This is a genomic window from Marinomonas sp. ATLA20 (assembly GCF_057180105.1).
In genome coordinates this window covers 1-115,343 of sequence record NZ_JBXUKU010000003.1, presented here as the reverse complement: position 1 = coordinate 115,343, position 115,343 = coordinate 1, and the positions used below count along the sequence as shown (strand labels likewise).

At 42.8% G+C, this 115,343-nt stretch carries 113 protein-coding genes, 1 pseudogene and 2 riboswitches (1 of these 116 running past the window's edge); of the genes and pseudogenes, 36 read left to right on the top strand and 78 right to left on the bottom strand.

The window, feature by feature from the left end:
- The 5 genes in view from AC2A4J_RS06975 to AC2A4J_RS06955 are tightly spaced (at most 34 nt apart) and all read right to left on the bottom strand, a layout consistent with a single transcriptional unit that may run on beyond the window.
- Window positions 1-409, bottom strand: the beginning of a protein-coding gene (locus AC2A4J_RS06975) for a hypothetical protein (RefSeq protein WP_484175441.1). Its footprint begins 1,178 nt before the window's first position; only the first 409 of its 1,587 coding nucleotides appear in the window; it begins with the start codon at window positions 407-409; the stop codon falls past the left edge of the window.
- Between the two features lie 3 nt (window positions 410-412).
- Window positions 413-2,041, bottom strand: a complete 1,629-nt coding sequence (locus tag AC2A4J_RS06970; protein WP_484175440.1) for an FGGY-family carbohydrate kinase — start codon at window positions 2,039-2,041, stop codon at window positions 413-415.
- 4 nt (window positions 2,042-2,045) lie between these two features.
- The gene (locus AC2A4J_RS06965) at window positions 2,046-4,712 is read right to left on the bottom strand and encodes an alpha-L-rhamnosidase (RefSeq protein WP_484175439.1); all 2,667 of its coding nucleotides are present in this window, start codon (window positions 4,710-4,712) and stop codon (window positions 2,046-2,048) included.
- A gap of 1 nt (window position 4,713) precedes the next feature.
- On the bottom strand, window positions 4,714-5,394 hold the full coding sequence (locus tag AC2A4J_RS06960; RefSeq protein WP_114411673.1) for a GntR family transcriptional regulator: 681 nt from the start codon (window positions 5,392-5,394) through the stop codon (window positions 4,714-4,716).
- Between the two features lie 34 nt (window positions 5,395-5,428).
- Entirely contained in the window at window positions 5,429-6,310 is an 882-nt protein-coding gene (locus tag AC2A4J_RS06955; protein WP_484175438.1) for a dihydrodipicolinate synthase family protein, read from the bottom strand.
- Between the two features lie 189 nt (window positions 6,311-6,499).
- Between AC2A4J_RS06955 and AC2A4J_RS06950 the strand changes: the two genes are divergently transcribed.
- From AC2A4J_RS06950 to AC2A4J_RS06940, 3 genes are read left to right on the top strand one after another with little or no spacing between them, the layout of a single operon-like run.
- A complete protein-coding gene (locus tag AC2A4J_RS06950) occupies window positions 6,500-7,492 on the top strand; it encodes a sialic acid TRAP transporter substrate-binding protein SiaP (protein WP_484175437.1) in 993 nt (330 codons plus the stop codon).
- Between the two features lie 6 nt (window positions 7,493-7,498).
- Window positions 7,499-8,005, top strand: a complete 507-nt coding sequence (locus tag AC2A4J_RS06945; protein WP_484175436.1) for a TRAP transporter small permease — start codon at window positions 7,499-7,501, stop codon at window positions 8,003-8,005.
- Window positions 8,006-8,019: 14 nt separating this feature from the next.
- On the top strand, window positions 8,020-9,324 hold the full coding sequence (locus AC2A4J_RS06940; RefSeq protein WP_114411669.1) for a TRAP transporter large permease: 1,305 nt from the start codon (window positions 8,020-8,022) through the stop codon (window positions 9,322-9,324).
- 89 nt (window positions 9,325-9,413) lie between these two features.
- Here the strand turns inward: AC2A4J_RS06940 and AC2A4J_RS06935 are convergent, their stop codons facing one another.
- The 3 genes and pseudogenes from AC2A4J_RS06935 to AC2A4J_RS06925 all read right to left on the bottom strand — a co-directional run.
- Window positions 9,414-9,872, bottom strand: a complete 459-nt coding sequence (locus AC2A4J_RS06935) for an MOSC domain-containing protein (protein WP_484175435.1) — start codon at window positions 9,870-9,872, stop codon at window positions 9,414-9,416.
- Between the two features lie 125 nt (window positions 9,873-9,997).
- A complete protein-coding gene (locus AC2A4J_RS06930; RefSeq protein ID WP_484175604.1) occupies window positions 9,998-10,450 on the bottom strand; it encodes a VOC family protein in 453 nt (150 codons plus the stop codon).
- A gap of 6 nt (window positions 10,451-10,456) precedes the next feature.
- A pseudogene (locus AC2A4J_RS06925) lies at window positions 10,457-10,648 on the bottom strand (DUF6500 family protein); the annotation flags it as partial.
- Window positions 10,649-10,803: 155 nt separating this feature from the next.
- On the opposite strand from AC2A4J_RS06925, the gene AC2A4J_RS06920 reads away from it, so the two are divergent.
- From AC2A4J_RS06920 to bluB, 4 genes are all read left to right on the top strand, one after another.
- Window positions 10,804-11,064, top strand: a complete 261-nt coding sequence (locus tag AC2A4J_RS06920) for a DUF4212 domain-containing protein (protein WP_114411667.1) — start codon at window positions 10,804-10,806, stop codon at window positions 11,062-11,064.
- Window positions 11,065-11,069: 5 nt separating this feature from the next.
- Window positions 11,070-12,836 carry a sodium:solute symporter family protein gene (locus tag AC2A4J_RS06915; RefSeq protein WP_114411666.1) on the top strand — a complete coding sequence of 589 codons (1,767 nt, stop codon included), beginning with the start codon at window positions 11,070-11,072 and terminating at the stop codon, window positions 12,834-12,836.
- A 100-nt stretch (window positions 12,837-12,936) separates the two neighbouring features.
- Window positions 12,937-13,464, top strand: coding sequence for a hypothetical protein (locus AC2A4J_RS06910; protein WP_484175434.1), 528 nt, complete (start codon window positions 12,937-12,939; stop codon window positions 13,462-13,464).
- A 90-nt stretch (window positions 13,465-13,554) separates the two neighbouring features.
- A complete protein-coding gene (gene bluB / locus AC2A4J_RS06905) occupies window positions 13,555-14,211 on the top strand; it encodes a 5,6-dimethylbenzimidazole synthase (protein WP_484175433.1) in 657 nt (218 codons plus the stop codon).
- Window positions 14,212-14,273: 62 nt separating this feature from the next.
- Here bluB and AC2A4J_RS06900 read toward each other — a convergent pair whose 3' ends face one another.
- Window positions 14,274-15,509 carry an aminotransferase class V-fold PLP-dependent enzyme gene (locus AC2A4J_RS06900; protein WP_484175432.1) on the bottom strand — a complete coding sequence of 412 codons (1,236 nt, stop codon included), beginning with the start codon at window positions 15,507-15,509 and terminating at the stop codon, window positions 14,274-14,276.
- 203 nt (window positions 15,510-15,712) lie between these two features.
- Here AC2A4J_RS06900 and AC2A4J_RS06895 point away from each other — a divergent pair, with 203 nt between their 5' ends.
- Window positions 15,713-16,186 (top strand): Lrp/AsnC family transcriptional regulator, encoded by a 474-nt coding sequence (locus AC2A4J_RS06895; RefSeq protein WP_484175431.1) that lies wholly within the window; start codon window positions 15,713-15,715, stop codon window positions 16,184-16,186.
- Between the two features lie 173 nt (window positions 16,187-16,359).
- Entirely contained in the window at window positions 16,360-16,563 is a 204-nt protein-coding gene (locus AC2A4J_RS06890) for an RSP_7527 family protein (protein WP_255828439.1), read from the top strand.
- Window positions 16,564-16,831: 268 nt separating this feature from the next.
- Here the strand turns inward: AC2A4J_RS06890 and AC2A4J_RS06885 are convergent, their stop codons facing one another.
- Window positions 16,832-17,674 carry a DUF6279 family lipoprotein gene (locus AC2A4J_RS06885; protein ID WP_484175430.1) on the bottom strand — a complete coding sequence of 281 codons (843 nt, stop codon included), beginning with the start codon at window positions 17,672-17,674 and terminating at the stop codon, window positions 16,832-16,834.
- A 188-nt stretch (window positions 17,675-17,862) separates the two neighbouring features.
- On the opposite strand from AC2A4J_RS06885, the gene AC2A4J_RS06880 reads away from it, so the two are divergent.
- Window positions 17,863-18,330 (top strand): GNAT family N-acetyltransferase, encoded by a 468-nt coding sequence (locus tag AC2A4J_RS06880; RefSeq protein WP_484175429.1) that lies wholly within the window; start codon window positions 17,863-17,865, stop codon window positions 18,328-18,330.
- On the opposite strand, the gene AC2A4J_RS06875 is transcribed toward AC2A4J_RS06880, so the two are convergent.
- The 5 genes from AC2A4J_RS06875 to AC2A4J_RS06855 all read right to left on the bottom strand — a co-directional run bounded on the left by AC2A4J_RS06875 (window position 18,305) and on the right by AC2A4J_RS06855 (window position 21,591).
- Window positions 18,305-18,925, bottom strand: coding sequence for a uracil-DNA glycosylase family protein (locus AC2A4J_RS06875; RefSeq protein WP_484175428.1), 621 nt, complete (start codon window positions 18,923-18,925; stop codon window positions 18,305-18,307). The genes AC2A4J_RS06880 and AC2A4J_RS06875 overlap by 26 nt on opposite strands.
- 60 nt (window positions 18,926-18,985) lie before the next feature.
- The gene (locus AC2A4J_RS06870; RefSeq protein WP_484175427.1) at window positions 18,986-19,774 is read right to left on the bottom strand and encodes a hypothetical protein; all 789 of its coding nucleotides are present in this window, start codon (window positions 19,772-19,774) and stop codon (window positions 18,986-18,988) included.
- Window positions 19,775-19,997: 223 nt separating this feature from the next.
- Entirely contained in the window at window positions 19,998-20,480 is a 483-nt protein-coding gene (locus AC2A4J_RS06865; protein ID WP_255828434.1) for an FKBP-type peptidyl-prolyl cis-trans isomerase, read from the bottom strand.
- Between the two features lie 263 nt (window positions 20,481-20,743).
- Window positions 20,744-21,184, bottom strand: coding sequence for an N-acetyltransferase family protein (locus AC2A4J_RS06860; RefSeq protein WP_484175426.1), 441 nt, complete (start codon window positions 21,182-21,184; stop codon window positions 20,744-20,746).
- Window positions 21,185-21,228: 44 nt separating this feature from the next.
- Window positions 21,229-21,591, bottom strand: coding sequence for a DOPA 4,5-dioxygenase family protein (locus AC2A4J_RS06855; RefSeq protein ID WP_484175425.1), 363 nt, complete (start codon window positions 21,589-21,591; stop codon window positions 21,229-21,231).
- Window positions 21,592-21,847: 256 nt separating this feature from the next.
- Here AC2A4J_RS06855 and AC2A4J_RS06850 point away from each other — a divergent pair, with 256 nt between their 5' ends.
- Window positions 21,848-25,306: a hybrid sensor histidine kinase/response regulator gene (locus AC2A4J_RS06850; protein WP_484175424.1), complete on the top strand. Its 3,459-nt coding sequence runs from the start codon at window positions 21,848-21,850 to the stop codon at window positions 25,304-25,306.
- 6 nt (window positions 25,307-25,312) lie between these two features.
- On the opposite strand, the gene AC2A4J_RS06845 is transcribed toward AC2A4J_RS06850, so the two are convergent.
- From AC2A4J_RS06845 to AC2A4J_RS06765, 17 genes are all read right to left on the bottom strand, one after another.
- Window positions 25,313-25,942: a TetR family transcriptional regulator C-terminal domain-containing protein gene (locus AC2A4J_RS06845; protein ID WP_484175423.1), complete on the bottom strand. Its 630-nt coding sequence runs from the start codon at window positions 25,940-25,942 to the stop codon at window positions 25,313-25,315.
- 143 nt (window positions 25,943-26,085) lie between these two features.
- Window positions 26,086-26,454: a DUF2750 domain-containing protein gene (locus AC2A4J_RS06840; RefSeq protein ID WP_255828429.1), complete on the bottom strand. Its 369-nt coding sequence runs from the start codon at window positions 26,452-26,454 to the stop codon at window positions 26,086-26,088.
- Between the two features lie 24 nt (window positions 26,455-26,478).
- On the bottom strand, window positions 26,479-27,168 hold the full coding sequence (locus AC2A4J_RS06835) for a pseudouridine synthase (RefSeq protein WP_255828428.1): 690 nt from the start codon (window positions 27,166-27,168) through the stop codon (window positions 26,479-26,481).
- Between the two features lie 30 nt (window positions 27,169-27,198).
- Window positions 27,199-27,729 carry an N-acetyltransferase family protein gene (locus AC2A4J_RS06830; RefSeq protein ID WP_484175422.1) on the bottom strand — a complete coding sequence of 177 codons (531 nt, stop codon included), beginning with the start codon at window positions 27,727-27,729 and terminating at the stop codon, window positions 27,199-27,201.
- A 137-nt stretch (window positions 27,730-27,866) separates the two neighbouring features.
- Window positions 27,867-28,487, bottom strand: coding sequence for a YitT family protein (locus tag AC2A4J_RS06825; RefSeq protein WP_255828426.1), 621 nt, complete (start codon window positions 28,485-28,487; stop codon window positions 27,867-27,869).
- Between the two features lie 135 nt (window positions 28,488-28,622).
- Window positions 28,623-28,907 (bottom strand): S24/S26 family peptidase, encoded by a 285-nt coding sequence (locus AC2A4J_RS06820; protein ID WP_255828425.1) that lies wholly within the window; start codon window positions 28,905-28,907, stop codon window positions 28,623-28,625.
- Window positions 28,908-28,928: 21 nt separating this feature from the next.
- Window positions 28,929-29,066 (bottom strand): hypothetical protein, encoded by a 138-nt coding sequence (locus AC2A4J_RS06815; RefSeq protein ID WP_255828424.1) that lies wholly within the window; start codon window positions 29,064-29,066, stop codon window positions 28,929-28,931.
- Entirely contained in the window at window positions 29,056-29,277 is a 222-nt protein-coding gene (locus AC2A4J_RS06810; RefSeq protein ID WP_484175421.1) for a hypothetical protein, read from the bottom strand. The genes AC2A4J_RS06815 and AC2A4J_RS06810 overlap by 11 nt, the downstream gene beginning before the upstream one ends.
- A gap of 29 nt (window positions 29,278-29,306) precedes the next feature.
- On the bottom strand, window positions 29,307-29,750 hold the full coding sequence (locus AC2A4J_RS06805; RefSeq protein ID WP_255828422.1) for a tetratricopeptide repeat protein: 444 nt from the start codon (window positions 29,748-29,750) through the stop codon (window positions 29,307-29,309).
- Between the two features lie 193 nt (window positions 29,751-29,943).
- Complete coding sequence (gene cobO / locus AC2A4J_RS06800; protein WP_484175420.1) at window positions 29,944-30,597, bottom strand: cob(I)yrinic acid a,c-diamide adenosyltransferase; 654 nt, start codon at window positions 30,595-30,597, stop codon at window positions 29,944-29,946.
- Between the two features lie 48 nt (window positions 30,598-30,645).
- Window positions 30,646-31,260 carry a trimeric intracellular cation channel family protein gene (locus AC2A4J_RS06795; RefSeq protein WP_484175419.1) on the bottom strand — a complete coding sequence of 205 codons (615 nt, stop codon included), beginning with the start codon at window positions 31,258-31,260 and terminating at the stop codon, window positions 30,646-30,648.
- 69 nt (window positions 31,261-31,329) lie between these two features.
- Window positions 31,330-31,923, bottom strand: coding sequence for a histidine phosphatase family protein (locus AC2A4J_RS06790; protein WP_484175418.1), 594 nt, complete (start codon window positions 31,921-31,923; stop codon window positions 31,330-31,332).
- On the bottom strand, window positions 31,920-32,705 hold the full coding sequence (locus tag AC2A4J_RS06785; RefSeq protein WP_484175417.1) for an adenosylcobinamide-GDP ribazoletransferase: 786 nt from the start codon (window positions 32,703-32,705) through the stop codon (window positions 31,920-31,922). The genes AC2A4J_RS06790 and AC2A4J_RS06785 overlap by 4 nt, the downstream gene beginning before the upstream one ends.
- A gap of 37 nt (window positions 32,706-32,742) precedes the next feature.
- Entirely contained in the window at window positions 32,743-33,804 is a 1,062-nt protein-coding gene (cobT, locus tag AC2A4J_RS06780; RefSeq protein WP_484175416.1) for a nicotinate-nucleotide--dimethylbenzimidazole phosphoribosyltransferase, read from the bottom strand.
- A gap of 14 nt (window positions 33,805-33,818) precedes the next feature.
- Complete coding sequence (rlmB, locus tag AC2A4J_RS06775) at window positions 33,819-34,586, bottom strand: 23S rRNA (guanosine(2251)-2'-O)-methyltransferase RlmB (RefSeq protein ID WP_114411642.1); 768 nt, start codon at window positions 34,584-34,586, stop codon at window positions 33,819-33,821.
- 73 nt (window positions 34,587-34,659) lie between these two features.
- Window positions 34,660-37,239 (bottom strand): ribonuclease R, encoded by a 2,580-nt coding sequence (rnr, locus tag AC2A4J_RS06770; protein WP_484175415.1) that lies wholly within the window; start codon window positions 37,237-37,239, stop codon window positions 34,660-34,662.
- 404 nt (window positions 37,240-37,643) lie between these two features.
- On the bottom strand, window positions 37,644-38,447 hold the full coding sequence (locus tag AC2A4J_RS06765) for a pyruvate, water dikinase regulatory protein (RefSeq protein WP_255828415.1): 804 nt from the start codon (window positions 38,445-38,447) through the stop codon (window positions 37,644-37,646).
- Between the two features lie 205 nt (window positions 38,448-38,652).
- Here AC2A4J_RS06765 and ppsA point away from each other — a divergent pair, with 205 nt between their 5' ends.
- The 3 genes from ppsA (at window position 38,653) to AC2A4J_RS06750 (ending at window position 43,936) form a co-directional block, all read left to right on the top strand.
- Complete coding sequence (gene ppsA, locus AC2A4J_RS06760) at window positions 38,653-41,052, top strand: phosphoenolpyruvate synthase (protein ID WP_484175414.1); 2,400 nt, start codon at window positions 38,653-38,655, stop codon at window positions 41,050-41,052.
- Window positions 41,053-42,052: 1,000 nt separating this feature from the next.
- Entirely contained in the window at window positions 42,053-42,670 is a 618-nt protein-coding gene (locus tag AC2A4J_RS06755) for a hypothetical protein (protein ID WP_484175413.1), read from the top strand.
- Window positions 42,671-43,153: 483 nt separating this feature from the next.
- Entirely contained in the window at window positions 43,154-43,936 is a 783-nt protein-coding gene (locus tag AC2A4J_RS06750) for a hypothetical protein (RefSeq protein ID WP_484175412.1), read from the top strand.
- A gap of 147 nt (window positions 43,937-44,083) precedes the next feature.
- On the opposite strand, the gene AC2A4J_RS06745 is transcribed toward AC2A4J_RS06750, so the two are convergent.
- Both AC2A4J_RS06745 and AC2A4J_RS06740 read right to left on the bottom strand, forming a co-directional pair.
- The gene (locus AC2A4J_RS06745) at window positions 44,084-44,374 is read right to left on the bottom strand and encodes a type II toxin-antitoxin system RelE/ParE family toxin (RefSeq protein WP_484175411.1); all 291 of its coding nucleotides are present in this window, start codon (window positions 44,372-44,374) and stop codon (window positions 44,084-44,086) included.
- Window positions 44,367-44,588 (bottom strand): TA system antitoxin ParD family protein, encoded by a 222-nt coding sequence (locus tag AC2A4J_RS06740; RefSeq protein ID WP_100188361.1) that lies wholly within the window; start codon window positions 44,586-44,588, stop codon window positions 44,367-44,369. The genes AC2A4J_RS06745 and AC2A4J_RS06740 overlap by 8 nt, the downstream gene beginning before the upstream one ends.
- A 534-nt stretch (window positions 44,589-45,122) precedes the next feature.
- Between AC2A4J_RS06740 and AC2A4J_RS06735 the strand changes: the two genes are divergently transcribed.
- On the top strand, window positions 45,123-45,377 hold the full coding sequence (locus AC2A4J_RS06735; protein WP_012069116.1) for a type II toxin-antitoxin system Phd/YefM family antitoxin: 255 nt from the start codon (window positions 45,123-45,125) through the stop codon (window positions 45,375-45,377).
- Window positions 45,370-45,633: a Txe/YoeB family addiction module toxin gene (locus tag AC2A4J_RS06730; RefSeq protein ID WP_484175410.1), complete on the top strand. Its 264-nt coding sequence runs from the start codon at window positions 45,370-45,372 to the stop codon at window positions 45,631-45,633. The genes AC2A4J_RS06735 and AC2A4J_RS06730 overlap by 8 nt, the downstream gene beginning before the upstream one ends.
- 82 nt (window positions 45,634-45,715) lie before the next feature.
- Here AC2A4J_RS06730 and AC2A4J_RS06725 read toward each other — a convergent pair whose 3' ends face one another.
- A complete protein-coding gene (locus AC2A4J_RS06725) occupies window positions 45,716-46,018 on the bottom strand; it encodes a DUF4440 domain-containing protein (protein WP_484175409.1) in 303 nt (100 codons plus the stop codon).
- A gap of 454 nt (window positions 46,019-46,472) precedes the next feature.
- Here AC2A4J_RS06725 and AC2A4J_RS06720 point away from each other — a divergent pair, with 454 nt between their 5' ends.
- From AC2A4J_RS06720 to AC2A4J_RS06710, 3 genes are read left to right on the top strand one after another with little or no spacing between them, the layout of a single operon-like run.
- Window positions 46,473-47,177 carry a CsgG/HfaB family protein gene (locus AC2A4J_RS06720; protein WP_484175408.1) on the top strand — a complete coding sequence of 235 codons (705 nt, stop codon included), beginning with the start codon at window positions 46,473-46,475 and terminating at the stop codon, window positions 47,175-47,177.
- A complete protein-coding gene (locus AC2A4J_RS06715; RefSeq protein WP_484175407.1) occupies window positions 47,167-47,550 on the top strand; it encodes a DUF4810 domain-containing protein in 384 nt (127 codons plus the stop codon). The genes AC2A4J_RS06720 and AC2A4J_RS06715 overlap by 11 nt, the downstream gene beginning before the upstream one ends.
- Entirely contained in the window at window positions 47,547-48,200 is a 654-nt protein-coding gene (locus AC2A4J_RS06710; protein ID WP_484175406.1) for a DUF799 domain-containing protein, read from the top strand. The genes AC2A4J_RS06715 and AC2A4J_RS06710 overlap by 4 nt, the downstream gene beginning before the upstream one ends.
- A gap of 123 nt (window positions 48,201-48,323) precedes the next feature.
- On the opposite strand, the gene AC2A4J_RS06705 is transcribed toward AC2A4J_RS06710, so the two are convergent.
- From AC2A4J_RS06705 to AC2A4J_RS06695, 3 genes are all read right to left on the bottom strand, one after another.
- Entirely contained in the window at window positions 48,324-48,911 is a 588-nt protein-coding gene (locus tag AC2A4J_RS06705; RefSeq protein ID WP_484175405.1) for a 3'-5' exonuclease, read from the bottom strand.
- Window positions 48,912-48,929: 18 nt separating this feature from the next.
- On the bottom strand, window positions 48,930-49,349 hold the full coding sequence (locus tag AC2A4J_RS06700) for a tetratricopeptide repeat protein (RefSeq protein ID WP_110573998.1): 420 nt from the start codon (window positions 49,347-49,349) through the stop codon (window positions 48,930-48,932).
- 142 nt (window positions 49,350-49,491) lie between these two features.
- Window positions 49,492-50,718 carry a capsular polysaccharide export protein, LipB/KpsS family gene (locus AC2A4J_RS06695; protein WP_484175404.1) on the bottom strand — a complete coding sequence of 409 codons (1,227 nt, stop codon included), beginning with the start codon at window positions 50,716-50,718 and terminating at the stop codon, window positions 49,492-49,494.
- A 162-nt stretch (window positions 50,719-50,880) separates the two neighbouring features.
- On the opposite strand from AC2A4J_RS06695, the gene AC2A4J_RS06690 reads away from it, so the two are divergent.
- Together AC2A4J_RS06690 and AC2A4J_RS06685 are read left to right on the top strand one after the other, a co-directional pair.
- Window positions 50,881-51,414 (top strand): WG repeat-containing protein, encoded by a 534-nt coding sequence (locus AC2A4J_RS06690; protein WP_484175403.1) that lies wholly within the window; start codon window positions 50,881-50,883, stop codon window positions 51,412-51,414.
- Between the two features lie 161 nt (window positions 51,415-51,575).
- Window positions 51,576-52,118: a DUF3237 domain-containing protein gene (locus AC2A4J_RS06685; protein WP_484175402.1), complete on the top strand. Its 543-nt coding sequence runs from the start codon at window positions 51,576-51,578 to the stop codon at window positions 52,116-52,118.
- Window positions 52,119-52,140: 22 nt separating this feature from the next.
- Here AC2A4J_RS06685 and AC2A4J_RS06680 read toward each other — a convergent pair whose 3' ends face one another.
- Entirely contained in the window at window positions 52,141-53,346 is a 1,206-nt protein-coding gene (locus tag AC2A4J_RS06680) for an MFS transporter (protein WP_484175401.1), read from the bottom strand.
- A gap of 135 nt (window positions 53,347-53,481) precedes the next feature.
- Between AC2A4J_RS06680 and AC2A4J_RS06675 the strand changes: the two genes are divergently transcribed.
- Window positions 53,482-54,363, top strand: a complete 882-nt coding sequence (locus AC2A4J_RS06675) for a LysR family transcriptional regulator (RefSeq protein ID WP_484175400.1) — start codon at window positions 53,482-53,484, stop codon at window positions 54,361-54,363.
- Window positions 54,364-54,425: 62 nt separating this feature from the next.
- Here AC2A4J_RS06675 and AC2A4J_RS06670 read toward each other — a convergent pair whose 3' ends face one another.
- Together AC2A4J_RS06670 and AC2A4J_RS06665 are read right to left on the bottom strand one after the other, a co-directional pair.
- Window positions 54,426-55,097, bottom strand: a complete 672-nt coding sequence (locus AC2A4J_RS06670; protein WP_484175399.1) for an energy-coupling factor ABC transporter permease — start codon at window positions 55,095-55,097, stop codon at window positions 54,426-54,428.
- A gap of 83 nt (window positions 55,098-55,180) precedes the next feature.
- Window positions 55,181-55,407, bottom strand: a riboswitch (cobalamin riboswitch).
- A 142-nt stretch (window positions 55,408-55,549) separates the two neighbouring features.
- On the bottom strand, window positions 55,550-56,623 hold the full coding sequence (locus tag AC2A4J_RS06665; protein WP_484175398.1) for an FUSC family protein: 1,074 nt from the start codon (window positions 56,621-56,623) through the stop codon (window positions 55,550-55,552).
- A gap of 297 nt (window positions 56,624-56,920) precedes the next feature.
- Between AC2A4J_RS06665 and AC2A4J_RS06660 the strand changes: the two genes are divergently transcribed.
- Window positions 56,921-58,591 (top strand): OFA family MFS transporter, encoded by a 1,671-nt coding sequence (locus AC2A4J_RS06660; protein ID WP_484175397.1) that lies wholly within the window; start codon window positions 56,921-56,923, stop codon window positions 58,589-58,591.
- Between the two features lie 232 nt (window positions 58,592-58,823).
- A complete protein-coding gene (locus tag AC2A4J_RS06655) occupies window positions 58,824-60,875 on the top strand; it encodes a methyl-accepting chemotaxis protein (RefSeq protein ID WP_484175396.1) in 2,052 nt (683 codons plus the stop codon).
- Between the two features lie 91 nt (window positions 60,876-60,966).
- On the opposite strand, the gene yegD is transcribed toward AC2A4J_RS06655, so the two are convergent.
- Window positions 60,967-62,331, bottom strand: coding sequence for a molecular chaperone (gene yegD / locus AC2A4J_RS06650; protein ID WP_484175395.1), 1,365 nt, complete (start codon window positions 62,329-62,331; stop codon window positions 60,967-60,969).
- Window positions 62,332-62,525: 194 nt separating this feature from the next.
- Here yegD and AC2A4J_RS06645 point away from each other — a divergent pair, with 194 nt between their 5' ends.
- Window positions 62,526-64,436, top strand: coding sequence for a methyl-accepting chemotaxis protein (locus AC2A4J_RS06645; RefSeq protein ID WP_484175394.1), 1,911 nt, complete (start codon window positions 62,526-62,528; stop codon window positions 64,434-64,436).
- Between the two features lie 84 nt (window positions 64,437-64,520).
- Here the strand turns inward: AC2A4J_RS06645 and AC2A4J_RS06640 are convergent, their stop codons facing one another.
- Window positions 64,521-65,108 (bottom strand): NnrU family protein, encoded by a 588-nt coding sequence (locus AC2A4J_RS06640; protein WP_255828390.1) that lies wholly within the window; start codon window positions 65,106-65,108, stop codon window positions 64,521-64,523.
- Window positions 65,109-65,444: 336 nt separating this feature from the next.
- Here AC2A4J_RS06640 and nspC point away from each other — a divergent pair, with 336 nt between their 5' ends.
- From nspC to AC2A4J_RS06625, 3 genes are all read left to right on the top strand, one after another.
- The gene (gene nspC / locus AC2A4J_RS06635) at window positions 65,445-66,542 is read left to right on the top strand and encodes a carboxynorspermidine decarboxylase (protein ID WP_484175393.1); all 1,098 of its coding nucleotides are present in this window, start codon (window positions 65,445-65,447) and stop codon (window positions 66,540-66,542) included.
- A gap of 36 nt (window positions 66,543-66,578) precedes the next feature.
- Window positions 66,579-67,817 carry a saccharopine dehydrogenase family protein gene (locus AC2A4J_RS06630; protein ID WP_484175392.1) on the top strand — a complete coding sequence of 413 codons (1,239 nt, stop codon included), beginning with the start codon at window positions 66,579-66,581 and terminating at the stop codon, window positions 67,815-67,817.
- Between the two features lie 196 nt (window positions 67,818-68,013).
- Window positions 68,014-69,264: a hypothetical protein gene (locus AC2A4J_RS06625; RefSeq protein WP_484175391.1), complete on the top strand. Its 1,251-nt coding sequence runs from the start codon at window positions 68,014-68,016 to the stop codon at window positions 69,262-69,264.
- Between the two features lie 61 nt (window positions 69,265-69,325).
- Here AC2A4J_RS06625 and AC2A4J_RS06620 read toward each other — a convergent pair whose 3' ends face one another.
- From AC2A4J_RS06620 to AC2A4J_RS06595, 6 genes are all read right to left on the bottom strand, one after another.
- A complete protein-coding gene (locus tag AC2A4J_RS06620) occupies window positions 69,326-70,570 on the bottom strand; it encodes a sirohydrochlorin chelatase (protein WP_484175390.1) in 1,245 nt (414 codons plus the stop codon).
- Window positions 70,571-70,652: 82 nt separating this feature from the next.
- Complete coding sequence (gene cobN, locus AC2A4J_RS06615; RefSeq protein WP_484175389.1) at window positions 70,653-74,504, bottom strand: cobaltochelatase subunit CobN; 3,852 nt, start codon at window positions 74,502-74,504, stop codon at window positions 70,653-70,655.
- A 182-nt stretch (window positions 74,505-74,686) separates the two neighbouring features.
- Window positions 74,687-75,769 (bottom strand): cobalamin biosynthesis protein CobW, encoded by a 1,083-nt coding sequence (gene cobW, locus AC2A4J_RS06610; RefSeq protein WP_484175388.1) that lies wholly within the window; start codon window positions 75,767-75,769, stop codon window positions 74,687-74,689.
- A 39-nt stretch (window positions 75,770-75,808) separates the two neighbouring features.
- Window positions 75,809-76,582, bottom strand: a complete 774-nt coding sequence (gene cobM, locus AC2A4J_RS06605; RefSeq protein ID WP_484175387.1) for a precorrin-4 C(11)-methyltransferase — start codon at window positions 76,580-76,582, stop codon at window positions 75,809-75,811.
- Between the two features lie 48 nt (window positions 76,583-76,630).
- The gene (cobJ, locus tag AC2A4J_RS06600) at window positions 76,631-77,407 is read right to left on the bottom strand and encodes a precorrin-3B C(17)-methyltransferase (protein WP_484175386.1); all 777 of its coding nucleotides are present in this window, start codon (window positions 77,405-77,407) and stop codon (window positions 76,631-76,633) included.
- 119 nt (window positions 77,408-77,526) lie between these two features.
- Window positions 77,527-77,892, bottom strand: coding sequence for an MliC family protein (locus AC2A4J_RS06595; protein ID WP_255828380.1), 366 nt, complete (start codon window positions 77,890-77,892; stop codon window positions 77,527-77,529).
- Window positions 77,893-78,174: 282 nt separating this feature from the next.
- Window positions 78,175-78,336, top strand: a riboswitch (FMN riboswitch).
- Window positions 78,337-78,458: 122 nt separating this feature from the next.
- Between AC2A4J_RS06595 and AC2A4J_RS06590 the strand changes: the two genes are divergently transcribed.
- Complete coding sequence (locus tag AC2A4J_RS06590; protein ID WP_255828379.1) at window positions 78,459-78,950, top strand: 6,7-dimethyl-8-ribityllumazine synthase; 492 nt, start codon at window positions 78,459-78,461, stop codon at window positions 78,948-78,950.
- 121 nt (window positions 78,951-79,071) lie between these two features.
- On the opposite strand, the gene AC2A4J_RS06585 is transcribed toward AC2A4J_RS06590, so the two are convergent.
- The 4 genes from AC2A4J_RS06585 to AC2A4J_RS06570 form a co-directional block, all read right to left on the bottom strand.
- Window positions 79,072-80,313, bottom strand: coding sequence for a protein kinase (locus AC2A4J_RS06585; protein WP_484175385.1), 1,242 nt, complete (start codon window positions 80,311-80,313; stop codon window positions 79,072-79,074).
- A 42-nt stretch (window positions 80,314-80,355) separates the two neighbouring features.
- Window positions 80,356-80,889, bottom strand: a complete 534-nt coding sequence (locus tag AC2A4J_RS06580) for a DinB family protein (RefSeq protein WP_255828377.1) — start codon at window positions 80,887-80,889, stop codon at window positions 80,356-80,358.
- Window positions 80,890-80,914: 25 nt separating this feature from the next.
- The gene (locus AC2A4J_RS06575) at window positions 80,915-81,274 is read right to left on the bottom strand and encodes a DUF1304 domain-containing protein (protein ID WP_255828376.1); all 360 of its coding nucleotides are present in this window, start codon (window positions 81,272-81,274) and stop codon (window positions 80,915-80,917) included.
- Window positions 81,275-81,400: 126 nt separating this feature from the next.
- Entirely contained in the window at window positions 81,401-81,574 is a 174-nt protein-coding gene (locus AC2A4J_RS06570) for a DUF2496 domain-containing protein (RefSeq protein WP_255828375.1), read from the bottom strand.
- Between the two features lie 171 nt (window positions 81,575-81,745).
- On the opposite strand from AC2A4J_RS06570, the gene AC2A4J_RS06565 reads away from it, so the two are divergent.
- Complete coding sequence (locus AC2A4J_RS06565) at window positions 81,746-82,384, top strand: class I SAM-dependent methyltransferase (protein WP_484175384.1); 639 nt, start codon at window positions 81,746-81,748, stop codon at window positions 82,382-82,384.
- A gap of 148 nt (window positions 82,385-82,532) precedes the next feature.
- Window positions 82,533-84,773 carry a YgiQ family radical SAM protein gene (locus AC2A4J_RS06560; RefSeq protein WP_255828373.1) on the top strand — a complete coding sequence of 747 codons (2,241 nt, stop codon included), beginning with the start codon at window positions 82,533-82,535 and terminating at the stop codon, window positions 84,771-84,773.
- An 89-nt stretch (window positions 84,774-84,862) separates the two neighbouring features.
- Here the strand turns inward: AC2A4J_RS06560 and AC2A4J_RS06555 are convergent, their stop codons facing one another.
- The 21 genes from AC2A4J_RS06555 to iscR all read right to left on the bottom strand — a co-directional run bounded on the left by AC2A4J_RS06555 (window position 84,863) and on the right by iscR (window position 104,963).
- A complete protein-coding gene (locus tag AC2A4J_RS06555; RefSeq protein WP_255828372.1) occupies window positions 84,863-85,471 on the bottom strand; it encodes a hypothetical protein in 609 nt (202 codons plus the stop codon).
- A gap of 140 nt (window positions 85,472-85,611) precedes the next feature.
- On the bottom strand, window positions 85,612-86,661 hold the full coding sequence (locus AC2A4J_RS06550) for a succinylglutamate desuccinylase/aspartoacylase family protein (RefSeq protein ID WP_255828371.1): 1,050 nt from the start codon (window positions 86,659-86,661) through the stop codon (window positions 85,612-85,614).
- On the bottom strand, window positions 86,661-87,566 hold the full coding sequence (gene rimK / locus AC2A4J_RS06545; RefSeq protein WP_255828370.1) for a 30S ribosomal protein S6--L-glutamate ligase: 906 nt from the start codon (window positions 87,564-87,566) through the stop codon (window positions 86,661-86,663). Before rimK ends, AC2A4J_RS06550 begins: the two co-directional genes overlap by 1 nt.
- Window positions 87,567-87,762: 196 nt before the next feature.
- Complete coding sequence (der, locus tag AC2A4J_RS06540; RefSeq protein WP_255828369.1) at window positions 87,763-89,100, bottom strand: ribosome biogenesis GTPase Der; 1,338 nt, start codon at window positions 89,098-89,100, stop codon at window positions 87,763-87,765.
- Between the two features lie 91 nt (window positions 89,101-89,191).
- Window positions 89,192-90,325: an outer membrane protein assembly factor BamB gene (bamB, locus tag AC2A4J_RS06535; RefSeq protein ID WP_484175383.1), complete on the bottom strand. Its 1,134-nt coding sequence runs from the start codon at window positions 90,323-90,325 to the stop codon at window positions 89,192-89,194.
- Between the two features lie 2 nt (window positions 90,326-90,327).
- The gene (locus tag AC2A4J_RS06530; RefSeq protein ID WP_484175382.1) at window positions 90,328-90,969 is read right to left on the bottom strand and encodes a YfgM family protein; all 642 of its coding nucleotides are present in this window, start codon (window positions 90,967-90,969) and stop codon (window positions 90,328-90,330) included.
- Between the two features lie 62 nt (window positions 90,970-91,031).
- The gene (gene hisS, locus AC2A4J_RS06525; protein ID WP_484175381.1) at window positions 91,032-92,306 is read right to left on the bottom strand and encodes a histidine--tRNA ligase; all 1,275 of its coding nucleotides are present in this window, start codon (window positions 92,304-92,306) and stop codon (window positions 91,032-91,034) included.
- A gap of 9 nt (window positions 92,307-92,315) precedes the next feature.
- The gene (gene ispG / locus AC2A4J_RS06520) at window positions 92,316-93,428 is read right to left on the bottom strand and encodes a flavodoxin-dependent (E)-4-hydroxy-3-methylbut-2-enyl-diphosphate synthase (protein WP_255828365.1); all 1,113 of its coding nucleotides are present in this window, start codon (window positions 93,426-93,428) and stop codon (window positions 92,316-92,318) included.
- 8 nt (window positions 93,429-93,436) lie between these two features.
- On the bottom strand, window positions 93,437-94,444 hold the full coding sequence (locus AC2A4J_RS06515) for a RodZ domain-containing protein (RefSeq protein ID WP_484175380.1): 1,008 nt from the start codon (window positions 94,442-94,444) through the stop codon (window positions 93,437-93,439).
- Window position 94,445: 1 nt separating this feature from the next.
- Window positions 94,446-95,171: a hypothetical protein gene (locus AC2A4J_RS06510; RefSeq protein ID WP_484175379.1), complete on the bottom strand. Its 726-nt coding sequence runs from the start codon at window positions 95,169-95,171 to the stop codon at window positions 94,446-94,448.
- Between the two features lie 40 nt (window positions 95,172-95,211).
- A complete protein-coding gene (rlmN, locus tag AC2A4J_RS06505; RefSeq protein ID WP_484175378.1) occupies window positions 95,212-96,327 on the bottom strand; it encodes a dual-specificity RNA methyltransferase RlmN in 1,116 nt (371 codons plus the stop codon).
- 145 nt (window positions 96,328-96,472) lie between these two features.
- Entirely contained in the window at window positions 96,473-96,880 is a 408-nt protein-coding gene (ndk, locus tag AC2A4J_RS06500; RefSeq protein ID WP_024022239.1) for a nucleoside-diphosphate kinase, read from the bottom strand.
- A gap of 156 nt (window positions 96,881-97,036) precedes the next feature.
- Window positions 97,037-98,191 (bottom strand): IscS subfamily cysteine desulfurase, encoded by a 1,155-nt coding sequence (locus AC2A4J_RS06495; protein ID WP_484175377.1) that lies wholly within the window; start codon window positions 98,189-98,191, stop codon window positions 97,037-97,039.
- Between the two features lie 50 nt (window positions 98,192-98,241).
- Window positions 98,242-98,667 (bottom strand): SufE family protein, encoded by a 426-nt coding sequence (locus tag AC2A4J_RS06490; protein WP_484175376.1) that lies wholly within the window; start codon window positions 98,665-98,667, stop codon window positions 98,242-98,244.
- A gap of 110 nt (window positions 98,668-98,777) precedes the next feature.
- Window positions 98,778-99,308: a putative Fe-S cluster assembly protein SufT gene (gene sufT, locus AC2A4J_RS06485; protein WP_484175375.1), complete on the bottom strand. Its 531-nt coding sequence runs from the start codon at window positions 99,306-99,308 to the stop codon at window positions 98,778-98,780.
- Window positions 99,309-99,312: 4 nt separating this feature from the next.
- A complete protein-coding gene (locus AC2A4J_RS06480) occupies window positions 99,313-99,663 on the bottom strand; it encodes a HesB/IscA family protein (protein WP_114411597.1) in 351 nt (116 codons plus the stop codon).
- Between the two features lie 9 nt (window positions 99,664-99,672).
- Entirely contained in the window at window positions 99,673-100,890 is a 1,218-nt protein-coding gene (locus tag AC2A4J_RS06475) for an aminotransferase class V-fold PLP-dependent enzyme (RefSeq protein ID WP_484175374.1), read from the bottom strand.
- Between the two features lie 11 nt (window positions 100,891-100,901).
- A complete protein-coding gene (sufD, locus tag AC2A4J_RS06470; protein ID WP_484175373.1) occupies window positions 100,902-102,161 on the bottom strand; it encodes a Fe-S cluster assembly protein SufD in 1,260 nt (419 codons plus the stop codon).
- A 3-nt stretch (window positions 102,162-102,164) separates the two neighbouring features.
- Window positions 102,165-102,950 (bottom strand): Fe-S cluster assembly ATPase SufC, encoded by a 786-nt coding sequence (gene sufC, locus AC2A4J_RS06465; RefSeq protein WP_255828355.1) that lies wholly within the window; start codon window positions 102,948-102,950, stop codon window positions 102,165-102,167.
- Between the two features lie 13 nt (window positions 102,951-102,963).
- Window positions 102,964-104,400, bottom strand: a complete 1,437-nt coding sequence (gene sufB, locus AC2A4J_RS06460; RefSeq protein WP_255828354.1) for a Fe-S cluster assembly protein SufB — start codon at window positions 104,398-104,400, stop codon at window positions 102,964-102,966.
- Window positions 104,401-104,474: 74 nt separating this feature from the next.
- Window positions 104,475-104,963: a Fe-S cluster assembly transcriptional regulator IscR gene (gene iscR / locus AC2A4J_RS06455; protein ID WP_484175372.1), complete on the bottom strand. Its 489-nt coding sequence runs from the start codon at window positions 104,961-104,963 to the stop codon at window positions 104,475-104,477.
- A 271-nt stretch (window positions 104,964-105,234) separates the two neighbouring features.
- Between iscR and AC2A4J_RS06450 the strand changes: the two genes are divergently transcribed.
- Both AC2A4J_RS06450 and AC2A4J_RS06445 read left to right on the top strand, forming a co-directional pair.
- Window positions 105,235-105,753, top strand: a complete 519-nt coding sequence (locus tag AC2A4J_RS06450; RefSeq protein WP_484175371.1) for a hypothetical protein — start codon at window positions 105,235-105,237, stop codon at window positions 105,751-105,753.
- A 300-nt stretch (window positions 105,754-106,053) separates the two neighbouring features.
- Window positions 106,054-107,406 (top strand): DUF2254 domain-containing protein, encoded by a 1,353-nt coding sequence (locus tag AC2A4J_RS06445; RefSeq protein ID WP_484175370.1) that lies wholly within the window; start codon window positions 106,054-106,056, stop codon window positions 107,404-107,406.
- Between the two features lie 36 nt (window positions 107,407-107,442).
- Here AC2A4J_RS06445 and AC2A4J_RS06440 read toward each other — a convergent pair whose 3' ends face one another.
- Both AC2A4J_RS06440 and cls read right to left on the bottom strand, forming a co-directional pair.
- The gene (locus AC2A4J_RS06440) at window positions 107,443-108,219 is read right to left on the bottom strand and encodes an endonuclease/exonuclease/phosphatase family protein (protein ID WP_484175369.1); all 777 of its coding nucleotides are present in this window, start codon (window positions 108,217-108,219) and stop codon (window positions 107,443-107,445) included.
- A gap of 28 nt (window positions 108,220-108,247) precedes the next feature.
- Window positions 108,248-109,750 (bottom strand): cardiolipin synthase, encoded by a 1,503-nt coding sequence (gene cls, locus AC2A4J_RS06435; RefSeq protein WP_484175368.1) that lies wholly within the window; start codon window positions 109,748-109,750, stop codon window positions 108,248-108,250.
- A gap of 82 nt (window positions 109,751-109,832) precedes the next feature.
- On the opposite strand from cls, the gene AC2A4J_RS06430 reads away from it, so the two are divergent.
- Window positions 109,833-110,186, top strand: a complete 354-nt coding sequence (locus AC2A4J_RS06430; protein ID WP_255828348.1) for a YkgJ family cysteine cluster protein — start codon at window positions 109,833-109,835, stop codon at window positions 110,184-110,186.
- Window positions 110,187-110,299: 113 nt separating this feature from the next.
- Here the strand turns inward: AC2A4J_RS06430 and AC2A4J_RS06425 are convergent, their stop codons facing one another.
- A complete protein-coding gene (locus tag AC2A4J_RS06425; protein ID WP_484175367.1) occupies window positions 110,300-112,321 on the bottom strand; it encodes an oxidoreductase in 2,022 nt (673 codons plus the stop codon).
- Here AC2A4J_RS06425 and AC2A4J_RS06420 point away from each other — a divergent pair.
- The gene (locus AC2A4J_RS06420; RefSeq protein WP_484175366.1) at window positions 112,313-113,041 is read left to right on the top strand and encodes a TetR/AcrR family transcriptional regulator; all 729 of its coding nucleotides are present in this window, start codon (window positions 112,313-112,315) and stop codon (window positions 113,039-113,041) included. The two genes, AC2A4J_RS06425 and AC2A4J_RS06420, sit on opposite strands and share 9 nt — an antisense overlap.
- Here AC2A4J_RS06420 and AC2A4J_RS06415 read toward each other — a convergent pair.
- On the bottom strand, window positions 113,027-113,935 hold the full coding sequence (locus tag AC2A4J_RS06415) for a DMT family transporter (protein WP_484175365.1): 909 nt from the start codon (window positions 113,933-113,935) through the stop codon (window positions 113,027-113,029). The two genes, AC2A4J_RS06420 and AC2A4J_RS06415, sit on opposite strands and share 15 nt — an antisense overlap.
- A 109-nt stretch (window positions 113,936-114,044) precedes the next feature.
- Between AC2A4J_RS06415 and AC2A4J_RS06410 the strand changes: the two genes are divergently transcribed.
- Window positions 114,045-114,983 carry a LysR substrate-binding domain-containing protein gene (locus AC2A4J_RS06410; RefSeq protein WP_484175364.1) on the top strand — a complete coding sequence of 313 codons (939 nt, stop codon included), beginning with the start codon at window positions 114,045-114,047 and terminating at the stop codon, window positions 114,981-114,983.
- The last annotated feature ends 360 nt before the right edge of the window (window positions 114,984-115,343 follow it).

Sequence of the window (115,343 nt, the reverse complement as noted above, 5' to 3'; positions counted from 1 at the left end):
AATTTTCTGACCAAATAGTAGAATAATCCACATTAGCTTTGGTCATAGAGGCATTAATATTCAGCAAGCCCACCAAACCTGGATATTGACCAGACCAATTGGCGACAGTCAAAATAGGCCCTCGGTGAGTCGTTAAACCCGCTAAGACATGGTGCGAGTATTGCCAAACCGCTTCTGCGACAATTAAAGGAGCATCAGGATCAATCGTTGCAAATATATCCATGCCTTCACGCTGGCTTGCAATAAAGCCATGCCCAGCCGCTTTTTCAGGATGAGCACGAACTAACTCATGCCCAAGGTCTGCCAATACGTTGGTTAGCTTTGCTTCCATTGCTTTTTGTGTAGGCCAACACACAACATTGGCCCCTTCTCTTAAATCACCACTAGCAACTAATGTAATTTGGCTCATAGACTATTTCTCCTTCGTCATCATCATGGCGGTATACTCGGAATAATCGTTTTGCATCTTCCGAAACACCTTGTATTTATTATTGTGATAATTATTGATAGAACCTTGTCTTGGTTCGACCATATGACCTTGACCGGACATCACCTTCATTGCTTGCCTTAGATCAGTAAACTCACCCGCAGCAACTGCTCCCAACATGGCACAGCCTAATAGCACAGGCTCTTTTTGATCTGGCACCAACACCTGACAACCTGTAGCATCAGCATGCTCACGAACATAAAGTGCATTTCTAGCTAGACCGCCACTCATAACAAGCGTATTTATAACCGCTCCCTGAGCACGCATTTCTTCAATAATATGCCGTGTGCCATAAGCCAAAGCTTGTATCGTGGCTAAGTAGTCGAGTGCCAAATCATCAAAGTCTGCACTCATACCTAGCCCAACTACGGCACCTTTTCTCCAAGGGTCAGCCAAAGGAGAGCGGTTTCCATGAAAGTCAGGTTGCACATGACGAGTCGACGCTAAAAACGCCGTTTCCTCAGCCATACTAGCGAGTCTGTCTTCGATCAAATCGGAAATTCTTTTGCCTTGTTTTTTAGCTTCAATAGCAAGTGGGACAGAGGCGCTATGACGAGCAACAACAGCGTCCATAAGTGCACCAGCTGCAGACTGACCGCCTTCTAAAGCCCACATATCAGGTAGGGTTACGCCGAAATATGGCCCCCAAACACCGGGAACAAAAATCGGCTTAGTATTAAAAGCAATATGACAAGTCGACGTACCTGCAATAACTGCAAGACGAGAGTCTATAGGCGATTCACCAATATCAAGCCCCAATGTCCCTAATGCACCAGCATAGGCATCAATTAAACTAGCGGATACCGCAATACCGGCAACCAAACCAAGTTCCGCTGCCGATTGTTCGCTCAGCACACCACAACGTTCACCCGGAACTGCGAGCGTTGAGCCAATAGAGGCATGTCCATCCGCAACTAAATCTTCCAGCCCTATGGAAGACAAAAAGTCATCGTCCCAACCTTCTCCAGCAAAGCCTTTGTGACCTAAATAGGTCCATTTACATACGGTTGAGCACAGCGAGCGCGTGAAACTATTGGTGGCCCGGTGAACTAACCAATCTGGCAAGTCCCAAAATTGAGCAGCATTTTTCCAGCTCTGTGGTAGTTCACGCTTCATCCAACGTAATTTTGGCAGCTCCATTTCAGGAGAAATACGACCACCAACATGCTTTAAAACCGAACCGCCAATTGCATTTATTTCATCGGCATCTTCTATGGCACGGTGATCCATCCATAACATCACGTTTTGGTGAGCCCAACCTGCTGGATCCACACTAACAGGCCCATCACTGGCATCAGTAACGACAAGAGAGCAAGTGGCATCAAACCCCACTCCCACTATTTCTGACGACGATATATTGGCATCAGCTATCGCAGTTTTCGTCGCCGTACAAACTGCCTCCCATATGTCAGCACTACTTTGCTGTGCAAAATTTTCTAGTGGGCGATATGTTTCGATGGCTTGGGCTGAGGTACTTTTTAAATTCCCCTCAGAGTCAAAAACTCCTGCCCTTGCACTGCCAGTACCGACATCAATACCAATAAAAAAGGTCATATTATTATTTTTCCTTATATATTTTTATATTCATCGAATGGGTTCCTGAAGCAAGCACAAAGTCCTTTTCTTTTTGAAAGCGCCACGGATCAGACAATGTTATCGATGCGCTAACATTTGGCGGTAGCTCTACAACCCAACTCACTTCTTCTGGATTGTCTTTATTCATTTCCCAATGACTTTTTATAAGGCCAGTGCATGCCTCATATTCCGCTTCGACGAACCCAATTCTTTTATCAAAGATAGGGCTCATTTTTACATTGGTATAACCAGGGGACGCCTCATCCCAGTCAATTCCAGCAAGTCGAGCCCAGACCCATTCACCAATAGCACCGTAGGCATAATGATTGAAAGAGTTCATAGCTTTACTTTGGAAGCCCTTCTCTGGCGTCCAGCCATCCCAGCGCTCCCATATCGTGGTTGCACCTTGCTTTATTGAGAATCCCCAAGACGGATATGTGTCTTTTAGTAGTAAATCGATCGCTTGAGTGGGAGAAAGGTAGTCGCTAATAACGGGTGCTAAATGACGTACACCAAGGAAACCCGTTTGCAAATGTCCATTGGAGCTCTTAAACAAACGAACGAGATGCTCTGCAGCAGTAGGAACATGGCTTTGAGGTAATATTTTAAAATCTAAGGCTAATAAATACGCTGTTTGCGTATCACCAGATAATGAACCGTCCTCTAAAACAAACTGCTCTAGATATACGTTTCTTAGCTTTTTCGACAGTGCAGACCAAGACGAGCTATCTTTATTTAAAGCCTTAGCCATGCTTGTCATGATATCTGCAAGATAGATCCAATAAGCGGTATTAATAAGCCCTCTATCTGTTTCATCGCCAACGGCTAACCAATCACCATAGTTGTTATGAACATCATTGACTCGAATACCATTAGGGTTTGTCGACTCAATGACTTTCATCCATTTAATAAATGGCTGCCAACATCGCTCTAACATATCTAGATCGGCATAACGTAGATAATGATGCCAAGCTAAAATAATCGGTGCATCACCCCAAGCTGGCGCACCTGGCTGTGGCGTTAATCGATATGGGTTTAATGGTTTAGTGGGAGCTACATCGGGGAAAACACCTTCTTCAGACTGACCATCAATAAGATCTTCCATCCATTTTTTAAGGAAAGCAGAAGTATCCATAAAATAGCCAGCGGTGCGCCAAAATACTTGAGCGTCAGCAGACCAACCATATCGTTCGTCGCGCTGAGGACAGTCTGTTGGCACGCTTAAAAAGTTCCCTCTCTGGCTCCAGAAAATATTTGATAAAAGCTGATTCAGCATAGTGTTACCAGTGTTAATCTTCCCACTTACTGGTAAGTCGCTCTGAATAGCTATGGCTGTGACGCTGAGGTCTGAAACAGCTTCAGACAAACTAACGCCTGCATATTGAAAGCCATGAAAAGTAAAGTGAGGTTTAAAGCACTCAACACCACCGCCCTTACAAATATAAATATCTTCAGAAACGGCATAACGTAAATTTTCAGTGTATAAGTCGCCTTTCTCGTCAAGTCTCTCAGCGTGTCTGATTCGTATTTCAGTTCCTCTTGGCGCTGACACTGTTAACTCAACATAACCCGCTAAGTTTTGACCAAAATTATAAATAAGTTCACCTGAGGAAGCCTTTTCAACAGATGTCGCTTCAAGTCGGGCGACTTCTTTAACACCGTCCGCTCGACTCGCGTCTAATAATGGGGCATTTGGCTCAGGCGAATATACTTCAACAGGTTGCCAGTTATCCTCGGCATATTCCGATGTGAGCCAATCCACTAGCTCCAAACGTGCGTCATACATTTCCCCAGCCAAAAAGTCTGAGTAACAAACCGGACCTTGCTTAGTGTTCCATTGATCATCACTAACGATTTTCTCAACGCTTCCATCGGCGTATTCAATGTGCAATTGGAACATTAGCCCTGGACGACCACCATAATGATTGCCTGCACGTCTTTGATTATGCCCAACACGTCCAGAATACCAACCCTCTCCCAACACGGCGCCAATGACATTGTTTGAAGATGCAAGCAAGTCAGTAACATCGTAGCTTTGATACTCGACACGACGATGATAGTCGGTCCAGCTTGGCGCCATAACGTCATCACCAACTCGTATACCATTTAGGTATAACTCATACAAGCCAAGAGCGCTGACATAAACAAACGCTCTAACTGGCACAGCGCTTAAGGTAAATTGTCGGCGCAAATAATCGGCTGGCCGAGCTTGGAAGCGGTTATCATAATGATTATCTTGTGGTATCTCTCGGCCTGCGGGCAAAACGAAATAGCGAGCTACCCATTGGGCTTGCCAGTCGTCTTCACCCAACCCAGTAAAGAACTGCACTGGCTCAGAACGCCCTGCACTTTGCCCCTCTTCATCCCAGACTTGAACCGCCCACCAAATTCGCTGATCACGTAATAGTGGATTACCACCCCAAGTAACAAAACAGCAAACGTCTTTAATAACACCGCTATCCCAGACGGTTCCATTACCTTGGTAGACATTGTCTTTTGATTCACTAGCAATAATCTGCCAAGAACACATCCTCCCCTTACCTTTTAACCCCCAAGACAACACAGGGGACAATTGATTCAGGCCACGAGGTAATCTTAAACTCTCGCATTTTAAATTTTGAGCTTGAAGATAGATGCATTCCCTAGACATATTACAACTCCAAAGCTCGCTCTCTAGCATTACCAATATGATGATCCATTGCTTCCATTGCCGCATTTCGATCACGTGCTAACAGTGCATCGATAATTTTAATATGATCACCAAAGGCCGCAGGTAAAGTCAGAGAGTTCAATCGTATTCGATCTAACTTGATCAGGCGTATACGTATATTATTAATATCATAAGCGCCCATGAGTAACTCATTACGCGTTGATTGCATTAGCAATGAATGGAAGCCACTGTCTATTTCCTGCCCTCTACGAAGTAACTCTTCTGATGAGCCCGCTTTTACTGCTTCAATGATTTCAAGGTGAAGTGCTTTTTGCTCTAGCAATACCTCTTCAGGCATTTTTTTCAAAGCATACAGAACAGCCTCTCTTTCTAACGCTGCACGCATTTGGAAAGCATCACGAATCATCTGTAAATCAATAGCAGGAATCATGATGCCTTTTTGAGGTAGCACCGTAATCAAATTTTCAGACTGTAACCTCGGCAAAAGCTCTCTTAATGCACCAATGGATAAATGCAGCATTTCAACTAATTCTCGCTGACTAACCATTTGTCCAGGTCGAAGTCGCCCGTCTAATAGAGCTTCTTGAAATTGTTCATAAGCCACCTGACGTATACGGCCGTCATTGTATTTAATTGGAGCTGTCACTACTTTTGCATTCATTTTTTGCCTCGATCAATCAGTTTGATAACAGGTACTAAAGGTCTAATTCTAACTTCAGCGCGGTCCTAATATCATCAGAAAGAGGTAATAAAGGGGGTAAAGGCTTATAAAAAGAAGGTTGATTGTATTTATCTGATAGCAATGCTTTTAAGGAGATCAAACCACCATTACCGTCTATAGCTTCAATACGTTTTGCAGCGCGCGATTCAAAAGCATCATCAACACCACCTTTATACAAAGTCACGCTATCTTCTGGGAAAAGATTAGGTAAACCGCCTATCATGCCAGCACCACCAGCACTAACCATACGACTCAGAATGCGATCGTCTCCGGTAAATATTGATAAATCAGGGAAACTAGCAACTAACTCCAACCCATCTTTAAGATTACCTGTAGAGTCTTTGATACCAACAATTCGCACCCCCAACCTTGCAACAACATCTTTAACTAAAGAAGGCGTAAATGGCACACCACTAAAGAATGGAAAGTTATACAAAACGATATCGAGATCAGGAGTCCCAGCTGAAGCAACTACCGCTTCATAAAAATTCACAACACCCTCATTACCTGAAGGCTGATAATAATAAGGAGGCAATATCAGCGCTGCACGACAGCCTAGATCCGCTGCGGCTTTATAAAGTAACGCAGCATCATCAATGGATGAGGCAATGACCCCTGGGATATGGCGTGACATATCCACCCCAAGGGCCGATAGTTCTTCTAACGCTTGTATTTTTTGTTGAGCAGAAAAGGAAGCGCCTTCACCTGTTGTTCCAAATACGGATACAAATCCACACCCTTTTGACAACATATGATCACAATGGCCTTTAAGTGCTAACACATCAATTCTTTGATGCGAATCAGTAGGCGTTAATGAAGCTCCAATTACTCCCTTTAAGTCCGTATATTCATGCATTGAGATAGTCTCCAATAACTTATTGTTGTTTTGATTAAATCTATAATCATACAACTGATACAATAAGTCTATACTTTGATAAAATTTCCCTGTAAAGTTTTATCAAGCTAAGGGAAGCTGGTAGATTAGAAACCAGCGCCTAAGCCGCAATCTCTACAAAAATAAAAATTGATGAAAATGGAGAAAAGCATGAAATTAAAAACAATAATTGCCGCGATTAGTTGCTGCACAACTCTTGCCATTCCAGCGTTTGCGAATGAAACTATTGAGCTTAAGTTCACCACTGCGTCTGTTCCTTCAGACCTACACACTAAAGCAATGTCGGTGTTTAAAGACTCTTTGAATACCTCCGTTCCAAATCGATTTGATATACAGTTATACGATTCAGGTGCTCTATTTAAAGCTGGCGCGGATTTAGATGCTATGCAGCGTGGCAATGTAGAAATGACCTACCTATCCTATCAATTAATTGCTGACGCTATTCCAAAGTATGGCGCACTTACATCTGGCTATTTATTTAAAAGCCCTGCGCACTATCGTGCGTTTCTAAATTCAAAAGTGGGTCAAACCTTTAAGAAAGATGTATCAGAAGAGATGGACGTTCAAATTCTAGATGCCTGTTATTTAGGTACTCGCGAGCTGAACCTTAGAACCACTCGCGACATCAAAACGCCAAAAGATTTAAAGGGTGTTAAATTAAGAATGCCTGGTTCTGACGCTTGGCTCTTCCTTGGTGATGCGTTAGGTGCATCGGCAACCCCTATGCCTTTTGGTGAAGTGTATTTAGGGCTACAAACAGGCGCCATCGATGCACAAGACAATCCGCTTCCTACTATTGAAGCCGCAAAATTCTATGAAGTGACCAAACAAATTGTCATGACCGATCATTTAGTTGATGCCATCAATATCGTTGTTAACAATGAGACGTGGGATAAGCTGAGCAGGGGTGAGAAAAAAGCCATGCAAAAAGCAGCCGTTACGGCTTGTGATTGGAATAATGAAAAGCGTCAATCTGAAGAAGCACGACTAATCTCTGTCTTTAAAGATGCAGGTCTAACCATTACTACTCCTAACGTTGAAGCCTTTCGCAAACACGTTCAAAGCTATTACTTAAACTCTGATCGTTCAAAAGACTGGCCTAAAGGTTTAATAGAAGAAATAAACAAACTAGCTCAGGAGTAATACTCTATGACAACTCCTATTCGTAGGAGAGGTCTGACAAGAATCGGCAAGCTACTTTCCAAACTTGCCGATTCCATCGGAGCACTCTTCTTTCTAGCAGCGTTCAGCGGATTTATCATACAAGTATTCTATCGATACGTGCTCAACGATCCCATTCGATGGAGCGAAGAACTCATTATGATAGCCTTTATTTGGGTTGTCTTTTGGGCGGCCGCCTTTATGGTACCAATTAAAAGGCACGTAACGTTGGAAGTGGTTTATGACATAGTTCCACCTAAAACAAAACGTATCTTTGCCATCGTCTCTATGCTTGTCATTATCGTATCTTTCGTTATTTTAATGCCTGCGACTCTAGACTATTTAGACTTTCTTACTCGCAAAAAAAGCCCCGTTTTAAGAGTACCAATGCACTTAATTTACAGCTGCTACATGCTCTTTTTAGTTGGCTTTACCGTTAAATCTGGTATTCGCTTATGTAAGTTATTTGGCTCTGACTGGCGTAGCCACATTTAATAGGAATCATGATCATGGATTTTTTCTCTGAATACGCACTCTTAATCATGTTCGTTATTTTAATTGCCATTACCATAACAGGCGTGCCACTTGGCATTGCCATGATTGTTTCGAGTATTTTCTACCTACTTATGTCTGGAAATGATGTCGGATTAGCCGCAGAAAATGTATTGAATGGTGCTTTTGGAAACTTTGTTGCCCTTGCAGTTCCTTTATTCATTTTTGCCGCGAACATTATGAATGCAGGTAAAGTAACCGACCGTTTATTAACTTTCTCTCTCGCCCTAGTCGGACGAATTCCGGGCGGTCTAGCTCAAGTAAACATAATTACCTCTCTTATTTTTTCAGGTATGTCTGGTTCCGCTATCTCCGATGCAGCTGGAGTTGGTAAAATAATCACAGATATGATGACAAAAGGCGGCCGTTATCCAAGAGGTTTTGCTGGCGCCCTAACCGCAACATCGGCAGTTGTCGGACCAATATTTCCACCGTCAATTCCTATGGTGTTTTATGCTCTTATTTCTTCAACATCAGTGGGTGCACTATTTTTAGCCGGTGTTGTGCCTGCTCTGATGGTGTGTTTGGTTTTAGGAATTGCAGTGTTCATTATGGCTAAAGTAAGAGGCTTTCCTGTCGAAGACGCCATTCCATGGAGAGCTTTACCAATTGCTTTTATCAGAGCTTTCCCCGCTCTTTTGATGCCTGTTATTTTACTGGGCGGCATCTACTCTGGTGTATTTACCCCCACTGAAGCGGCTGCTGTTTCCGCTTTTTATGCTTTATTGTTAGCCGTCTTTGCTTATCGAGTGATGGGGTTAAAAGACTTCTGGAATGTTGTCATTGATACGGTAAAAACAACGGCTGTTGTTACATTAGTACTGTGTGGCGCCTTTATTTTTAATTACGTCATTACTGTTGAACAGCTACCTCAGAATGTCTTTGAGCTTTTTAGTTCTTGGAACTTAAGCCAAACCGAATTTTTAATTTTGCTCAACATTCTCTATTTGGTAATGGGATGTTTCTTAGATGTATCAACCATTATGCTGGTAGTAACGCCATTATTTATACCTACAGCCATGCTGCTTGGCATAGACTTAAATCATCTTGGAATAGTGCTAGTTTTCAACATGATGATAGGTTTGTTAACACCGCCTTACGGTATATTGCTGTATATAATTAAAGCGCTGAATGGCATTCCTGTTGGAGAAATGATTCGGGAAATATGGGTGTTTTTAGGAATACTTATAACTTTGCTCGTCATATTCACCTTTTCGCCAGATTTAGTACTTTGGTTACCAAGGCTAGCAGGAATGCTATAAATCAAAATATAAAAGTGGCAACAAAAAGTTCAGGCAGTCTTAAAAATTTAAAATTGGCCGCCTGAACGAAGCTAACAACGTAACTATGACTACTTATTAATCAAATTAAATTGCATGCCTGTTCTCAATATTCCAGTACTTAAAACATTGGCTCTTAAACCACCACGATGCAGCCAGGCTCTTACCACTTGCGGTGATGATATAGAATCGTTGGCAAGAGACTTTCCTAACGAGCCACAGGGCTCACACAATTCGACACCATAAAAGCGAACATCGCCAATAGAGAATTCTTGCCCAACTAACTGGTTCAATCGTACTCCTTGGGTCACTATGTTTCTTCTGGTCGCTGAAAGGCCAATACTTTGTGCGAAGTTAGCATTAAAGGCAGCTATTTCTTCACTTTCGACAAAAGTAATATTTGGACCATCAGAGCCTTTCTTACCGTAGTATCGGTCGCCAACTATGCCTTTACCAGCATCCACTTTGACGGCATCAATCCCTATCTGTGATTGTTTCGATTTTTTCGACACGAAAATTGCTTGAATCACCCTTTGTCTCCTAAGACATGTCTGTCACTGGTCGATTATGACATACACAATGATTAAAAACCTTCCCCAAAAGATCGGTTATTAAGAAGGTTACTCTTCTTGAATGAGGCTAGTGTGCTATAGATTTAATTGAGCCACTCCAATCCATCATAAGGTTTGACTTTTAATGAATCCAGACGCGAAGCAAGAGAACCAGAATGCAATTCTAATTTATGACCGTCTGGGTCTTCAATATACAAGGAATCCCCTTCGCTACTGTTTGATTGCCACTGTCTCACAGCCTTAAACGCCTCTTTTTGTTTAACACTAAGCATGACTGCTGAATCATAAGTAAACGCAAAATGTGTGTAATCCTGACTAGGTTTTGCTTTACCTAAAGATAAACAAAGCCAACAATTCCCGTAGGACAAATAAGCACCAGTATTCCAACGCACCTCGCCTTGAAACCCTAACAGGTCACAATAAAACTCAATGGATACATCAAGATTAGACACACTCAAGGTCAGATGATTGAGCCCTTTATCTTGTTGTAACGCTGGCAATTGAATAGCCGAGCAATCATCGAGAGATGCCACCATAGCGTAAATCTTGGTGGCTTTTTCAAAGTGATTCAATTGCTGTTCTTCGATCCACCAGCGCGCAACGGTCATCAAGGTAACGGGATCATCGTTTTTATTCGCAAAAAACGCATAAAAAGACACCTGAACACCATCGCCTTTTTGTTTGATTTTCTCAGCACAAACCAAAAGAATCTTTTGTTTAATCTTAGTATTCACGTCTCTTAATCCCTTTTAGAAAGAAATCTTGCAAGTATCACGCATCAACATATATCGATTGAAAAATACACTATGCGACTAAAGTCTGACTTCTTATCTATCGACTGCCTGCTAAATTAACAGTGCGTATAAAAATAATTATAAGGAGATCTACCATGTCAGATCATAATATTAATGCAGAAAAATACTGGCAAGCAAACCTAAGGCTGATACTAGGCAGCTTGGTGGTTTGGGCGCTAGCCTCTTATGGCTGCGCTATCCTACTTCGTCCCATGCTCTCAGGCATTATGATCGGAGGTGCTGATTTAGGCTTCTGGTTCGCTCAGCAAGGTTCCATTCTTGTATTCATCGCTTTGACCTTCCACTACGCGTGGAAAATGAACAAGCTTGATGAAGAATTTGGCCTTCAGGAGTAAGTCGCATGGATCAGTTTACTATCAATTTACTTTTCGTCGGTGGTTCCTTTGCGCTTTACTTCGGTATTGCCTTCTGGGCTCGCGCTGGTTCAACAAAAGAATTCTACGTAGCCGGTGGTGGTGTTCATCCCGTACTAAACGGTATGGCAACAGCAGCAGACTGGATGTCAGCAGCGTCCTTCATTTCTATGGCGGGCTTGATCGCGGCTGGTGGTTACGCTAACTCAACCTATTTAATGGGTTGGACTGGTGGTTACGTATTGCTTGCTATGCTTCTAGCACCTTACTTACGTAAGTTCGGTAAATTTACCGTGCCAGATTTCATTGGTGATCGTTTCTACAGCAGCACCGCTCGTTTGGTTGCCGTGGCTTGTTTGATCATTGCTTCTGTTACTTACGTTATCGGTCAAATGACTGGTGCGGGTGTCGCTTTCTCTCGCTTCTTAGAAGTCGATAACAACACTGGCCTTATCATCGCTGCGATTGTTGTATTCTTCTATGCGGTATTAGGTGGTATGAAAGGTATCACTTACACTCAAGTTGCACAGTATGTTGTATTGATCATAGCCTACACTATCCCAGCTGTTTTCATCTCCTTACAGCTGACTGATACGTTTATTCCTGCTATCGGCCTTTTCTCTAACCATACAGAATCTGGTATACCATTGTTGCAAAAACTGGATGAAGTAGTGCGAGAACTGGGCTTCCAAGATTACACTGCGGACGTAGATAACAAACTAAATATGGTTCTGTTCACACTGTCATTGATGATAGGTACCGCAGGTCTACCACACGTTATCATTCGTTTCTTCACCGTTCCTAAAGTAGCTGACGCTCGTTGGTCTGCTGGTTGGGCACTAGTATTCATTGCTTTGTTATACCTAACAGCACCAGCTGTTGCGTCTATGGCTCGCTTGAATCTATTGACCACTATCTATCCTTCTGGCCCAACAGAAGCCCCTATCGAGTACGCAGAGCGTCCTGATTGGGTACAAACTTGGGAAACAACAGGTTTAATTAAGTTTGAAGATAAAAACGGTGACGGTCGAGTTCAATTCTACAACGATGTGCCTGCATTCCAAGAAGAAGCGACAGCACGTGGTTGGGAAGGCAATGAGCTTGTTGTTAACCGAGACATTCTTGTATTGGCAAACCCAGAAATTGCGAACCTTCCAGGTTGGGTAATTGGTTTGATCGCTGCAGGTGGTCTAGCAGCAGCCCTTTCAACGGCAGCTGGTTTGCTCTTGGCTATTTCGTCCGCGGTGAGTCATGACTTAATAAAAGGCTCCATAAATCCAGACATAAGCGATAAGGGGGAACTACTGGTTGCTAGGATATCGATGTTTGTCGCCATCATAGTCGCCACCTATCTCGGTATGAATCCACCCGGATTCGCCGCGCAGGTAGTAGCATTGGCATTCGGTATTGCCGCAGCCTCTATCTTCCCTGCTTTGATGATGGGTATATTCTCTAAACGAGTAAACAGCACTGGTGCGGTTGCAGGTATGCTAGCTGGCTTGATTGCTACCTTGGTTTATATCTTCCTATTCCTTGGCTGGTTCTTCATTCCAGGTACGGCGTCTTTTGCCAACACGCCAGATAATTGGTTGTTCGGTATTTCACCATTGTCATTTGGTGCTATTGGTGCGGTAATTAACTTTGTGGTTGCATTCACTGTGTCTTCAATGACACCTCCGCCACCAAAAGAAATTCAAGACCTTGTTGAAAGCGTTCGTTACCCTCAAGGTGCTGGCGGTGCAGTTGACCACTAAGGTTTAACAAAAGCACTCCCTATCAAGTGGGCCTCACTTCTTTGTGAGGCCCACTTTCCCTATAATAAGAATCCATACAAAATCAAAAAAGAGAGCACTTATGTTTTGGGAACTCATAGCTACTGTTTTTGCCGGTATTGGCGGCGCAGGTATTGCCCTTTTGTTAAGGAAGATAACCAAACAAACCGCTCCGAAATGGTTGGTTCCTGTGTTTGCAGGTGTTGCCATGCTTGGTTTTCAAATCCAAGGCGAATACGACTGGTACGATCACCAAACTAGCCTGTTACCAGAGGGTGTTGTCGTTGTAAAAACCGTTCAAGAAGAAGCCCCATGGCGTCCTTGGAGCTACGTATTTCCACAAACTCTTCGTTTTATTGCTGCTGACGTAGAGAACTCTGCAAAAAATAAAATTGATCCGAATCTTGTTCTCGTCGACCTATACTTTTTTGAACGTCGCCACATGGCGAAACGCGTTCCACAAATAGTCGATTGTGTTCAAGGTGCCAGAACCGACTTTACTCAATCATTTAGTGCGTCATCAAGCTCAAAAAGCCAATCCACTTCAACGTGGTATCCACTTGAAAGCGATGATTTATTACTAAAAGCGATTTGCAGTGATCAAGCCTAAAAAAGTCTCTTTAACCTAAGTTTTCCTCATTAGCATAAAACACGATAACGTCTCATAATATCGATTTACCCAATAGCGAAAGTCGATATTATGAACATCACTCCAGCAGAACGCGACGCGGTTTACAAAACCATTTTTTCCCGCCGAGATGTGCGACGAGAATTCAAACCCGATCCTATTCCAAATGATGTTTTAGAACGCGTTTTACTGGCTGCGCACCATGCACCGAGTGTCGGTTTTATGCAGCCTTGGGACTTCATTCTTGTCTCTAAGCCAGAATCCAAAACACAAATTAAAAAGGGGTTTCTAAAAGCACACGCAGAAGCCGCCGAGCTATTTGAAGGCGAACGCAAAGAGCAATACAAGAGTTTCAAACTAGAAGGCATTGAAGAAGCACCATTGGGTATTTGCGTGACTTGTGATCGCAGCAGAACAGGATCTGTCGTACTAGGACGCACAGCCAAGCCAGAAATGGATTTATTCAGCTCTGTGTGCGCGGTACAAAACCTATGGCTAGCCGCGAGAGCAGAAAACCTAGGTGTTGGCTGGGTCAGTATTGTTGATGACAAGGCGATACGCGACACGCTCAACATTCCTGAATCCATCGATATCATTGCCTATTTATGCGTGGGCTATGTCGAAGAATTTCATGATACACCCGATCTTGAAAGAGCAGGCTGGCTGCCAAGGCGAGACGTCAGCTCGGCCGTTCATTACGACTCTTGGCCAGATCCAAAGAGCGAATAAGACAAATTAAAAAATAGAGACAAGACAGATGGTTCGTCTGCCTTGTCGCTATAAAAATACGACTAAAAGAGCGCCCTATCTAAAGCCTCAATCAACTGATCCATTTCTTCGTCATTGGTATAATGCACAAATGACAAACGAACCACGCCCGTATTTGCATCCACTCCCATAGCCTCCAACAAACGCACTGCGTAAAAGTGCCCTGCGCCACAAATTATGCCCTGATCTACTAGCTTCTGCGCCAACTCCTGAGGCGTTTGACCTTTAGGAATAATAGATACCGTTGCGGCTTTCTTGGCAGGATCCGCCGTTCCAAGTAAGGTCAATTTAGGATGTTGGTCAACAAAATTAAGCAACCTAGCCAATAAGACTTGCTCGGCATCATGCAACAAATCTCGCACACGCTGGGCTTTTTCAGTAATAGAATCCGTCGCATCAAAGTGATGATCGTGCAAAACATCAAAATAATCCAACACTCCGCGGCTCGCTGCCACTTGGGCATGATCAGGTCCAGCTGGCACAAACCATTTTTGACGATAGGCTTTGTTAAAATAATGCGCTTGATTGCCCAATTCATCCGCCATAGCATCGCGAATAACCATGACACCAAGATGTGTTCCGTAGGCTTTATAAAGCGAGAACAAGTAAATGTCAGCACCAAGAGCATCCACATCTGGTAAGCCATGGCCCGCAAAGGACACACCATCAACCACAGTTGCCACACCCGCTGCTTTCGCTCGTGCGCAAATATCCACTACTGGATTGGTTTCAGCGACAATATTTGAACAATGAGTAAAAGCTAAAAGCTTGGTTCGTTCAGTAAAAAGCTTCTCTAAACTATTTATATCTAACGACCCTGTCAGAGCATCCACTCGCCATTCTTTAATCACGATGCCACGTGCTTCTAATGCACGCCAAACACCAATATTCGCTTCGTGATCTTGATTGGTCACTATGATTTCATCGCCTGCTTTTAGAATTTTGCCGAAGGCTTGCGCCAAGACATAGGTATTCTGAGAAGTCGAAGGCCCAAGGTGCACTTCACTAGCCTTCACATTTAAATAAGACGCTAAACGTTCATGAGCTAAATCCATCTGAGCACCGGCTTTTTGTGCCGCAGGATGAAGATGATACGGCTGTAGTTTGGTTTCTCGATAATATTGGTCTAAATGGTCAATGATTGCCTGACAAGCATAAGACCCGCCTGCATTATCAAAAAAGGCCTGCCCCGCTAAAGAAGGTTCCTTAAACGCTGGGAATTGAGAACGTGCAAACGCCAAATCTAATTTAGGTGTCATAATTTTATCTCCATACCGAAAGCAATCTACAGCCTGTCATCAACAACAAACTAATCTAGTGAGGCCCTTGCACGAAGTAACAAGTACACTAGTCATGCAAGGTCTCATAGGAAAAGTATAGAGAATATGCCACACAAGTTGTTTGCTATTTAAAGGGAGAATAACTAACGTAATACAAGATTTTTGTTTAAATTGAGCACTTTATGAAAGAAATCACCCTAGACCGTACCGACTACAAAATAATCCAAGCATTGGAAAAAGATGGTCGCCTTAGTAACACTCAGTTAGCAGAGACAATTAACCTCTCACAATCACAGTGTTTAAGACGCTTACGCCAACTAGAAGAAATGGACATTATTAGTGGTTACCGAGCCCAGGTAAATTACCAAAAACTCGGCTATAGCGTGATGGCTTGGACATTAGTCACCGTTAGCAAAGACGCTCCCAATGCACGGGATAATGTGATGTGTTTTCTGCAACAACAAAGCGCTGCGATTAACGTTCATGGTGTTACTGGAGATGTCGATTTAATGGTAGAAATCTGCGCTAAAGACATGGTGCAATTCACCGATTTAGTGGTCAAGCAACTTTATGCCCATGCCGACGTTGTAAGCACCAAATCCTATATACGTTTAGACACAGCAAAGCAAAATGGTAGCCCTCTTGATAAGACATAAAAGTCTTTTAAAAATCTTAACTTAAGACGTTTCTTGTCCAATTGATTAGTTTTTTTCAGGTATTGGTGTATTTTTTATCGTTTGTCTTAATTCCCCATAGTTTCTAATATATAAGCATCAAAACGGAATAAGTTTTGACGCTTTTTAAAACAACCATGAAAGAGGAATACATCATGAAAAACACTAAATCTGTTGCCGAATTATTAGAAACTGTAAACACTTCTTTTCTTACTGATGCTGAAAAATACGAAGCAATTGCTCGTGCTGAACGCGCTGAATACATCGTTGCAGGTATCTCTTCTGCTGTTCAAGCCGTTAAAAATGTAGCAATCAAATTGAAATCAGCTTTCGTATCTTCTTCTGCACAACACGCTTAATCGTTAAACACACTTAAAAGTTATTGGGTAAGCGTCTGTTCCCAAAACAGATATTTTGGCTTACTCCAACAGGCTTGTAAGGAAATGGCGCTAGAATAAAAACATAAAGCGCTTCCTGTTCCTACCTACGAAACCTATTTGAATCGCCTAAATTTCATTCGTAATTATTTTCACCACTTTGTTTTTACAAAAACGTTCTACATGAATTTTCTAACTTCATTTTTTAGCAGTAAAAACAATTCAATAAAACCAACAGATACAAGATAAACTAATCTGATATCAAATCGCTAATTAACCCAATCCATTCTTCAAACTGGACGTCTAACCGTCTTTTCTGATCTTGAGAAAGGGTCAGGTTTAGTTCCGCCAGCATTTGAGCATACAAGCGTGCATTGTGGTCTAAATCCTGTTGGTATTGAGCAATTTTATATTGATCTGGATTACTGATAAGAAGAGTAAGTCGCTGCGTAAAATCAGACCTATTCCGATTGGCAAAAATGTCTCTTACCGTATCTTGAAGGGTCGTTTGATAGACCGTCCGTTCAGTAGAAGTTGGAATAAGTTGCCGTGCGTACTTTTTAATAATATCAAGCTGCTGTCGATCTAGCTTACCAAGATTATCTTCCACCGATTCGGTTAGTCGCTCTTCTCTACGACTTAATCGATCTTCTTCGGTTCGTTCATCAAATTCGACCTGCTTTTCTAGCCTCTTTTTCTTCCAAGTAGACAAAATTCCAGCGATTTGATCTTGAGAAAGTTGTTGAGCAATACTGGCCACCTCAGGGGCAATTTTGGCTCGAAAACGATGAAGATGCTGTCTTGCTTCATCAAATTCATTCAACCATTGGTCTTGATTGAGAGGCCCAATATCTAATTTTATTTTTAGATTCTGGAGTTGTGCCTGATATTTTTTAAGTTCAGTAGAGCGATGCCAGCTTTGCCATGAAGCAATCTGGTCATCCACCACGGCTTTTTGATCAGACGATAAATCAACGTAGTCATCTAAATACCAATAAAGTAACCAATCAATATTGTTGTACACAAAGGATGACGAGCAGGCGCTTAAAAGAAAGCTGAACAGTATCACTAAGGGAAATTTGGCCTTCTGCATATATGATCCCTTAACCTATTCAGTTTTGTTTTATATTTACTGTTTACGGGCTTGTCGATGAAATGGATCACTCTATAAAAGATAGACTATGGACTATCAGATGACACTTTTTTATCATGTTCATGATGCGACTTTCTAGGCATAATATCGATCAAATACAATTGAATAGATGTGAATAGGAAAAAGAAATGACCACTTGGCACTGTCAAACTTTTAGCGAGCTATCCACACAAACATTATATGACCTACTCAAGCTGCGTAGTGACGTCTTTGTGGTAGAGCAAAACTGTATTTTTCCTGATATGGATGATCTGGATAAGCTCCCCAAAACTCGCCACCTGTTTGCCCTACAAGACAATAAAGTGGTCGCCTACGCTCGATTGCTTGCCGAAGGCGTCTCTTATTCAGGTTATAGCAGTATCGGTCGAGTGGTTGTCGCGCAAGAAAATCGCAAAGATAAATTAGGTCACGCGCTAATGACCAATGCGATTGAAGAAACCCTTAATATTTGGCCAGACAGCCCGATTAAAATTGGCGCACAATCTCATCTTGAACGCTTTTATCTATCTCACGGTTTTATCACAGTATCCGAACCCTACATGGAAGATGGTATAGAGCATTATCATATGATTAGAGAGGCGGAAATAAACCTTTAATCCGCGCTTTCAGCTCTGGCAAGACTTCAATTTCAAACCAAGGGTTTTGCTTGAGCCAGCGATTGTTCCTAGGACTTGGGTGAGGCAATACTAATTTGCCTTGCTCTAACCAATATTGCCATTGTTTAACTTGCTTCGTGACATTATCAGACTGACCTAAATGATAGGCTTGCGCATAAGCACCCAAGACAATCGTTAATTCAATATTCTTCAGCTGATTAAGCACAACTTCTCGCCATTTTATCGAGCATTCAGGGCGTGGCGGTAAATCGCCTGATTTCTTTCCTGCTGAAGGTCCGCTTTTATGGACACTATTCCCCGGAAAACAAAACCCCATTGGAACAATAGCGACTTTCTGCTCATCGTAAAATTCATCAACAGATAAGCCGAGCCATTCACGTAATCGTTCGCCACTGAGATCATCAAATGGCCGACCAATATCATGGGTCTTTTGCCCTGGCGCTTGGCCAGCAATTAATAGTTTAGCGTTTGGATGAATTTGCAGAATGGGTTTTGGAGGATAAGGCAGAGCATCAGCGCAATGTTGACAAGAAAGAACCGCTTCTTTTAATACTAGAAATGCATCATGCGACATAGAAATTGCCTCATAAAAAAGGCACTACTCGTTCGTAGTGCCCTTCAGCTTTAGAAATTATTACATGTTGTTTAAGTAAGCCTCAATAAACTGACCTTGATTTGGTGCTTTAGGTGCAGTTTTAAAATTCAGCACTTGATCATTAATTCGTAACTTAAGTTCATCGGTAAAGTCACAGCTAATGGCTTTAAACTCTTTCGCTGTTTCTTTAAAGGCAGGTTTTGTCGCGCATTGATCCGCAATTTTTGATGACACTTGCGCACAATAAGCGGCGATTGCATAAGAACCTAAGTCATTATCAGAAATGGTAGTCCAATCCACCTTGGTTGGAATCTCTATACCGCATTGCTTAGCCACATTGTCATCGGCTTCTTGAATCTTAGTTTTTTGATACGCTAGATGCTTTTCACGATTAGACATGGCTAATTTTTCTTGGATACCTTGCTTTGATTGCTGGTCATAAAGTGCAGAGATAGCCTGAACCGTATCGGCTTTCGCTTCATCTTTTTTGCCAAGATAAATACCATCTTTAGCATCAGGCAAATACAAAGTATATGAGCAACAGCCATAGTTATTGGCGATATAAATCAATGACCTTTTTGAGCCATCATAAGTGTATTTTAATCTCTGATCATCGCCCTGTTTCTTTACTTCGGTTAGAAATACCACGCCATCAATTTCATGGTTCACGCCCGTTACTTTCACCAAAGCCTGTTTATTGTCGGTGGTCGGTGCAATAACAACATTTACGCCATCACCAGATGTTAGCTCCATTGGATATTTTGCCAAGTCCAACGCAAAAACAGAATGGCTTAAAAGCAGCAAAAACACAGATAACGTCTTTTTCATTTTAAATCCCTTTTAGAATACAGTACATAAACAAGCAGCAAATTTGCCACCCTATAAGTTTGGGCGATATTTAAACACTTATCATTCTGCCTTTCTAGAGACGTAATCAAGTCGGAATGTCGTAGAGGTTATTTTTAAATTATTCAATGCACAAAAAAGCGGTTTCTGACACTTAAGTCAGAAACCGCTTTTTTTTGAGAAAAGTACTAAGTGCTATTAGTGCTTAGTGTTCGTGACCACCAGCGCCGTGAACATGCCCATGCTCTAGTTCTTCAGCCAAGGCTTCACGAACTTCAATGATTTCAACATCAAAATTCAATGTTTTACCAGCCAAAGGATGGTTACCATCAAGCATAACGCCATCTTCTTCTACTGCGATAACCGTTACTGGCTGTTGACCGCCTGGTGTTTGTGCCATGAACTGCATGCCAACTTGAATTTCATCAACGCCTTGGAAGTTTTCACTAGGTACTTTTTGAATAAGTTCTTCATGAACCGCACCGTATCCATCTTCAGGTGTAACAGACACAGCAAGCTTATCGCCAGCCGCTTTGCCTTGAAGTGCTTTGTCTAGACCATCAATGATGTTTTGAGCACCACTTAGAAACACTAATGGCTCTTGACCAACAGAAGAGTCTAGTTCTTGACCTTGTTCGTCAGTCAATGTGTAGTGCATGCTAACAACGGCGTTTTCTGTGATTTGCATTGTATTCTCCTAATGAACATATAATAAATAATGGGGGAACGAGCGCTTGATACAAGCAAACCTTACATTTCAACAATAAGCGTTACACCGCCACAACACGAACCCAAACAATAGTTTGTGGCATTATGATAACGTTCCATAAGCTCAATAACTACCGTATAACCCTAGAAGTTTGGTGCGTTCGACGATTTTTAAAGGGATGTTTGACAAAAAATTTAAAAAAAATGCAAAAAAAGCCAAGCTGATCAAATTTGAAACACGATTTAATCAACAAGCTCCCCTTGAAATTGAAAGACAGATTGAGTTTTAGCAACGGAAAAACCGAGCGCGGTATAAAACTTTTTCGCGCCATCACGAGTATCATTGGTACGCACTCGTAAAACGATCTTCTCATTTAAAGCCCACTCTTTTGCTTTTTCGACCAAAGCGCGCCCTGCACCCTTTAACCGCACCTGATCCGATACAGACAAACCAAGAATTTCAATAAAGTCTGCTGAAGCGGCTCGAAAAGCATGTTGAGCATGTAACCAACCGATCAATTGACCATTGAATTCGGCCACCCAAACTTTGTCATTGCTAGATAAAAGTAGTCGCTCAAGACGCTTTATTGCACGTTCTTCTGATACCGTATTTTGATAACCTAATGCTGAAGCGACATCAGCAATGGCTTTAGCATCATTTGATATGGCTAATCGAATTTCCATTGTTTCTCTCAACTCCATTGTCGTTACCCATTTTCTTCAAAATACTATTCACTAGGCGGTATGAACTGAGAGATATCAAGTTCATACGATTTCCCTAACCAGCTAACACCTTGAGTATGATCAACATATTCATTGCCTGTTAGTGGGTGAACAAATACATCCAATGACTGACGATGTAACATCAACCACGGAATGACCTTACCAAAGCTTTCCGCTGCGAATGACAGCTGACAACTCCAAACTGGGTGCGGCCCTACTGGCTTTTGATGAAAACGTCCAACACGAATGTCGAACAGCTCACTAGCTTGTTCAGCCACTTTTTTGGCCAATTCAACGCCCGCGTCATCGCAGTAATAAAGATGCGCATGAAACGCTTTAATATCTTGATCTAATGGTTGTTGCTTCATGGTACCGTCCAATGCTTATAAGTAATCAATTCAATGCAATAAGTTTAGCACCTGCACCCCCTCAGCTTGGCTATCGCATCGAGAAAACTGCATTTCAGGATAAGAAATAATCACCACTTTGTCTAAAGACATGATTTACACGACCTTAGTCGTAGAGGATTGTTTTATTGGCTGTGTTACATTTATATAAAAATAAGACTTCATGTCTTAGACAAACAATAATGACGTATCAGCCTATGTTCAGGTAATTTATTAAATGACTGTTTTCTGGATTCTGTTAGCCATTCTTTATGTTCTTGGTCTGTTCTGGATTGCTATCTGGGGGGATAAAGAAAGCCCTACCGCGAAAAAGCTGACTCGACATCCGCTGGTCTACAGTTTGTCATTGGCTATTTACTGCACCGCTTGGACGTTTTACGGTTCGATTGGTGAGGCTTCTCGTTCTGGCTGGAGCTACTTCCCTATTTTGCTTGGTCCTATTTTGCTCTACCTGTTTGCCTTTCCCATATTAAGAAAGATGATTACAGTCAGTCGTAAGCAAAATATCACCTCCATTGCTGATTTTATTTCTTCCCGATACGGCAAACGTCCGATGACCGCACCCTTGGTCATACTCATTAGTATGCTCGCGGTGATCCCTTATATCGCCTTACAGCTTAAAGCGATTGGCTCAAATTTCGCACTTTTTGTTAATCAGGATGAATCTTCTACCAGCCTTGTTGTATTCGTGGCGACCATTCTCATGGGTGTTTTTGCCATGTTATTCGGTACCCGAAAAGTCGAAGTCACTGAATACCGTTCCGGTATGATGCTGGCCATCGGAGCGGAATCCTTGTTTAAACTGATCGCTATTGTGGCTGTTGGTATCGTTGCGGTTCTCATGACTCATGAGTTTGATATAAGCAAGCTCAGCGAGAATGTCGATTTTACGGTATGGAATCCTGAACAGTTTTTATCCTTCACATTTATCATGCAAACCTTCATGTCAGCGGCAGCGGTGATTTGCTTACCCCGCCAGTTCCATGTCACCGTGGTTGACCATCAAGACAATCGACAATCTAATATGGCGCGGTGGTTATTCCCTTTATACTTACTGATCTTTGCCGTCATTATTCCACCAATAGCCATCGCAGGTCAGAGCCTTTTCTCGGCAGACATCAATCCCGATACCTATGTCATTCAGTTCGCCTTGGTATCTGACAACCTTCCGCTGCAAATGCTAATTTTCCTAGGCGGAATGTCAGCAACTACCGCTATGATTATTATCGCCACCTTCGCCCTGAGCATTATGATCAGCAATGATGTCATCTTACCGCTGATGTTGGCGCGTGCCAGTGCCCAACAGCAAGCCCTGCCCTTGTATCGACGTCGAATATTAATGATTCGTCGCTTTGCTATGCTAGGAATATTGCTGCTATCGTTTTTGTATTATCAAAAAATGGCCAATGCTGAATCATTAGCAAACACAGGCATATTGGCTTTCTCTCTGGTGTTACAGCTTATGCCCGCGGTGCTTGGCGGTCTGTATTGGAAACGTGCCCATGCTCATGGAGTCTATACCGGCTTAACCTTTGGCTTCTTGTGCTGGGTATTATTGATGATGCTACCACTCACAGGCAATGTAGATTGGAACTTAGAAAATGCTCAATCTCGTTCAGAACTGATTAGCTATGGCGCGTTCATCAGTTTATTGGCCAACATTTTTGGTTATGTAGCGGGGTCTTTATTATCGACAGAACGTTTAATTGACAGAATTCAAGCCACCGCGTTTGTCAGCCCGACAACAGAGCTAGAAAAAGGCTTTTTCAAACCCAAAAGCAAAGCCACGAACAGTGATTTTTTTGTCTTACTGGAAACCTTTTTAGGCAAGCAAAAGAGCCAGCAAGTCCTATCGAGTTTTGAACAGGATTACAGTCAAACCATTCCACCGAACGCGTCACCAAATCGTCTGTTTGTCGATTACTGCGAACGAATTCTAGGTGGCGTACTAGGCGGCTCTTCAGCACGTACTATCATCAATTCCATCTTGGTTGATAAACAAATCAAGGTAGAGGAAATGGTGACCTATTTAGATGAAACCACCCAAGCTATCCAATTCAGCCAAAATTTATTGTTCGTTTCTATGGATAATTTAGATCAAGGCATCAGCGTAGTCGATAAAGACCTTCGAATCGTTGCGTGGAACAAAACCTACCTTGCACTTTACCCTTATCCAGAAGGAATGTTGACTGTTGGACTGCCAGTGGAAGAGCTCATCCGCTTTAACGCTGAGCGCGGTGAATGTGGCGTAGGTGACATAGAAGAACTGGTTAATAAACGTTTAGAGCACCTTAAAAAAGGCAGCACGCACAGATTCTTACGTCGTCGAGCCAGTGGACGAGTCATCGAAATGGTCGGCAACCCGCTGCCTGATGGCGGCTTTGTCACCAGCTTCACTGACGTCACGGAACACATAGAAAGCCAGCAGGCCTTAAAAGAAGCCAACATAGACTTAGAAAAACGTGTCGAAGCTCGTACCGTTGAAGTACAAGGCGTTAACCATGAACTGATGCAAGAGATAGAGCGTCGTAATCTGGCTGAAAAAGCCCTGATCAGTGCCAAAGCTGAAGCCGAGCAAGCGAACGCCTCTAAGACAGAGTTCCTTGCCCTAGCCAGCCACGATATTTTGCAGCCACTGAACGCCGCTAAGCTGTATATGGGGATATTGCAATCCACAGAGCTGCCAGACAACACCAACCAAGTCATTGAACAATTATCCGACTCGCTGGAATCGACCGAAGCGCTAATCTCCACCTTACTTGAAATTGCTCGCCTCGACCAAGGTGCCATTCAGCCCAAATTGGTGGACTGTAACCTGCAAGATATTCTCGCTCCGATAGTGGCAGAATTTGGCGTTATCGCAGACAGTAAAAACATTCGTTTAACCACACACTTACGGCCTTTTAGAGTCCACACGGACCCTATCTACTTACGCCGAATCATTCAAAACTTTGTCTCTAATGCAGTGAAGTACACACAAAAAGGGCGAGTATTGCTCAGTGTTAGACCACGTTCTGGTGTGGTGTATTTACAAGTTTGGGATACTGGTGTTGGCATACCTGCCACTGAACAAAAGAAAATATTTAATGATTTTTATCGCTGGGAAAATAACCAAGAGCCAGGCATGGGACTGGGATTAGGATTGGTTCGTCGTATGCAAAAACAGCTAGGTTTAGGCACAGAAATACACTCAACTCCCGGTAAAGGCAGCTGCTTTAGCATTGGTATTCCTTTGGCTCAAAGTGATCACGTCGTTGATTTACCGCCCTCTCAAGCCACGACAACACTGCAAGAAAAACGCGCGCATTGCTATGTTTGGTGTATTGACGATGAAAAGAATAATCTCACTGCCATGAATACACTATTAACTCATTGGCAATGTGACTGTCGAACCTTCAACCGATTTAATGACGCCTTAGATGCAGAAGGAGAAGCGGAGTTACTCTTAGTGGATTATCACCTTGATGATAATCAAGATGGCTTATCTTTGATTAAAACACTGCGAGCTCGTGCTGGAAAAACAATTCCTGCCGTCTTGATCACCGCCCTACGCGATCCTAAATTGGTGGAGCAATGCAAACTGCAAAACATTACCTACATGGCAAAACCAGCAAAGCCCGCAAAATTACGGGCTTTGGTTCAACACATTCACCAATTAAGAGAAGATGCGAAGTAACAGAGATTAATTCGTTGTAGGCAGACTTAAACCACAACCTGCGAGAATAATACCACTCACCGTATCACCGATGCGCTGTAAGTCCTCTTCTTTCAAAGATTCAATACCGCTTAAAGCCAGCACTTGCGCTTCAAAATCCGCGTAGTGCTGAGTAGTCGCCCAAATCATATAGATGACACTAGAAGGGTCACATTGACGCATTTTCCCAGCATCCATCCAGGATTGCAGCAAGGCAACACGAGATTGAAACCATGGCTGCAACTCTTCTTTTAGATAATCACCAATGTGCAGTGCTCCGCCGATCACTTCCATGGCGAATAATCGTGACGCTACGCCTTTCTCAAAGCTTTGCTTAAGTTTGAAACGAATAAAACTATCCAACACAACAGCGGGATCATCGTCACTAGTCGCTTTGTCAAACAAGTCATTCCAGCCCATTAACGTTTGATCAAGCACCAGTTTGTACAAGTTCGCTTTGGATTGAAAATAATAAATAATATTTGGTTTAGGCAAGCCAGCTCGCTCAGCAATATGCTGAAGGCTAGCGCCATTATAGCCTTTTAAACCGAATTCAATTTCGGCGGCTTCTAAAATTTTAACAAAGACTTCTTCGCGGTGATTTTGACGTTTGCTCATGGGGGAGTTGAGTCCTTATTTGTATTTTTGCGAACAGTACTGAAGCAAGCCCCCCTCCCAACGTCCCTTGGCAGAAGGAGCAGCAAGCTAGTTTTATTCCCGCCCCTTGTGTCTTTTAAGGTTAGGGTGGGATTATTTTTCTTTTAAGCCAGTAAATCCGTTAACTCTTGTGCTGTCGACAACTTACCTTCGTCTTCAATATTCGGGAAAACAGCAACCGTAATATTGTCAGCTATCAGACTTGGTAGCCATTCGTTTTTAAAGGTATCAAGAGACACTGACACTGGCTCGCAGTCGTCCCAATCTTCAATCGCCCACTGGCTAGCAAATTCTGCATCTGGCCAAACCATCACGCAATCGCCATCGTCCGTTTCGACCATGACAAAACCTTCTTCGTTACTTAAGCTCCACACTTGCTCTGTGGCCTTTGCTTGCTCAACAAAATACGCTAAACGTTCGTTGTCAGGCGCAACTAAAAGTTGAACGCGTTCTTCCATCGATAATTCTTTCATTTTCAATCTCTCTTAAAACTCTGTTTAAAAGTAAAGCACTTCGTCTGCGGTTAATTCACGAAACTCACCGGCCGATATGTCCGCATCCAGTGACAAAGGACCAATTTGATCGCGATGAAGTTCTTCCACTTTGTTGCCTACGGCTGCCAGCATGCGTTTTACCTGATGGTATTTACCTTCTTGAATCGTCAGGTAAATATCACAATCGCTAATACGCTCAGCAACGGCTGGTAATGTTGGCTGTGATTCGCCATGCAACATCACGCCGGCTTCCAACAGCTTCAAATCTTCATCGCTGATTGGATCTGCTAGCATCATACGATAGCGTTTGTTACAAGCATTACGTGGTGAAGTAATTCGGTGTAACCATTGGCCATCAGTCGTTAGCAACAGCAAACCGGTTGTATCTTTGTCTAGACGACCAACAATTTTCAACTCTTGCCCTAAATGAGAAGGCAAAAGATCCAATACCGTTGGATGATCTGGATCTTGGGTCGCACACACATAACCTGCTGGTTTGTGTAGTAAATAGTACCCCTCAGATGGCCATGCCAAAAGGGTATCATCTAGACAAATCTGATCCCCTTCTTGTACGGTGTAATTGGCTTTTTTAACTACTTCACCGTTTACAGTAACACGGCCTTTTGATGCTGCAATTTTTGCAGCTTTACGTGCCAACTCGGTCACGTGGGATAAATAAAAATCAAGTCTCAAGGGGATCGCCTATGGCTTTGTAGATTAAATTTAAGAGAATACTTCATGGGTGGTTTCAATTTCTTTGTAGAAGAACGTCGCGTTATGCAGCATACCGTTTGCGCTACGAGTGTAACCAGGCACCTCACCAAACGGAATATAGCCCATATTAACATACATGTCGTGAGCAATATCATCGCTTCTGACTTCAAGTATGAGCAGCTGTCGCTGCATGGATGCCGCCACGCGTTCAACACCTTGCATCAGCTTACCACCCAAGCCATGCTCTCTCGCTTGCGTATGCACCATGAGTTTTTCCACATCGCAACGATGCAATGCATTGGCTTTTGGTGACATGGCAATTTGCACACTACCAACGACTTTATCGTCTTCACGGACTAATAAAACTTGGCGGGCATTAGCCTGCAAATCATCATTAATAAACAACCAATAAGCTTTCGCTTCAGACTCACTCATTGGCGGTAAAAAACCAATAGGCGCACCTGCATCAACAGCATCACATAATAACTCAACAAGATCATCTAAGTAGGGATTAAGGTTGTCTACTTTAAGTAATTCCAAACTCTTTTCCTCAGTCTTTTGATTGTCGTAATAATACCTGAGCCGGACTCGGTTAGGAAACGCCAACACGGTTTAAGCGAATGGAAGCCATAAAAAAGGCGACCGAAGCCGCCTTTCCCAAACATCTTCTGTGTAATTTAAACATTACCCATATAGCGGCCTGGCTTATGGTTGACGGCGATGATCATATTTAATGCAACCGCACCAACAACCGAGATAAGAATTAGCGTGTAATCAACAACAAATACTGACAGTAGTACAATCATGCAATCAACTGCCATCTGGAATTTCCCCATGGAAATACCGTATTTTTCAGCCAAATAGCGTGCCAAAATATTTAGCCCGCCCAGACTCGCGTTATGTCGAAATAGCATTAAAAATCCCACGCCCATCAAAAAACCACCAGCTATACTGGCGTACAGCGGATTAACTTCATTGAAGTTGACTAACATCGGAGTCACATCAGCAAAAACAGACAAGCAAAATACAGAAAGAAAAGTCTTAATAGTGAATTCCCAACCAAAGTGCATAATCGCTAAAGCGTAAAATGGCAGGTTGATTAAGAAAAATGCCTGACCAAAAGTCAAAGGCGTCGCATACTTCATTAGAAAAGCCAATCCAGCAGAGCCTCCGGTTAACAGACCAGCATGAGTATAAAGATTCACACCCAATGCGATGATCATGGTACCAAGAATGACAGCTTGAATATCTTCAAGGCGGGTATGTTTTTTCACTTGTGGTATTTCTGCAGTCGACATGAATTTCTCTTTAGCTAAATCAATTGTAGGTAGTAATGGAAGAAGATTTTAGAGAAAATTCAGCCTAATACCAACATCAGGACCGAAAGCAATTTTTGGTTTATTTGATAAAGTGTCTAGTTTTATGTACACCCGTTAAGCGGCGCAAATCCGATGCATAACCTTGCCCACAACACGTCTTGGTGACACCCAACCAATTCTTTCGGATTGAAGGGCTTTATTACTTTCCCCACCTAGCCACAACTGACCATCTGGAGCGATATGCAATACTTTTTTGATGATAAGACCGTATAACGCATGATCAACAACAATAAGATGGCCAACTTTAAGCTTCTTATGCCAACGACTGGTAAAAACAAAATCGCCGTCATGTAAGCTTGGGGCCATACTCTCGCCCTTTACCTTAATTAAATGAAGCATAATCACTCCTTTATTTAACTATTACCAATAACGATTACCCAATGGACGCTTTAGCGTTTTTACTGGCTTATCAGGTTCTTTAGAAGTAACAACACATAAAGCTTGTGCCGTTTTAAAACCGATCACCTTATCTAATATTGTCATAAAATTATGCATCATGGCTGACCTTCTCTCGCTCCAGTTGTTTACGACGACGTAGTAACCGCTTGTAAGCAAATCCACCGACAACAATACCGCTCACCGCCAACACGGCTAAAACGTGGATTAAGTCACTCGCCCAGTAGGTATGATTCTGTCCAGAATACGCCTGAAAAATTTGGCTAATAAGAAGCAAAACGCCAGATAGCATAGCTGCAATAGCCAGTTTCATATAATTACCCCCTCCTTCATAAACGGAGATTAATGCCGAACCATGTTTACTGGCATGGACACGGCGTTAGACAGTGAGTGCATCAAAGCTCGACTTTGCGCAGATACTTCCTTGCTGTAACTCTGCGCGAACAATTCCCACTCAAAACGAATATGTGTCGCGGTTCGTGTGATAAGCGAACGCTGATCTTCATCCATGTCAGCTCTATTAAGAATGGTTTGGAGAAAATTGACCGCACACTCAAATTGAGTATTAGCGGAAATAAAGTCACCTAAGGCGGTATAAGATTCAGCAATATTCAAAAAGCTTACCGCCGCGGCCGCAACGGCTGATTCGGCATCCAGATAGAAATCTTCATCGAATGAACGCTCTGCCTCCATTAATGCCTGTCGGTTCAAATCAACAGCATCTGTAAAAGCATGATTTGAATAAGCTCGGTTTGCCTGTCTAGTTAAACGCTCCCAGTCCTGCATTGTCTTCTCCACGATTTGTTATGACACATAATAAATTTAATGAGAATCATTATCGTAAAAGAATTAAAATAAATCCAGTCATATTGAGAATTAATCTCATTTAATTTTTAGAGTTCATATCTGAAGGGCAAAATACAGTACTGGAGGAAACGGAAGGAAGGGAAGGAGGGAAAAAAGAAGCTCGCAAGGCGAGCTACCATTCAATGCCCACTTGAGCTTTAACACCATTCGCAAAAGCATGCCGCTCGTTGCCAATTTTACTGTGTGTATCAACGCTATCTAGCAATACTCGTGGTGCTGTTCGGCCTGTCATCATCACATTTTGGTGAGCAGGACGAGCAGCCAAAGCAGCGATCAAATCGTCTTCGTTTAAATAGCCATATTTGTACATATAAGTAATTTCGTCCAACAAAACAAAATGCACACTAGAATCAGACAGCACACTTTTAGCCAGTTCCCATGCTTGCTCTGCGGCTTCTTTCTCTAATTCTGGATTACGTGTTTCCCATGTAAAACCATGTCCCATCACATGAAAATCAACCAATGGATGAGAACCAAAGAACAATTGCTCGCCCGTCGCCTTACGTCCTTTTATAAACTGAATCACCGCACTTCTCTGTCCATGCCCTAAAGCACGCGCCATAGTACCAAAAGCACTAGAGCTTTTACCTTTGCCATTACCAGTTAACAAAATGGTGACACCACGCTCTTCTGTGGCCGCTGCGATACGCTGATCAACCACCGCTTTCTTCTTTAACAAGCGTGCTTCATTCTTCTCAGCCTGTTCGTCTTTTTGTTCTGAGTTTTTTTTATCTAGGCTTTTTTTACCTAGGGAAAGATCCGCCATAATTTATCTCTTTTTAAATAATGTCTTCTTGTACTGTTTTTTATCGCACTACCTTTTCTTGTACAACAACCAACTCGGGTAATACAAACCTTTATGTATCGCGAACACCCTTAGTATAAAGACTAAAGCCACAGCGTAAATCGAGTTAAAATCATGTGTCGGCACGTTTTTTTCAAGTAACACCAACAATAAAGCCCCTAAAAACGCAGGCGTTGCATAAAACTCTCGCCCTAACACTAATGGCGGACGGTGGCTCAAAATATCACGAATAATGCCACCAGCCACACCCGTAATAATTCCCATAGTGATAGCAATAGTCGGCGGAAACCCTAAGTTCAACACTTTCTCTGTCGCAACTACGGTAAAAAGCGCCAAACCAAATGAATCCGCATAATGGAAAACCGTTTGTCTATCTTCAATAAATCGCACAGTGAAAAACGCTAAGGCAGAAGATAAAAACGCCACCCATAAATAAGAAGTGTCTTCTACCCAATAAACCGCTTCGACCGATAACACCGTATCTCGAATTGTACCGCCACCCAATGACGTTACCATGCCAAGAAACACGACACTAAACAGATCCATGTCTTTTTTACCGGATGAAATAACCCCTGTTACTGCAAACGCAGCAATACCAAACATCCCCAAAAAATATAGCAACATTTTCTATTGATTCTCAGTCGAACTTAAGACGATCTGGCGAATACCAAACCCAACATTAAAAAGTGCACGCTACTGACAGGATACCCAATCACCCGCACCCAAACGCTTTAACATGACAAAATCCCCCTGTACCGAAAACTCCGTCAAACTACTGAAACCCACATCAATTCGATGGCATTGATCCAAAGGCCATTGGCAAAGCATGCTAACAAACACTTTAATAACACCGGAATGAGCAACTAACACACAGCTATCCATAGGTGCATCTTTTACGGCTAGCCACCATTGCCAAACACGGTCAGCTACCACTTGCAGTGATTCACCATTATAAGGCGCAGAATGCACAATATCGTTAGCCCAAAAATCTATTTCTTGCTTTGGAATATCTTGCCAACACAAACCTTCCCAATCACCAAAGTCCAGCTCTTTTAACGCTTCCGCAACTTGTGACTTACCATCCGAAATATGTTCAGCTAATCGAGCCGCACGAGTTAATGGACTGTGAAAACACACATTTGACTCGTGATCAAATTCAATCGACAAAGCCCGTTTTAATGCCTCAGCTCCCTCTTCCCATCCATCGGCAAGTGGCACATCCATATCACCATAACATAAGCCTTTCTTAACTTCTGGTCTTGGGTGTCGAATCAAATACAGCTTCATGAATATGACACCAACAAACACACAACAACAAAAACCTCACCTATTTGCTCACTAGCTCCCAATGCATCGCCATTAAAACCATCAATTTTTTTACGCAAATAAAGGCGGATCAAAAAAACTAAAACAGCCGACAAGACAAGGGTAAGAATCAAATAAAACAAGTTGAAGGCCAGAATGCCAATCAAAAAACAAGGCAACAAAGCCACCAGCCACTGACTAAAAGTTAATTTAGCAATCATGCTTGATGCTTTACTCTGCCCCATAGACACATAATCAAGAGTATTCATGAGTACAATAGGTATAAATCGAGCGATTACATGTACTACACACCAACCACTTAGCGTATAAAGAAAGCCCAAAAATGAGTCGGGAATAGCCTGTAACAGCTCACTCAAAAGCAGCCACTTTAATGTCAAAGAAAACCAAATAGACAAAGCGGCATAACTGCCAATGCGCGAATCTTTCATGATCGACAAGCGTTGCTCTTTGTCCCAGCCGCCCACCAAACCATCACAGCAGTCCATCAGACCATCTTCATGGAACCCGCCCGTTAATAACACCGCGGTTAATAACATAAGCAGCGCCTGCAAAGACGTCGACCAATCAAACCATAATGGCCAAGCACTCAGTAACCCAACCAGCAAACCAATCCATGGTAAAAAGCACACCGCTGGGATGTGCTCTATATCATCACTCCAATCCACTTTGAGAGGGATTCGAGTGTAGGTGACAAGACTGCGTTTAAAACCTTGCCAATATGGACCAACAATTACGCCTTTCATAATGGGTTATTTATACCTAATTTTCGTACAACTAAGGTTATTTAGAATCCGTCACGCCAGCGCTTTCAAAGCTCGCCATCTTATTCAAAAACACACAAGCACTGTTGATTAATGGGTAAGCCAAAATAGCACCCGAGCCCTCGCCCAAACGCAAGTCCAAAGACAAAATAGGCTCAGCATTCAAATGATCAAGTAGTAACTTGTGGGCTTTTTCATTCGATTGATGGGCAAAAATCGCATACTCGCGTACATCTGCCGCGACCTTCTGCGCAAACAACAAAGCCATCGAACAGATAAAGCCATCAACCACAAAGGCTGTTTGTCGCTGAGCCGATTGCAACATTGCACCCGCCATGGCCAAAATCTCAAAACCGCCGACTTGTTCTGCAAGCGTTTGAGCGCTCCAGTCAGACATCATTTGGCCAGTTTCTTGTTCCGCGCGCTTCAATGATTGCTCAATAACCTGCGCTTTATGGGAAACCCCAGCATGATCCAATCCCGTACCGCGTCCAGCACTGTCTGCCGCATTCACACCAATTAACGCTGTCATCATGCAAGAGGACACACAAGTATTGCCAATGCCCATTTCACCGAACATCAACAAATTCACACCGTCATCAATAGCAAGATTTGCCTCATCGACACCGGCTTGAATTGCTTGTGCTAACTCGTTCGTTGTCATCGCCGCTTGCTGACTAAAATCTTTAGACGCAAACGCCACTTTGCGATTGCCTAATAGCGGATGCGCTTCTAGCTCTGCGTTGACGCCCACATCCACAATGCGCAGTGGCACTTTATGCTGCTCGCAGAAAACACTTACCGCTGCGCCGCCCATCAAGAAATTCATCACCATTTGTGGCGTCACTTCTTGAGGAAACAAACTAATTCCCTGTGCGACAACACCGTGATCAGCAGCAAAGATGACCATCTTAGGTTTTGTCGTATCTGGCGTTAAGGTTTGCTGAATTTTACCAAGCTGAAAAGCAATGCTTTCCAACTCACCTAATGCGCCTAACGGTTTGGTTTTAGTGTCGATTTTCTGTTGTAATTCGACTGAAATTTCAGCCGAAGGAGCCTGAATACTAAATTGCTTAAACAAGGCTTTTTTGCCCCTTAACCTTTGGCCTTCACCGCGCGTTGACGCACCGCTTCGTAGAGACAAACACCTGTCGCTACAGACACATTCAAACTAGAAACCACACCAGCCATAGGCAGTTTCACTAGATAATCACACTGTTCACGAGTCAAACGGCGCATACCATCGCCTTCTGCACCCATTACAATAGCCGTTGGAATAGATAAATCTTGCTCGTAAATGGTTTGCGTTGCCTCGCCTGCTGTGCCAAAAATCCACACACCTTGATCTTGTAACTTCTTCATCGTTCGAGCTAGGTTGGTTACCGCGTAAACAGGAATGCTTTCCGCTGCACCACACGCCACTTTGCTAACCGTTGCATTTAAGGGTGCTGAATTGTCTTTCGGCATAACAACAGCATGAGCACCAGCGGCATCTGCACTACGTAAGCACGCGCCTAAATTATGCGGATCAGTCACACCGTCTAAGATAATAATCAATGGTGTTTCATCTAAACCCGCGACCAAAGTATGCAAGTCTGCTTCACTTCCTGCTTTGTTCATTGTGGTATAAGCCACAACGCCTTGGTGAACTGCACGCTCTTTGTTCTTGGTAAAAAGCTGATCCAATTCTTTACGCGGTACCACGCTGTAGCGCACTTTGTTGGCTTTACAAAGCTGTACTAGTCGCTGGTTTTTCTTATCATCACGGCCTTCTTGAAAGCGTACTTCTTTGACGCGTTCTGGCTGTTGAGTCAATGCGTTTTCCACGGCATGAATGCCGTATATCCATTCTAAATCTGACATTATCTACTCTATTAATTTGGGGGCCTACGCCCCCCCTTTTATTCATCTAGAAAGCTCGATTCAGAGCTTCTGATCAGTCTTTTGCTTTTGGCTTAGCATTGCTCTTTTTCGGCTTCTTAGGCTTTTTCGGTTTTTTAGTAGCCGCCGTAGTTGGCTTACCATTTGCCGACACAGTACCCGACTTTTTCTGTCTGATACGCTTGCCTTTAGAGGCTGGCGAACGACGTTTTTTCTTCGCCTTACCATCCGACTCTTTGCCATCTTTCGATGGCTTAGCGTCTTTCGACTTGTCACCTTCTACTTTGGCAGCAGACTTGGGTTTAGAGCGACCACCTAATTCAATCGGCGGCAACTGAGCCAATTGCATTTCAAGCTCGGTTTTATCGCTACGTTCGACTTTTTTGCGTGCTGGACGACTACTCCCCTCATCCAAGCTCAAATCAATCTTACGTTGCTCCAAGTTCACATTAGACACGCGAACCTTTAACGTATCGCCAAGACGGAACACACGACCTGTGCGCTCACCGACAATCGCTTGATGTTCCATATCATGAACAAAGTAATCCTGCCCAAGACCAGAAATATGCACCAAGCCATCAACGAACAAACCTTGTAGCTCAACGAACAAACCAAACGAGGTCACGGCGGTAACAACACCATCAAACGGTTCGCCCAAATGCTGTTCAACGTATTGGCATTTCAACCAAGCTTCAACATCACGCGTAGCTTCGTCTGCACGGCGTTCGGTCACAGAACAAGAATCCCCTAAACCGTCCATATCAGCGTGGTTGTAACCGTAGATTTTGCGTTCTTTCAGTTCTGGGCTGCCCGCCACACGATGTGCCTGACGCACTTCCGGACGGCCTTCGCCACGAATCAAATAACGTATCGCACGATGCACCAACAAATCTGGGTAACGACGAATTGGCGATGTAAAGTGCGTATAAGCTTCATAATTCAAACCAAAGTGGCCCAAATTATCCGCTTGATATACCGCCTGAGACATAGAACGCAGCATCATAGTCTGAATACTGCGAGCATCCGCTCGGTCTTTAATCGCTTCAGAAAGTGCCGCGTAATCCGTTGGCGTCGGTTTAGTACCGCCTGTTAGTTCTAAACCTAGCAAGCCAAGGTAGGTTCGTAAGGTTAACAAACGGTCGTCTTTTGGCCCTTCGTGAACACGGAACAAAGCCGGCAAATCCGCTTTAATCAATAGCTCTGCTGCGGCCACGTTGGCACACAACATACATTCTTCGATTAGCTTATGGGCATCGTTACGTTCTACAGGAATAATGTGCTCAATCTTAGAGTTTTCGTCGAACACCATGCGAGTTTCGATGGTATCGAACTCCATCGCACCGCGCTCATCACGAGCACCTTTCAAGACATGATACAAACCATTTAAATCATCGATATGTGACACGATAGACGCGTAACGTTCACGCAGCTCAATGCCTTGCTCTTCCGGTTCATCCGCGATCATTTTCGCGACTTTGCTGTAAGTTAAGCGCGCATGAGAGCGGATAATGCCTTCATAAAACTTAAAGCCACGCATCTTGCCTTTGGATGTCAAAGAGATTTCAGCAACCATCGCCAAACGGTCAACATCTGGGTTCAATGAACACAAGCCGTTCGACAGTACTTCTGGCAACATAGGAATAACGCGACCAGGGAAATAAACCGAGTTACCACGAACAATGGCTTCTTCATCTAACGCCGTGTCTTTTTTCACATAATGAGAAACATCGGCAATGGCAACAAACAGTTTCCAGCCACCCGGTGTTTTTTCACAATATACGGCGTCATCAAAATCACGCGCATCTTCGCCATCAATAGTGACAAACGGTGTATCACGCAAATCAACACGATGCGCTTTGTCTTCTTCTGCTACTTCTGTGCTGAAGTTTTTAACTTGTTTTTCAACCGCTGCAGGCCACTCGTTAGGAATTTCATAACGATGCATCGCCACTTCAATTTCAACGCCCGGCGCCATAAAGTCGCCAAGGACTTTTTTCACTAAACCCTGAGCCGGTTTACCGCGCTCAGCGTAGCTAACAATTTCGGCCAACACATATTGACCATGAGCCGGCGTTAAACCCGATTCTGTAGTGATCAAGATATCTTGTGCGATACGTGGGTTTTCTGGGGTCACAAAAGCGGTACGGCTTTCTTCATAGTATCGACCTACAAGTTGCGTGTGCTTACGTTCTAGCACTTCAACCACGACACCATCTAAGCGACCTTTAACGCTACGACCAGAAAGACGGGCTTTGACTTTATCGCCATCCATCACGTTCTGCATTTGACGGGCAGATAGGAAAATATCGTCATCGCTTTGACGTAACAAGAAACCATGACCTTCTTTATTGCCTTGAACGTAACCTTCAATCAGGTCACTTTCTAAAATCGGCGAGTATTCGTCATTTTGATTGCTGGTCATTTGATTGTCTCGGCACATAGCGATGAGACGACGACGGAGGGCTTCAATTTCATCTTCGCCTGTCAGCGAAAACGCTTTGCATAAATCAAAATGACCCATGCTTTTATTTTGGGTGGCAAGAAACTCTAGAATGAATTCACGGCTTGGTACGGGATTGTCGTACTTAGACGCTTCTCGCTGCTTGTGGGGATCGTTAATATTTTTATTACTCAATGTATTTTTATCCTTGGTTTTTTCAATAAGACGCCCTTTTATAAAATAGAAATATGAACATCTCACTATTCAGAACATTTGCAGTACTCGCTGTCACTTCTGATAAGTTACTTCTAATAGCCTTATCTGCAAGTCACTGTCACGCTCAATTGTTTACCATTATAGAGTATATTCACCAAATACTCTCGAAGTTAGCGACGCTCTTAGCATTATCTGCACACTCTCTTTGAGTTAATTTGGTAATTACACAACAAATAGCCCTTATGACTCGATATCAGTCTGTCTTTTACCAGCATTTATAATGCCATTTTGACCTAAGCGAAATATTTTCATTACTAAATTGTCTAAATTTCGGGCAAAAACGATGAACCCATCGAATTATCTGATCCTTTCGCTCTTCATTATTACTGCCTGTGGCGTACCAAATTCATTTCAGCCATCACTTTGGTGGAAATTTCTTCCACAGACAGTTTTGTCGAATTCAAATAAGGAATACGCTCTTGGCGATATAAAGACTCCACTTCATCCACCTCATAGCGGCACTGACGAGAGGAGGCGTATTTACTTGCTGCCATGCGACCTGTTCGAATTTCATGCAGACGCTGAGCGTCTATGGTCAAACCAAATAGCTTCTTCTTATGATCTTTCAACACCTTAGGCAAACCAGGTGTAGAAAAGTCATCTTCGGTAATTGGGTAGTTTGCCGCCTTGATACCGTACTGCATCGCCAAGTACAAACTAGTCGGTGTTTTACCGGAGCGAGACACGCCCAACAAGATAATATCCGCCTCGGCAAAATTCTTCACCGATGCCCCGTCATCGTTCGCCAACGCGTAGTTTATGGCGTCTATCCGACCGTCATAAACGCCCTCTTTCATACCGTGGGCTTTCTGTGCCGTTGGCTGAGCTTTTACGCCTAAAGCTTGCTCAATCGGTGACAACAAATCACCGAACAAGTTGTAACAATGGCAATCGCATGACTCAATAATATCGCGAATAGAGGCATCAGATATCGTATAAAAAACCAGCAAAGCAACACCGCTATTCAGTTCCAAATTAATCTGCTGCTTCAACCCTTCTGCCTGATCTTTGGTAGTCAAAAAAGGCACACTTTTTGTCTCTACCGCCACATCAAAAAACGACAACATCGCCGACCCAAATACCTCAGCGGTAATCGCTGTTCCATCAGAGACAAAATACACTTTCATTCAATATTTACCTATTTTGTTGTTATCTAACGACATTCGTTTTTTCGATTGAAATAAAACTACATCGAATAATCGATTTTATTCAAAGCGACTCACCTACATACAATGAACCCAGATCAAGTGCTTTGACAAGTGCCTGACATACTAGGAAAAACTGGCTAAGAACTATTCCTACCATTAATTTATATAAAAACTGGAGTCTCTTGTGAGCAAGTTTATTAAGTGGTTTAAAGATCTTCATATGGAAGATGTCGGCGAAGTTGGCGGTAAAAACGCCTCTTTAGGTGAAATGATTTCTAACCTGACAGACCTTGGCATTCAAGTGCCAAACGGTTTCGCAACCACTTCCTATGCTTATCAAAGCTTCATTACTGAAAGCGGCCTAGACGAAAAAATCCATCAAGCACTAGACGCATTGGATGTAGACGATGTTCACGCCCTTGCTGAAACAGGCGTTAAAATTCGCCAATGGATTGAAGACGCTTCTTTCTCTGCTGAGTTTGACCGTGAAATCGAAGCCGCCTTCGCAACACTTTGCGACGACAACGCAGAGGAAACCTCTTTTGCCGTTCGCTCTTCTGCCACGGCAGAAGATTTACCAGATGCATCTTTCGCGGGCCAGCAAGAAACCTTCCTAAACGTGAAAGGCTTGGCAGACATCAAGGCGTCAATCAAACGCGTGTTTGCTTCTCTCTTTAACGATCGTGCGATTTCTTACCGCGTTCACCAAGGTTTTGAACACCAAGGCGTGTCTTTATCCGCAGGTATTCAAAAAATGGTACGCAGTGACATCGGCGCTTCTGGCGTTTTGTTCACCCTAGACACAGAATCAGGCTTTGACGAAGTGGTTTTCATCACCGCCGCTTACGGCCTTGGTGAAATGGTAGTACAAGGTACGGTTAATCCAGACGAATACTACGTTCACAAGCCAACACTAGCAGCCAATCGCCCAGCGGTTGTGCGCAAGAGTCTAGGCAGCAAAGCCCAAAAAATGGAATACGCCGAAGCAGGAAGCGATGACGAATTCGTCAAAATCGTCCCAGTGGCTTTGGATGACCAAAACCGTTTCGCACTGACAAACGATGAAGTGCAAGACCTTGCTCGCCAAGCCTGCATCATCGAAAAACACTACCAGCGTCCAATGGACATTGAATGGGCGAAAGACGGCATCGATGGCAAGATCTACATCGTTCAGGCGCGACCAGAAACCGTTCGTAGCCAAGCCAACGCCCAAAGCATGGAACGTTACAACCTGAAGAAAACCTCTCAGGTGATGATCACTGGCCGCGCCATTGGTCACAAAATCGGCACAGGCGCAGTAAAAGTTTTGTCTTCTATCACCGAAATGGATCGCATCCAACCGGGCGACGTTCTAGTGACCGACATTACCGATCCAGATTGGGAACCTATCATGAAGCGTGCTTCAGCGATTGTCACCAATCGTGGTGGTCGTACATGTCACGCAGCGATTATCGCTCGTGAATTAGGCATTCCAGCGGTCGTGGGCTGTGGCGACGCAACCGACGTATTACAAGACGGCCAAGTCGTCACCGTATCCTGCGCACAAGGCGACATGGGCTTTGTTTACCAAGGCGAACTGCCTTTCGACATCATCACCTCTGAAGTCGGCAACATGCCAGAACTGCCAGTAAAAATCATGATGAACGTGGGTAACCCAAACCGCGCCTTCGACTTTGCCATGCTGCCAAACGCCGGCATTGGCTTGGCTCGCTTAGAATTCATCATCAACCGCATGATCGGCATTCACCCGAAAGCCTTATTGAATTACGCAGAAATGACACCCGCGTTGCAAGAAGAGATCAACCACCGCATCGCCGGCTACAACAGCCCAGTGGAATTCTACGTCGACAAACTGGTCGAAGGCGTCGCCACACTGGCGTGCTCTTTCTCTCAAAAACCAGTCATCGTGCGATTATCTGACTTCAAATCAAACGAATACCACAACCTTGTGGGCGGTCCATTGTTTGAACCAGATGAAGAAAACCCAATGCTTGGCTTCCGTGGCGCAGCACGCTACATCGACGACTCGTTCCGCGACTGCTTCGCCCTAGAATGTGAAGCCATCCGCCGCGTTCGTAACGACATGGGCTTAACCAACGTACAAATCATGATCCCATTTGTTCGTACCTTGGAAGAAGCACAACAAGTCACCGAACTGCTTGCTGAACAAGGCTTGGCTCGTGGCGAAAATGGCCTGAAAGTCATCATGATGTGCGAACTACCGTCCAACGCCCTATTGGCTGACGAGTTCCTACAATACTTCGACGGCTTCTCAATCGGCTCTAACGACTTGACTCAGCTAACACTCGGACTTGACCGCGACTCAGGATTGATCGCAGACAAATTCGACGAACGTAACCCAGCGGTTAAAAAACTGCTAAAAATGGCAATCACCGCCTGTCGTGAACAAGGTAAATACGTCGGCATCTGCGGCCAAGGCCCATCCGACCACGCCGACTTCGCCGACTGGCTCGTCGCCCAAGGCATCGAAAGCATGTCTCTTAACCCAGACACAGTGATCGAAACCTGGCTACACCTTGATGAAGTATTGAAAAATACCGAATTGAATAACAAAGCCATTTAAAAAATATTCCCGTTGTGCCACAGCTATACCAAGCATGGCAAAACGGGAAACCAGTCTGCGTTTGGTGATGTGTTTTTTTAACTCATCACCAGATCAGAATGCTGTGTCAAAGCAGCGCGTGACCTTATCGTAGTCACTCCCTAGTTTTATAGCCCCGCTCTGCGGGGCTTTTTTTTGGACTTCATCCGGAAATTCAATAATGGAAACCAAAGACCGTAGGGCATCATTAGCGAAGCGTAATGTGCCGCTGAAAGCGAAGCTTTCATTGTGAAGTAGGTCGCGGCTTCAGCCCGACGCGGAATTGACGTTCCATTCAAACGCCTTGCATTCCCAACCTTTTATTCCGCCCTGCTGGGCGGGTAACTTTTTGCTAGCGCCCAAAAAGTAACCAAAAATTCGCTTTGTCGGGCTATCGCCCAAACGTCTCATTCACTTTGTTTATTATAAGTTTGGCAAGACGATTTTTGTCGAAAGGCATAGATTAATTACTCAGTGGAAAATGGCTTGTCAAACAATGACCCTAAAACTCCATAGGGTCGCGCAACTTCGTCGCGTCGAACGGACTTCATCATAGAGGCTAGATTTTCGTAGGGCATCATGAGCGCAGCGTAATGTGCCGATGAAAGCGAAGCTTTCATTGCAGGTCGCGGCTTTAGCCCGACGCGGAATTCATGCTCCATACAAACATTTTTAATTCTTAAAGAAAGCTCCACTGTTTTTCAAAAACACAGCGAGGGTAGATAAAAGAACCAAAAGAATAAGGCTTGCCAATTACGTTAAGTCCAAGTAAAAAGAGGCATAGAACAAAACAAAGATAACGTATTAAAGCTGCCAGTAACCAGAAAATAACAGTAATACGCCAAAAACCACACCGCAATTCAACAGGGAAGTCGAGTGATGAAAAATCAAATTTCCTATCAATACAGCGGCCGTTCAAAAGAGAGTTATAGCCGTAGCTAAGCCACTGCTTAACCCTTATATAGTGTTTCAAGGAGCTTGCGTGAGAGTATTTCTTGATAATAATCTATGGGACTATTTCGCTGATAATGACATTGACCTTTTGTATTACTTCCCAAAGGAAGCCTATGAGCTATTTATAACTACACATGGGAAGTATGAGATATTACAGCTGGTAAAAGAGCATAAAGAGTATGTCAAAGATTTTGCTTTGAAGGCATTTACGACCTCAGTTCAAGAGGACCCGATATTTGGGTTTTATAGTGAGCTTTTTCCAAAAGAGTATCAAAGGTCGTCAGGATTTGGTGCTGGTCGTTTTTGTGATAAAAGTGAGGCCTCGGTGAGATCTGAACTTCTTTCTAAGTATGGTACTTTTGAAAAGAGGAAAGAAAGTCAGATACTTTTCAAGCAAGAAGCTGATATCGAACTAGCGGTAAGGTCAAAAAACAACCCAGTTATTACATTTGATGCTAATAAATCAGGGCCTTTACGTTACGCTCTAGAGCAGGGATGGCAAGTCATATCGCTAGATGTTGCTCGAAGCAAAAATGTTGTTTCTGAAAACTTTATGCAAGAAATTATTAGCGCTTTAGAGTCAAAAAAAATAACAAAGCATTGCAGCAAATATACAGCTGAATACGGCATTAATTTTCGAGGATGATTATGAGAGATATCGTAATTTGTAACATTAAAGACCGTTTCAATGTTCTGGACGAACTAGCCAAACCTATAAACGAGGTACAATTATCTTCTAAGTTAGATGTGCCAAAATGTTAAAGTTTAGAAGAACACCTCTGGTGCATTGTTGGTGCTCGTGAAAGCTACTTTCGAGTATTATTAGCTGGAGAGTGGCAAGGTTTCAAATGCTCGCTAGCGGATTAAAGCAATAAGTTCAGCTATGAAAAGGCATTGTTAGAAACCCATAGCTACTTTGAGAGTGTGCTTTCAAATATTCAATGGTCTGAAAATACAGAGAAGATATTAGCTAATTTATACGAACATGAAGTTATGCATGAAGGACAGATTATTCGATTAATGTATGGGTTAGGTCTTGAAATGCCTGACTCAAGTAAGTGGGCCTAAAAAGGCAAAATCACCATGTGGGCTGGACGCGCTAAGGTGCGCCTTTTATTGCAGCATTGGCATGACTAAATCAAACATCGGAGTTATCGAACGATTGAGTATATTGAGAGAGCCAAAGGAACGAAAACTGTTAGTTGCAGTAATTCTTGCCTTTTTATCATTAGTTATAATTGAGCTTCAACTACCACTCCTTCCTGTTCTCAGCGATACATTTATGGGACAAATATTATGCAGTGATGGTACAAAAAACATCTCAACCGGATTACTTATTGGTTTAATTTCTGCATATATTTTCTATATTCTTATTGATTATTTACCAAGAAAACGCAGAGATAAAAAAACAATAGAGTTACTTGACTCACTGATTTCTTCAATACTTGACGCATATGTAAGATGCAGAATATTTGGCCATGAAACAGCTATATCACATGTCGATAAAAGCACATTAAATGAAAGCTGGTTGAATGATCAAAAAACGATCTTGAAAAACAATAACTCTAAGTTCTTACCATTAAAATTTGCAATGCAAACAGCATATACCAGAATTGAAGATTTCAGGCATACTCTGCCACTAGCAGTGAGCTTATCTCCTGAGCACGCTTTAAAATGGCTAATAATAATTGACAAAATCAGGCTTATGGCTGAAAGCTATGGCGAAGAAGTAAATATTCCTAGAGAAGTGCAGCATTTAGTAGATCTCGATATAGAAGATAATCCAATTAGGCTATACAAAAGCACTTTAAATTTACGGTTCTTAGAAATCGTTGAACAAGCTGACGCATGGCTAAAGTTAACACAATCGGCAACTAATAATGCCCAACGTCGCATCACGCTCCGCTCATGACGCCCTACGTTTTTGCTCTCCATCCAACAAAATCTGTTCACGGGTTTTATGTTAATGGGCCGATTTCGCCAATCTATGGAATTTCAGTATCAATCTCCCCCTTTTTAGCACCATCCAAAAATATCTATGCCTTCATTTCATATCTACTCAAACGATATTTTTCACATCTCGATAAAAGTTTTCATGACTACCTAACGCCATGAGTTCGAGTATCACGGTGCCATCTTCGTAGCTGTAGCCAAGCAATGTAAGTTGTTTCACCATGTTAAATTTGTAGACACGGAGGAAGGATAAATCGCCTTTCTTCTGTTGCCCTAGAAACGGATCCTCAATCAATTCTCTGATCGCGTTATCCAGATCCGCTTTTTGGTTTTTATGCAGTTTTTTGACCGCTTTTTTAAAGGTGGTTGTTTGAAGAACTTGAGTAATGTTAGCCAAAGCTATAAGCCTCAAGTTTTCCGGCTTCTTTTTCCGCTTTAGCAATGATGGCTTGTTTTACGAACTCGTAAGGCAAATCAGGGTTATCTTCCATCATTTCACCAATTTTCGCCCAGTGTTCAATTTGCTTAGGTGTTGTACGGTTTAAAGCTTTTGCCATGATAGCCGCTTTATCAACCAGTTCTTGATCAAGTCGAATACTTGCAGTAGACATAATAAAATCTCCTAAGTGTTATATAAGAACTGTAGCAAATGGCCACAAATGCAGCAACACGCATCACCCCCCCCCTCCCTAAAGAACAATTAAGCTAGGTAATAATGAAATACGTTTGCCTGACCACAATGATCAACGGAGCATCAAGCTCCGCTCACGACGCCCTACGCCTTTTTCTCTATCAATGTAATCCAACAAAGTCAGTTCGACGCAATCCCGATTGCGCGACTTTATGGAGTTTCAGAGTCAGTTAAATAGAACAATTAGGGTCAGATAAAAATTAAACATGTTTGTCTGACCCTAATGGTCAACGGCGCATCACGCTGCGCTCATGACGCCCTACGTTTTTGTTCTCCATCCAACAAAATCTATTCACGGGTTTTATGTTGGTAAGCCGATCAAGCAGTTAGGCTCAGTTAAAAATACCTCCCCGCCCCGTAGATTGTTGTCATGACATAGTTATGCACAACATTCTGTACATGTTTTCCTTTTCAGACTAGACTTGTCTTATATAATGTACAAGTGAGGTGTAATATGAGAATTGTCTCTTTTACTGAAGCCCGAAATAATCTTAAGTCCGTTTTGGACGATGTGATTAACGATGCGGATACGACGGTAATCACTCGTCGTGATTCTGAAGATGCAGTGGTAATGTCATTGGATTACTACAACAGTCTTATGGAAACCGTTCACCTACTTCGTTCGCCAGCTAACGCAGAACACTTAAATCGTTCAATTGCACAATTTAAAGCGGGCAAAACATCTCAGCGAGAACTTATTGATGAGTAGCAGGCTTTTATCATGGACTGATGAAGCTTGGAACAGTTACGTTTATTGGCAGACACAAGACAAGAAAACCTTAAAACGCATCAATAAACTTATTACCGATGTTCAGCGTTCACCGTTTGAAGGAATTGGAAAACCGGAAGCCTTAAAAGAAAATCTAACAGGCTTCTGGTCTCGCAGAATCAATGATACTAATCGTTTGGTCTACGCCGTGGACGATGCCGCCATTACCATTATCTCGTGTCGTTATCATTACTAAAAAAAGCAATCATGATCAAATCAACTGGCTGCTGGTTAACCTAAAACTGTTGTTTGAAGTGTTTCAATGTTCGTTAGTTGTTTTAACAATGCCCAAAGCTTAATACACGAGTAACTTCCCATTTATCATTTGTATTGCTCCAAATCATCACTAAGTCGGCCTTTCCTTCGCATTTCTGAGTCCCATTTTGACAAAATGTGTGCTCACCTTCGGTAATGACACCAAAATCTTTAATTGGGTAAGCTTTAAAAGAGTCGGCTACGAGTTTTCGAGTGTAATGGCCACATACATATTTTTTCGTATTTTCAATCATAGAAGCACGATCCCAAGTAACGCCCTCGGTATCATGATAAAACTCGACATCAGGAGAGAAAAAAACTGGCATGTTTATCAAGCTCTTGAGGATCTTGGCAATGATTAAAAGATTCGAATAATTCGGTATCTAGTGATTTCATTCTATCTTCCAAAGACATTTCATCCGACCATGCTGGAAACGATAGAGACATTAATAGTACAAATATACTTTTTTCATGGGGCCTCAATAATTGCTCAGAAAGAAGATAAGGTCATTACAGTGTTTTAACATTTTTTCATCTAACATTTTTTCATCTAACATTTTTTCATCTAACATTTTTTCATCTGACCCTAAATTCTTAACGGAGCATATAAATTGTCTGTATTTTTTAACCAAAGCTTGCTTAAGCCTAGCCTGTAAAAACAAAATAAAGATAAAGGAAACTTTGTGATCAATAATTCTGGTTATTGTATCCAGATATGGATAAAATCGCCCCGAATTTTAAATCAGAAAAATTAAATTGTATTTTTACATGGAGTATCAGATGAAAACCCCTTCCTTCCGAACTTTAAAAAATTCTATGGTTTGCTTATCTATAGCAACAGCTTTAACTTTAGCAGGCTGTTCGGTAAACCAGTCGCATCGTTCTGTCGAATCGGAGACAGTAAAAAGCTATAACACTGATTACAAAGGAATAAAAACAACGTTGGTTGTTGGTAATTTCCAAAACCGCTCTTCATACATGCAAGGCCTTTTTTCGTCAGGCACTGACAAACTAGGTAACCAATCTAAAACCATTCTGAAGACACACCTTCAACAAACTAATCGATTTAAAGTTGTAGACAGAGAGAATTTAGAAGTTTTAAAACGTGAAGCCGAGCTGAATGGTGTAAAACAAACTTTAACTGGTGCTAGATATACAATTACCGGTGATGTAACAGAATTTGGACGAAAAGTAACTGGGGATAAACAGCTATTTGGGATTCTTGGATCAGCTAAAACTCAGACAGCCTATGCAAAAGTCAGCATTAACATTGTCGATGTTGTGAATGGAGAAATTGTTTATTCAACTCAAGCCGCTGGCGAATATGAACTCAGTAATCGCGAAGTAGTAGGCTTTGGATCAACGGCTAGTTACGATGCAACACTAAATGGCAAAGTACTAAACTTCGCCATTACAGAAGCAGTAAATAATATTGTACGTGATCTAGAGAACGGCACATGGGTGGTTCTATCAAATGAGCAGTAATAAAAACGCCAAACACTCTAATAAAATATCTTTCGCAATAGTATTTTTTTCGCTGTTCATTTTGAGTGGCTGCGCCACTAAGAAAAGTACTTTCTACTGGGGAGAATACGAAAACATGCTATACGGGATGTACATTAAGCCCGGTAGTGCTGATTCGACCACTCAAATTTCGACCTTAGTTACAGATATTCAAAAAGCAGAAGCACAAAATATTCCCATGGCACCTGGCATTCATGCTCATCTTGGGTATATGTATGCTTTAGAAGGTAATGTGGCTCAATCTAAATCAGAGTTTATGACTGAGAAAACTCTATTCCCAGAGTCTGCAATACTTATAGATGGAATGATGAAGCGTTTAGAAGGGACTAAATGATGCTAATGCCTAAAAATATATTTTTACTGTTTATACTCTCATTGACTCTTTTCATTGCAGGGTGTTCAACGCCACAACCTTATAACTATGATGCACTATTGGCGTCTGAACCTAGATCCATCTTAGTCATTCCCCCTAAGAATAACTCTGTAGAGGTAAACGCTCCATATATTTACTTATCAACGATAAGTAGACCATTAGGTGAAAGAGGTTATTACGTATTTCCAGTGGCTGTCATTGATACTTTTATGAAAGAAAATGGATTACCAACGCCAGAAGAGATGAACTCTGTTCCTCTCGACAAGCTGTATGAAAATATTGGTGCTGATGCCGTTCTGTATGTAGAAATTAATGACTGGGGGCAAAAGTTTAATGTGCTTTCCTCTGATACTGTCGTTAACGTATCAATGAGATTAGTTGATGGAAAAACAGGCACTCTATTATGGGATGCAAGCGCTTCTGTCGTCCAAAGCTCTAACTCAGGTAACAATGGCCTAATCGGCAGCCTCATAAACGCAGTTGCCTCACAAATCATGAACTCTATTTCAGATCAAACCCCAACCGTTGCAAGAACTGCAAATAACATGGCAATCTACAACCAAAACAGAGGATTGCTAAATGGCCCATACGCACCAATTATCGAAAAATAACATCTGATATAGTGTGAGTATTCCAGCGACTAATCGTAGTAACTGGAATTTTTTGGGAACACAAAGTGTTTGAAAAGAACCAATAACCCCATCTTCCGTCTTCCCCTTAAAAAGGGGAAGAAACTAAGACCTTAATGAAACCAACGCCCTCTCCACACAAATAGCTGAATGCGCGTCATTCGCCGCATAAAGTATCTGGTTTTCTTTAAGAGGATAAGCGCCCCAGTTGGATTTTTGGGCGCCTTTGCCAAGGCGTTTTCCGAGGACCATGGCGACGGCAGCACGAGCGCCAATGCTGTTTTTCTCGCCTGCCAGTTGCTTTAAGGTGACAGACAAGTCTTGCGTGTTGGTGATCTCGATGTTGAGCTTATTACGCAGTTCTTTGTTGTCGTCTTTAATACCAAAGCCAATTTTTTTGATTTTTGGGTTTTCTAGTATTTCCTTCGCTGCCGCCACAGCACTAAGAAATCGAACAGGAAACAGAAACGCTTTTGACTCGGTGGCAAGCTGAATCAGCGATGGACCTGGGCTGACTTGGCCTTTTTGGAAAATAGGTTTGCTTTCGGTGTCGAATCCAATAGACGTTTCGTTTTTAAGTGCTGTTATGGCTTGTGCGGCATCAAGTTCGTTTTCAACGATGACGATGTCACGAAGGCCAAGGCCAATATACAAGGGTAATTGGCTAATCTGTTCCTTGGTAGGACGTTCCATTCTGTTTCTCTTGTTTCTTTAAGCTTTTTTCAAATCAAACAATACGTCGTGAATTTCCGCTTTTAGCTCTTTATCGATGATTTTATTGCTGTGTATTTTGGCTTGTTCAAGGTATTCAATAGCACCGTTTTTGTCGCCAAGCTCTAGTTTCAGTTGAGCGGCCGCGAAGCCGATGGAGGAAAGGTAATCTTTGGAGTTTATAGCGGCGGCTTTTTCTAGCGCCTTGTCATAGATAACAATCGCCTGTTCTAAGTCGTCGGTAAAGTCGCCTAGGGTTTCCCACTGTACTGGGTGGTCTTTGTCTGTGCCGTCGTTGTCATCACAGATGGCTTTCAATTCTGCATAATATGCATCAAAACCCGCTTGGTCTTTTTTGTTGGCGCAGGTCATCAGTTCTTTGGCTAGATACAGTACTTCTTTGTATATTTTGGTGTTCATATTTTACTCTGTTGGAGGCATTCAATTATGCAATAACGAGTATGGTAATTTTAATGGGCCATTTATGACAGCTTTTCGGTGAGTTATTGATAAGAAGGGCTTTAACAAGGGCCCTTCTTTTTCTACAACACGGCCTAAACTTTTAGTTTTGACCCAATAAGACATGCTGAATCGTCGGATGATGACGGTCAGAATGCTTTGAAGCGATAGAGTTGTCCTCACGATCATAACGGCTAAAAGCATCACTACCAGTCAGACGTTTTTCCACGGCCTCGATGTGGTCTGCATCATCTTTGTTGACACGAGGTATGCAATATACATGCTTTAGATAGGTAAAAAATTTCTCACATAATACATTGTTTGCCTGCCAACCTTTGTCTATTTTTAACAGACGATTCACTAGTTGTGGGCCATCAATGGCTGTTAGCACTAGACCTTCAATGTTGTAGCAAGCATTGCCCAAAGTGATCACTCGTTTGCCCATTAGCAGTGATTCCATTCCAACGGTTGAATTGATGGTCACGACAGCCTGTGCTTTTTCAATTAATTCGGCTGTCGAGTTCCCATTTGCAAATAAACCAATTTCGTCTTTGTTGTATAAAGATGAATAATGTTTATGCCAAGAAGGGTGCTCTTTGAATACCACTTTTAATGAAGGATCGTTGAGCCTTTTTACTGCTTTTATGACTTCATCGTAAAGCATCTCCATAGAATTAATCCAAGGAGAGTAGCAAACAATTTGCGTATCATGGGGCACTTGAAATGGGACAAAAATGAAGCGCTCAGGCAAAGCCGCTGGCTGAAACTTTTGGCGCTTTTTAATATTACTACGAGGAACTATGTCAGGTGCTGAAAATTCAAGTTCGTTGTTTGGATCAAACTCTAGATAAAATTTTGGGTCATTGCTCAATGAAGAGGAATAATTAACGCCTTTCGGATCTAAGGAAACGGTCTGAGGCAACAATCCATTTTCAAAGTAGAACACGTTAATTCCTAGACTTTTAGCAGCCATATCGACAGTCACATTAGGCAGTTTCCGACCGTTCCAAATGACCACTGTGTCTGGCTTTTTGTCAATCAATACAGCGATAGCTTTCGCATATCTTAGGCGCTCAATACCCGTCAGAACGGTGGTATACAGGTAACTGAGACTTGCACTATTCCAAATTGAGTTAACTGCCCGCTTTCTTTTCAGTTGCTCTTGCATAATGTGGCTAAAATCAGCAGCAAAGGCTTTTTTCAAATACAATAAAGACGTTAGTTTGGGCAATCCTGTAATGTATAGCTGAGCATTAATATTGAGACGTGCCGTTAGGATTTTGTAATATCTAGCATGTACATTTTTTCGAGTAATAAATAAATAGTTCATAGTGTCACTCCCGCTGTATGCCTTGCGTCTTTTATAACAGGCAAATAAGACACAGATGTGACGAACTAACGACAGCCTACGAATTAACTGGCGGATTCAATGATTAGTCTCTATCAACGAAGGTCCATCAAACCGTACCAACTAATTTTTTAAGATATTGATATGATTATAGTTATTACTTTTTTCTTTATCCTACTGTCAGGTTCAGTTCATGCTTCAGGCTTACAGTCATGTGCGTTCATACCGAAACAGACGGAACAAAACTCCTCCCCTGAAATTGAGGTATTTCATCACTGTGCCTCTTATCAAAACAAACACCTAGAAATAACGGATAAACACTGGAGTAAGTTAAACTTCGACGAAAACAAACTAACGACGTTGTTTACCCAAGGCCACTATTTTTATCTTAAACCCGATAGAAGCTACTTGCCTGTTATCACCTACGACAATGGGGCCGATTATTTTGAGGAAGGTCTAACTAGGTCTTTATTAAACGGTAAAATAGCCTTCTACAATCATGACTTTGAGTTAGTTTTGGCAACTGATTTTGATTGGGTTTGGCCATTCCAAGATGGAATAGCCAGAGTGTGTCACGGTTGTATCGTCACTCAAGTTGATGAAGAGCATACTGAATTAACTGGCGGTATTTGGGGATATATTGATAAACAAGGACATCAGGTTGATCCAGCAAGATAGGCTACAACGGTTGCAAACACTCATTATCACAAAAAACAATATCGTTTCCACTTTAAACAATTATATAGACAAACATTATTTCTCTATTATCAAAATGCCTTTATTTGTTAAAGGCTGCTCTTAGGCTACAAGAGCAATAACAATAAAAATGGAGAACAAGTATGTTTAAAATCATTAATACCATCGCAATTTGCTCCACCCTTCTACTAAGCAGCGTTAGTGTTTTCGCCGCTGATAAAAACCCTAATAGAGATGATCGCTTTGAAACGAAATTTGTCTACGAGTCACGCGTGACGATAGACAAAGATCGAGTCACTGTTGGACAAAGCAAGTATGGTGAACGCGGCATTATTTGGATCACTGGTGGCGAATTTGAAGGCCCATCTCTAAAAGGTGAAGTTATTTCTGGTGGCGGTGACTGGCAGCTCGGTAGACCCGATGGCAGTAAAGAATTAGATGCAAAATACGCACTAAAAACCGATGATGGTTTTGTGATATTGGTTCAAAATAAGGTTACTATTAACCCAGAACCAACCAAAGAAAACCCTAGTAATCGTTATGCCCGAAGCGTATTGAGCTTCGAAGCTCCTATTGGCAGTCCCTATGAATGGATGAATAAATCTGTTTTTCTAGGCACATTAGACCGTGCCGATAATTACAACGAAGACCCTGCAGTGATCATTCGAGTGTGGCAACTGCTCTAAACGCCTTATTAAGCTCCGATACTTAAGCGTTATCGGAGCTTAATTGGTTAAAGGTTCTATTTTGGCGGATCAAACTCAAACCAGCTAATACAACAACCCCTAATACTAACCACGACCCAATAATGACTCCTGTCCAACCATCTGCTTGCCAGAAGGGATCAAGATAAAACCCACCTAGGCTAGCACCAAGATAATAGAATACTAGGTACAAGGAAGAGGCGCTGGCTTTAGCGTGCTTAGCATTGCGGCTAACAAAACCACTGGCTGTTGAGTGGCATAAAAAGAAGCCGAAGCTGTTGATCAATAATCCGGCAATAATCGCTAATAAAGATCCCCCCAATGTGACGAACGAGCCAAACATAAAAATACAGGTGCCAAGCACCATAATATTTGGCTGGCTCCAGCGTTTAGCCAATTTGCCCGAAATTGCGGAACCTAAGGTGCCAGACAAGTAAGTTAGGAAGAGCAAGCCTACATACTTAGCGGTTAAGTTATAAGGCTCAGCTTCCAAAACAAAGGTCACGTAACTGTATTGGTTGATAAAAATAAAAAAGCTAAAACCACCAATGAAGTAACTAGTTAATAAACGACGGTTCTGCAAATGGCTTTTCATGTTCATCAGAATGTGACCAACACGCAATGGTTTTGCTTCAAAATGCTGCGATTTTGGCAGTAGAAAGAAAAAGGCCAATAAACAAATCAGGCTAATCGCACTCATCACACCAAAGGTCGCTGATCGCCCCATCCATTCGCCAACAAACCCACCGATAAGACGGCCACCAATGCCGCCTAGGGTGTTGCCGCTAATGTATAAGCCAACGGCTACCATTAAGGCTTCAGGCGTGTATTCATCCCCCAAATACGCAACAGCAATCGCAGGCAACCCCGCCAAGAAGAACCCTTGTAGGCCGCGCAGCAATAATAAGGCTTCATAAGTTTGTACTAATGATAAACAAAAAGTGGTTAAGGTAATGCCGACCATGGTCATAACCATAATCCCTTTGCGGCCTAATGCGTCTGAAATTGGACCGTAGAAAAGTAAGGAGATGCCCAGTGTCAAAGTAGTAATAGTAAAGCTACCGCTGGCTTGCAGTGGCGTAATGGAAAATTCGTTGGCAATCATTGGCAACAGCGGCTGAGTCACATAAACGTTGGCAAAAATCATAAAAGAGCCAATGATGAGTGCCGCTGTGCCTCGCCAAAAAACAGAACTACCCACTTCTATCACAAACATTCTCCTACTATCGCAGCAGCATCAAACGGGAATGACGCCCGAATAAAACAATAAACTATCGTGATACTATACGCTTAGAAAAATAATCAATAAAATATATCCATCTTATTCAATCCATAAGGATTATTGATGGACATTAAACCGCTGCGCTACTTCATTGCCATTGCAAAAACCGAGAGCTTCACCAAAGCCGCGCAACAGCTTGGTGTTGCTCAGCCCGCGGTGAGTATGGCGATCAAGAAACTAGAGACGGATTTGGGTTTGACCTTAATTCATCGAGCCGATCGCAATATCGGACTCACAGACGAAGGCAAAAAGCTGCTGACCCATGCTGAAAAAATCATCCAAGCCACCGACGATGCCCTGTTAGAGATGAGTGAGCTAAAAGGATTGAGCCAAGGCGAAGTGCGCGTTGGTATTCCGAGCATGCTCGGCTCCTATTACTTCCCACCGATTCTGATGGCATTTCGTCATAAGTACCCCAGCATCACCTTAAAAGTCATAGAAGGTGGCACTTGGCAGTTACAGAAAATGCTCGAAAACGGAGAGTTGGACCTTAGCGTTATTGTTGCAGAAACGCTTCCTGACAGTTTGGAAACGCAAGCGCTGATTCGAGAAGAAATGCTGGTAACCATTGCGACGGATCATCCTTTCAGCCAGCTAGACAAAATCTCTCCTGACGACTTTTTTAATGAAGAGTTAGTGATGTTTAAAGAAGGCTATTTTCACCGCCGTATTGTCGATAAACTGGCGAAAGTCTGCAGAAAAACACCTAAAATCGGTTTCGAAACCAACCTGATTCCACTGATCAAATCCATCACTCAGCAAGGCTTCGGCATATCCACCCTACTTGCCATGGTGATTGAAGAGGACGACGACTTAATTACTCGCTCTTTTGATCCGCCAATCTGGCTAGACCTAGGTATTGCATGGCGTAAAGACAGTTACCTATCGAAAGCCAATCGCGCCTTCTTAGAGTTTGTCAGTGAACACGGACAATATAAACGCTAAGCAAATAAAAATGCCTGCCCCACACGAAGGCAGGGGCAGGCATTTACAATATTCAAAGCGGTTTAGTGAAATAAACGTGCTTCAAGCAAAGATGAGCTCTTAAAGCGATGCAAGCTTTTCGCACCAGCCAGAACAGCCAAATCAAGCACAGGTTCAAGTAAAACAACACTTAAATACGCCATACCAAACGTCGCCACAGACGCTAAGTTTTCGGCGCCGGAGCCTTGGCCATAAAACGCCCAAAAAGCCACCCAAGCAACAATGCCACCTTGGTAAGTTAAAGACAGTTTCAGCGCTTGCTTGTAGCTGATATTTACATAAGCGGTATTATCGGCAATCGTACGACGAGCAACGGCAGACATAGCAAACAGAGGCAACAATAAGGTGGTGACGTTCATGCCATATTGAGGTAAGTCAAATGGAGCAAATAATATCCCTTGCATTAATAGACCTAATATCAAGCCAATAGAAGCAGCGGCAGGGCCAAAGATAAGGAACAGCGTAGAGCCTAATATGAGATGCACTTCGGACACACCAACAGCGTGATGAGGCAAGAGTTCAAAAAAGGCAAAGACAAAAAGTGTGGTTAACACACTACGACTGATTAAAGACATTAGACCGTCTTTTTTAATCATATCGATAGACGCTTTCGCAGAAAAGCCAAATGCGGCCAACGCGGTCGCGTAACTCAAAACAATTTTCGCGCCATCAACGACGCCAGGTTCAATATGCACTATGTGCCTCCAAAAAATGTTTCATACTCACCCGTATGATTCAAATTAGCGGACTTTTACATGGCAAAATTTGCCCATAGAAAAAGTCCTGATCAATGAAGGCCGGTCTCCGGACTGATAAGTGTTTGGTCGATCTGTATTTATTAATCCCCTCGTTCCTTCCCATTAACGATATATCTATCTATTAACAGTGGAAGCGAGAAAAATACACCACTTATTTACCGTTGCGGGGGCAGTACAGGCTTTGTTTTTTAAGCGCACCTGTTTCCCGTTTCACCTTATAAAAGGCACCTTCACAAGAACTGCAAAATAGATCTTCTAAGTCAATTTACAGAGATTTGCAGCGTACGTTTATAAGAGACTTAAAGCAACTAACAAATAAAATAATGATAACTAGGAAGAATGCCTTTCATAGCGATAAGAAAGACATTCATATGAGAGAAATAAGGTGACTAGGAAGACTTTCGTCCAGATAAGGAACTACGAGCATTCATACGCGACTCAATATTCTTCAGCAAAGACGTGCGATGAAAAATAGTACCGCCAATAATCCCAATCGCACTACCAATAGAAATATCGACTAATCGATGCTCTAGTAAAACAGCAGTACTCATATTCGCACTGGTAAATTCAGCCATAATCACAGTCAGCGGCGTAATAAAAATCACGGCAGCACCATAGTTTTTGACGATCAGCAGCTCTACAACGAATTGAAAGATGATCATGCTTAGTGCTAAAACCCAATAATTCGGTTGCAAGGAAAACAAACACCAAGCGACCCCCATACCCAGCGCGGTTCCTACGATTCGATGAATATTTCGGTGCCAGATCATACGATAAGTCGCACCTTGTAAAATAGCGGCACAGGAAATAGGCACCCAAAGCGCATTAGGTAACGCTAACAACACAGCCAATAAATAAGAGAAAGCGATAAAGAAAGCCACTAACGCCCCTTCTAAAATAATCGCATTTACTTGAGGATCGATTTCCACTTTTGTAGCAGGTAACTCATTTGCGCCAGTCATCAGGCTATAAAAAAACGCCAAACCACATGACAACATGCCACCCAAGGCTACCATGCCAATATTCGCCGACCAACGGCCTAAATCAAACGGCAAGTAAATCGCCAAAGCAGAAACGAGAATAAAGAAGAAGCTGCCTGGAGGCGGTAGGCAATAATATCGAGTAATCACAATCGCACCGAAAGACAAAAGTCCAAGAGCAAATGCCGCAACATAAGGGTTAAAACTGGAAAGTGAACCAATGGTAAAACACACCATAAAACCAAAAGAGCACATAGCGAGTGTCACCATGCGATGCGCCGTTCGAGTTTTAGGTAAATATAAAATAACCATCGCCCCCAAACTAGACAGCGTCGCCAAGGCAAATTGATCTGTTGCTGCACCAATCAAGGCAGGAATACCAACACAAACAGCAGCAAGGACAGCCAGGTGCCAAGGACGCTTAACGTCACTCCATGCAAAAAGGCCTTTAATCTGGATAAATAACTTATTAGACAAAAACATACCCCGCAAAAAATGTTTAGTAGATAAACAGTATATCAGCATTATCTAAGCCTAATAGTGAAAAAAAAACAGTAAATAGCAGAGACCTCTGCGATAGAACAGAATGCCTATCCTTAATGATGAAAAAGACTAATCGGTTAATGTTTAATAAATACTTATATTCTTTTCATTCAAAAAACTTATAATCGGTTTGTAAGGATTTGTAAAATTTCAAATATAAAAACAACATTTTATGAAAGGACACACATTATGAACCTGATTCGCACCCTCTTATCCTTTTTAATGAAGGACAAAATAGTGGCGTCACCCAACTTTAACCGCTGGTTGGTTCCACCCGCTTCGATCGCTATTCACTTATGTATTGGTTCTGTTTATGCATGGAGTATTTTTAATCCAGCATTGACGAAGGAATTTGGTGTAGTCACTAGTGCTGCTCAAGATTGGAGCTTAAGCAGTGTAGTATGGATATTCTCTGTGGCCATTGTTTTTCTTGGCTTATCTGCCGCTATCGCAGGTAAATGGCTAGAAGAAGTGGGACCTCGTTGTGTTGGTGTCACGGCGGCATTCCTTTGGGGTGGTGGTTTTATTATCGGCAGCGTAGGGATATCAACACACCAACTATGGTTGGTGTATTTAGGCTACGGCGTGTTAGGTGGTTGTGGCTTAGGACTTGGCTATGTGTCCCCTGTTTCGACTTTACTTCGCTGGTTTCCTGATAAACGCGGTATGGCGACTGGTATGGCGATAATGGGCTTTGGTGGCGGGGCTATGATTGGCGCACCGCTAAAAGCCTTTTTGTTAGAAAAATTCGCTGTGGCGCCAACCTATCTTGGCCCTGAATCAGCAGTAAAGCTTATTACTGAGAGTGGTAAACGCTTTGCCGAAATGGCGAATGGTAAAATAGAGGTTGTAGTAGCAAGCGCTTCAGAGGCAGCCAAACTACCAACCCCAGGTGATGCAGGCGTATACATCGTCGGAACCGGTAATACTGGCGCAGCCAGTGTCTTCTTAACGCTGGGGATTGTGTATTTCATTATCATGATGGTTGCGGCATTTGCTTATCGTGTTCCACCTAAAGATTGGAAGCCGGAAGGTTGGACGCCACCAGCAAAAGATGCGGCGAACGTTATGATTAGCCGTAACAATGTCCATATTGATCAGGCCTTAAAGACGCCTCAATTTTGGCTGCTGTGGGCTGTGTTATGTTTGAACGTAACCGCGGGCATCGGAGTGATCGGTATTGCTAAAACCATGATGACGGAGATCTTCGGGTCAACCCTCCCGACTATTGCTACAGCAAGCTTTGCCGGTACTTACGTATTAATGATTTCTGTTTTTAATATGTGTGGTCGATTCTTTTGGGCGTCCACCTCAGACTTCATTGGGCGCAAAAACACCTATCACTGCTTCTTCATACTTGGAACAATTTTATACCTTTCTATTCCTTACGCCGCCTCTGCGGTAAGCGCAGATCCATCTGTGACTTGGTTAGTCATGTTCTATGCAGCAACCATGATTATTTTCACTATGTACGGCGGTGGATTTGCCACTATACCAGCTTACTTAGCGGATATTTTTGGCACGTTACACGTTGGTGGCATACATGGCCGATTGCTGACAGCATGGGCAACCGCTGGTGTTCTAGGGCCTTTCGTTATCACCTACCTAAGAAACCTCTCGGTAGAAAATGCGATCACTGACTTAGTTAGCAAAATTGACCCTGCCGCGTTTGAACAGAAATTTAATGCGTCTGTTTCTCAGTTAAATGAACTCATCGCTGCGAAATCGGTTACCGTCGCCAAATTGATGGAAATCGCACCAGCTGGCACAGTCGACCCGACATCTAGCCTCTATAATACGACGATGTATGTGATGGCTGGATTGTTGGTTGTTGGTTTCTTTGCGAACTTAATGGTCCGCCCCGTGAGCGAAAAACATCACGTAGAAAAAACTCACCCTAATCTATAGGAGCTGTACTTCATAAGCCCAAAAAGGTAAGAAAGCGAAAAACGTCTTCTTACCTTTTTATAAAGTGTTTTTGAGAATAACCAAGGATGAGCAAACCACTTTTAAAAGCGGTCATTTTAATGATCACTGGTAAGCATTGTTTAGCACGAGAACGATTGTGCATACAGAAAAACAGCAATCATCAATGCTTTCTAAGTTTGCTTAAACACATCTAGCAAAAAAGGAATTACTCATGATTCAAAAAATTAGAGCTATGCCTATCACACGTCAGTTAGCGGCTGTCGTCTTTTTAGTCTCAATCGTTTGTTTTAGCGCACTAACTTGGTTAGCTTCCAATAAATCCTATGATGGTTTTATGAAAAGCATAAATCACGAACTACAAACCAGCGCCAGTCAAGGCGATATGCTGCTCGACTTCTATTACGAGAATCTAGAAAGTAATACAGATAGATTGGCGGATATATTCTTCACACTGTTTCCAAATGGCATCCAGGTTAGTGATTCTGAAACCGTAAAAATTGGTGATTATGACAGCCCTTTAGCCACCAACTCGGGCGAAACGATTAACCTAAACTTCAGAAAGCCAGATCAATTCACCAAAATGACAGGAGGGACAGCAACGGTTTTCATTCGCTATGATGATGATTTTCTTCGTGTCAGCACCTCTCTCAAAAAGGCAGATGGTTCGCGCGCCTACGGGACACTTTTAGGCAAAGGCCACCCTGGCTATCAAAAACTCATCAATGGCGAAACGTACGCAGGCCCTGCGGCATTATTTGGTCGAAACTACATGACAAAATACGTTCCGTTTAAAGATGAAAAAGGTAAAGTCATTGGTATTCTTTATATTGGCTTTGACTATACCGAAGGGCTCAAAAACCTTGAAAACGAAATCAACGGCCTCTCCTACGGCAAAACAGGTAAAGCCACGGTTATTAACTTAAAAGAAGGCAAAGACTTCGGCCGAATTGTTATTGATTCCGACAACAAAGGTAAACTGTTTACAGAGCTTGGTTATAAAAACGCCGAACAAAATTTACAGCTTATGAAAGATCAAGAAAGTGGTACTTTTATAACAGAGCAAACCATTAATAATGAACAACAGCAAAGCGTTATGGCATTTAGCCGCTCTGATAACTGGAACTGGGCGATTATCACTGGCGGGGCGATTAAAGAGTTTACTCTTGTTGCTGACTCAGTTAGAGATAGTCTGATCGTTATTTCTCTGATTTGCGCACTTATTCTTGTGCTCCTTGTGGCCTACATTACACAGCGAATTCTTTCCCCATTGCAACGCGTCAGCAAAGACCTCCAAGAACTCGGTAACGGTAATCTTTCCACGCATTTGTTCGAGAACGGGCAAGCTCATCAGCCCCATAGTCGCAATGAAATCGCGATTTTGTTCGAACACGGACGAAATACCATTAAGCAATTACGCGCCATGCAAATGGAAGTAAGAAGCAGTATGACGTTACTCGCCAGCTCCAGCCAGAAAGTACAAGAAACCGCCACATTGGCTTCAAAAGGCATGACCAAACAGCAAGTTGAAACAGACTTAGTTGCGACTGCAATGAACCAGATGGTTATTGCCGTTGAAGATGTGTCAAAGAACATCACCGAGACAACCAATGAAACTCATAAAGCCGACGAAGAAACTCGAGCTGGTACTCAGGTAGTCAATAATGTTGCTGCCGATATGCAAGCGCTCGCTAAGGTTATTGGTCATGCTTCTTCAGTCATGCAAGAAGTTGAAAAAGAGAGTGTTAGTATTGGTTCTGTTCTCGATGTTATTCGCAGTATTGCAGAACAAACCAACCTGCTGGCGCTTAACGCGGCCATTGAAGCAGCTCGCGCCGGAGAACAAGGACGAGGCTTTGCCGTGGTTGCCGATGAGGTAAGAACGCTGGCTACTCGAACTCAAGATGCGACATCTGAAATAGAAGGTATGATTAGTCAGCTACAGAAACTGTCTAAAACAGCGTCAATGGAAGTCATCAGTGGACGTGATCAAGCAGCAGAGAATGCAGAAAAAGCATTAGCCGCAAGCAAAGGCTTAACGAAAGTCACCGAATCTGTCAGCTTAATTAACTCAATGTCGATTAGCATCGCCAGCTCCATTACAGAGCAATCTGCCGTTGCTAATAGTGTTAATGAGAACATAGATAACATTCGCAGCGTATCAAACGAGACGACCAACGGCGTTGAAGAATTGATGGCAACCACTCAGACTCTTTCTGAGGTGTTAGAAAAACTAAAAGTTTCAGTAGACAGATTCTCTCTGTAATTTCAGTATTTAAAAGACTCGATTTTTTAAAAAAAAGGGAACAGCCGATGGCTTGTTCCCTTTCTCATGCACTTAAGAAGTCTTGGAGAATTTATTTGAAGATTTTATCAGACCAAACCGTCAAACCTGCCGCCACACTACCAAAGTGGTCACCATCCAATACAGGAATGTCACCGATATTCGCTTGAATTGCATCACGAATAACTGGCGATTTAGCCGAGCCCCCCGTCATATAAATGAGATCTGGTTTCTCGCCCGCTTGCTCAATGGCTGCTTTCATTAAATTCAGCATTTTCTCTAATGGCGAAGTAATCGATTTCGCCAATTGTTCGCGGGTAATATCAGCACCTAAAGCGGCTTCGATATAATCCAGTGAAGCGCAATAGTTCTGGGCGTCGGACAACGCAATCTTCGCCTCTTCCGCACTGCGAACAATATGATAATTATGCTTTTCTTCACGCATTCGCAAGAAACGCTCAATCAATTTTGGTTCTGCCGCATCCACTCGTAGCTGATGCATTTGGTTCTTCGTTTCCATACTATTGAAGGTCGCAATGGCAGAAACATCATTGGTTGTGATGGCATTCCAATAAAGTTGCGTCGGCATTGGCAAGCCTGTTTTTAACAATGACTCCATACCAAACAGCGGCATTAAATGCTTACCTGCAATCTGTATATCTAAATCATTACCGCCAATCCGCTCACCGGTATGCGCTAAAAAATCACCACGACGATCTTCTTTTTGTAGATAATCAGGGCCCATACGAACCATAGCGCAGTCCGTAGTACCACCACCGATATCCACAACCAATACCGTTTTATTTTCAGTAAGCTTGACTTCAAAATCCAAACCAGCCGCAATTGGCTCATAAAGAAACTCGATTTCTTTAAAACCAGCACGCTTGCCTGCTGTCGTTAGAATCTCTAGCGCTTGGCGGTTACTGACTTCCGCATCAAGGCCCTGGAAGTTAACAGGACGACCAATAACAGTGTGAGTAATATCAGCACCCAAGCTTTTTTCAGCACGCTGTTTGATGTTTTGCATCATCACAGTGACAACATCTTCAAAAAAATGTATGTGCTCAGAACGCAGTCCTGCGCCGCCTAGAAATGACTTAGGTGATTTTACGAAGTAACCTTCTTCAGGCCATTGGAAATATTCGTCAAATGCCGCGCGACCAAAAAATAACGTTTGATCTTCATCCGCAATGTCTTCTTCATAACGGGCTCGTTTTGCCCTTGTTAACGCGTTCATTCGCAATTCTGCAAACGCTTGCCTTGACTGAATATCTGGCAGCCCTCTTCCGACCGCTTCAGTAATTAAATCTCGATCTAAAGCATACAAAGTAGAGGGTAAAAATGCATGTTCTCCTTCTAAAGCGACCAAACGCACAGCCGAATCTTGCACAATACCTAATGCACAATTCGATGTTCCGTAATCAAATCCACAAATCATCTATACTCTACCTATCATCGCTCATAAAAGGGCCGCGGACGATAACAGAAAGATCCAAAAGTATCAAAGCCATCAGGAACACCAAGAAAACATTTATTGGGTAACACAAAAAACTGCAGTGAAATAACACTGACTCATATAGAATATACTCTGTGTTTATAATTGCAGTTACCACTAAGCTCAGGAGATCTTAAATGCATCTTTCGCTACAAACCAAAATAACCCTTCAGTCCATTATTGTGGCTGTGATCATTGCGATCGGAATCGGAGGTGTCTCTTTTTACGCCTTCAAAAGCGACAGTGATGCTCGCATAAAATCTGAAGTCAGCTCTCAAGCTAATGCTATCTCTACTTATATTAATAGCTGGTCTAATGATCGCATCAGCGCAATGCAAGCCGTCAAACAAAAGATAGAAGCCTCTTTACAAGACAACACTGACATAAACGAAAAAGAGGTTCTGGATATTCTCCAACAAGCCCAAGCCAGCCTAGGATTCGGCATGACCTATTTGGGCATGGAAAACGGGGCCATGTATCGTCATGATCCATCACTGAACAGCGCAGATTACGACCCTCGTAAACGCAGCTGGTACATCGATGCGAAAGCCAAAAACAGCGCCTACATAACGGCACCATATATTTCGGCCTCCACCAAAAAGCTTTCAATGACATTCGTAGAGCCTATAACCGTTAACGGGAAGTTTATCGGCGCTATCGGCGGTTTGGTATTTCTAGACAGTGTATTGGATAGCATTTTGGCCATGAAAGTAGCGGGGGACGGCTACAGTGTCTTATTTGATGGCGACGGTAAAATTATAGCTCACCCCAATACAGATCGTATTTTAAAAGATGCTACGAATTTATCACCGATATTAAGCAATGACTTTTTTAAAGGCGTTGGCACTAAAGCTAAATTTACCGAGCTAAATATAGACGGCAAAGATATCGATATGTATGCCAGCAACATTAAAGGCAGCCCTTGGGTTTTAGGGTTGATGATGAACAAAGACGTTCTGAATGCCCCACTTGTTAGCTTGGGTACAAACATTATTATCGCGGTATTTATTTTGCTTACCATCGCAATACTCGTAGTGGTTCAAGTAACTCGATTCTTGCTTAAAGATTTACGTCGAGTGTCTGACAGCATGGCACAAATAGCACAAGGGGATGGCGATCTAACACAACGCTTAACAGCCAGCTCTAAAGATGAGATCGCCGTATTGGTCGACAACTTTAATAAGTTTGTCGCGCTATTGCACGGCACTGTCTCACACCTTAAAAAAATTGGTCACGATCTAGCTGACCAAGCCAGTGCCGCCCACGATTCTTCGAGAAACAGCTCACTGAAACTAGAAGAACAACAGCACAATATCTCTATGGTGGCGACGGCCATTCATCAGATGGCACAAGCGACACAAGAGATTGCGGGCAATGCGACCAATACCGCCATCAATGCTGATGAAACCGTAACCGCGAGCAATATCGGTCAAACTCAGGTACTAAAAAGCCAAGAAAGTATTCGAACACTGGCTGCTGATATCCAAGGCGTGGCAACGGTTATTAATGACCTCAGCAAAAATGCAGATGGCATCAATACCATCTTAACGACCATTTCAGGCATAGCAGAACAAACTAACCTATTAGCCCTAAATGCTGCCATTGAAGCAGCGCGAGCTGGCGAACAGGGCCGTGGCTTTGCCGTGGTGGCTGATGAGGTTCGAGTTCTGTCTCAACGTACTTATAGCTCGATTGAAGAAATTCAAAAAATGATTGAGTCCCTGCAAAAGATCACTAAAGACGCCGTGGGCAAAATTCAGTTAAGTCATACTAGAGCAAACAGCAGTGTTGAAGATGTTAATCAGGCAAAAGAAAGCCTAGATAAAATTCAGCAGTCTGTTACAACGATCAACGACCGCGCGGCACAAATTGCAACGGCCACCGAAGAGCAAACCAGTGTCACCGCAGAAGTGAATCAAAATACGGCCGACATACAACAAGGTTCAACCGAATTGGTCGTTCTTGCAGCAGAGAGCGCCGCTCGAGCTGAAGAACTTAAATCTCTAGCAGATGACCTAACGAAAAACATTAATAATTTTAGAACTTAATAAACGGATATCAATAAAAACGGCCTATCAGATTTACCTGATAGGCCGTTTTTATTTCTCTAACTATTATGCTTTCGCAACAGATTACACTAGTGGTGAAACGCCAATAATCGCTTGATGAAGATAAAAAACGATAGCGAACCACGATACCATAGCAAAAACAAAAGCAATCAAGTTCGTTGGGACAGTGGATTCTTCAGAGGTTTTATAGACAACGCCAGCCTTACGATCTCGTCGACGATAAACGGCAAAGCTCACAATAGACCAAACCAAGAAGCTTCCAAAGATAATCATATCCGCTAAAGTACCGTTACTGATTAAATGCGCGAAAGCCCATAGCTTGACCGCGATTAACATGGGATAGCCCATTTTGTTTTTCAGCGATGTATTTGGCACTAACGCAGAACCAACGAAGAAAAGCGCAACCAGCACCAGCAAGCCAGCTAGATGGCGAGTCCAAACAGGAGGAAACCACAACCACACAGGCTCAAGGCGAACTTGCATATAGCCCATTACAATAAAAGCAGTAGCCAGTAACGTAATCATGCCAAAACGCATCTTCCAGCGCATAGCACCATGAGCCGTCATGATCTTCTCTCGCCATTGCGGAGCAACCAAGCGAACAGAGTGCAAACAAAAGAAAATGACCAAACCTAAAACTAAAATCAACATACTAAGATGTTCCTCATACACTTTAAAAATCTTCCAACTATCGCGGCTCGGCTATTCTTGAAATCTAAGCACCACGTTAAATTTATAGCGCAGGATTATAGAGGGAAATAAGCAGGAGGCCTATAATTCATTACAAACTACTAACGAATCACGAAATAGCCTTAATTCTTTCTTCGTTTATCTCACAAACCCGACGCTCGGCAGATGGGCATAAGACAATTACCAACAGAAGTCGTTAAAATGTCATAAAAAGCCCTGTAAAATACCTTTATTGAGCTAGAAAAAGCCCCCTCCTTTGCACTAGAATACACCGTTTTGACTAACGGGCAGGTTGCCATGATCAAGACACCTTATTACCTCATTGATAAAGCGGCTCTTCTTAAGAACCTAGAGAAGATCGCTTATGTGCGCCAAGAGTCCGGAGCCAAATCTTTATTAGCTCTTAAATGCTTTGCGACGTGGTCTGTATTTGACTTAATGCAAGACTACATGGATGGCACCACGTCCTCTTCCTTGTACGAAGTCAAGCTGGGAAAAACCAAATTTAAAGGTGAAACACATGCTTACAGCGTCGCCTATTCAGACGATGAAATAGCAGAAGTGTTGGATCACTCAGACAAAATCATTTTCAACTCCATTGGACAATTCAATCGCTTTAAAGAAGTCAGTAAAGACAAGACTCGTGGCTTGCGTGTTAACCCACAAGTCAGTACCTCTGAGTTTTTGATCGCCGACCCCGCTAGACCTTTTAGTCGTCTTGGCGAATGGGATCCTGAAAAAATCGCCACGGTGATTAACGATATCTCTGGTTTTATGTTCCACAATAATTGTGAGAACAACAGTTTTGAACGCTTTGACGAGATGTTAAACCTAATCGAAGAGCGTTTTGGCCACCTGATTCAGCAGGTAAAATGGGTCAGCCTTGGTGGCGGTATTCACTTTACTGGTGATGACTACCCAATTGATAAATTCTGCCAACGTTTAAAAGCGTTTGCTGAAAAATACGACATTCAGGTCTATTTAGAACCAGGTGAAGCCAGTATCACCAAAAGCACCACATTAGAAGTGACCGTACTAGACACATTGTTCAACGGTAAGAATTTAGCGGTCGTTGATAGCTCCATCGAAGCTCACATGCTGGATCTGCTGATCTATCGTGAAAATGCTAAAATGGCACCTTGTGATGGCGAACATGAATACATGATTTGCGGAAAATCCTGCTTAGCTGGTGATATTTTCGGTGAATTCAAATTTGATAAAACACTGCAAGTGGGTGACCGCCTGTCTTTCCAAGACGCAGCGGGTTACACCATGGTGAAGAAGAACTGGTTTAACGGTGTTAAGATGCCGTCTATTGCCATACGCCAATTGGATGGCAGCATCGAACTTGTTAGGGAATTCGGTTACCACGATTTTGAGCAGAACTTGTCTTAATTCTGCTTCGATTACTACTTTGGAGAAAGCACTACCATGAAAAAAAATGTTCTCATTATTGGCGGCGGAGGCGTGGCACAAGTTGTGGCACACAAATGCGCCCAACACAATGACACACTGGGCAATATCGCAATTGCTTCACGCAGCGTTTCGAAATGCGACGATATTGTATCCAGTGTCCTCGACAAAGGCAGCATGAAAGTAGAGGGCCGCATTCAAGCATTCGCCCTAAACGCTCTTGACGTGCCAGCAACCGTTAAACTGATTCAAGAAACAGAATCCCAGATTGTAATTAACGTTGGTTCAGCGTTTATCAATATGTCTGTGCTTGAAGCTTGCATGGAAACGGGGGCAGCTTACTTAGATACAGCAATCCACGAAGATCCAGCAAAAATCTGTGAAACACCACCTTGGTACGCAAACTACGAATGGAAGCGTCGTGACGCCTGTAAAGAAAAAGGTATCACCGCCATTCTAGGTGTTGGCTTTGATCCAGGTGTGGTTAATGCCTACGCAGCACTTGCGTATAACCATTACTTCGACAGCGTAAGTGATATCGACATCATTGATATCAACGCGGGTAGCCACGGCAAATATTTCGCGACTAACTTCGACCCTGAGATCAACTTCCGTGAATTTACCGGTGTTGTGTACTCATGGCAGAATCGTGAATGGAACGTCAACAAGATGTTTGAAGTAAGTCGTACAGATGACCTGCCTGTAGTAGGAAAGCAAACGTCTTACATGAGCGGTCATGACGAAGTACATTCTATTTCTCAAAACTTAAATGTGCCAAACGTACGCTTTTGGATGGGTTTTGGTGAGCATTACATCAACGTATTCACTGTATTACAAAGCCTAGGACTCTTGTCTGAACAGCCAGTTAAAACGGCAGAAGGCTTAGAAGTTGTACCGCTTAAAGTCGTTAAGGCCGTGCTTCCTGATCCATCTTCTCTTGCTCCTGAATACACAGGTAAGACTTGCATCGGTGATGTTGTTAAAGGCATCAAAGACGGCAAAGAAAGAGAAGTATTTATCTACAACGTAGCGGACCACAAAGACGCTTATAACGAAGTGGGTAGCCAAGGTATCTCTTACACCGCTGGCGTTCCACCAGTTGCTGCAGCCATCCTTGTTGCCAATGGCACTTGGGATGCAAAAGAAATGCGCAACGTAGAGCAACTTGACCCAAGACCTTTCTTAGGTTTATTAAACGAAATGGGCTTGCCGACTCGCATTAAAGACGAAACAGGTGATCACCCTTTCACGTTTTAATTGCTCTTCGATTACTAAGTAATACACTTAAATAACCCCCATTTGCGGGGTTATTTTTTGTCTAAAAAAGACTATTTTGTACAAGTACGGTATTTAGATAGTTTATTTTATTTATCTCTTACACACTTCAAGTAAAATCCTTACAATAATCTAACACTTTAATTATCTCCATTTAAAAGAATCAAGGAACATCGTCATGAAAAAGGAACTAAAAATTGCAGCGATAACAGCTGTAATCGCGCTAACGCTTTCAGGTTGTGCATCAAATCCAGACTCAGCATCCAATTTAGCGGCAGACGCAAAACAATCAGAAACGATTACTCAAATTAACGAGTACAAAAAAACACAAGACGATGCAGAGCAACAAGTAACTCAAGGTATCGAAGATGAGTTAAGCTGGTTCGCGACTGATGAGATAGAAGAGGCAAATAAAGCCCTAACAGAAGCAAAAGAATACTACGCGACATTCGAGTTTGACCCATCTGAGGCAAACAGCAGTACTGGACTTTTCACTTCAACAACAAACCTTGAAGCTGCAAACGAAAGCCTTAACCAATTTAATAACTACATGAATAAAGCAAGAAGCTTAAAAGCGGCCTCTTTATCCACTTTATCAGAAGCATTCGATTATCGTACTCAGCTTAATAAAATCGATGCTGAAGCCTATTTCCCAAGTACCGTTAAAGAGCTAGAAACAGATCTTAAAAAACTTGTAGATCAAATAGCAGAAGACAAAACAAATGACGCTATTGCAGCTCAGCCCGCACTCATTGCCAAACAACGCGCCCTTGAAATCAAAACAGTTACAAAAATTTATCTATCTGATGCGCAACAAGAACTAGACAAGCTTGTTAAATCAGACATTAATCAGCATGCACCAAAATCAGTCTCACGTGTGTCCGCCTCTTTAAATGCCACCATAGCTTTCATAGCGACAAACCCTAGAGACACTGAAGAAATCAAAGAAAAAGCAGACGGCGTACTCTTTTCAGCGAAAAGAGCAGAACAAATCGCATTAACTGTTAAGAAGCTAAAAGCGCTTTCTCAAAAGGATTATGAAGACTACGTTACTAGCTACGAGAAAATACTCTTCGAACTTAGCTATACACTTGGAACAAAAGATAAACGTGACCTTTCATTTGAACAACAAGGCAAAGCGCTTATTGCTTTTATCGAAGCAGATATGAAAAATAAAGATAAATCTGAAACGGTGCAGCAAGAACTACGTAAAAAATTAAAAGACCAAGAATCTTACTCAGAACTGCTTGAAGAAAAAATTAGCACTCTTACCGCTGACCTAGCAGATGTGAAAAAATCACTTGCGAACTCTATAGCTGAAAAACAAGCGGCAGAAGAAAAAGTAGTAGTAGAAGAAAAAACAGTAAAAAGCGCCGAGGCAGAAGTAGCGCCTGAAGCAGAAGTAACGGATACTACTTCAGTGGAATAACACACTTTCAAAGCATAAAAAACCAGAGCATGAGCTCTGGTTTTTTTTAAAACAAGATCAATTATCGATGAGCAAACGCCGTTTTCGTACAATCTCCGTCAATTTTGTCTTTCTCTTCTTCGAGAATCTCGTCGGTGAACTGTCCCATAAAGCAGCAACAAATCCCTTCACCAATCATGGTACGCGGCCCCATTGGGTGACCAATGTGCTTGTACACACCATGACTGTGACCATGAGAGTGGTCGTGTGAATGCCCATGACTGTGAGAGTGTCCATGACTGTGATCATGTGAGTGACCGTGGTCATGAGAGTGGTCATGATGTTTCAACACTAATGAGTGCCCATGATCCGCATGATCTAGCGCTTGAGCTAGGTTAGTAAAGTGTTTGGTATCGAATTCAGATAAGCCTTGAGTATCATCTTGTGGGTCAACAAATTCGGCATGGTGGTGATGAACATCCACTTCACCCGCTGCAAGACGACGCTTGAAGGAATTCATCAAGGTTTCTTCACCCGTTTGTAATTCCCCCTGCATGATTTCTTCGACACGGTTCTGAAAAGCATCAATAACACGAGGGTGATCATTCAAGTAAGGCGTTTGAATAAACTCAATCGCTGGGTTCTCTTGAGCAACCTTATCAACATAGCCCTGAATACGCTTGATCAAGCGACCCGTAAACAAGAAATATGGCGCAACGACAATGCGTTTAAAGCCAAGCTTCATTAGCTTTTCAAGACCCACACCAACCGATGGATAAGTCACGCCAGAATAGACGGTGTCCGCCCAACCAAAACCCATGTTTTCGTTAACAATACGCGTTAGCTTTGCCGCTTCTGCATTGGCAGAGGTATCTGATGTACCACGACCAACCACCACCAACATGGTGTCATAAAGGTTTTCTGGCGGATTTTCTGGATCAAGACCAAGGGATTCATAAATGCGCGCTTGAAAGGCGTCGATCATGTCATCTTGCAAGCCTAATTCACGCCCATAAGTGATCTTTAAACCTGGGTGTTTTTCTTCGTAGGTGGTCAATACAGAAGGAATGTCATTTTTCGCATGCGTCGCGGCAAACAGCATTCCCGGCACGGCATAGATTTCTTCAACACCCTGGTTGACCAAACTGTTTAAGCCCATATGAATATTAGGAGCAGAAAATTCTAAAAAGCCATATTCCACAGGAAGATCGGGATAGCGCGCTTTAAGTCCTTTCGCCACTAGGCCAAATTCACGTTCAGCGTCTTTATCACGACTGCCGTGACCACAAATCATAATGCCCTTTTTGGCCAGTTCTTTATTACTCATTATTTCTCTCTACTTTATTCATCTCAGCTAGTGATTAGTCTAAATACAACCAGCAAGGTTACAAGCGATCTTCTGCCCAAGATCACTGACGTTGTTCTTGTTGCTGATCTAAATCAAGCAACAAGGATTGAATTTTTTCACGATGTACATCGGCGTTCTGCCACATACCACGCTGGATGGCTTCTAATAAACGCTCACCCATTTCTTCTAAAGCTTGAGGGTTATTATCGCGCATAAAAGCTTGGTTGTCTGGATCCAATAACAATCGATCAGTTACTTGCTCATATTGATAATCTGCAACTAAATCAGTAGTGGCATCGTAAGAAAATAAATAATCCACAGTAGCGGTCATTTCAAACGCACCTTTATAGCCATGAGTCTGCATGGCGTCGATCCATTTAGGGTTCAGCACCCGCGAACGCACCACACGATTAAGCTCTTCTTTTAAGGTACGGATTTTTGGCGAACTCGGATTAGAATGATCACTGTGATACACGCTCGGTGCTTGCCCGCTAAACTCGGTAACGGCGTTGGTCATACCGCCTTGGAACTGATAATAATCGTCCGAATCCAGAATATCGTGTTCGCGGTTATCTTGATTTTGCACGACCGCATCTAATTGAGACAAACGCTCAACAAAGGCAGACTTAGCCTCTACTCCGTCTTGTTTACCATTGTAATTATTACCATCATACGCGTAACCGCCCCAGTTCACATAAGCTTCCGCCAAATCCACTTTGGTGTCCCAACAACGCTCATCAATCAAGCCCTGTAAACCAGCGCCATAAGCGCCAGGTTTGCTACCAAAAACACGATAAGTGGCTTGGCGACTCGCTTCTTCCACTCTCATGCCTTGAGCAAGCAATTTGCTTTTGCGCGCCTCCACATTGGCACGAATAACATTGCCAGTGCCTGGCTCTTGATAATCAGCAATGGCTTGCACTGCCGCATCATAGAGCCGCATAACGTTGGCGAAAGCATCACGAAAGAAGCCAGAAACACGCAAGGTAACATCCACTCGCGGGCGACCTAATTGCATGCAAGAAAGGATTTCAAAATCCGTCACACGATTCGACCCCGGCGCCCAAATCGGTCGAACGCCCATCAAAGCAAACGCTTGGGCAATATCATCACCGCCGGTTCGCATGGTAGCGGTTCCCCACACGGACAAGCCTAAATCTTTCGGATAATCACCATGTTCTTGTAAGTGTCGTTGAATCAGTGCTTCGGCCGATTGCTGACCAATCGCCCAAGCCGCCGGCGATGGAATAGCGCGATTATCAACAGAGAAAAAATTACGCCCAGTAGGCAAGGTATCTAATCGGCCACGTGTCGGTGCGCCGCTTGGGCCTGGGGGAATAAAACCACCAGCCAATCCTGTTATTAACGCCTGAATTTCATCATGAGCACTTTGCTGCAAAGCAACCAATAAGCGTTTTTTACTGTGCGCCAATAACACGGCGGTTTGAGGGAGTTTGGTTATTAACTCGTCTGTTGAGTCATCCCCAATCAAATGGCTCAAGACCAGCGACTTAGCCAATAATTCTAAGCGTTCTTTGGTATCTGCTTGGGTGCGCCACGTTAGTTCACTTACTGACTGCAAAAGCTCGGGCTTATTACCTAACCAAAGCGCTCGCTCACTTTTCATCGGATCGAAATCATCTTGCTCCAACGATAAGTCTTTTACCAAGGCGTGAAGAATACCTTGACTGGAAACCTCACTACCGCGAGGCAAACGCAACAAAGCCACCAGCGTGTCGGCAAATTTGTCGTCTTCGGGCAACTCTCCGAGACGATGTAAACCGTGGCGGATTTGCGCTTCTTTTATTTCACATAAATAGGTATCTAACCCTTCCAGTACAGAGTCATCGTTATCCGCTTGCACGCCTGCCAGCTCTTCAAGCAAATGTGTGGTTTGGACTTTTTCAAGAATTTTTTCACGCAACCAAGTTTCGCGGCGCACATCCATGCCCATGGCTTGGTAATATTCGTCTACTAGATTTTCTAGTTCAGCCATGTCGCCATAAGTTTCAGCGCGGGTCATGGGCGGCATAAGATGATCAATAATCACGGCTTGCGTGCGCCGTTTAGCCTGCGCGCCCTCGCCAGGGTCATTCACAATAAAGGGATAAAAATGCGGCATCGGCCCTAAAGCAATATCCGGCCAGCAAGACGCCGACAAGGCCGTACCTTTGCCCGGCAACCATTCAAGGTTGCCATGTTTGCCCACATGCACAAAAGCGTCAACTTTATAAATGTGGCGCAACCAAAAATAGAAGGCCAAATAACTGTGAGGCGGAATCAAATCAGGGTCATGGTAATTCGCCGCCAAATCTAAATTGAAACCACGAGCCGGCTGAATACCAACAAAGGTTTCGCCAAGCCGAATGCCTGCCAACATGATGCGTCGCTGGCCATTTTGTTCTCGGCATTTATGATCGTCTTCTGGCGGCCCCCAGCGATCCCAAACGGCGTGTTGGCATTCCAGTGGCAGCTGATAGAAATAGTGTAAGTAGTCTTCCAAGGCGAGGCTTTGCCAACAACCGCGCTCATGCAAGGTATTGGGATTATTGGTCACTGCCCCAAGTAATTCTTCGATCAAGGCATTACCGTGATCGGGAATATTCGCAATCGGATAGCCCGCCGCTTCTAAGGCTTTTAATAGATTCACCGTCGAGGCTGGCGTATCCAATCCCACGCCGTTACCAATGCGTCCGTCTTTGGTTGGGTAATTTGCCAATACCAAAGCGATACGCTTTTGATGATTTGGCTTACTGGCTAAATTGGCAAAACGCTTGGCAAGTTGAGCGACAAAATGCGCACGCTCTTCCTGTAACTCGTAACGCACTAAATCGACTTGGGCAATGTCGTTGTAATGACTTAACGCTTTGAAACTCACCGCGCGAGTAATAATACGCCCGTCCATTTCTGGCAAGACGATTTGCATGGCGACATCACGACTGCGAAGGCCTTGAGTTTGTCCTTGCCAATCCTCTTCGGTACTTCCAGAAAGAATCAACTGTAAAACCGGAATCGGCGACGCAAACGCCGATTGAAAGTCCGTAGGCTCAGAAGCCAAATCAGGGCTACCCACACGATTGGCAGCGAAACCTGTGGTATTTAAAATCACCTTAGCTTGAGTGCGTTCCACTAACGATTCGATCAAACCCACCGATACATCGTCTTTTAGTGAACTTACCGCTACGGCAAGCGGCACTAAGCCTTCCTGCTCTAATATCTCGATCAAGCCATCAAACATGGCAGTGTTGCCGCTTTGTAGATGTGAACGATAGAACGCCAAGATGGCGACCGGAGAGCCTTGAATTAATTCATCGGCATAGTGCTTCTGCCACTGGGCAAAACCAGACGAATGACCGGCATGATAAATCAAGGCGCTCGGTAAAGGAGCTGGCTCTTGCCAAGGGCAAGATGTACCGAAGTAACGATCCGTGAGGAAATAGAATAATTGCTGAGAGTTTGCTTGACCACTTTCCCGTAGATAACGCCACACTCGATAGCAGTCTTCTGGCTTTGCGGTAGAAACACTCGTTAACGAAGGGTCTTGCGAGTCATCCCCAGGCACAATAATTAAAGTACGACCCGCTTTGGCTTGCGCCCATTCTTGCAAGCGTTGAAAACCATACTCCCAATAGTGCTCACCACCCAGTAGCGACACAACAACGACCTTGGCATGATCAAGCACCTTATGCTCGTACAAATCGTAAGCAGCGGGTTTGACTAACTGCATCCAATTAGCAAGGCGAACAGAAGGTAGTGCCTTTGCATCAATAGATAATTGATCTAAAGCACTACCCAGCGCACCAAGTACACTATCCGCCGCGGCCAAAATAACTAAGTCGGCTGGGGATTGCCCAAGATCGACAATCCCTTCGTCGTCAACAAAGCCACCCGGTTTGGCTGCTAATAAGTGCACGGTTTCTCCAATTACGTTCTTTTACTAAATCAATCTAGTTATTAGGTTATTCGACACTTATTCACGGTGTTACGAGCGAAGCCAAGACGAGGCGAAAATAGACGAGAAAGCGGAGTTTATAGTTATAAATGAGCAATTCGAGTCTATTTTTAACAAAGTATTGGCAAGCGCAGTAGCCGTGATCAAGCACTCAAAGCATCATGTAATACATTCTCAACCTGCTCTTTACTAATGCCTTTGCCGATAAACACCAACTGAGTTTTGCGCACTTCTTCAGGTAGCCACAAACGATCAAAATAACGATCTAAACGCGTCCCTACTACTTGAAACACTTGGCGCATGGGCTTGCCATGCACTGCAGCAAAGCCTTTTACGCGGAAGATATTATGCTCTTCAACCAGTTGAGTAAGCGTCTCTTGCAAAAGGTCAGACTGAACTTCGCCCAATGTCACCACAAAAGAATCAAAATGATCATGGGCATGGTCATGATGTGCACCATGAGCATGATGATGATCATGGTGGTTATGTACTTCATCAATTCGGCTTTCGGTTGCAGCGTCAATACCTAACAAGACATCCAATGCCGCTTCGCCATTTTCGATATAAACAGTTTTTACTGTACTTGGCACTTCGTGGGCAATAATTGCTTGCACGCGTGCACGCTCTTCATCGTTGAGTAAGTCGTTTTTACTGACCACAACTAGATCGGCAGCGCTTAACTGATCATCCAGTAATTCTTGCAAGCTAGGGTCATGATCCAGACTTTCGTCCGCTTGGCGTTGTGCTTGAACTTTGTCTTCATCATGAGCAAAGCGGCCTGCAGCCACAGCAGCACCATCAACCACGGTAATCACCGCATCGACTGTGCAATGCTCTTTAATGCCCGGCCAATTAAAGGCTTGCACCAAAGGTTTTGGTAACGCCAATCCACTGGTTTCAATCAAGATATGATCAATATCACCACGGCGAGCAACAAGCTGCTGCATGACAGGTAAAAACTCTTCTTCTACCGTGCAGCAAATACAGCCGTTCGCCAATTCGTAAAAGCCATCATCACTGCGTTGGCTCCCCTCTTCCACCCCTTCTGGGCAATCAAGTGGACAAGAGCGCAATAGATCGGAATCTATGTCTAGCTCACCAAATTCATTAACGATCACGGCGATACGTTTGCCTGCCGCTTGCTTTAGCACATTGGATAATAAAGTTGTTTTACCACTGCCCAAAAAGCCAGTCACAATTGTTGTTGGAATTTTATTCAACTGCATGATTCATCCTTCTTACTTTTAGGGATAGTATTTTTAAATTTATGCTTTCTTAGACTTATGTATTTTACGAAAAATGTGCGCCTGTCCTTTATCGTATAAATAGGAATCTGCGAAATCTTCTGTGTCTAATACCTTCCCGACCAATATCAAACTGGTGCGAGTGAATTTTTTCTCTCTTACTTTGGCAACAATATCCGCTAACGTTCCCACCACATAGTCTTGATCTGGCCAACTAGTGCGATAACACACAGCAACGGGGCAGTCTTCACCATAATGAGGAATCAGTTCTTCGACGATCTTATGGATTCGAGTAATTCCAAGATGAATCGCTAACGTCGCACCGCTTTGTGCTAAAGCAGGCAAACGCTCTCGTTCTGGGAAAGGTGTTTTGCCTTCATAGCGCGTCATAATAACGGTTTGAGAGACGCCCGATAAGGTCAATTCTTTGCGCAATAACGCAGCCGATGCCGCCACAGCACTAACACCAGGAATGACTTCATAATCAATATCTAACGCTTCTAAACGGCGAATTTGCTCGCCAATCGCACCATATAAAGCAGGGTCACCAGACTGTAAACGTGCAACGTCTTTGCCTTCTTGAGCCGCTTTTTCGATGACTGCGGTGGTTTCATCTAGATTCATTTCGGCTGTATCATAAATCGCTTCGGCTGTACCACGGACACTATCGATCACCTGTGGTGGAATCAAGGAACCGGCATAAAGAACAATCGGGCAGCGCTCCATGGTTTTGACCGCTTTCACTGTCATCAAATCTGGATCACCAGGGCCTGCGCCAATAAAATACACTGTCATTTTTTTCACTTACCTTTTATAAAAAAGCTAAAGCTTTTTAGAGTAGCCCTAAAGCTTTTTAGAGTAGCCGCGCGGCGTATAAATCCAATTCTTATCACCATTAACTATGTGTTTGGTGTCGGAGTTCCCAACGCTAACCATGGTGAACATATCCACATCTTTTGCGTCTAATTCACCCAGTGTCGTAAAAGTAATATCTTCTTCAGGGCGTGTTAATTGACGCCCAATCATCACAGGTGTGCTGGCGGGACGATATTCCAATAGGACATCACGAGCGTGGTTAAGTTGCCAATCTCTTTTCTTTGAAACAGGGTTATAAAACGACACGACAAAATCACCCGCGCCACAAGCGTGCAAGCGTTTATCGATGGTTTCCCAAGGGGTTAATAAATCGGAAAGTGAAATAGTACAGAAATCGTGACCCAGCATGGCGCCAACACGACTTGCACCGGCCTGCATGGCTGAAATACCGGGGATAACTTCAATATCGACATCTAGCCATTCCGGATGGTTTTCTTTGCCTTGCAGTTGCATATCCAGCAATTCAAACACTAAAGTCGCCATGGCATATATGCCAATATCACCACTGGAAATTAACGCGGTATTTTTTCCTTGTGCGGCCAAATCAAGCGCCAAGCGCGCACGACCTATTTCTTCACCTAAAGGCAGGTTATGAAAGGTTTTACCGTCACTAAGCTCACCCAATAAATCCAAGTAATAGCCGTAAGCCACCCAATCGCTACAAGCGGCCAATGCCTTGGTGGCATTTGGCGCGACCAAACCTAAATCACCTGGCCCCATACCCATTACAAATAACTTACTCATGCACTCTCTACAATATAATCAAGCGCCATAGGGCGCGAATGATGCCATTGTACACGGATTGCAAATATGACGGGATGAAAACACCACTATTTAAAGTGAGCAATGTTCAGGTAATGGAATTACGATTTAACGCGAACAAGGCGACAATGGCTTTTGTCGGCACCATTGAATTCTAACTCAGCCTCAGCACCATGAATCCAAAAAGACAGGCCTTCGCCCAGATAAAATGCACCAGATGCACTGATTGCATGAGTCAATACATAGCTTTGATCTTGCCAAGTTAATTTGGCTTGCTCGGCATGGAAAAATATATTTAAAGGCGAGTTTTCACAAATATAATCAGCGGAATTGGTTTGGTCTATGTCCTCTATCTCGTTCGCACTATCTGTAGGCGCGACGCCTTCATTCATAGAGCTACAAGCCGTTAACCCCACTAAAAAAGTACCGACCAAGACACCTTGTAGAAGTAGCTTTTTAATTTGCACTAGTATGAGACTCCATTCTAAAACTTTAATGGTCCAATTTTTTCCATTCCTGACCAAAAGGTCATCACAGATAACACCTCAGATATTATCAGTTCATAGTATATCGAGCCAGATAATAAGCTCTACTGAGCGATGTAATTTATTAGTTACTTTTTGTTACCTAAGCACCTTTGAGTAATGTTCAGTAACTGAGTAGTCACAAAATCAACACAATTGAAGGCAATGGACACTTTGACAGCCGTCAATAAAAACGAGTATATTCCACTAGTCGGATTTATCCGACTTCGTTCTCGGGGCGGGGTGTAATTCCCCACCGGCGGTAAAGACTTTACGTAAAGTAAAATTTAAGCCCGCGAGCGCCTTTAAGAAGCCTTTCTTTTAGGGTCAGCAGATCTGGTGTGATTCCAGAGCCGACGGTTATAGTCCGGATGATAGAGAGCGCGTCAGACAAGACCTCTATTGGCATAGTGCATTTTGCTTTGCCGTATTAAAGGTATGCCATTTAAAAATGGCGTATTTGCCTGCCCGTTCGCCCTGATTCACCTTAGATATTTTAGGATTAAAAAATGAATCAGAGCTCAACGAATAACATAGATTTCACTCCAGCTACTAAACGCATTGCTATTCTTCATGCTTCTTGGCACGAAGATATTGTAATGAATTGCGTTGACGGCTTTAAAAACGAACTCATCTCTCGCGGCTATGACGCGTCTTTAATTGACGTCATTCCTGTGCCTGGCGGCTACGAAATCCCATTACAAGCAAAACTGCTGGCGAAAAGTGGACAATATTCCGCTATCGCTGGAACAGCACTGGTTGTAGACGGTGGCATTTATCGCCACGATTTTGTGGCTCAGGCAATTTGCAATGCATTAATGCAAGTTCAATTGGAAACGGAAGTACCTGTTTTAACAGCAGTACTAACACCTCACAACTTCCATGAGCACGACGAGCATAAAGAATATTTCAGCCGTCATTTTGTTAAAAAAGGCATGGAGCTGGCGAATGCTTGCGATCAAACTATGCGCTTAACAGAAAAAGCGAAGCAAATGCTTTAAGCGTTTGATGTAGAAAGAACGGAAGCTAAAAAAACGGCTCTTATCTCAGGATTCGAGCCGTTTTTTTTTGTCTTAGCTATAACCGAAACAACTCTAGCACCTAAAAGAACAGGCATGAGCCCTAAGAAAAGGCATGAGAGCGAAGCGATTGATAAAGTTCACTATTTTTATCCTCTTCAATACACAACCCCAACATATCGTCGATAAAAAAGCCTAAAGCTCGTCGCTCTATTCGTTCAATTCCTTGCTGCTGTTGTAGAGGCAAATTGGCATATTTTGATGCTGCACCGAAATCCCCAAACAATACATGTCCGTTATCATTGATCAAAGTATTGTGGGCATAAAGATCACCATGGCTGACTTTTTTCTCACAAAAGTGCGCGATCAGTTGATCCACTTGCTGAATAATGCGAACAATTTTATCAATAGAGAATTGTTGATCCTCCACAAACGTATCCCGCGTACAAGACTCAAGACTAGGGGGTTGACCTAAATTCGTATAATGCGCTGGAATCAACTCCATCACGAGCGCCGAGCAATCATCTTCTGTCACCTTGGCAAGCGGTTGAACCAGATTATTGTGGCTTCCAACAGCAAGGCATGCATCAAGCTCATCCTCGGGATAACCATCGCTAGTCACATCACCTTTAAACACTTTTACAGCGACCGAATCTGAGAAATTAAAGCTATTCTCCCGCCAAGTAGCGCGAGAAATAACGCCTGATGCGCCCTGCCCTAACACTTGATGTAACTCTAAATCGCGAAAAAATACGGTTTTAAATTCATTGTGCGGATCACGTTGAGCACAAAATGGATTACCAGAGAAGGCCAACCAAGCCAAGCGTGGCAAGGCTAACAACGCATCAGGGAAAGCTATCAACTTATTGGCCGATAATCTAACCAACTCCAGTTTACGACATTCCTTAATGGAATCAGGAAGAGCGGTTAAGCGATTCCCAGCCAATGCCAGCTTTTGCAGTCGCGTCAATCTTCCAAAGTCGTCAGGTAAAGAGGTTAATTTGTTATCCGTAAGAATCAACCAACGAGTCAATGTTGGTAACGAATCCGAAGAAACAGTAGTAATTTGGTTACTTTTGAAACCAATCATCTCCAATTTTTCACACTGACCTAAAACCTCAGGCAATTGAGTAAAGCGATTGTTTGAGCAAAAAAGTATACGCAGCTTTTTAAGACGTGATAAATCCGCTGGCAGCTCACGTAATTTGTTATTAGATAGATCCAAAATTTCTAGGCTGTCGGCGAGGTCAAAGATAGCCTCGGGAAAAACGCTTAAATTTTCGGATAGCTGTAGGCGAGTAACGCCTTTCAACTCTCCACGATTAAGTTGGTCAAGTGTGTGCAAAATAGAACTCTTTCTAAATAAAATTTATGCGTATTATAACAATTACATAGGTGGAATGGTGATGATTAAGTCTGTCGCACCAACATCAATCCCCATTTGGGAAAGTAAAGTGGTTATCTGGCCCCTATGATGAGTCTGATGATTAAAAAAATGCTGCAAAGTGAAACCAAACCTTTGCGAGTGCTCGATGCCCTTCATATTTTTGTACATTAGGGCCGATGACAGCATCTCATCTGTTATCTCATTCATCATGTCTATAATTAACTGATCTAGCCGAAATCGCTGACTTTGAAGTAAGAGTAGATCATCGAACAACTGAGTATTCAGCGTGGCTGGTCGCTCTAGCGTTCGAACAAAATCTAGACTAGAAAGCTCTGAAAAATGATCCGCGAAGCGTTTCAACCAGATAATATCTGCAGCCAGGTTATGGTTAAGCGTACCGAGTACAGAGCCAAAAAATGCACCTTTATCTTCAATTAGATCAGCATCGCTCAACTCAGCAACAGCCTTATAAACCGAGAGATTCATCCATTGATTATAAGACGCCATAAGCTGCAAATTTTCTTTTACCGACATCCTCATCGTCCTCTTGATGCATTTGTTAAGCCGCTAATAAAACAGCGATTAGAGCAATCAACCCCGGCAAGCCTTGTACAAACAAAATCTTTTTACTTGACGTAATTGCGCCATAAACGCCAGCAACAACAACGCAAAGTAAAAAGAACACAGTTACCTGCGAACCAGCCGCACCAAGCCACAACCCCCACAACAAACCGGCTGCGAGAAAACCATTGTAGAGACCTTGGTTTGCAGCCAACACCTTACTCGCTTTAGCAAAATCTGGTTTCAATCCAAATACTTTCATGCCTTTAGGTTTATCCCAAAGAAACATCTCAATATACATAATGTACAGATGCAAAAGAGCAACCAGTGCCGTAGTGATAATTGCAATTAATTCCATAGATATAGCCTCTTATTTTTATTCCATCTAATGAACATTTTATACCTAGTTCGGGAGCTTTTAACGAGTACACCGAGAAACTATTTTGCTTTTTCTTGGTCTAGTTTATTAAGCATGCTTTACATCTCATTTTTCAAGCTTTCCTTGCTCTTCATCGATTTTTTCAAGCTTTGCTTGAAAGTCACGCAGAGCAATTGTTAAAGCACCAACCGCAACACTTGGCTCAATATCGTGACTTTCAAGCAACTCAATAAGATCAACTGCCAACTTAACATGATCTGGCGCGTGGTCTAAAGACATAAAAACTCCATATAGAAGACTGCAACAATCTATGTGTAAAATGCGTAAATAGGTAATTAAAAAACTTTTTTGACGTCTATAATGGCTTTTTGCATTACGAATTGTTCGACGTAAAATAAAACAAATACAATACACACAGAACATAAACAAGCCTAATTTAAAGAGGTTCTCGTGATTACAAATGAATTTTGGTTGGATCGATGGAAAACAGGGCGTATTGGCTTTCATCAAGAAGGCGTCAATCCGAAACTAATTGAGTTCTGGCCTATTTTACCCAAAGGCAGCCGAGTGCTTGTGCCTTTATGTGGAAAGTCCAACGATATGATCTGGTTAGCCGAGCAAGGTTATGAAGTCACAGGTGTTGAACTCTCTTCTCTGGCGGTGATTCAGTTTTTAGGGGATAACGATCTGGCCTATAACACACAGCAAGATGGCGGCTTAAAAATCCATACCGTTGACGGATTGCCATTACGCATTGTCGAAGGTGACTATTTTCAATTCACCGAAAACGAATTTGATGCCTGCTACGATCGTGCCGCCATGGTAGCCATGCCTGATTCAAAGCGGACTGAGTATGTTTCTCACACTCTTGAGCGTTTGTCGTCATCTGCTTGCGGTGTTTTGATTTCGTTACAGTACAATGGTGATCAGCAAGGACCTCCATTTTCCGTTGATGAAGACAGTGTTATCTCACTATGGGGAAGCAAAATTCAGAAAATTACTGCAGAAAACCTAGCTCTGACGAATCCCCAATATAAAGAGCAAGGACACAATATATTTGAGGAAAGTGTGTGGCGCATTCAACCCTAGATAATATAAGGCTGAATAGACCTAGATTAGACTGTCTACCCTAGGTTTTTTCTGGGATAATACGGCACAATTTTTCACCGATAATCCATGTATCCTCGTAATGACAAAGAAAACCGCTGACCATTACGCCCGATACCAAGAGTAAATAATGATCAAACGACATAAAACCGCCAAAGAACTCTTTTCTTACCCATTATATTGGGCTGAGTGTTATGGCGTTTCGCCCTTTCTACCAACTACCAGAGAAGAAATGGATGCTCTTGGCTGGGATAGCTGTGATGTGATCATAGTGTCAGGTGACGCTTATGTGGATCATCCTAGTTTTGGTATGGCGGTTTTAGGTCGCTTATTAGAAGCACAAGGCTACCGAGTTGGTATTATTGACCAACCCGATTGGCGCAATACAGAAGACTTCATGCGCCTTGGTCGTCCTAACCTATACTTTGGCGTTACCGCTGGTAATATGGACTCCCTGATCAACCGCTACACAGCCGACTTGAAAGTACGTAATGACGACGCCTATACACCTTACGGTGTTGGCGGAAAACGTCCAGACCGCGCGGTTATTGTTTACTCTCAACGCTGTAAAGAAGCGTTTCATGATGTTCCAGTCATGATTGGCGGAATTGAAGCCAGTCTTCGTCGTATTGCTCAATACGATTACTGGAGTGATGAAGTTCGTCGCTCAGTGTTAATCGATTCGACGGCCGATATTTTACTTTACGGCAATGCTGAACGCGCCATGATTGAAGTCACCCACCAGATGGCAATGGGCAAAACCCTTGATGAACTCACTAATATTCGCGGCACAACCATTGTCCGAAATACGCCGCCTGGTGGTTATACGGAAATTGATTCAACACGCGTAGATTGGCCTGGTAAAGTCGATCAAATTTACAGCCCTTACGAATACATTCCGGAAGGTAAGTGCCAAACTAAGGATGAAGAAGAGTCCGATGTTATGCCGATTCGAGTCATTCCCGCTCCACTGCGTCGTGGTGAAAAACTCGATCCGGAAAAAACCTATATACGTTTACCATCATTCGAAAAAGTATCTAAAGATCCTGTTTTATACGCCCACACTTCGCGTATTTTACACCTTGAGTCTAATCCGCATAACGCACGTGCTCTAATTCAAAAGCATGGCAAGAAAGAGATCTGGGTAAACCCACCACCAATTCCATTGGAGACACCAGAAATGGATGGCGTGTTTGATTTACCTTATGCACGAGTGCCCCACCCAAAATACAAAAAAGCCCGAATTCCGGCTTATGACATGATCAAGACATCAATCAATATCATGCGTGGCTGCTTTGGTGGATGTACTTTTTGCTCAATAACCGAACACGAAGGGCGCGTCATTCAATCTCGTTCACACGAATCTATTTTGAATGAAATTGAAGATATCAAGGCAAAAGTCCCAGGCTTCACTGGACACATTTCAGACCTTGGCGGGCCTACCTCTAACATGTACACGCTGAACTGTAACGATGATGAAGTACAAGCGTCGTGCCGCAAGCTTTCCTGCGTTTACCCGACCATCTGTTCTAATTTGAATACAGATCACAGCCCAACAACTCAGCTGTACCGTAAGACGCGTGCAGTTGAAGGTATTCATACTGTCTCGATCGCCTCTGGCTTACGCTATGACCTTGCTGTGGAAGATCCAGAGTACGTTCGTGAACTGGTCACCCATCACGTTGGCGGACTGCTAAAGATAGCACCAGAGCATTCAGAAAAAGACACACTATCAAAAATGATGAAGCCTGGCATGGGAACTTACGATCGCTTCAAGCGCATGTTTGATAAATACTCTAAAGAAGCGGGTAAGAAACAACATTTGATTCCTTACTTTATCGCTGCCCACCCAGGTAGCTCAGATGAAGACATGCTTAACCTTGCAGTATGGTTGAAAACTAACGATTTCAAACCAGACCAAGTACAAACCTTTTATCCGTCGCCCATGTCATTAGCAACGGCCATGTATCACTCTGGCAAGAACCCACTAAAACCGGTTACCTATAAGAGTGAAGACGTTTATACCCCTAAAGATGCCAAGCAACGTACGGTACAAAAAGGCTTTTTGCGCTACCACGATCCAAGCAACTGGCAGGATCTGCGCAACACCTTAATAAAAATGGGTCGCCCTGAACTTATTGGCCACGGTGATAACAAACTGGTGCCAGCTGAAGAGAAAGATAAACAGGTGCGTCGTCGCCCTCAAAAAGCCAAACCTGGCCAAGCGACAGGCGCTTCTCATACTTCAAATAGACCAACCATGGAAAAGAATGCGGCTGCTGAAAGAGCACGTCGTAAAAACAACAACGGCGGCGTGACTGCCACTCCTGCAAAACGTCGTAAGACTAAAATAAAGTCTCGTCAGCAGTAAGGCTCATAAAAAAATAAGTATAAAAAAACGCGTCATATGGTCCCAATAGGAGGGAAACCAATATGACGCGTTTTTTATGCCATTAGCATTTAACGATTCGACAATTTACTTCGCCTACGACAGGCTATCACTAACTCAACAGCAGATATAAAGATTAGGGTATAACCTAATGTCTCAATCCCCTCTTCTACTATATTTTTAACAATGCGCATATAGGAATCTCCCATGACAGCTTGCCAAAACGATGCGCGCCCCATCAATCGAGAAAACGCCAATATAGTGACAAAACCTGCCAAGAATGTACCAAAGCTTGATTGCAGAGAATACTCTTTTAAAGAAGCGTAAATAGAAGAAAATTGCCCCCATAAAAAAATCAATACACAGACAAAAATAAGACATACGATGGTTTGCCAAGCCCCATCAAACACATACTGGTCTAACAGTGAATCAGATTCACGGACAAACATCATAGCCATCAAAGCGCCTAAAAGTGTAGCCGCTATGTTTAGCTTTTTATCTACACGTGCCGCGTAAAGAAATAACATACAACTAAAAAAAGACATGAAGTCTTGCATATGCTCTGTAAGGGTTTTCTCACTGTATTCAGCAGCAGACAGTAATTGATACCCTTCCAAAGAAATGAGCTGCGCAACGCCTGCGACAGCAAAAAGATAAACGAAACCACGAAGAATGAACATGAAAAGACCTCAGCTTGTAATGCCGAGATTTTAATGAAAAAAAAGTAAAAAAACGATGTGTGACAATAAGATGACACTATCATTTCTTGATTATGAGTTATGTCATGTCAGTTATAATAAAAAGGCAATTAATGAACAAATTAAGACGATTTATAGTCAATTAAGTTTAAAGATGCATCTCTGTCCATCAATTCATCCTGCATACTTTCCACATGGCCAGCTACTTCGTCAGGGGAAGAAAAATGAGCAATATGGTACATAGCGTCACCTTCTTGAACTAATGGAATATTTTGTTTGCCAATGATAATCCCACCATTTTTACACAAGACTTTATCTAAAATATCACCATATGGATCTTTAATTTCGGCTAACACATCACCAGCTTCAACAAGATCGCCTAGCTCTTTGATATGCGTCGTAAAACCACTATCGGTCGCTCTTACCCAACTACTATTACGTGCAATTCTTGGCTCAGATAAAGATTTTTTGCTGCGCGACTTAGGCAACATTCCAAGGTGTCTCATCACACCAACAATCCCCTTCACTCCCGCTCTTATAGATAGCTCGTCAAAACGCAATGCCTCACCGGCTTCATAAAGAATAACCTTGGCTCCTACATCATTGGCACATTCACGTAATGAGCCATCACGAAGGTTAGAGTTCATTAAAACAGGGACGCCAAAAGCTCTGGCAATCTCCAGTGTTTCAGGATCATCAAGGTTCGCGCGCACCTGTGGCAAATTAGTGCGATGCAAACTTCCAGTATGAAGATCGATACCATAATCCGCTTTAGAAACGATTTCACTCAAAAAGCGATCCGCCACACGCCCTGCTAACGAGCCACGCTGGGAGCCAGGAAAAGAGCGATTTAAATCACGACGGTCAGGCAAATAACGACTTTGACTCAACACACCATAGCCATTAACAATTGGCACTGCGATCAAAGTGCCCTTTAAGCTCTCAAGATATTTGCTTTGAATGATTCGACTAATAATCTCGATACCGTTCAATTCATCACCGTGAATCGCAGCACTAATAAACAAGGTCGGACCAGAACGCTTGCCGCGTTTTACAAACACCGGCATAGACATATTCGTGTCGGTATACAACTTTACCATTGGCAGTTTTATACGAGCAGTACCACCTAACGGAATCTCAACGCCACCAATTGTTAAAGCTGTTTTACCCATTAACCTTTCCCTTTTGTTTTTGTACTACCCAATAAAGCGGTTTTTTCAATGTGCGTTATGATCATAGAAGCCACGTCTTTGCCCGTTGCAGATTCGATACCCTCCAACCCTGGCGAGGAATTTACTTCCATAATAAGAGGACCATTGTTGGATCGCAGAATATCAACACCGCACATATTCAAACCCATTACTTTTGCCGCTTCTACTGCTGTGCGCCTTTCTTCGGGAGAAAGCTTAACCAAAGATGCCGTTCCACCACGATGAAGGTTAGAGCGAAACTCGCCGTCTGCACCTTGTCTTTTCATTGCGGCAATTACTTTGCCACCCACCACCAAGCAGCGGATATCAGCACCACCCGCTTCTTTAATATATTCTTGTACTAGGATATTGGCTTTTAGCCCCATGAAAGCTTCAATAATAGATTCTGCCGTTTTGTTTGACTCCGCCAAAACCACACCAATTCCTTGCGTGCCTTCCAATAGTTTAATCACCACAGGAGCGCCACCAACATTCTTTAGCAAGTCACCTATCTTATCAGGATGATGTGCAAAACCCGTCTTAGGCAACCCCAAGCCCTTACGCGACATCAGTTGCAACGATCTTAACTTATCTCGTGAGCGACTGATCGCAACAGATTCGTTAATACTGTAAGTACCCATCATTTCGAACTGTCTAACTACGGCCGTTCCATAAAAAGTAACTGATGCGCCAATTCTTGGAATAACCGCATCATATTTCGGCAGAGGCTTACCATCGTAACGAACGGAAGGGTTGCTACTTGTAATGTCCATATAACAATGCATCGTATCAATTACATCTACCTCATGCCCAAGCTGCTCACCGGCCTCAACCAATCGACGAGTAGAATAGAGTCGTGGATTACGAGAAAGAATTGCGATTTTCATAGATGTCCTTTGAACAAAATAAGAAAGCAAACGTACAAACGATGCTTATAAAAAGAATTACGCCATTGGCGCGAGAATAGTAAATAACCTTATATTTAGAAAGAGATTTCATGCATTTTACATAAAAAAATCTCCAAGCCCCTTTATCTAATAAGGGTGCTCAGAGATTTTTTAGGTGACCTTACAGAAATTACGATTATTTCTTAGGTGCAAACGGGTTTTCAGAGGATTTAAATTCAAAAATAATCGGGGTTCCGGTGATATTCAACACCGTTCTAAATTTATTCTCTAAGTAGCGTTTGTAACTACCTGGTAAAGCACTCGTTTGATTTCCATGCACAACAATACGAGGAGGATTCGATCCACCTTGGTGCGCATATCGAAGTTTGATTCGACGACTATTCACCATTGGAGGCTGATGTTCTGCAACCGCATCCTCAAGAATTCTTGTCAAACGGTTTGTTGACCATTTGGCATAGCAGGACTCATAAGTGCTTTCAATCGTATCGTACAAATCACCAACGCCAGTACCATGCAAAGCTGATATATAATGAACTTTCGCATAGGGTACAAATCCCAAACGACGCTCAACTTCACTCTTGATATGCTCACGATCGTCTTTCTTAAGACCATCCCATTTATTTATAGCCAACACCACACCACGACCAGCATCTAATACATAACCGATCATGTGAAGATCTTGTTCAACCAAGTCTTCATGGGAGTCAATGACAACAATAACTACGTTAGCGTCTTGGATAGCCTGTAAGGTCTTAACAATAGAAAATTTTTCTACCGCTTCCTTCACATGTTTACGACGACGCACACCTGCCGTATCAATAAGAGTATATTCTTTATCATGACGTACGTAAGGAATGTAAACACTATCGCGCGTAGTGCCTGGCATGTCATACACAACAACACGATCTTCACCTAACATACGGTTTACCAATGTAGATTTACCTACGTTTGGTCGACCTACTACACCAATGCGAATACCACGTGACTCCAAACTAATTTGGTTCTTAGCTTCCTCAACGCGTTCTGCATAAGGCAGCATCACCTTATCAATCAGGACATGTACACCTTTACCGTGAGAGGCGGCGATAGGATGTAGTTCACCCATCCCTAAAGAATAAAAATCCGCCAACGCGATATCTTCATTAATGCCATCGGTCTTATTCACCACAAGGGAAACAGGCTTATTTGAACGACGCAAATGATTAGCGATCATTTCGTCTGCAGGATTCAAACCATGACGACCATCAACAAGAAACAAAACAGCATCTGCCTCTTCTATTGCCAATAAAGACTGGCGCGCCATTCTTTCATCTATACCCTGCTCATCACCACTGATACCACCAGTGTCGATGACAATAAATTCATGCTCACCAAGCTTACCGTCACCGTATTTACGGTCACGAGTTAGCCCTGGATAATCGGCAACTAAAGCATCACGGGATCTCGTCAATTGATTGAAGAGAGTCGATTTGCCAACATTGGGTCTACCTACCAATGCAATAACTGGAATCATTTTTTTACCTATAAAAATACAAAGTGGCCACCATCCCCATTAAGGGATGGCAGCCTCTTTAAAAATCGCTAAAAAGAAATCGAAATTGATTTCAATAGCTCAATGCCGTTACATTAGAGTTCGGCGTAAGAATAAACAATTGCTTATCATTTGCGACCATACGACTACCAGAAGGAACACCATTATCAGCGACTTTATGAGCTGCAACTTCGCCTGTCGTTAGATCAAGTAAATGAACGTAACCACCGCGATCCATCACAGCAACATAATCACGAAAAAACTCTGGTGTAATCAAATCTCGGTCTACAAGATCTTTATTTTCCCAAACTTCAGTGCCATTTTTAGCATTCAATGCAATGACTTTACTGGTCATATCAACAGCAACAAGAAGCTCTCCCTTTACCGCAACACCCACTGAACTAGGGATGCTACGCTGCCATAGTGGTCGACCATTTTCAATTGAAAGTGCGGCCAGCGTACCATTGTAGGCAACGGCGTAAACAACACCATTTTCTACCACTAAACGACCATCTACATCGCTTAGTCGCTCAATTTCGTAACGCCCTTCTGGCTTACCTACATCATAAGACCAAAGTAAATTGCCATCTTGCAAAGAGTAAGCTTTCAATTTTCCACTGGCAAAACCCGCAATGACTTTACCATCGGAAATAATGGGTGCGCTTGTACCACGTACCGTTAAAGATGGCAAATCTTCTTTTGCACGCCACAGCGTATCACCTGCCTCAGCATCCATCACACTCAACCAACCATCGGCTGTTTGAATGGCTATTTTGCCCGCAGCATAAGACGCTTCAGACAATACTTCCGAGCTTAGTGCTTTTTCCCACAAGACAGATTTACTTGCTAAAGAAACAGCGACAAGTTGGGCATCATATGTGCCGAAATACACAATATCGCCATGGCGCGTTACGCCAGCACTTGGTTTGTAATCAGTCGAGAAAGAGTCTTTCTTATCCCCATTATCTTGCGCAAGCTCGTATACTGTTCCCTTATCCGTAACAAAGTACAAAGAGCCGTTTTCTGCAACGAGATTGAAACGCTCACTGGACTCACCAAAATTACCATCAACCCCCGTGCGCCAAGCTGTCTTTAAATCCACCTTACTTTCAATAGAGGGAAGATCTGATAAAGCTGGACGGGAGTTAGAGCAACCTTGAAGGATCAAAGCAGCAAACAAAACAATGTAATAAAGAGACTTGCTCATAATTAGCCTTTCACCAAATCTTTAAGCTTTATATCAAGCAATGGATGATTCACACCTACGCCCAATGACTCACTTGCCTTTTGATAAGCGACACGTGCATCATCACGTTTACCTTGGGCAATTAAGATATCGCCAATGAGCTCTTGCTTCTGTGCAACAAACTCTTCTTCAGATACTTGGTCAGCACGTGTCATTGCACCAGCATAATCTTGTTTCTGAAGCATTAAACGTGCAACACGCAAGTTTGCAATAGCAATAAAAGACACATCTTGAGTTTTGGCAATTGCATCTTCTAAGGCTTTAATTGCCTCATCGTATTTACCATTTTCAGCATCCACTCGAGCTAAAAACAATTGCCCGAACATTGCATAACCTGTATCACCATAATCATCAGCAAGTTGCTTAGCGATAAAAGTTACCGTTTTTTGGTTATTCTCATCACTCAAATCAGCAGAAGCCTGAACCAAGTTTTGATATAACGCAGATGCTTCGCTGATGTAATTAGCTTGATTGGTTTTCCATGCCTGCCAGCCGAAATATCCACCGACAGCAACAGCCACAGCAATCACCAACATCATGCCGTTCTTTTTCCACCAAGATTTAAACGCTTCGATTTGTTCTTCTTCAGTCTTTAATTCAGACACTTTTTCTTCCTCATGCAAGGTACTGCCAAATCATTTATATGGCAGTACTCCATTAAATCAAATTACAACTTGGCGCCAATATAAGCGGCAACATCATCAAGCGGTTGAGATTGTTGCTCACCCGTTGACATATCTTTTATCTGACAAATACCATTATCTACTTCATCTTGCCCTAAGATAATCGTGAAACGAGCCTCTGACCGGTCGGCTTTTTTCATTTGATTCTTAAAGTTTCCACCGCCACAGTGACGTAAAACAACCAAATTTGAATTTTCTTCACGCAACTTCTCGGCTAAGATAAAAGAAGTAAGCTCTGCATCATCCCCCATACTGATAACAAACACATCAGTAGAGAATGTTGCAGCTTCGGGAATTAGGTTTAATGTTTCAAGCAAAAGCACTAAACGCTCAATCCCCATTGCGAAACCAACAGCGGGAGTAGATTTTCCTCCCAATTGCTCAACCAAGCCATCGTAACGGCCGCCAGCGCACACGGTTGCTTGCGATCCCAAATGCGTTGTTACCCATTCAAAAACCGTTTTGCCGTAATAATCCAAACCACGCACTAAACGACGATTGATGACATACGGAATGCCATTGGCCTTCAGAATAGCCTGCAAAAAATCAAAATGGGCTTGAGATTCTTCACCGATAAAATCTTCTAAACTAGGTGCATCTTTTAACACCGCTTGAGTCGACTCATCTTTAGAGTCCAAGATTCTTAGGGGATTTGTTTCTAGACGGCGCTGACTGTCTTCGTCTAGTTGATCTTTAAACTCTGTCAAATAATCAACTAAAGCCGCTTTGTAGTTTTCTCGTTCAGAAGCTAAACCAATCGTATTTAGCTGCAGCTCAACATGCTCTAGCAGACCAAGTTTTTGCCATAGGCGGGCAGACAAGATAATCAACTCAGCATCGATATCTGCAGACCCCATACCAAAGGACTCCACGCCTATCTGATGAAATTGACGATAACGACCTTTTTGGGGACGCTCATAACGAAACATAGGTCCCGTGTACCACAAACGCTGAGTTTGATTAAATAACAAACCAGCTTGATCCGCTGCACGAACACAGCTCGCAGTACCTTCAGGGCGTAAAGTCAAAGATTCGCCATTACGATCATCAAAGGTATACATCTCTTTTTCAACAATATCCGTTGTCTCACCAACACCGCGCTTGAACAAATCCGTATTTTCCACAATGGGAAAACGAATTTGCTGATATCCATAAGACTTAACAACATCTGCTACTGTTTTTTCTAGATATAACCAAACAGAAGATTGATCAGGCAGAATGTCGTTCATTCCCCTGATCGCTTGAATTTTACGAGCCACAATGGATCCTTAATTTTTTACAATGATATTGGCCAATTCCTGTTCTTTTAGGAGAGCCTTTTTACGAATCATTTTTTCTAAATCATCAACAAGCGTTTCATTTTTCGTTTTACTGTCCGGCTTGCCATCTTGATAAATCAAGTTATTCGGCGAACCACCAGCAAGACCAATGTCCGCTTCTTTTGCTTCGCCTGGCCCATTTACCACACAGCCAATAACAGCAACATCCATTGGAATAGTAATATCATCAAGACGCTCTTCTAACTGATTCATCGTTTTAATGACATCAAAATTCTGACGGGAGCAGCTTGGACAAGCAATAAAATTAATGCCTCGATTACGCAACTTCAAACTGCGCAACATATCCCAACCGACTTTAATTTCTTGCACAGGATCAGCCGCCAATGAAACACGTAGCGTATCGCCAATACCGTCCATTAACAGCAAACCAAGACCAATAGAAGATTTTACTGTTCCAGAGCGTAAACCACCCGCTTCAGTAATTCCCAAATGCAACGGATTATCTATTTGACTGGCAATTTTTCGGTAGGCTTCAACCGTCATGAAAATATCAGACGCTTTAAGGCTCAGCTTGTACTCATGAAAGTCTAACTCATCAAAGTATTGGATTTGTCTAAAAGCTGATTCCACCAACGCATCAGGCGTCGGTTCTCCGTATTTTTTTTGCAAATCTTTTTCTAAAGAGCCAGCATTGACCCCGATACGAATGGGAATATTTTTATCGCGGGCACAATCTACCACGGCACGAATACGATCTTTATTACCGATATTACCTGGATTAATTCGCAGGCAATCGACACCATACTCAGCCACTTTCAAAGCAATTTTATAATCAAAGTGAATATCAGCGACTAATGGAATAGAAACCGCTTCGCGTATTTTTTTAAATGCTTCGGCCGCATCCATCGATGGTATTGATACACGAACAATATCTGCTCCCGCCTCGGCAATAGCACGGATCTGAGCCACAGTCGCGTCAACATCACAAGTTTCCGTGTTCGTCATACTTTGAACACTGATTGGCGCACCACCGCCAACCGGAACATTCCCAACCATAATTTGACGAGAGTGGCGGCGTTTAATAGGTGATTCAAAATGCATAGGAGTCTCTACTTGAGCTCAAATCGAGCCAAATCTTTACGTGTAAAAGAAGAAAAATCGAATTCTTCACCTTTGTATTTCAAAGATGAAACACCCTTCGCGTAGCCTAATACAACGCGGTAAGGTGCCTTGCCAGTTAGAGATAACGTACTATTCGCAGACTTCACCCCAGAAAATAAAATTTTCCCTGAGGAATCTCTCACTTCCGTCCAGCAATCCGCATCAAAAGTCATTTCTACTTCATCAGAGTAAGAAGGTAATTTAGGTGCAGCTGCAAGCTCAGCAGGAGCTTCAGCAGTGGCTCTAATGACATCCTCTGGTTTTACGCCAGCCTCTTCCAAAATGGCCCTTGTTTCAGCAGAAAGCCCAGTGACGACATCGTCATTGCTATCCGCTTCTTCGGCATTAGCATTCTCGCTGTTAGATGACGATGAAGTAGATGCTGTATCTTCCACACTACTAGAATCTGAAACAGCAGCATTGGCAAACGTTTCAGGTTGATTAGAATCATCTACCTCAGATTTATTAGGTGCGACATCTTGAGCTGAAGCGGTCTCACTTACTTCACTCTTGACGTTATTAGGTTCGTCCGTTTCACTTGCCTGAGAAGGCCACCAAAAAACCAAAAAGACCAAAACAGCAATGATGACCACAGAAATAAATATAACGATTGGGTCACCAAAATTTGTTTGTTTATTTACTTTATCAACAGGTTTAATCGTTGGCTCTGCATCTTCTCTATCACTATCAAAAGCGCGCAGTATTTCAGAAGGATCTATCTGTAAAAGACGGCAATAACTTTTCAGGAAACCACGAGCAAAAGTAACTGATCGGAAGTATTTAAAATTATTGGCTTCAAGCGCTCTCACTTGATCAATTGGGATTTTTAGCTCGGTAGCAACATATCTTTCATCAAACTCTAGCTCTAATCTTTTGGCTTTTAATCGATTACCAATATTAATGGTGTCCATATTTGTGTTACTTACAGAAGCATCCGTTTGGAAGTCAGTTGTCATGTCAATACCTTGAGCCATTCAGGCATGTAAAATTACTCGCAATTGAATACAGTGTAGGGTCAGTCTCGCGTGCAATTAGATGCCGCGACAGACAGTTGTATTCATCAAAATGCACCGAATCTCGGGCAATTTCTTTATCAGCCTGGATATTATTAAAAATTAAGCGAGCTTTGTCATTACTACCCTGTATTAAAACAAGATTGAGCTCTGTCATCAAACCAATCAGGGGCAAATCCGCAATTTCTTTTGCCTGTTTTAGATAGTTTCCAGCTAAATTTACTTGATTCTGACGTAGAGCGCATCTGGAAAGATTAATTTGCACCGATTGGCGCGTTGCCAAGCCTTTGCTGTCAGCCTTTTCAAAAGCAACACAGGCCTCGTCCCATCGATTTTTTAGCCCTAAAAGCACCCCATAGTTATTCCATACAAAGTCATCATAAGGAAACTTCTGCAGAGCTTTTTCATGGACCAAAAGCGCTTCACTGTAATCTTCAACACTCAACCAATACAAACTGAGCAGTCGCCAATAATCACGCCCTTGGTATGACTCGTCAACTTGGTCAAGTTGCTTTTTTGCTAACCCCCACTGCCCTAACAAAAGATGAGCTTGAACAATTGATAGCTTTTTAGGCTCAGAAATAGGAGGCGGTTCTGGAGAAACGGTTTGATAAGCACAAGATGAGCAAAGCAAGCAATACAATAAAAAAGGCAGTAACCATAAGCGCATACAGACATCCTTGTCATATACAATTTTTTTGAACAGTAAATTAGCTTTTCACTTCTCGTAATTCAATATACTTCTGACTACGGCGAGTTTTATCATGGAAGTCTCCAACCAATTGACCACAAGCCGCATCAATATCATCACCACGGGTCGTTCGAACTGTCACAGTATAACCAGCATCCGCTAGGATTTTCTGGAAGCGACGGGTACGATTATTCGATGGTTTCTCATAACCCGAATGTGGGAAGGGGTTAAATGGAATCAAGTTGATTTTACATTCCAACACTTTAAGAAGCTCTGCCAATTCATAGGCTTGCTCTTCGTTATCATTCACACCAGACATCAATGTGTATTCAATCGTAATATGGCGCTTATCTGGTAAATTTGCCAAGTAATGCTGGCAAGATTCAATTAACTCCGCAATCGGATATTTTTTATTAATCGGCACAAGTTCGTTGCGCAAAGCGTCATTTGGCGCATGCAATGAAATAGCCAAAGATACATCGGTACGTTTTACCAATTCATAAATTTTAGGCACAACACCTGAAGTACTCAAGGTTACACGGCGCTTAGACAAGCCGTACGCATGGTCGTGCATCATAAGAATCATCGAATCAACCACAGGCTCGAAATTCATCAAAGGCTCACCCATGCCCATCATCACCACGTTAGTAACACGACGAGGACCATTCGGATCCATAGGGCCAAACGACTTAATCGCAATCCAAACCTGCCCTATAATTTCAGCTGGCGTTAAATTACGGTTAAAACCCTGCTTACCCGTTGAACAAAAGCTGCAATCTAAAGAACATCCCACTTGCGAAGAAACACACAAAGTCGCTCGATCACCATCTGGAATCAAAACCGTTTCCACGCAATCGTTTTTGCCACCGTCAGTGCGAATAATCCACTTTCGCGTACCATCACTGGAGATATTCTGAGAAACCACTTCTGGCCCACGAATCTCACAAATTTGCTCTAATTTTGCTCGCAACGCCTTGCTGACATCGGTCATTTCGTCAAAGCTTTCTGCTCCCTTTTGATGGATCCATTTGATCACTTGTGTTGCGCGAAATTTCTTTTCGCCAATGGATTCAAAGAACTCAATCAGTTTGTCAGGAGATAAACCCAACAGGTTTACTTTTTTGATGTCAGTCATAATTCAATGTCGCTTGCTGTAGTTAGCATTAAGTGTAAACGAAAAAAGCCTCTGAAAAGAAAAGTCTTTTCAGAAGCCTCTGTAAAAAAGCGGGCTAACGCCCGCTTTTTAAAAACAGATCGGACATAAAGGTCCTAGCTGTCAATTACTTACCGAAGAAGTAAGCAATTTCACGAGTTGCAGATTCAACAGAATCAGAACCGTGAACAGCGTTTGCATCGATAGACGTTGCGTAATCTGCACGCAAAGTACCAGCAGTCGCTTCTTTAGGGTTAGTTGCACCCATAAGTTCACGGTGACGAAGAACAGCGCCTTCACCTTCAAGAACAGAAACAACTACAGGACCAGACGTCATGAAAGCAACCAAATCTTTGTAGAAAGGACGCTCTTTGTGCTCAGCGTAAAAACCGCCAGCCAATTCGTCGTCTAGTTGAATCATTTTAGCTTCAACGATTTTAAAACCAGCACGCTCAAAACGAGTGTAGATTTCGCCGATTACGTTTTTAGCAACAGCATCTGGCTTGATGATTGATAGAGTGCGTTCTAACGCCATGGTATAACTCCAAATTAAATTTAAAGGGGCGATGCCTTTTGCATGGCCCGGGACTTAAAAGTTCAGCGCGCGTATTATACGCAGCAATTCATTAAAATTGTATGATCAAACGAACATTATTTATTCAAACATCAATAAAAGTACAAATTCTTACCTCTAAGCCACAGATCTAAGACGTCCCACTGCATTTTTAATCGTCTCAGCCGCAAAATCCACCTCTTCTTCCGTGGTAAATCGTCCTACGGAAAGACGCAAGGAACTGTGCGCTAAATCATCGGCCAAACCAATGGTTCGCAACACATAAGACGGCTCTAAACTTGCCGACGTACATGCCGATCCAGATGAGACAGCAATATCACTCAAAGACATCAATAACACTTCTCCATCAACACCAGAGAAGCCAACATTCAATACGCCGGCAACGCGGTTATCAGCATCGCCATTCAGGTGCACACCCGATAGCTCAGTTAAAGAGGACCACAAACGTTCACGCAAGGCTTTGATGCGGGCACAATCTCGCTCCATTTCTTCACCAGCCAAACGAAACGCTTCGCCCATACCGACAATTTGATGTGTTGCCAAAGTACCAGAACGCATACCGCGCTCATGACCACCACCGTGAATTTGCGCCTCTAGCTTCACTTTTGGCGAGCGTCTTACAAACAAAGCACCAATGCCTTTTGGACCATAGGTTTTATGAGCCGTCAGTGACATCAAATCTACTTTCATAGCATTAACGTCAATCTCAATTTTACCTGTGGTTTGCGCTGCATCCACATGAAGAAACACACCATGCGATCGCGTTAATTCACCAATCGCTGCAATATCTGTCAGCACACCAAGTTCATTATTGCCATGCATCAAGGAAACTAAAATAGTGTCTTCACGCAGCGCTTCTTCAACTTGCCTCGGTGAAATCACACCATGAACATCTGGCTGTAAATAGGTTACTTCAAAGCCGTCTTTTTCAAGCTGCTTACAAGGGTCCAAAACCGCCTTATGCTCAATCATCGACGTAATAATATGGCGGCCTTTTTGACGATAAGCATGAGCAACACCTTTCAGTGCCAAGTTATTGGCTTCCGTTGCGCCTGAGGTCCAAACAATCTCACGAGAGTCCGCTTTAATTAAACTCGCCACCTGCAACCTAGCCTCTTCCACAGCTTCTTCTGCACGCCAACCAAATAGATGAGAACGGGAAGCTGGGTTACCAAAATTACCGTCTTGCGTTAAACACGCCATCATTTTTTCAGCCACTCTGGGGTCGACTGGCGTGGTAGCAGAATTATCTAGGTAAACCGGGGTGTTCATTTAACGCTCTCCAATAAAAATTAAACGGCTACTTTTTACAATCAAAAAAGTTAAACTGCGGCCTGTGCGATGCCTTTTATGCGACCAACAATGGAGCGTAAACCATTACCACGAGTTGGGCTTAAGTGCCTTTCAAGATCGAGCTCTTCGAAGTACGCCGTAATATCGAAATCTAAAATTTCTTGCGGTGTTTTATGGTCCAATGCCGCCAAAACTAAACCAAGTAAGCCGCGAACAATAATCGCATCGCTGTCTACCGCAAACGTTAGCACTTCACCTTTTGTTGCATCTTGCTCGCTACCTGGCTGTATCCAAACGCTACTCTGACAACCTTTCACCAAACGTTCAGGCGTACGCCACGCGTCATCAAACTCTGGCAAAGATTTACCCAAATCAATAATGTACTTGTACTTATCTTCCCAATCGTCAAAAAACGATAGATCGTCCACGATATCTTCCGTACTAGGTAAAGCCATGACTAACCTCTTTTTGCACTAAGCCTATTAAAACAAAAACGGCTTTGGCTAAGCGCCAAGGCCGTTTCCTATTGTATTCGATTTTAATCTATGACCGAAGCTAGACAAAGCTAAAAGAAAAGACCCGCTTCTAGTTGCGCCTCTTCACTCATCATTTCTCGTGACCAAGGCGGATCAAATACCAGATCTACCTTTACAGTTTCGACATTAGGCACTTTCGCCACACGATACTTAACGTCACCCACTAAAACAGGCCCCATTCCGCAACCCGGAGCGGTCAATGTCATATCGATCAAAACAGACTTATTTTCTTGATCTACCGTTACTTTATAAACTAATCCTAACGACACCAAACTAATCGGAATCTCTGGATCATAAATTGTATCTAACGCTTGCCAAACCTGCTCTTCATTCACTTCGCCAGTACCGAGGTCTTCAAAATCTAGAACCTCTGGCTGCTGACCAATTGCTTCAGCGTCGGTTCCATCTATACGCAGCATATTACCTTGCCAAGTGACAGTGTAATTACCACCCAAACTCTGATTAATCGTTATAAACTGACCTTCAGGAATACTAACTGGCTCACCGCTTGGCACTCGTCGCGCAGGGCAAGCACGGTTTGTAACTACCATTTTTTGCATGAAGTTAACTCACACTAAAGCTTTCGCCACAGCCACATTCAGCTACAACGTTAGGGTTTTTAAACTTCACAACTTCGTTAACGCCTTCGCGTACCAAGTCAATCTCGGTGCCTTTCAACATAGTGGTTGATTGCGCATCAACCGCAAGCGTGACACTGCCAAACTCTAATACCGTGTCTTCTTCCAAAGCACTATCAACAATATCAAGCACATAAGAAAAACCGGTACAACCACTTTCTTTGGTACTTAACCGAATAAGCTTGCCGGGCTGTTTTGTCAATTTTGAGGCAAAATATTTCTGTGCAGAAGCGGTTAAAGACACGCTAGAGACAGGATCAAACGTTGTTACTGTCATTGAAACCTCCTAAGCCAGCATTGTTCGCACTTTTTTCAGTGCCACAAACAAAGCGTCAACTTCTTCTAATGTATTATAAATCGCGAACGATGCTCGCGCGGTACCAGGAACATTAAAACGCGCCATCAAAGGCTGCGCACAATGGTCACCAGTACGAACAGCAATCCCCTGACGATCCAATAAAAAACCGATATCAGCGGGATGCCCTTGATCCATCACAAAGCTTAGTACGCCAATTTTTTCCTTGGCTGTACCAATAATGGTTAAACCGTCAAACTCTTCAGCCAGCGCTGTTGCTCGATCCAATAAAGCCTTTTCGTGGGCAGCAACCGCTTCTTGATCCAAGGCACTAAACCAACGAACAGCTTCGCCCATGGCAATGGCATCACCCACATTGGGCGTACCTGCCTCAAAACGATAAGGCAATACGTTCCAAGTAGCATCCTGCAAAGTTACGGTGGAAATCATCTCGCCACCAGTGCGCCATACTGGCCAAGTAGACAATACTGATTCTTTACCCCACAACACTCCGACACCCATTGGTCCGTAGATTTTATGCCCTGAAAAGGCATAAAAGTCACAGCCGATGTCTTGTACATCAACATAACCATGAGCAGCCCCTTGGGCACCATCTACCAGCACCCAAGCTCCGACTTTTTTCGCTTTAGCCGTCATTTCTTTAATGGGATTCACGGTACCTAACGCATTAGAAACATGCGGAAAAGCCACAAACTTTGTATGCTCGTTCAGCATGGCATCATAAGCAGCTTGATCTAACTCACCAGCATCTGTAACGGGAATCGTTCTTAAAGTGGCGCCTGACGCTTTGCAGGCTTGCTGCCAAGTAACGAGATTGGCGTGATGGTCCATTCCAGTCGCGATAACTTCATCACCCGGCGACAGCAAAGACCCCAAACCATTGGCGACTATATTAATCGCCTCGGTAGTGCCAGTTGTCCAAATCACTTCTTCACGTTTCGGCGCATTGATAAAGTCTTTGACAATATCTCGTGCATCTTCAAAGCGACGTGTTGCCTCATCCGCAAGACGATGGGCACCACGATGCACATTGGAATTGCATGTCGAGTAATAATCAACCAAAGCATCAATCACACACTGTGGCTTTTGCGTTGTCGCTGCATTATCGAGATAAACAAGTGGATTACCATCAATGACGCGTTTTAAAATCGGAAATTGCTCGCGGATAGCCGCTACATCAAAACTCATTCGATTCTCGCTTACTTTACTTCCATTTGCGCAAAGCGCTCACGGATAATAGGACGAATCCACTCTGCTAATGCGGCGTTTGGCATCAAATCAATCAGCTCATTAATAAAGCCAAAGTTAAGCATTACTTGCGCTTTCGAACGGCTTACACCTCGAGTCTGTAAGTAATACAAAGCCTGTTTATCAATCTGAGCAACCGTAGCACCATGAGCACATTTCACATCATCTGCGTAAATTTCTAACTCAGGCTTAGTGTTAATCTCGGCCTTATCAGATAACAGCAAATTGCGATTATTCAACTCTGCCAAGGTTTTCTGCGCATCACGATGTATATGAATACGGCCATTAAATACAGCGCGAGAACGATCCGCGACGATACAACGAACGTTTTCTTCTGTTTTACCATTTGGCATAGCGTGCTCAACCGTCGCATGAAGGTCAAACAACTCTTTACCATCCAGCAAATACATGGCATTTAACTTAGCATCTGCAAACTCACCCGCATGAATAATATCTGTATCCAAACGAGACAACTCACTACCAAAACCAACGATTGTGCTGTTCATTTTCGCATGGTCATGCAAATTAAAGTGACTACCACCAATAGCAAGATTACTTCCTGTTTGCAGGGCAAAACGGTAATGTTCTAGACGCGCATTAGCGCCTACATTGTATTCAACAAATGCTGTATTAAAGCTATCACCTTGCGCCTGCACATCTTCAATCACGGTTAATTTAGAACCCGTAGCTAAAGTCACTTGGACGCGTGTATGAGATTCAGCCCCTAGGCTCAACAAAGAGCTAATACGAATCGGCTGAGCAATCTCAACGTCTTGTGCAACAGAGACAACAACCACATCTTTGGCAAGTGCATCGTTTACCAAACCAAAGATATGACGTTCTGGCTTTATCGTCGAAAACGCATTTAGTGCATCGGCTTGTTGTGCTGCCCCCAAATCACCACCTAAGGCAATAGACAGACCTTTAGGCAACGATTTTGATAATTGTGTCTGATCAAACTGACCATTTACAAACACCAATTCGATAGCAGACAAATCCGCAATAGTGACAGGCGATAAATCAACCTTGTCACTAATCATTTTAGCCGGTGTACGCTCTACTGGGCGAAGCGGCGTGTAACGCCATGCTTCCGTTTTGCGTGTTGGCCACTTTGTATTTGCTAAAACTTCAAGGGCATGCGCTCGCTTCGGCGCCAACCAATCATGAATACCTTGCGCTCGAGTAATGGCGCTTTCTAACCATTCACTCATGCCTTACCCCTCAAGTTCGTCTTCAGACGGCTCTTTTTGCAACCAAGCATAGCCTTGAGCTTCTAACTCAAGAGCAAGGGAAGCATCGCCACTCTTAACGATTTTACCGTCAGACAATACATGCACGAAGTCAGGTTTAATATAATCCAAAAGACGCTGGTAATGCGTCACAACAATGAAACTACGATCAGCAGAACGCTGGCTGTTTACACCTTCAGCAACCACTTGTAGCGCATCGATGTCCAAACCTGAGTCCGTTTCATCAAGGATGCAAAGCTTTGGCTTAAGCAATAACATTTGCATTAGTTCATTACGCTTTTTCTCACCACCAGAGAAGCCTTCGTTAACACCACGCTTCAAAAAAGCCACTGGTAAGTTAACTTGTTTACAAGCCGCTTTTGCTTCTTTCAAGAAGTCAGCAGACGTAATAGCGTCTTCACCACGCGCTTCACGCTGCGCATCAACTGATGCTTTTAAAAACTCTAAATTGCTTACACCAGGAATTTCGACTGGGTATTGGAATGCCAAGAATAAACCAGCGCGAGCACGGTCTTCTGTTTCCATTTCTAGCAAATCTTCACCGCCAAGCGTCACACTACCGCTTTCGACACTGTAACCATCGCGACCAGACAAAACATAGCCTAGGGTACTTTTACCAGCACCATTTGGGCCCATGATCGCGTGAACTTCACCCGGTTTGATATCTAGATCTAAGCCTTTGATGATTTGTTTTTCTTCAACACTGGCGTGCAAATCTTTTATCGTCAACAAACTGTTCGTGTTCGACATCTTTAATAATTCCTTAACCTACTGAGCCTTCAAGGCTTATTTCTAGTAACTTGCCAGCTTCAACGGCAAATTCCATTGGTAATTCTTTAAATACTTCCTTACAGAAGCCATTCACAATCATGGATACGGCTTTTTCAGGATCAAGACCACGCTGACGACATAAGAACATCTGCTCGTCGCTGACTTTAGACGTCGTTGCTTCGTGCTCCACAATAGCGGACGGATTACGGCTTTCCACATAAGGGAAAGTATGCGCACCACACTGATCTCCGATCAGCAAAGAATCACACTGAGTGAAGTTACGTGCGCCCTCAGCGCCTGGGTTCATACGAACAAGTCCACGGTAACTATTGTTACTTCGGCCTGCCGAAATGCCTTTGGAGATAATGGTGGACTTGGTGTTTTTACCAAGGTGAATCATTTTGGTCCCCGTGTCTGCTTGCTGACGACCACGTGTCAAAGCAACCGAGTAAAACTCACCAACACTGTTATCACCTTTCAAAATACAGCTTGGATACTTCCAAGTAACAGAGGAACCAGTCTCTACTTGCGTCCAAGAAATTTTGGCGTTGGTATGACAAATACCGCGCTTCGTCACAAAGTTATAAATGCCACCTTTACCATTCTCATCACCTGGGTACCAATTCTGCACTGTTGAGTACTTAATCTCAGCGTTATCCATGGCAACCAATTCTACAACAGCAGCATGCAACTGGTTCTCATCACGCTGTGGCGCTGTACAACCTTCTAGATAACTTACATGACTGCCCTCATCGGCAACAATCAAGGTACGCTCGAACTGACCAGTATTTTGCTCATTGATACGGAAATAAGTAGACAGCTCCATTGGGCAGCGAGTGCCTTTAGGAATATAAACAAAAGAACCATCGGTAAAGACGGCACAGTTCAAGGCTGCATAGTAATTGTCTTTCTTAGGAACCACACTGCCGATGTATTTTTTAACAAGGTCAGGATACTTATGAACCGCTTCAGAAATTGGGCAAAAGATAACGCCCGCTTCTTCTAGCTTTTCACGGAATGTCGTCACCACAGAAACGGAATCAAATACCGCATCAACTGCGATACCAGCCAACATTTGTTGCTCTATCAGAGGGATGCCAAGTTTCTCATAGGTGCGCAACAATTCAGGATCAACTTCGTCTAACGACTTAGGTTTATCCTTCATGCTTTTTGGTGCCGAATAGTAAGAAATAGACTGAAAATCTATTTTTGGATAATCGACTAACGCCCATTCAGGCTCTTCCATTTCTAACCATTCACGAAATGCACTTAGGCGCCATTCGAGCATCCATTCAGGCTCGCCTTTCATTCCAGAAATACGACGAATAACATCCTCATTTAAACCAGGTTCAAATGTTTCTGATTCTACATCAGAGACAAAACCCGCTTCGTATTCCCGTGCCAGCGCCTTATCTATCTGCTCAGTCATATAAAAACTCACTCAATTATAGTCACTAACGCCCTGTGAATCAGTGCGTTAAGCTCTACTAATTTATTCTCTATTTAATCAACAATGGCCGCACTAATTTTGTCATCTTCAAGACAACGTTGTCGGCTTTCGAATTCTTGCCTTTCTGCAACTTGACGCACATCATTTCGACGTACTAACTGTTCTAGACTAATTTGATTTAAAAAGTCGTGTATTTGATCGCTTAAATCGCACCACAAATGGTGGGTAAGGCAAGTGTTACCACTTTGGCAATCACTTCGCCCTTTACAACCTGTTGCGTCGACTGATTCATTAACTGCGTCGACTATTTGCGCAACAAAAATATCATTATTCGGACGACTCAAACGGTATCCACCACCAGGGCCTCTCACACTATTTACCAATGATTTTTTGCGAAGCTTGGAGAACAGTTGCTCAAGATAAGATAACGATATCCCTTGTCGACTCGAAATATCAGACAAAGACACTGGCCCTTGATCTGAGTGTAATGCCAGATCAAGCATGGCGGTTACCGCATAACGACCTTTTGTTGTCAGGCGCATAAGCTATCCAATTAAAATTATTCACTGAGGGTAAATAGTACACAAAACCTACTGTTTTGATCAAGTATTTACCTGACTATTTTAGTAGGTTATTACTCACACCCAATAACTGTGGCGTATTTTACGTGCACCAAAGAAAAAACTAAACTGTTGAATGAGTTTAAAAAGCGGTACTACCATGTTGGGAAAGCCTTCAGTAACAAAAGCCTTGTCCTTTTCACGCAAACAAGCACACTATTAACCTCAATGAGTAGAACAAAAAGGAAACACCATGCCATCAAAACCTATTGATGATAAAAACCTTCAGGAAGAAGCACCCAAAAAAAAGCCTATAATGCTGATTATCGCTTTTTTCCTATGCTTTATTTTTAGTGTTGGTGCATCTTCTGGCATTACTTACTTTCTCCTGCAACCTTCGCCGGAAGAGACTCAGTTCGCGGAAGAAATAACGCAACAAAGCACTCTACTCTCAAATGTTGAGCAAACACTTTCCAAACAAGATGCCAAAATAGAAGCAATTGAAGAGCAAAATGATGTTCTTAAGCTTTATCTAAGACACAGCAGCGCAACAGCATTAAAAAATATTTTGATAGATCAAGAACAAAATATTCAGTCTTATTTAAAAGTCATGAAATCGGCTATGAGAGACCTGTCTGCACTTAGCCCACGAACTACTGACTGGAATGACGAATATCAATATCAGCTGGATTTGGCATTAAAAGGTAGCCTAGAAAGAGAGGACTTACTGAAACTACTAAAGACGGGTGAACCAAACGAAAAAAGTCAGTAGCCGTTAAGGAAGGTGCAAACAAGTCCTCTTGTCTCAGCATGTGGATAAAAGCCTGTTGTTCGAGGCGAGTGCCGAATGTGAATAGTGGTTCTATTTTCGAGGTGCTCAACAAAGAATACTGGCTTTTAGAGCATGCCCTGCGGGTCTTTCAGAGAAAACGCCACATGTCGTTGCGACTCTTTGAAAGGTACCTACATTCCTTCAGAGTCGCGCCTTATTTGACGATTTCTCTGAAAGACTGAGGCTTAGTAGACTTATTCGCACCTTCCTTAACTTTCAACAATCGAGAAGGATATACTCTTGCTATTCTCTACGATGAAAAACACTAAAATCTTAAAAGTATATGACATTATTAAAACCAGCTTCTGGTTTACACCCTGCCTGATTCTGTCCCTCACTATTTTAGGCTGTGTGTCTCTGTTGTTTATTGATTTATACACCAACCTAAACGCTGTCATTTGGCTAAGTTTTTTATACCATGCCGATGCTGGCATAACTCGCGACCTTCTCACTACGGTTGCCGCTAGTGTCATGACAGTCGTTAGTATCACGTTTTCCATCACCATAGTTGCACTTACTAACGCCTCCTCCCAATTTGGACCAAGGCTAATACGTAACTTTATGGAAGACTCAAGTACTCAAATAGTACTTGGTGTCTTCATATCTTTGTTTGTCTATTGTTTGATTCTTGTACGAACGACGGATGATTTTGCCAATGGAGCATTCCTTCCAGGCTTAACGATTGCTGGTGCGATAGCAATGACGCTATTCGGCATTCTTCTGCTCATCTACTTTATTCACCATGTGTCTCTAAATCTGCAATCTGACAGTGTCATAGACAATGTTTATCAAGAGCTGCAATACAGCATAAATCAGATTTTTAAACAGCAAAAAGAGGAAGAAGACACCAATACCTCAGACAAGACTAATCAGTATAAAACCACCAAGGATACAAAAAGCAGCGACAAACAGTTTGAGTTCAAAAGCCACTCATGTGGCTATATTCAAGTCATTAATTACGCAAGCCTAACCAGCTTAATGACGAAACTAGATGGTCACCTGAATATCTCTGTCAACCCAGGGGATTTTATCGTAAATCGTATGGTAGTTATGACGAGTGACATAAAACAGTTTTCAGAAGAAGATAAGCAAACACTACACGAATGCTTTACCCTAGGTCCAAAACGCACTCCAATACAAGATCCAGAGTTTGCCGTTCACCAACTGGTTGAGATTGCCCTAAGGGCGCTATCTCCTGGTATCAACGACCCGTACTCGGCGATCGCCTGCATTGATAAACTGACAGCCGCCGTTTGTGACCTGACTCAAAAGAACTTCCCTGAAGGTCTTACTTATGATGACAATGGAACAGAAAGAGTGATCTACAAAACAACATCGTTTGAAAATCTTGCCAACATTGCCTTTGATCAAATTCGCCAGTATTCACGAACATGCTTAGCGGTACAACTGCGCCAATTAGATGGGTTAATTCGTATTGCCGAACAAGCAAATCATGCAACTCACTGGTCTTTCATTCATCATCAAAAGCTCATGATTGAACACGAATTAGAGCAACAGAACTTAGTAGATTTAGATAAAAAAGAAATATTCACCCGACTACAAACCTTAAGCAAGCGATTAGAGGAAGCATAAAAGCCGCCAGCGATTTAGACTAGTTTTCAAAGTAAGCTAATCCTCCATGAGACAAAGTGACAAGCTGATTGGATAATGATCAGAAGAATAAACCTCTGTATGTACATGTACATCAACAACACTCAATCCACGGCAATAGATATGATCAAGGTGACGAAATAAGTGACCGAGTCTTGGCTGTCGCGTAATCTGCACTTCTTCTAACGAACATGACATGGCCAACTTATCAAAATACTGCATTCTTTTTTTATTCCAAGTATTAAAATCACCTGCGAATAATATTGGCCCTTTGTGGTGCTCCAGTGCTTGAAAAGCCTGATCCAAATGCGCACTGAACTTCTCAAAGGAAACAAAGTTGATCATATGAGTATTAATAACGAGCAACGACTGCTCAATGGAAGCCCCGGGCAAACTTACTAGAGGGTACTCAGTCGCTAACACCATTTTTTTAGTGTTAGTCACAGGCTCACTATGGGCTGAAGCCGAAAAAAAATGCTGGCTTGCCAAAACCCTTGACCCTGTCTTAACACCCGTTTCAATATTAGATTTTACGTTCCTAAAGCTGCTCGCCATAATCCACTGAAGTTGTGTAGATTGATTAAAAAGAGCATCGAAAGGTGAGTTTAAAATAGCCTCTTGTAGCAGAATTAAATCTTTATCGTCAGTCAGAGAAATAAAATCATTCTGCCAACCCTTTCGTTTACATTTGAACACGTTCCACAGTAATACTTTGATATTTGGCCCCATAAACGCTTTAGAGGCACTCCCCATTACTTTTAGCGACTCAACAGCGCTATATCGACTTTTGATCATAAAGGTGGCCTCAACAAATACGAATCAATCACAAATATGGAGAAAACAAACGAAACAAGTTATTACGGACTTTTTTAAAGATAGGTAGTTTACTCATATCTTCTTCTAATACTTGCTCAGCATTAAATTTCTTCTTCTCAAACAGCTCTGTAAGCTGCGTATTTAGGCCAGTGTCAAAACACTCTAAATTGATTTCGAAGTTAAATTCCAAGCTTCTTGCGTCCCAATTAGTAGATCCTATGAATGACCAAATATCATCGATAAGAACGATTTTACTGTGATCAAACGGTCTCTTGTTTTTAAATATCTTTATCCCATGCTCTATGATTCTGGAGTAATTTGCTTCCATGACCCAATCAACGAAAAGAATATTACTGTGTTCGGGCACAATAATTTCTACAGATACGCCACGCAAGGCAGCTGCATGAAGAGACGTCATCAATGTCTGATCTGGAATAAAATAAGGCGTAATGATCCGGACGCTTTTCTGCGCGTAGACTAGCGCATTAATTAATGTCCAGCGTATTCTATTATGATGCTCATCTGGGCCATCTTGAATGACTCGGGAAACAACCTTGTTACCAGCTTTCGATTTCAAAGCAATTGCTTTATAAGTAGGAAATTGAATCAATTCCCTTGTGGCAAAAAACCAGTCCTCTATAAACACTTGGCTAATCTGGTCAATAACGGGACCCGTCACTCTAAAATGAACATCATCAATCGGATGTTTAGCAGAGTTTACTTGGTTATTTTTACTGATGTTCATACCACCAATATAAGCTTCTTCACCATCGACACAGAGTATTTTTCTATGGTTTCTCAAATTAATGAAACGAATGCCTGTCAGTGAAATGGCAGGTAAAAATTGCGCTGTTCTCACGCCTCGACTCTTTAATGCTCTATCGGATTTACGCCAACTATACCCAACACCTATTCCATCTAATAAAACATGAACGACCACCCCTCGCAGCTTTGCTTGAGCTAAAGCATTAACAAATTGTCGTCCGAGCGAGTCGTAATCAAAAATATAACTCGATAAAACAATATGTTGCTTTGCCGATTGAATGGATTTAATCATCGCTGGATAAGCATTATCACCGTTCACCAGAAGCTCAACACTATTCTCATCAACATAATGCACTGGATGGAGAGCGTATCCTGCAGTAATAGAAGAGTGCCAATGTTTAGGTAAGCCGTGAAAGGCAATACAATCCTCTTTATATCGAAAGTCTTGCTTAAGACTGTGAGGGTGTTCTCTCTTTGCTATGCGCCTAATGCGGTTGATACCAAATAACCAGTAAAACAGGCTGCCTAACACAGGCGAAAATATCACTAGACCTATCCAAGCAAGAGAAGTACGTTCATTCTCTTTGAACAGCAGCACATGCAAAGAGGCCACCACAGACAAACCAATATGCAACACTACAATAATAGTTACCCAGTGAAAGCTAATCCATTCAAATAATGTCTCTAATACCTGCATAAACTCCCACTCTAATAATATGCCATCAATACCCGCTACTTTTATCAACTATTTCATATGTGATAAGTTACACCAATAATCAATGAGATAAAGTGGTTTTCAGAAATCTTACGAGGTATTAAGGCAAAAAATGACGAATGACCGAGACATAATTGCTCGACTGCGAGAGCGAATTCCAGCCTTTAAATGCAAATCAGGTTGTCACGATTGTTGCGGGCCTGTCACAGCCTCTTCGGAAGAAATGTTACGACTGCCCATTAAATCCGATGCCGAACATGAAGCAGCTTTAGAAGAGCTAAATTGTGTTCACTTAGGGCCAAATGGCTGCGAAGTCTACGACGAACGCCCATTAATTTGCCGACTTTTCGGCACAACACCTAAAATGGCTTGCCCCAATGATTGCGGACCAGAAACCATGGTCGATGCTGAAATTGAGGATCAGGTCCATCACTACATAGCCAGAACCAGACAAGTCTTAGTATAAATATTCATACCCAATGAATAACGAGAGCGATGAATCAATATTTTCAATCATCACTCTCTGGGTATTTTTAATACTCTATTGGCACGAGCAGATGTTGTGCAAAGGCCCCATCATTACAAAGAACAAGCCAACAAAGTCCCCTGTTTAATAGCCCGTTTCGCATCCAGCTCTGAAGCCACATCCGCTCCACCAATAAAATGTACTGTGTGACCAATTTCAGCTTCTAACAATCGATTTGGCTCTTGTCCCGCGCATACAACAATCGTATCGACATCAAGACAACGAGCTTCGCCATTTACTGTTAAATGCAGCCCTTCGTCATCAATACGTTGATAATCACAGTCTGACAAAAAGACAACGCCTTTTTTCGACAATTCGGTACGATGAATCCAACCTGTCGTTTTACCTAAATTAGCACCTACCTTGCTTTTCTTACGCTGTAATAAAAAGATCTCTCGCTCTGCTTTTGCAAAAACAGGCTTAACACCTTCCACGCCACCACGAGCTGAAAAACTCATATCAACGCCCCATTGAGACATGAAGTCTGCAATTTTTTGCTCTTTATGAGCTGTTGAATGCATTAAGTACTCACTGATATCGAAACCAATACCGCCAGCACCAATGACAGCCACACGCTTGCCAACTGGTTTGCCATTCATCACCTCTAAGTAACTTAGTACTTTTTGATGTTCTACCCCTTCAATCTCAGGCGTTCTAGGTAAGATCCCCGTTGCCAGTACCACTTCATCAAAACTCTCTTTTTTTAGAAGGTCGCCATCTACTCGGGTATTCAACTGCAGATTAACACCAGTTAGTTCAACCTGACGTGAAAAATAGCGCAAAGTTTCATAGAACTCACCTTTACCTGGGATTCGTTTGGCAATATTAAATTGTCCACCAACTTCATTACCTGCATCATATAAGGTAACAATATGACCGCGCCTAGCTGCCGTGGTTGCAAAAGCTAAACCTGCAGGTCCAGCCCCCACAACAGCAATACGCTTAGGAGAATCAACTGGTGTAATAACAATCTCTGTCTCATGACACGCTCTTGGGTTAACCAAACAGGATGTCATTTTTTGATCAAAAACATGATCTAAACAGGCTTGGTTACAGGCAATGCAGGTATTAATTTCATCGCCGCGGTTTTGCTCCGCTTTTACCACAAATTCAGGATCGGCAAGGAAAGGCCTCGCCATAGAGACAATATCCGCATCACCACGAGTCAGTACTTGCTCTGCCACTTCAGGCGTATTAATTCGGTTAGAAGTAACCAAAGGAACAGTCAAGGATTTACGCAGCTCTGCGGTTACCCAAGTAAATGCCGCTCGTGGCACTTTGGTAGCAATCGTCGGCACTCTCGCTTCGTGCCAGCCAATTCCTGTACTAATGATACTTGCGCCTGCTTTTTCGATAGCAAGGCCAAGTTTCACCACTTCTTCAAGGTCACTCCCTCCTTCAACAAGGTCCAACATAGACAATCGGTAGATAATAATAAAATCACGACCAACTGCTTCTCGAATTCGTCTGACTATCTCTGTCGGTAACTTAATGCGATGGTCGTATTCTCCGCCCCACTCGTCCTCACGTTGGTTGGTTCGAGCGGCAATAAATTGATTTAGCAAGTAACCTTCTGACCCCATCACTTCAACGCCGTCATAACCGGCTTTTTTCGCTAAAACAGCGGCGTTGATAAAATCAGCAATTTGCTTTTCAATACCTTCAGGCGTCAATGCCTCAGGCTTAAAAGGGTTAATAGGTGCTTGCAAAGCTGACGGTGCAACTAACTTGGGGTTATAAGCATAGCGCCCCGTATGCAAGATTTGCATGCATATCTTTCCTCCTTCTACATGAACTGCATCAGTAATGATTCGGTGCTTCTCTACATCCTCTTCGGACGCCATTTTTGCAGCCCCCGCGTAAACAGCACCTTCAGAGTTAGGTGCTATGCCACCAGTAACGATCAGTCCTACTCCGCCACGAGCACGTTCTGCATAAAAGACAGCCATTCTCTCTACTCCGCCCTTTACCTCTTCTAAACCTAAATGCATAGATCCCATTAATACTCGATTTTTTAGCTGAGTAAATCCTAGATCTAACGGTTCAAATAAATTTGGATAGGTTGAATGGCTCATAATCATGACTCGCTTTGTTTATTATTTTTTAAATTGCTGCTGCCCGCATGCAATTTTGACACTGTCAAGATAGGTTTTCATTTTGACATTGTCAAGATAGAAGTATCTAATCGGCCCATGTCGACATTAAAAACACAATATCACCACGGTGATCTCACTAAATCTTTACTTAAATCCGCTTCTTTAATCATAAAAGAAAAAGGCGTCGAAAGTCTTAGTATGCGCAAACTTGCAGACACCGTTGGTGTTTCAAGAACAGCGCCTTATCATCACTTCAAAGATAAGAATGCATTGCTTTGCGCACTGGCAGAGCAAGGCTTTTGTGAACAAGAAAAAATACTCAAAGTTTTAAGAGCACAAAAAAACACCGCTGAAGAAGGTTTCAGTAAATATGTTCACGCATATTTAGATTATGCACTTCAACATAATGAAACCTACGATCTTATGTATGGTAGGGCACTGTGGAAAGCCGGCAATCCAAGCGACTCACTCAAGGCGGCTTCTAAACAAACCTTTAAAGCATGGATCGATTGGGTAGAAGAATTACAAGAGCAAAACATACTGCCAAATAACAACACACCACTAAGAATAGGACAAACAACCTGGGCCAGCCTTCACGGACTAGCTCGGTTGTTTATTGATGGAATCTACCTAGATAAGGAAGATTTGTCAGATATGGTTGAGCAAATGATTAAGAACCTTTGCTCAACCAGCACCTAAATTAGACCGAGTATTCGATAATAATTGCTCTTTACGTAGTCGCCTAATATCCCGGTGACTTAAGTACAGTAACGGCGTAATTACAAAAATCGACCCTAGGAAAACACCCAAGTCCGGTGTATCACCAAAGATCCACCACCCTAACAAGAAGGCAAAAATCAAACCTGAATACTCAGCGCTAGTGACTTTACTTGACGCCACATAACGATAACCAACTAAGCAAGAAACACTGTATAAGATAGAACAAACCGATGATAAAGCAGCGTAGATCAAAACTTCAAATTCAAACTTTTCACCCTCCCAAATTGCTAGCCCACTAACCATAGGTAACGCAAAAAGCTGGGTCACAAATAAACCATAAAACATACTTTGTTCTTGAGGTATTTTTTTAATCAATAAGCTATTTGCCGCCAGAACAACCGCAAAAAGAATCGCACTAATCATGGCAAACGTCACCTCAGTCGGCCTTAGAATCACCAAAATACCAATAAAGCCCAACACAACAGCGAGCACAACATCTACACTCAAACGTTCTTTATAGAAAAAAGCACCAAACAGCATAATAAAAATAGGCGCAGCATAAAACACAGCATTCGCTGTCGCCAATGATAGCTCAGACAATGAAATAACAAGGAGAACAGCACCTAAAACCCACAGGTTTCCTCGAAGAAAATGCAACTTTAGGCCTAATCTTGCTGCTGATTTAGGTGAGCGTAAGTATTTCATGACTGCAATTGGGCACAGAATCAGACACATACAAACAGCACGAAAAAAAGTAAATTGAAAAATGGCAACATCCGCACCAGCCATCTTAATAAAGACATCACATAGGGTGGCAAAAAAACTTCCTAATACAAGAATTAAAATAGCGCTACTCACTGTTCGACCCGACACAACTCTTCTCCAAAGACACTTATTGCTATATTTCCCTCAGCTTAATTAGTTCAAATCATTAGATAAAGTGATATATTTAAGTTAAGTATTAGTTATTTGGATAAATAATATGTTACCTCCGCTAAAGTCCCTTCCCGTCTTCGAAGCCGTCGCTAGACTAAACAGCTTTTCTCAGGCAGCCAGCGAGCTCAATGTCAGCCAAAGCGCAGTTTCACATCAGATAAGGATTCTAGAAAATTACTTGGGAGAAAGCCTCTTCCATAGACAAGGAAGAAACCTAGAGTTAACAAAAGAAGGAAAACATTATTTAGACTCAATCAGCAATTCATTGCTGCAAATCGAAGAAGCGACAAACCATATTAAAGGCCAACAAAAAACTAACATTAGACTGGCCGTATACAGCTCATTTGCTGTTTATTGGTTAATACCAAGACTTCCTGAGCTGAGACACTTACATCCCAATCTAGAACTTAGCATTGAGATGAGTCATGGCACTCCAGACCTTTCCGATCGTACTGCTGATTTCTTTATAACGACAGAAAAAGAAAAGCGAGGATTTCTATTTGAATCTCTTTATCAAGAAGAGCTATTCCCGGTTTGTAGCCACAGCTACCTTGAGACGATAAAAAATAAATTGGGGACAATAACGAACCAAGAGCTGAAGAATAAATTAAACACGAATCCCAGCTTACTTGCCCAATTTCCACTTATAACTTCTTACAGCATCTATGATCGACACACAGAGGACTGGAAACGTTGGTTTGCAAATTTAAGCCTTCTTCTGCCAGAAGGCATTCAATTCCACCGATTCAGCCACCTTATGCTCGCTTATGAAGCAGCTAAGCACTCGCTGGGGATAGCACTTGTTAACGACTACATGATGAATGAAAAAAATGATGAAACAGCGCTAATAAAACTCCCCTGTAGTGCATTTAAAACAGGTGACAACTTTTATATAGCATACAAAGAAAGCAGAAAAGATGAAGAAGCTATAAGATCTTTAAAAGGATGGTTAAAAAAAGAGGCTATGAATCTTATTAACGTCTAAACCTAAGATAAAATGAACTTAGATAGCATAATCCCTTTATGCCTTTGACTTTGCTTAATGCATTAGCCAAGACGAAAAAAAGCCCTGGCAGCGTTAGCTATCAGGGCCTTCTTAATTTAAAGCTTGATGATGATCTATTTTCACATGCTTGTCTGTTATAAAGAGCCCCACGTGCTTATCCCCTTGCGGGATTACCATCGGCGATGGCGAGCGCCCGCTGCTTGCAAAAAGTTCGAGATGGAGAAGGCGGTTCAGTCTCTTCGTATTCAAGTTTTCTCCAGACGAAAAAAAGCCCTGACAGCGTTAGCTATCAGGGCCTTCTTAATTTAAAGCTTGACGACGACCTACTCTCACATGGGA

What these genes read in the sequence shown, in the direction of transcription:
- AC2A4J_RS06795 (WP_484175419.1), bottom strand. Translation starts at nt 31,260, where the DNA reads ATGTTGCTATATTTTTTGGGGATGTTTGGTATTGCTGCGTTTGCAGTA.
- AC2A4J_RS06575 (WP_255828376.1), bottom strand. Translation starts at nt 81,274, where the DNA reads ATGGAATTAATTGCAATTATCACTACGGCACTGGTTGCTCTTTTGCAT.
- sufT (WP_484175375.1), bottom strand. Translation starts at nt 99,308, where the DNA reads ATGCAAAAAATGGTAGTTACAAACCGTGCTTGCCCTGCGCGACGAGTG.
- AC2A4J_RS06940 (WP_114411669.1), top strand. Translation starts at nt 8,020, where the DNA reads ATGGATTTTTTCTCTGAATACGCACTCTTAATCATGTTCGTTATTTTA.
- AC2A4J_RS06515 (WP_484175380.1), bottom strand. Translation starts at nt 94,444, where the DNA reads ATGACAACTGACTTCCAAACGGATGCTTCTGTAAGTAACACAAATATG.
- AC2A4J_RS06475 (WP_484175374.1), bottom strand. Translation starts at nt 100,890, where the DNA reads ATGAGTTTTGATGTAGCGGCTATCCGCGAGCAATTTCCGATTTTAAAA.
- AC2A4J_RS06550 (WP_255828371.1), bottom strand. Translation starts at nt 86,661, where the DNA reads ATGGGTAAAACAGCTTTAACAATTGGTGGCGTTGAGATTCCGTTAGGT.
- AC2A4J_RS06910 (WP_484175434.1), top strand. Translation starts at nt 12,937, where the DNA reads ATGTTTTGGGAACTCATAGCTACTGTTTTTGCCGGTATTGGCGGCGCA.
- AC2A4J_RS06815 (WP_255828424.1), bottom strand. Translation starts at nt 29,066, where the DNA reads ATGATGCATAATTTTATGACAATATTAGATAAGGTGATCGGTTTTAAA.
- AC2A4J_RS06410 (WP_484175364.1), top strand. Translation starts at nt 114,045, where the DNA reads ATGTTACCTCCGCTAAAGTCCCTTCCCGTCTTCGAAGCCGTCGCTAGA.
- yegD (WP_484175395.1), bottom strand. Translation starts at nt 62,331, where the DNA reads ATGATTTGTGGATTTGATTACGGAACATCGAATTGTGCATTAGGTATT.
- ispG (WP_255828365.1), bottom strand. Translation starts at nt 93,428, where the DNA reads ATGCATTTTGAATCACCTATTAAACGCCGCCACTCTCGTCAAATTATG.
- AC2A4J_RS06720 (WP_484175408.1), top strand. Translation starts at nt 46,473, where the DNA reads ATGAAAACCCCTTCCTTCCGAACTTTAAAAAATTCTATGGTTTGCTTA.
- AC2A4J_RS06580 (WP_255828377.1), bottom strand. Translation starts at nt 80,889, where the DNA reads ATGTCGGTAAAAGAAAATTTGCAGCTTATGGCGTCTTATAATCAATGG.
- AC2A4J_RS06725 (WP_484175409.1), bottom strand. Translation starts at nt 46,018, where the DNA reads ATGCCAGTTTTTTTCTCTCCTGATGTCGAGTTTTATCATGATACCGAG.
- AC2A4J_RS06630 (WP_484175392.1), top strand. Translation starts at nt 66,579, where the DNA reads ATGAAAAAAAATGTTCTCATTATTGGCGGCGGAGGCGTGGCACAAGTT.
- AC2A4J_RS06840 (WP_255828429.1), bottom strand. Translation starts at nt 26,454, where the DNA reads ATGAAAGAATTATCGATGGAAGAACGCGTTCAACTTTTAGTTGCGCCT.
- AC2A4J_RS06845 (WP_484175423.1), bottom strand. Translation starts at nt 25,942, where the DNA reads ATGAGCAAACGTCAAAATCACCGCGAAGAAGTCTTTGTTAAAATTTTA.
- AC2A4J_RS06735 (WP_012069116.1), top strand. Translation starts at nt 45,123, where the DNA reads ATGAGAATTGTCTCTTTTACTGAAGCCCGAAATAATCTTAAGTCCGTT.
- AC2A4J_RS06805 (WP_255828422.1), bottom strand. Translation starts at nt 29,750, where the DNA reads ATGCAGGACTGGGAGCGTTTAACTAGACAGGCAAACCGAGCTTATTCA.
- AC2A4J_RS06895 (WP_484175431.1), top strand. Translation starts at nt 15,713, where the DNA reads ATGAAAGAAATCACCCTAGACCGTACCGACTACAAAATAATCCAAGCA.
- AC2A4J_RS06885 (WP_484175430.1), bottom strand. Translation starts at nt 17,674, where the DNA reads ATGCAGAAGGCCAAATTTCCCTTAGTGATACTGTTCAGCTTTCTTTTA.
- AC2A4J_RS06665 (WP_484175398.1), bottom strand. Translation starts at nt 56,623, where the DNA reads ATGTTTTTGTCTAATAAGTTATTTATCCAGATTAAAGGCCTTTTTGCA.
- sufB (WP_255828354.1), bottom strand. Translation starts at nt 104,400, where the DNA reads ATGACTGAGCAGATAGATAAGGCGCTGGCACGGGAATACGAAGCGGGT.
- AC2A4J_RS06855 (WP_484175425.1), bottom strand. Translation starts at nt 21,591, where the DNA reads ATGAAGCAACAACCATTAGATCAAGATATTAAAGCGTTTCATGCGCAT.
- AC2A4J_RS06655 (WP_484175396.1), top strand. Translation starts at nt 58,824, where the DNA reads ATGATTCAAAAAATTAGAGCTATGCCTATCACACGTCAGTTAGCGGCT.
- AC2A4J_RS06675 (WP_484175400.1), top strand. Translation starts at nt 53,482, where the DNA reads ATGGACATTAAACCGCTGCGCTACTTCATTGCCATTGCAAAAACCGAG.
- bluB (WP_484175433.1), top strand. Translation starts at nt 13,555, where the DNA reads ATGAACATCACTCCAGCAGAACGCGACGCGGTTTACAAAACCATTTTT.
- cobJ (WP_484175386.1), bottom strand. Translation starts at nt 77,407, where the DNA reads ATGAGTAAGTTATTTGTAATGGGTATGGGGCCAGGTGATTTAGGTTTG.
- AC2A4J_RS06570 (WP_255828375.1), bottom strand. Translation starts at nt 81,574, where the DNA reads ATGTCTTTAGACCACGCGCCAGATCATGTTAAGTTGGCAGTTGATCTT.
- AC2A4J_RS06590 (WP_255828379.1), top strand. Translation starts at nt 78,459, where the DNA reads ATGAATCAGAGCTCAACGAATAACATAGATTTCACTCCAGCTACTAAA.
- rlmB (WP_114411642.1), bottom strand. Translation starts at nt 34,586, where the DNA reads ATGTCAGATTTAGAATGGATATACGGCATTCATGCCGTGGAAAACGCA.
- AC2A4J_RS06790 (WP_484175418.1), bottom strand. Translation starts at nt 31,923, where the DNA reads ATGAAGCTGTATTTGATTCGACACCCAAGACCAGAAGTTAAGAAAGGC.
- AC2A4J_RS06915 (WP_114411666.1), top strand. Translation starts at nt 11,070, where the DNA reads ATGGATCAGTTTACTATCAATTTACTTTTCGTCGGTGGTTCCTTTGCG.
- AC2A4J_RS06955 (WP_484175438.1), bottom strand. Translation starts at nt 6,310, where the DNA reads ATGCATGAATATACGGACTTAAAGGGAGTAATTGGAGCTTCATTAACG.
- AC2A4J_RS06620 (WP_484175390.1), bottom strand. Translation starts at nt 70,570, where the DNA reads ATGAGTAATAAAGAACTGGCCAAAAAGGGCATTATGATTTGTGGTCAC.
- AC2A4J_RS06715 (WP_484175407.1), top strand. Translation starts at nt 47,167, where the DNA reads ATGAGCAGTAATAAAAACGCCAAACACTCTAATAAAATATCTTTCGCA.
- sufD (WP_484175373.1), bottom strand. Translation starts at nt 102,161, where the DNA reads ATGAGTGAATGGTTAGAAAGCGCCATTACTCGAGCGCAAGGTATTCAT.
- iscR (WP_484175372.1), bottom strand. Translation starts at nt 104,963, where the DNA reads ATGCGCCTGACAACAAAAGGTCGTTATGCGGTAACCGCCATGCTTGAT.
- AC2A4J_RS06810 (WP_484175421.1), bottom strand. Translation starts at nt 29,277, where the DNA reads ATGAAACTGGCTATTGCAGCTATGCTATCTGGCGTTTTGCTTCTTATT.
- AC2A4J_RS06510 (WP_484175379.1), bottom strand. Translation starts at nt 95,171, where the DNA reads ATGCGCTTATGGTTACTGCCTTTTTTATTGTATTGCTTGCTTTGCTCA.
- AC2A4J_RS06850 (WP_484175424.1), top strand. Translation starts at nt 21,848, where the DNA reads ATGACTGTTTTCTGGATTCTGTTAGCCATTCTTTATGTTCTTGGTCTG.
- AC2A4J_RS06685 (WP_484175402.1), top strand. Translation starts at nt 51,576, where the DNA reads ATGTTTAAAATCATTAATACCATCGCAATTTGCTCCACCCTTCTACTA.
- AC2A4J_RS06945 (WP_484175436.1), top strand. Translation starts at nt 7,499, where the DNA reads ATGACAACTCCTATTCGTAGGAGAGGTCTGACAAGAATCGGCAAGCTA.
- AC2A4J_RS06820 (WP_255828425.1), bottom strand. Translation starts at nt 28,907, where the DNA reads ATGCTTCATTTAATTAAGGTAAAGGGCGAGAGTATGGCCCCAAGCTTA.
- AC2A4J_RS06890 (WP_255828439.1), top strand. Translation starts at nt 16,360, where the DNA reads ATGAAAAACACTAAATCTGTTGCCGAATTATTAGAAACTGTAAACACT.
- bamB (WP_484175383.1), bottom strand. Translation starts at nt 90,325, where the DNA reads ATGAGCAAGTCTCTTTATTACATTGTTTTGTTTGCTGCTTTGATCCTT.
- AC2A4J_RS06970 (WP_484175440.1), bottom strand. Translation starts at nt 2,041, where the DNA reads ATGACCTTTTTTATTGGTATTGATGTCGGTACTGGCAGTGCAAGGGCA.
- AC2A4J_RS06920 (WP_114411667.1), top strand. Translation starts at nt 10,804, where the DNA reads ATGTCAGATCATAATATTAATGCAGAAAAATACTGGCAAGCAAACCTA.
- AC2A4J_RS06870 (WP_484175427.1), bottom strand. Translation starts at nt 19,774, where the DNA reads ATGAAAAAGACGTTATCTGTGTTTTTGCTGCTTTTAAGCCATTCTGTT.
- AC2A4J_RS06750 (WP_484175412.1), top strand. Translation starts at nt 43,154, where the DNA reads ATGACTAAATCAAACATCGGAGTTATCGAACGATTGAGTATATTGAGA.
- AC2A4J_RS06960 (WP_114411673.1), bottom strand. Translation starts at nt 5,394, where the DNA reads ATGAATGCAAAAGTAGTGACAGCTCCAATTAAATACAATGACGGCCGT.
- AC2A4J_RS06710 (WP_484175406.1), top strand. Translation starts at nt 47,547, where the DNA reads ATGATGCTAATGCCTAAAAATATATTTTTACTGTTTATACTCTCATTG.
- rimK (WP_255828370.1), bottom strand. Translation starts at nt 87,566, where the DNA reads ATGAAAATCGCAATTCTTTCTCGTAATCCACGACTCTATTCTACTCGT.
- ndk (WP_024022239.1), bottom strand. Translation starts at nt 96,880, where the DNA reads ATGGCGTTAGAACGCACTCTATCAATCATCAAGCCAGATGCTGTTGCT.
- AC2A4J_RS06930 (WP_484175604.1), bottom strand. Translation starts at nt 10,450, where the DNA reads ATGGTGGCATCTCTCGATGATTGCTCGGCTATTCAATTGCCAGCGTTA.
- AC2A4J_RS06450 (WP_484175371.1), top strand. Translation starts at nt 105,235, where the DNA reads ATGCCATCAAAACCTATTGATGATAAAAACCTTCAGGAAGAAGCACCC.
- cobO (WP_484175420.1), bottom strand. Translation starts at nt 30,597, where the DNA reads ATGGCGGATCTTTCCCTAGGTAAAAAAAGCCTAGATAAAAAAAACTCA.
- AC2A4J_RS06430 (WP_255828348.1), top strand. Translation starts at nt 109,833, where the DNA reads ATGACGAATGACCGAGACATAATTGCTCGACTGCGAGAGCGAATTCCA.
- sufC (WP_255828355.1), bottom strand. Translation starts at nt 102,950, where the DNA reads ATGTCGAACACGAACAGTTTGTTGACGATAAAAGATTTGCACGCCAGT.
- AC2A4J_RS06765 (WP_255828415.1), bottom strand. Translation starts at nt 38,447, where the DNA reads ATGAAAGTGTATTTTGTCTCTGATGGAACAGCGATTACCGCTGAGGTA.
- AC2A4J_RS06700 (WP_110573998.1), bottom strand. Translation starts at nt 49,349, where the DNA reads ATGAACACCAAAATATACAAAGAAGTACTGTATCTAGCCAAAGAACTG.
- AC2A4J_RS06625 (WP_484175391.1), top strand. Translation starts at nt 68,014, where the DNA reads ATGAAAAAGGAACTAAAAATTGCAGCGATAACAGCTGTAATCGCGCTA.
- AC2A4J_RS06695 (WP_484175404.1), bottom strand. Translation starts at nt 50,718, where the DNA reads ATGAACTATTTATTTATTACTCGAAAAAATGTACATGCTAGATATTAC.
- AC2A4J_RS06860 (WP_484175426.1), bottom strand. Translation starts at nt 21,184, where the DNA reads ATGGAAATTCGATTAGCCATATCAAATGATGCTAAAGCCATTGCTGAT.
- AC2A4J_RS06560 (WP_255828373.1), top strand. Translation starts at nt 82,533, where the DNA reads ATGATCAAACGACATAAAACCGCCAAAGAACTCTTTTCTTACCCATTA.
- AC2A4J_RS06900 (WP_484175432.1), bottom strand. Translation starts at nt 15,509, where the DNA reads ATGACACCTAAATTAGATTTGGCGTTTGCACGTTCTCAATTCCCAGCG.
- rlmN (WP_484175378.1), bottom strand. Translation starts at nt 96,327, where the DNA reads ATGACTGACATCAAAAAAGTAAACCTGTTGGGTTTATCTCCTGACAAA.
- cobW (WP_484175388.1), bottom strand. Translation starts at nt 75,769, where the DNA reads ATGCAGTTGAATAAAATTCCAACAACAATTGTGACTGGCTTTTTGGGC.
- AC2A4J_RS06865 (WP_255828434.1), bottom strand. Translation starts at nt 20,480, where the DNA reads ATGCAAATCACAGAAAACGCCGTTGTTAGCATGCACTACACATTGACT.
- AC2A4J_RS06965 (WP_484175439.1), bottom strand. Translation starts at nt 4,712, where the DNA reads ATGTCTAGGGAATGCATCTATCTTCAAGCTCAAAATTTAAAATGCGAG.
- AC2A4J_RS06645 (WP_484175394.1), top strand. Translation starts at nt 62,526, where the DNA reads ATGCATCTTTCGCTACAAACCAAAATAACCCTTCAGTCCATTATTGTG.
- AC2A4J_RS06420 (WP_484175366.1), top strand. Translation starts at nt 112,313, where the DNA reads ATGGCTCATAATCATGACTCGCTTTGTTTATTATTTTTTAAATTGCTG.
- AC2A4J_RS06495 (WP_484175377.1), bottom strand. Translation starts at nt 98,191, where the DNA reads ATGAACACCCCGGTTTACCTAGATAATTCTGCTACCACGCCAGTCGAC.
- AC2A4J_RS06730 (WP_484175410.1), top strand. Translation starts at nt 45,370, where the DNA reads ATGAGTAGCAGGCTTTTATCATGGACTGATGAAGCTTGGAACAGTTAC.
- AC2A4J_RS06740 (WP_100188361.1), bottom strand. Translation starts at nt 44,588, where the DNA reads ATGTCTACTGCAAGTATTCGACTTGATCAAGAACTGGTTGATAAAGCG.
- AC2A4J_RS06640 (WP_255828390.1), bottom strand. Translation starts at nt 65,108, where the DNA reads ATGTTGATTTTAGTTTTAGGTTTGGTCATTTTCTTTTGTTTGCACTCT.
- AC2A4J_RS06555 (WP_255828372.1), bottom strand. Translation starts at nt 85,471, where the DNA reads ATGTTCATTCTTCGTGGTTTCGTTTATCTTTTTGCTGTCGCAGGCGTT.
- AC2A4J_RS06690 (WP_484175403.1), top strand. Translation starts at nt 50,881, where the DNA reads ATGATTATAGTTATTACTTTTTTCTTTATCCTACTGTCAGGTTCAGTT.
- AC2A4J_RS06490 (WP_484175376.1), bottom strand. Translation starts at nt 98,667, where the DNA reads ATGGCTTTACCTAGTACGGAAGATATCGTGGACGATCTATCGTTTTTT.
- AC2A4J_RS06480 (WP_114411597.1), bottom strand. Translation starts at nt 99,663, where the DNA reads ATGACAGTAACAACGTTTGATCCTGTCTCTAGCGTGTCTTTAACCGCT.
- AC2A4J_RS06425 (WP_484175367.1), bottom strand. Translation starts at nt 112,321, where the DNA reads ATGAGCCATTCAACCTATCCAAATTTATTTGAACCGTTAGATCTAGGA.
- nspC (WP_484175393.1), top strand. Translation starts at nt 65,445, where the DNA reads ATGATCAAGACACCTTATTACCTCATTGATAAAGCGGCTCTTCTTAAG.
- AC2A4J_RS06950 (WP_484175437.1), top strand. Translation starts at nt 6,500, where the DNA reads ATGAAATTAAAAACAATAATTGCCGCGATTAGTTGCTGCACAACTCTT.
- AC2A4J_RS06705 (WP_484175405.1), bottom strand. Translation starts at nt 48,911, where the DNA reads ATGGAACGTCCTACCAAGGAACAGATTAGCCAATTACCCTTGTATATT.
- AC2A4J_RS06440 (WP_484175369.1), bottom strand. Translation starts at nt 108,219, where the DNA reads ATGATCAAAAGTCGATATAGCGCTGTTGAGTCGCTAAAAGTAATGGGG.
- AC2A4J_RS06880 (WP_484175429.1), top strand. Translation starts at nt 17,863, where the DNA reads ATGACCACTTGGCACTGTCAAACTTTTAGCGAGCTATCCACACAAACA.
- AC2A4J_RS06825 (WP_255828426.1), bottom strand. Translation starts at nt 28,487, where the DNA reads ATGTCGACTGCAGAAATACCACAAGTGAAAAAACATACCCGCCTTGAA.
- AC2A4J_RS06785 (WP_484175417.1), bottom strand. Translation starts at nt 32,705, where the DNA reads ATGAAAGGCGTAATTGTTGGTCCATATTGGCAAGGTTTTAAACGCAGT.
- der (WP_255828369.1), bottom strand. Translation starts at nt 89,100, where the DNA reads ATGATTCCAGTTATTGCATTGGTAGGTAGACCCAATGTTGGCAAATCG.
- cobM (WP_484175387.1), bottom strand. Translation starts at nt 76,582, where the DNA reads ATGACAGTGTATTTTATTGGCGCAGGCCCTGGTGATCCAGATTTGATG.
- AC2A4J_RS06875 (WP_484175428.1), bottom strand. Translation starts at nt 18,925, where the DNA reads ATGTCGCATGATGCATTTCTAGTATTAAAAGAAGCGGTTCTTTCTTGT.